We start from the raw sequence: 93920 nt of genomic DNA on the forward strand, positions 1-93920 counted from the left end.
CACCGCGCTGTACCTGCTGTCCGACCTGGCCGGCTTCGTCTCCGGCCAGACCATCGTCGTCGACGGCGGCCACATCATGTACTGACCGGCGGCCACCGTGGACGACCTCTTCCTGCACCACTACGCGTTCTCGACCTTCTCCGAGAAGGTGCGCCTCGCGCTCGGCCTCAAGGGCCTGGCGTACCGCTCGGTCGACATCCCCGGGCTGCCGCCGCGGCCGCTGCTCGAACCCCTGACCGGCGGCTACCGGCGCGTGCCGGTGCTGCAGGTGGGCGCCGACGTCTACTGCGACACCAACGTCATCCTGCCGGCGCTGGAGCGGCTGTTCCCGGCGCCCGCGCATCCGGGCCTGTACCCGGACGGCAGCGAGGGCGTGGCGCGCGGGCTGGCCTTCGCCTGGGAGCGTGCGATGTGGATCCCGTCGATCGCCGTGCTCACGCACTTCATCGGCGACCAGATCCCGGCCGACTTCCTGAAGGACCGCAAGGAGGGCTACCTCTACGTGGACATCGGCCGCGAGGCGATGGCGCCCGAGCTGCCGCGCCATCGGCAGCACGTGACGGCGCAGTACGCCTGGCTGAAGGCGGCGCTGGCCGACGGGCGCCGCTTCGTCCTCGGCGAGCGGCCCGGCGCGCTCGACCTGGCCTGCTACCAGACGAGCCGCCTGCTGCGCGGGAACTGCCCGCGCGAGGCGGTCGACGCCATGCTCGGCTTCGACGGTTCGCTGCCGGCCTGGTACGACCGCGTCGCCGCGCTCGGCCACGGCCGGCCGGCGCCGGCGACGCCGGAGGAGGCCTTCGCGGCGGCGCGCGACGCCGCCCCGGTGCCGGTGACGCACCTGCGCCCCGACGGCGACCCCGGCGGCCTGCGGGCGGGCGCCGGGGTGGTCGTGACACCGGACGACAACGCGCGCGTGCCGGTCGCCGGCACGCTGGTGGCGGCGAGCGACAGCGAGGTCGTGATCCACCGCCGCGACCCGGCGGCGGGCGACCTGCACCTGCATTTCCCGCGGCTCGGCTTCGACGTGCTGCCGGCCTGAGACGACCCGGAAGAACGGAGACCCCCCATGAGCCTCGAAGCGAACAAACGACTCTGCCGCGACTATTTCACCGCCTTCCTCGCGCGCGACACGCGCTGGATGGCCGCGCACATCGCCCCCGGCTTCGTGCGCCACGACCCGGGCCTGCCCTTCGAGGTGCGCGGGCCGGACGGCGTCGCGAGGCTGCACGACGCGTTGCTGCCGGCGTTCCCGGACATGGCGCTGCCGCTGGAGGACTTCGTCGCCGAGGGCGACAAGGTGCTGGTGCGGCTGCGCGTGAAGGGCACGCACACCGGCGCCTTCGGCGACCTGGCGCCCACCGGCCGCGCCATCGACATCGCCGTGCTCGACCTGTTCCAGGTCCGCGACGGCGTCCTCGTCGCGCACTGGGCGCTGCTCGACAACCTCGGGATGCTCAGGCAGCTCGGGGCCCTGCCCGCGTGAAGGGACACGACCGCCATGAAGCTCTTCCTCAACACCACCTCCCCCTATGCGCGGATCGCGCGCATCGCACTGGCCGAGAAGGGCCGTCCGGACGTCGACACCGAGGTCGTCGACCCGTGGGCCGACGCGCCGCGCCTGCTCGACGTCAACCCGGCCGCGCGCGTGCCGGCGCTGGTGGCCGACAACGGCCGGACGCTGACCGAGTCGCTGCTGATCGTGCTCTGGCTGGAGCACCGGTGGCCGTCGCCCTCGCTGCTGGGCGCGGACGCGACCGCGGTGGTCGCGCGCGCCGGTCTCGCGATCGGCGTGATCGACGCGGCGGTGCACACGCTCATCGGCCGCAAGATCACCGACGCGTCGTTCGACACCGCGCCGGTCGGCCTGCGCCGCCGGCGCACCATGGCCGAGGGCATGGCGCGCCTGGAGGGCGATCCACCGGCCTTCGCCGACGGCACGCCGACCATCGACGCCATCGCGGCGGTCGTCGCGCTCGACTACCTCGACTTCCGCTTCCCGCAGGCGCCGTGGCTGCCGCCGCTGCCGGCGCTGCGCGCGCTGGCCGGGCGGCTGGGCGAGCGGCCGTCGTTCGCTGACAGCCGGCCGCGCGCCTGACGCGGCGAGGACCAACGCCATGCGGCTCTACCACAGCACCACCTCGCCCTATGCGCGGATCGCCCGCATCGCCTTGGCCGAGAAGGGCCTCGCCGACGTCGAGGGCGCGCTCACCGACCCGTGGAACGACGACCCCGGCCTGCTGGCCGCCAACCCGAGCGCGCGCGTGCCCGCCCTGGTGCTCGACAGCGGCCTGCCGCTGACCGAGAGCCTGCTGATCGTGCTGTGGCTGGAGACGCAGCGGCCCGCGCCCTCGCTGCTGGGCGCCGAGCCCGGGCGCGCGATCTCCACGGCCGGCATCGCCATGGGCGCGATCGACGCCGCCGCCGCGATCGTCATCGGCCGCCGTTCCGACGCCGGCTTCGACGAGGCGCCGGTCGGCCTGCGCCGGCGGCGCTCGATGATCGGGGCGCTCGAACGGCTCGAGGTCGATCCGCCCCGGCTCGCCGATGGCGCCGCCGACCTCGGCGCCATCGCCGCGGTCGTGCTGGTCGACTACGTCCGCTTCCGCTTCGCCGGCGCGCCCTGGCTGCCGGCGCTGCCCGCGCTCGACGCCCTGGCCGCGCGGTCCCGCGCCCGCGCATCGTTCGCCGGCACGCTGCCGCGCGAGATGCCCAGGCCCTGACCCCGCCACCCCCACGCACGAGGAGAAGCCACGCCATGTCCGAAACGATCGAAGTCATCGCGCCGTTCGACGGCGCGCCGGTGGGACGGGTCGCCGCCTCCGGGGCGGACGACGTCGAGCGCGCGCTCGCCACCGCCCACGCGCTGCATCGCGATCGCCGCCAGTGGCTGTCGAAGCCGCGGCGCATCGCCATCCTCGGCCGCGCCGCCGAGCTGATCGCCCAGCGGCGCGAGGCGCTCGCGCGCCAGGCCGCGCACGAGGGCGGCAAGCCCTACCGCGATTCGCTGGTCGAGGTCGATCGCGGCGTCGACGGCATCCGCAGCTGCATCGAGGTGCTGCGCACCGACGCCGGCCACGTGATCCCGATGGACCTCAACGCCACTTCGGCGGGGCGCGTCGCCTTCACGCAGTACGAGCCGATCGGCGTGGTGGTGGGCATCAGCGCCTTCAACCACCCGTTCAACCTGGTGGTGCACCAGGTGGCGCCGGCGGTGGCGGTCGGCGCGCCGGTGATCGTCAAGCCGGCGGCGGCGACGCCGCTGAGCTGCAAGGCGGTGATCGACATCTTCCACGAGGCCGGCCTGCCGCCGGGCTGGGCGCAGATGGTGCTGCCCCGCGACCACGAACTCGCCTCGCGCCTGGCGGCCGACGCGCGCGTGGGTTTCCTGAGCTTCATCGGCTCGGCGGCGGTGGGCTGGTCGCTGCGCGCGAGGCTCGCGCCGGGCGCGCGCTGCGCGCTGGAGCACGGCGGCGTGGCGCCGGTGATCGTCGCGCGCGACGCCGACCTCGACATGGCGCTGCCGCGCCTGGCGCGCGGCGCGTTCTGGTATGCCGGCCAGGCCTGCGTGGGCGTGCAGCGGGTGTTCGCGCACCGCGACGTCGCGCACGACGTCGCCGAGGGCCTCGCGCGCCTGGGCGACCGCATGGCGATCGGCGACCCGCTGCGCCCCGAGACCGAGGTCGGGCCGCTGATCCGCCACGCCGAGGTCGACCGGGTCGGCCGCTGGGTCGACGCCGCGGTCGAGGGCGGCGCCCGGCGGGTCTCGGGCGGGCGGCGGATCTCGGCGAGCTGCTACGAGAACACGGTGCTGCTGGAGCCGCCGCTGGACGCCGACGTGACGCGCAAGGAGGTCTTCGGCCCGGTCGTCTGCGTCTACGGCTGGGACGATCTCGACGATGCCATCGCGCTGGCCAACGATCTGCCCTACGCGTTCCAGGCGGCGGTCTTCACGCGCGCCCTCGACACCGCCATGCACTGCTACCGCCACCTCGACGGCAGCGCGGTGATGGTCAACGAGAACACCCTGTTCCGGGTCGACTGGATGCCCTTCGCCGGCGCCCGCGCCTCCGGCCACGGGGTGGGCGGCATTCCCCACACCATGCGCGAGATGCAGACCGAGAAGATGATGGTGTGGCGCTCCGACGCGCTGGCCTGAGTCCGGCTCAGGCCGCCGGCGGGGCCGGGGCCGCGTCGGCGCAGGCGGTCATGTGCATGACCAGCGAGCGCAATGGCGACGGGTCGGCCGGCTCGGCGCGCAGGCACAGCCACATGCGGCGCTCGGCCCAGGGCTCGGCCAGCGGCATCACGCGCAGGTTCATGGCCGCGGCGAAGCTGCGCGCCGCGTGCAGCGGCAGCACGCCGACGCCCAGCCGCGCCTCGACGGCGCGGCACACCGCCTCGAAGCTGCGCACCTGCACGCGCAGCGCCATCGGCCGCATCAGGCTCGCCGCCTTGGCCTCCAGCAGGCGAGTCAGCGTGCTGCCGCCTTCGAGGCCCACCAGGTCGCGCTCGAGCAAGTCGTCGAAGGACAGCCCGTCCGCGCCGGCGTCGTCGTCGTCGCGCACGATCGCGGCGAGCCGGTCGCAGCGGTAGGGCCGCACCCACAGGCCGCTCAGGTCCGGGCCGTCGACGCACACGCCGAGGTCGATCTCGCCGCCGCGCACGCGGCGCACCGCGTCCTCGCTCCAGCATTCCTCCAGCACGATGCGCACGTCGTCGTGGCCGTGCTGGAACGCCGCGATGTCGCCGGGCAGGAACTGCGTCATCGCCGAGGTGTTGCCGTGGACGCGCAGCACGGCCTGCCGGCCGCGCGCGTAGTTGCCCATCTCGGCGCGCAGGTGATGCACGCTGGCCATCACCTCGCGCGCGAGCTTCAGCAGGCGCTCGCCGGCCGGCGTCAGGTCGAGGCCGCGCGAATGGCGCTCGAACAGCTGGGCCTTGAACTGGTGCTCCAGCAGCGAGAGCCGCCGGCTGGCGGCGGGCACGGTGATCAGGCTGGCCTCGGCGGCCCGCGTGAGGTTGCGCATTTCCGCGGCGCGCACGAAGAGGGCGAGGGAATCGATGTCCGGCAGCATGGCCGCGATTCTCCACGGCCGCGCCGGAACGCTCCGGACGGCGCCGCGCCGTCGCGCGGTCCGCGGTCGCGCACACGACAGGCCTCCCGCGCCGGGACGGCGCGGCGGCGCTACTTGCGGTCGAACCAGACGGTCTGCGCGTTCATGAACTCGTGGACGCCGAAGTGCGACAGCTCGCGGCCGTAGCCGCTCTTCTTGACGCCGCCGATGGGCACGCGCGGATCGGAGGCCGAGAAGCCGTTGACGAACATGCCGCCGGTCTCCACCCGGCGCGCTAGCGCGCGCGCCAGGTCCTTGTCGCGCGTCCACAGCGCGCCGCTGAGCCCGAACTCGCTGTCGTTGGCCAGTTCGATCGCGTGCTCGACGTCGTCCGCGACGATCAGCGAGGCCGCCGGCCCGAAGGTCTCCTGGTCGAAGGTCGCCATGCCCGGCACGACGTCGCCCAGCACGGTCGGCGGGTAGAAGTTGCCTCGCCCCTCGGCCTTGGCGCCGCCGAGCAGCACCTTGGCGCCGGCGTCGACGCTGCGCCGGACCTGGGCGTCGAGCTCGTCGCGCAGGTCGGCCCGCGCCATCGGGCCGACGTAGGTCTCCTCGCTCCCCGGGTCGCCGGTGCGCAGGGCCTTCACCGCCTCGACGAAGCGTTCGGTGAATTCCGCCGCGATGGGCGCCTCCAGGATGATGCGCTTGGCGGCGATGCAGATCTGGCCGCTGTTCTGGAAGCGGCCGACGACGGCGGCCTTGACGGCGGCGTCGAGGTCGGCGTCGGCCAGCACGATGAAGGGGTCGGAGCCGCCGAGCTCGAGCACGGTCTTCTTCAATGCCGCGCCGGCCTGCGCCGCGATGGCCGCCCCGGCCCGCACGCTGCCGGTCACGGCGACGGCGGCGATGCACCGGTCGGCGATGGCCCGGGAGACGCCGTCGTTGGTGACGTTGACGACGCTGAAGGCGCCCTCGGGCAGGCCGGCGTCGCGCCAGGCGTCGCGCGTCAGGTAGGCGCAGCCCATGACGTTGGGCGCGTGCTTGAGGACGTAGGCGTTGCCGCCCAGCAGGATCGGCACGGCGCCGCGCAGGCTCTGCCAGTAGGGGAAGTTCCACGGCATCACGGCCAGCACCGGACCGAGCGGCAGGTAGGAGACGTAGGCGTCGTCGCCGATCGGGGTCGGGCTGTCGGCCAGCAGGGGGCCGCCGTGGGTCGCGTACCAGTCGCACAGGACGGCGCACTTCTCGACCTCGGCGCGCGCCTGCACGATCGGCTTGCCCATCTCGCGGCTGGCCATGCGGGCGAGCTTCTCGATGTCGCGGCGCAGGACCTGCGCCATGCGCCCGATCGTCGCGAGCCGCGTCGCCACCGGCGTGGCGGCCCAGGCGCGGAAGCCCGCCGTCGCGTCGTCGAGCGAGCGATCGAGCATCTCGGCGGATTCGTAGGGGTAGCGGGCGAAGACCTCGCCGGTCGACGGATCGGTCGACACGGCGGCATCGGCCATGAAGTCGGAGGGCGTGGTCATGGGAACGACTCGGGTGGGAGGGTCGGGGATGGGTGGGCGCCGATTCTGGCAAACGCGGCGCCGTCCGAGCGTCGAATCTCGACAACGCAGCGTTGTCCAAATTCTGATGGCCCGCCCCGGAACGGCTGCAGAGAATCCGACCCGCCAACCAGAACCACGGAGACCGACGCATGCTTTCCATCCTCAGGGCCGGGGCTCTCGGCCTGGGCCTTCTCGCCGCGCTGTCCGCGTCCGCCCAGCAGAAACCCGCCGAGCTCAAGATCGCCATGACGACCTTCCTGTCGGGACCGGCGGCCGTCTTCGGCGTGCCCGGCAAGGCGGCCGCGGAGATCGCCATCGAGGAGATCAACGCCGCCGGCGGCATCGCGGGCGTGAAGATCAAGCCGATCATCCTCGACGAGGGCGTGGGCGGCGACAAGCTGTTGTCGGAGTACCGCCGCGTGGTGCAGGAGGAGGGCGTCCGGGTCTCGCTGGCGTCGATCTCCAGCGGCAACTGCAACGCGCTCGCGCCGGTGGCCGAGGACCTGAAGGTGCTCAACGTGATGTGGGACTGCGGCACCGAGAAGCTGCTGGAGAACCGGCGCTTCAAGTACGTCGTGCGCAGCCAGGGCAACGCGACCTCGGAGATGGTGGCCTCGGTGCTGCAGCTGCTCAAGGTCCGGCCCGACTTCAAGACCATCGCCGTCATCAACCAGGACTACGCCTGGGGTCGCGACTCGTGGGACATCTTCGACGGCACGCTCAAGGCCATGAAGCCCGACGTCAAGGTGGTCGCCGAGCTGTTCCCGAAGTTCGGCGCCACCGACTTCAGCTCCGAGATCAGCCGGCTGCAGGCGCTCGCCCCGGACGTCATCCTCTCGACCTCCTGGGGCGGCGAGCTCGACACGCTGATCCGGCAGGCGGCGCAGCGCGGCCTGCTCAAGAGCTCGACCTGGATCATGCCGCTGGCCGAGAGCTCGCTCGAGCGCGTGGGCAAGGTGGTGCCCGACGGCGTCATCGTCGGCATGCGCGGCGACCACTACTTCCTGCACCCGGAAGCCAAGGACGAGGCCCGCCACAAGGCCTTCGTCGAGAAGTACCGCGCCAGGACCAACCAGTACCCGATCTACCCGGCCTACCACGCGGTGGCGGCGATCCAGTCGGTGGTAGACGGCTACAACGCCGCCATGAAGGCCAACGGCGGCGCCTGGCCGTCGACCGAGCAGGTGGCCGAGGCCATGCACAAACTGACCTTCAAGGGCCTGACCCGCCCCGTCACACTGCGCGAGGACGGCCAGGGCCTGGAGGATCAGATGCTGGGCGTGACGAAGACGACGCCGGCGTATCCGTTCCCGGTCATCCAGAACCTGACGATCTATCCCGGCGCGCTGGTGACCAACCCGGTGGGCACGAAGTCGCCGGAGTGGGTGAAGACGTTGAAGCCCGACATGGTGAAGGACGCCCGGATCAGGTCGTTCTGAGGCGGCGCGGCGCGCCACGGCTTCTCCTTCCTCCCTCCCCCCATGAATTCCACGCTCCTGCTGCTCGGCCTGCTCGACGGCATCACCCAGGCGGCCGTGCTGTTCCTGGTGGCGCTGGGCATGACGCTGATCTTCGGCGTGATGCGCATCCTCAACGTCGCGCACGGCAGCCTCTACGCCTTCGGCGGCTACGCGGCGGCCAGCGTCGGCGCCCATCTGACGGCCGGCACCGAGTCGCTGGCGGTGGCGCTGCTGGCCCTGGTCGCCGGCGCCGTCGCGATGGGCCTGCTGCTGGGCGCCGTCATCGAGTTCGCGCTGGTGCGCCGCATCCTGGACATGGACCCGGCCATGCAATTGCTCGCGACCTTCGCCGTGTTCCTGATCCTGGAGGACGCGCAGCGCCTGATCTGGGGCGCGAGCCCGGTCTCCGTGACCACCGCCGTCGACCTCATGGGCACCGTCAGGGTCGGTGCGGTCACCTACAACGCCTACCAGCTGCTGATGTTGCCGGCCGTCGCCGTCGCGGTCTACGTCGCGCTGACCTGGTCGCTCGGCCGCACCCGCTTCGGGCGCCAGGTGCTGGCGGTGACGCACAGCCGCGAGGTCTCGATGGCGATGGGCATCAACGCCCGGCGCATCGGCTTCCTGACCTTCTGCCTGGGCGCCGTGCTGGGCACCCTGGGCGGCGCGCTGGCCTCGCCGACGACCTCGCTGGTGCCGGGCATCGGCGGCGACATGATGGTGCTGTCCTTCGCCGTGGTGGCGGTCGCCGGCCTGGGACAGATCACCGGCACGGCGGTGGCGGCGGTGCTGATCGGCCTGACGCGCGCCTTCGCGGTCTACCTGTGGCCCGAGGTCGAGGTGCTGGTGCCCTACCTGATCATGGTGCTGGTCCTGCTGTGGCGGCCCGAGGGCCTGTTCGCGGTCGCGCAGGCGCGGAGGGTGTGATGGTCACGCGCTGGACTCCCTGGGCGATCGCCCTGTGCGCGCTGGCCGCCGGGCTGGCCTTCCCGTGGCTGAAGACGCCGCTGATCATCGCGCTGTCCTACGGCTTCGCCGCGCTGGGCGTGTCGATCCTGATCCGCGCCGGGCAGGTCTCGTTCGGCCACGCCGGCTTCACCTGCCTGGCGGGCTACGCGGCCGTCGCGCTGACGCGCCGCTGGCCCGCGACCGACGCGCTGGTGCTGCTGGCCGCCGGCGCCGGCGCCGGCCTCGTCAGCGGTTTCCTGGTCGGGCTGTTCGTGGCGCGCTACCGCGCCATCTTCTTCGGCATGCTGAACCTGGCGCTGTCGATGGTGCTGTTCTCGGTGCTGGGCAAGTTCTACGACCTCACCGGCGGCACCGACGGCCTGCGGCTGGAGCGCCCGCCGCTGGCCGGGCAGGTGCTCGAGCGCGCGCCGTTCGAGACCGCGCTGCTGGTCGTCGCGGTGGTGCTGGTGGTGGCGTGCTGCGGGGCGATCCGGCGCTTCTACGCCGCGCCCATGGGCCAGGCGCTGGTCGCCATCAAGACCAACGAGGTGCGGCTCGAATACCTCGGCCTGTCGGCGCGCCGGGTGTTCCTGACCGGCTACGTGATCTCGGCGACGCTGTGCGGCTTCTCGGGCGCCATGTTCGCCCTGATCCAGGGGCTGGTGACGCCGGAGATGGGCTACTGGGTGCGCTCGGGCGAGTACGTCTTCATCGCCATCCTGGGCGGCTCGGCGCAGCCCGTGGGGGCGTTCCTCGGCGCCATCGCGTTCGAGTTCCTGAAGCTGTTCGCCTCGGCCGTGCTGACCGGCACCTGGCAGCTGGTGATCGGCGTCGTCCTGCTGGTCCTCATCTTCGCCGCCCCCTCCGGGCTGTCGGCGCTGCTCGCGCGCCTCGACGCCCGCCCCCGCAAGGCCTGACATCCCATGACATCCCTGCTCCAGGTCCGCGGCCTGACGCTCTCCTTCGGCGCCGTCGTCGTCGCGGCCGGCTACGACTTCGATCTGCGCGCCGACGAGCGGCTGGCCGTGATCGGCGCCAACGGCGCCGGCAAGACGACCTTCATCAACATGGTCACCGGCTACGTCAAGCCCGCCGGCGGCACCATCGCCTTCGACGGCCACGACATCACGCGGCTCGACCCCCGGCGCATCGTGCGGCTGGGCGTCGGGCGCTCGTTCCAGCTGCCGCAGCTGTTCCTGGAGCACACGGTGCGCGAGAGCATCGAGCTGGCGGTCGCCGCGCGCGAACGGCGGCTGGCGCTGTGGCGGCGGCTGTCGGACTGCGTCTCGCGCGAGGAGATCGACCACGTGCTGCAGGTCGTCGGCCTGGCCGCGCGCGCCGAAGACCGCTGCGCCAGCCTGCCGGAGGGCCATCGCAAGCTGCTCGACATCGCCATGGCGCTGGTGCTGCGGCCCAAGCTGCTGATCATGGACGAGCCCACCAGCGGCGTGGCCGCCGACGAGAAGCATCCGCTGATGGCCACCATCATGAACGCGCTGGCCGAGCGCCGCGTGACGTCGATCTTCGTCGAGCACGACGTCGACATCGTGCGGCGCTACGCGACCCGCGTGGCGGCGTGGATCTCGGGGCGCATCGCGGCCGACGGGCCGCCCGAGGTCGTCATGGCCGACCCCGAGGTGCGCTCCGTCGTGCTCGGTCACTGAACGAGGCGATCGATGCTCCAGCTCGACGACGTCTCCGTCCGCATCGCCGGCATCCCGGTGCTGCGCAACCTCTCGGTCGAACTCGAATCGGCCGCCACCTATGCCGTGGTGGGGCGCAACGGCGCGGGCAAGACCACGCTGCTGCGCACGATCATGGGCTTCGTCGCGCCGCACGCCGGCACCCTGCGGCTGGCGGGCGACGACCTGTCGGCCCGGGCGCCCTACGACCGGCCGGCCCTGGGCGTCGGCTACGCGCCGGAGGACCGCGTCATGTTCCCGACCCTGACCGTGCTGGCCAACCTCCGATTGCCGTGCGAGGCGCTGGGCATGGCCGAGATCGACATCGACCGCCGCGTGCGCGAGGCCGTCGAGGCGGTGCCTCAGATCGAGGAGATGCTGCCGCGCTCGGCGGCGGCGCTGTCCGGCGGCCAGGGGAAGATGGCCGCGCTGGCGCGCGCGCTCATGACCGGCACACGGCTGCTGATGGTCGACGAGCCCTTCCAGGGTCTGGCGCCCGCGCTGGCGCGCCAGTACGCCGAGTCGCTCAGCCGCCTGTTCACGCTGCGTCCCGAGCTGTGCGTGGTCATCACCGAATCGAACCGCGCGCTGCTCGACCGCGTCGACTGCCGCACCCTGATCCTGGAGCGCGGCGAGCTGATGCGCCAGGACGCCCCGGCCGCCGGGGCGGCGCACCGACATCCACCTCCACATCCACATCCACATCCATACGAAGGAACGACATGGGACAGCTCGAAGGAAAGATCGCCATCGTGACGGGCGGGGCCGCCGGCTTCGGCGAGGGCATCGTGCGCACCTACGTGGCCGAGGGCGCCCGGGTCGTCGTCGCCGATCTCGACGTCGCCAGGGGCGAGGCGCTGGCCGCGGAACTGGGCGAGGCCGCGCGCTTCGTGCGCTGCGACGTGTCCAGCGGACCGGACGTCGACGCCCTGGTGGCGGCCTGCGTCGAGGCCTACGGCACGCCCGGGATCGTCGTCAACAACGCCGGCACGACGCACCGGAACAGCCCGCTGATGGACGTCGACGAGGCGACCTTCGACCGCATGTTCGCCGTCAACGTGAAGTCGATCTTCCACATGACCCGCGCGGTGGTGCCGCTGATGCGGGCGCAGCGCAAGGGCGTGATGCTCAACGTCGGCTCGACCGCCGGCATCCGTCCGCGCCCGGGACTCACCTGGTACAACGGCAGCAAGGGCGCAGTCAACCTGCTGTCGAAGTCGCTCGCCGTCGAGCTCGGCCCGGACAACATCCGCGTCAACGCGATCTGCCCGGTGATGGGCGAGACCGGCCTGCTGGAGAAATTCATGGGCATGCCCGACACGCCGGAGAACCGCGCCCGGTTCATCGCCACCATCCCGCTGGGCCGCCTGTGCCGGGCCTCGGACGTCGCGGCGGTAGCGCTGTTCCTGGCCTCCGACGGCGCCGAATTCCTGACCGGCATGGAAGTGCCGGTCGACGGCGGCCGGACGGTCTGACGCGGGCGCCACCACTATGAAGCGCCGCACCCTCGCCCTGGGCCTGGCCGTCCTGGCCGGCGCGCTGTCGGCCGCGTCGGCCACGGCCCAGGGCGCCTACCCGTCGCGCCCGGTCACGCTGGTCGTGCCGCAGGCCGCCGGCGGCACCAACGACATCGTCGGCCGGCTGGTCGGCCAGAAGCTGGGCGAGGTGATGAACGCCGCCGTGGTGGTCGACAACCGGCCCGGCGCCGGCGGCAACATCGGCACGCAGCTGGTGGCCCGGGCGCCTCGGGACGGCCACACGCTGCTGATGACCATCAGCAGCAGCCAGGCCATCAATCCGGCGCTCTACAAGAATCCGGGCTTCGACCCGGTGCGCGACTTCCGCCCGGTCGGCCTGATCGGCACGGTGCCTAACGTGCTGCTGGTCAACCCGGCCTTCCCGGCGAGGACCCTGGTCGAGTTCCTGGCGGCGGCCCGGGCCCCTGGCGCGAACTACCCTTATGCCTCGGCCGGCAACGGCACGCTCAACCACCTGCTCGGCGAGATGCTCGACGACATGGCCGGCATCCGCCTGCGGCACGTGCCCTACAAGGGCGTGGCGCCGGCCCTCAACGACGTGCTGGGCGGCCAGCTGCCGATCGTCTTCGCCAGCCTGCCCTCGGCATTGCCCCACGTCCGCAGCGGCAAGCTGCGCGCGCTGGCGGTGAGCGGCGCCGGACGTTCGCCCGCGCTGCCCGACGTGCCGGCCATCGCCGAGGCGGTGCCGGGCTACGACGGCACGCTGTGGATCGGCCTGTTCGCGCCGGCCGGCCTGCCGGCGGCCGTGCAGGCGACGCTGGAGGACGCCACGCGCGACGCGCTCGCCGCGCCCGACCTGCGCGAGAAGCTGGTGCAGCAGGGCGTCGAGATCGCCGCGCCGACCACGCCCGGGCAGTTCGCGGCGCTGCTGCGCAGCGACATCGCGAAGTGGGCGCGCATCGTCGCGGCCTCCGGCGCGTCGGTGGACTGAGGCCCATGATCGAGGCGGCGCCCGAACGCCGCGTTCCCGAACCGATTGCTTCCCGCTGGAGAGTGTGCCCATGACAAGACCCCTGGACGGCATCACCGTCATCTCGCTCGAACACGCCATCGCGGCGCCGTTCTGCACCCGCCAGCTCGCCGACCTCGGCGCGCGCGTCATCAAGGTCGAGCGCCCCGGCGCCGGCGACTTCGCGCGCGCCTACGACCAGCGCGTGGAGGGCGAGGCCTCGCACTTCGTCTGGGTCAACCGGTCGAAGGAGAGCCTCACGCTCGACCTCAAGCAGCCGGCCGCGCGCGACGTGCTGCGGGAGCTGATCGCCGGCGCCGACGTGCTGGTGCAGAACCTCGCGCCCGGCGCCGCCGCGCGCATGGGACTGGGATGGGAGGCGCTGCAGGCCGCGCACCCGGCGCTGGTGGTCTGCGACATCTCGGGCTACGGCGAGGACGGCCCGTACCGCGACAAGAAGGCCTACGACCTGCTCATCCAGAGCGAGGCCGGTTTCCTGTCGGTCACCGGCACGCCCGAGGAGCCCTGCAAGTCCGGCAACTCGATCGCCGACATCGCCGCGGGCATGTACGCCTACACCGGCGTGCTGGCGGCGCTGCTGCAGCGCGGCCGGACCGGGCGCGGCTCGCACGTGGACGTGTCGATGCTGGAGTCGCTCGCCGAATGGATGGGCTTCCCGATGTACTACGCCTACCAAGGCGCGACCCCGCCGCCGCGCAGCGCCGCCTCGCACGCGACGATCTATCCCTACGGGCCGTTCGCGGCCGGCGACGGCGGCACGGTGATGCTGGGGCTGCAGAACGAGCGCGAGTGGCGCGTGTTCTGCGAGCGGGTGCTGCTGCGCCCGGAGCTCTGCGCCGATCCGCGCTTCGACGCCAACGCGCGGCGCAACGAGCACCGCGAGGCCCTGAAGGCCATCATCCTCGCGACCTTCGCCGCGCTCACCAGCGCGCAGGTGCTCGAGCGGCTGGACGCCGCCCAGATCGCCAACGCGCGCATGAACGACATGGCCGGCCTCTGGGCGCATCCGCAGCTGGCGGCGCGCGAGCGCTGGCGCGAGGTCGAATCGCCGGCGGGGCCCATCGCCGCGCTGCTGCCGCCGGGCCGCCAGAGCGCCTTCGACTACCGCATGGACCCGATCCCCGCGGTGGGCGAGCACACGGAGGCGATCCTGCGCGCGCTCGGTCGCGACGCCGCCGCCATCGACGCCCTGCGCGCGGCGGGAGCGATCTGATGACGACCGAGTCGCTCGCCCGCTTCGCCGCCGGACTGCGCTTCGAGGACATTCCCGAGCCCGTGGTGCGCCGCTGCGAGGACCTGCTGGTCGACTGGTTCGGTTCCGCCGTCGCCGGCCACGGCGCCCGGCCGGTCGAGACCATCGCCGCCTTCGCCCGCGCCATGGGGCCGGCCGACGGCGCGAGCGAGGTGCTGGTCGGGCGCCGCGGCGGCAGCAGCCCGTATTTCGCCGCCATGGTGAACGCCGCCGCCTCGCACGTGGCCGAGCAGGACGACGTGCACAACGGTTCGGTCTTCCATCCGGCCACGGTCGTCTTCCCGGTGGCGCTGGCGTGGGCGCAGGCGCTGGGGGCGAGCGGCCGCCGGCTGCTGACCGCGGCGGTGGCGGGCTACGAGGTCGGCATCCGCGTGGGCGAGTTCCTCGGACGCTCCCACTACCGGGTCTTCCACACCACGGGCACCGCCGGCACCCTGGCCGCGGCCGCCACGGCCGGGCACCTGCTGGGACTGGACGCGGCGCGCATGCGGCACGCCTTCGGTTCGGCCGGCACGCAGGCCGCCGGACTGTGGGAGTTCCTGCGCACCGCGGCCGATTCCAAGCAATTGCACACCGCGCACGCCGCCGCCGCCGGCCTGATGGCCGCGAGCCTGGCGCGCGACGGCTTCACCGGCGCGCAGCGGATCCTCGAAGGCCCGCAGGGCCTGGCGGCGGGCATGTCGAGCGACGCCGACGAGACCCGGCTCGTCGACGGCCTGGGCACGCGCTGGGCGCTGGCCGAGACCTCCTTCAAGTTCCACGCCTCGTGCCGCCACACGCACCCGGCGGCCGACGCCCTGCTGGCCGTGATGCGGGCGCACGACCTGCGCGCCGACGACATCGAGGACGTGTGCACGCACGTGCACCAGGGCGCGATCGACGTGCTCGGGCCGGTGGTCGACCCGGCGACGGTGCACCAGTCGAAGTTCTCGATGGGCACGGTGCTGGCGCTGGTGGCGCGCTTCGGACAGGCGGGGCTCGCCGAGTTCGACGCCCACTTCCGCGACGACGCCACCCGCGCCTTGTGCGACCGGGTGCGCATGGCCCTCGACGCCGAGGTCGACGCCGCCTACCCGCGCCGCTGGATCGGCAAGGTGACCGTGCGCACCCGCGACGGCCGCGTGCTGGAAGGACGGGTCGACGAGCCCAAGGGCGATCCGGGCAACACGCTCGACCGCGACGAGATCACGGCCAAGGCCCTGCGCCTGGCGGCCTTCGGCGGCGGTGCCGGCGCGGCCGAGATGCGCGCCGCCATCGACGCGCTCTGGCGCGTGGCGGGCGCCGAGCGGGTCGGACCGCTGCTGGCGCCGTCGGCGTCCCCGGCGTCCGCGCGAGCGGCGGCATGACCGGCGCGGCCGCCTTTCCGGTCGGCCCTGGAACCACGGCCGCCGGCCCGGTCGCCCTCGGCCGGCCTGGAAGCGGCCCGCGTCGGCGGTCCGCAGCGAGGCGACCGAACCGCCGACCGGCACGGCCGGCGCCGGGTCCGCGGCCCGGCGTGCGAACGGGCGGGTCGTTTCCCCGTCCCCTCTCGCGGGCTCGCTAGGTTCGAGGAGCGCCTCGTCGCGGCATCGTGGAGCCGGCACCGGAACGATCCGGCAGGGTCGGACCGCGATCCGAGGTCCGCGCGATGGACGAGGTCCGGCGTCAGCGGACGCGCTGCGTCGCAAGCGCGTCGAGCAACCACCCCCGGAAGGCCTGCAGCGGGTGGCTGCCGACATCGGACTTGCGATAGCGCAGGAAATGGGTCGGCCGCTCGATCCGGCGGAACGCGGGACCGTCGATCACGACCAGGCGGCCCTGCGCGAGTTCGCTCTCCGCGAAGCGCGTGCTCTCCAGCGCGACGCCCAGCCCGTCCACGGCGGCGGCCAATGCCAGCGAGCCGCGGTCGAACGAGGGGCGGGCGCGGTCGGGCATCTTGGCGCCGTTGAGCTTCCACCAGTCCGACCAGCGCACCGGATTGAGCCGGGAGTCGATCAGCGTGAAGCGCGCGAGATCGGCCGGCCGGTCGACGCGGGCGCCCTCGAGCAGGGCCGGCGCGCACATCGGCAATGTCGACTCGCTGCCCAGCGGCTCGACGACGATGCCCGCGCGCGCCGGCGGCTCGCCATAGGCGATGTCGATGTCGACCTCGCCGATCGCCAGTTCGGACGCCTCGGCGCTGGAGCTCATGCGGATGGTGATGGTCGGATGGGCCTGCATGAACAGCGACAGCCGGGGGCTCAGCCACTTGGCGGCGAAGCTGGGCGCGCAATGCACCGCCAGCTCCAGCCGCTGCGTGGCGGGCCGCAGGGCCGAACAGGCGTCCTCGATGAGGTCGAAGGCGTTCGATAGCTCCTGCAGCAGGCGGCGTCCGTCCTCGGTCGGCTCGACGCGCCGGACGTGCCGGGTGAACAGCGGCCGTTCGAACCACCGCTCCAGCGCGCGCACCTGGTGGCTGATGGCCGAGGGCGTCTGGGCCAGCTCGCCGCCGGCCTGGGCGAAGCCGCCCAGCCGCGCCGCGGCCTCGAAGGCGCGCAAGGCGGAAAAAGAGGGGAGTCGCCGCATGGACCGATGACGTCTTATGGATGAAAAGATTTCACGTATCGATGAAAAGTCGTCGTTTGTCAAGGCGGGGCGGACTCCGGATCATCGCCCGATCGCCCCGCCGCGATCCCTCGTTCCAGACCCCTCCGGAGACCCCGCCATGCTCGACACCACCCAGCGCATTTCCGTCTACCAGCCCGAACAGGTCGGCCTGAAGTTCCCCGAACTGCCGACCTTCGCCACCCACGCCGAGGAGCGCCGCCACCGCAAGGAACGTCTGGTCGCGGCCTGCCGCGCCTTCGCGCAGCAGGGCTTCGACTACGGCTTCGCCGGCCACCTGACGATCCGCGACCCCGAGCGCCCGCACCTCTACTGGACCAACCCGATGTGCGTGCACTTCGCCCAGGTGAAGGTCTCGAACCTGATCCTGGTCGACCACGACGGCAGGGTGGTGGAGGGCGATCACGCCGTCAACCGCGCGGGCTTCGTGCTGCACGCGGCCGTGCACGAGGCCCATCCCGACATCCTGGCGATGTGCCACGCGCACACCGTCTACGGCACCGCCTTCGCCGCGCTCGGCAAGAAGCTCGAGCCGATCAGCCAGGACGCCGCGGCGTTCTACGAGGACCACGTCGTCATCGGCGACGAGGCCGGCCAGGTGGCGGTGGAGGTGAAGGCCGGCAACAAGGTCGCCAACGCCTTCACCGGCGTGAAGGCCGCCATCCACCAGAACCACGGCCTGCTGACCGCCAGCCGCCACGGCATCGAGGCCGCGGCCTTCTGGTTCATCGCGCTGGAGCGCTGCTGCCAGCAGCAGCTGATGGTCGAGGCCACCGGCGTCACGCCCCGGCTGGTGTCGCCCGAGCGCTCGCGCTACAGCCGCGAGCATGTGGGCAGCGAGTACATCGGCTGGCTGCACTTCCAGCCGATCTACGAGCAGATCGCGCGGAGCCAGCCGGACATGTTCGACTGATCCCGATCCGCGACCTCGGAAAAAACAACAACGGAGACACCATGAACACGACCACCCTGCCGCACGGGGCGGCGGCGCAGCCGCGCACGGAAGACGCGGTCTACGCCCGCGTCACCTGGCGGCTGATCCCGCTGCTCTTCATCTGCTACGTGGCGGCCTACCTCGACCGCGTGAACGTCGGCTTCGCCAAGCTGCAGATGCTCAACGACCTGAAGTTCAGCGAGGCCGTCTACGGCCTGGGCGCGGGCATCTTCTTCATCGGCTACTTCGTCTTCGAGGTGCCGAGCAACCTGCTGATGCACCGCTTCGGCGCCCGGCGCTGGATCGCCCGCATCATGATCAGCTGGGGCGTGATCTCCGGCTGCATGATGTTCGTGACGACGCCGGCGATGTTCTACGTGATGCGCTTCCTGCTGGGCGTCGCGGAGGCCGGCTTCTTCCCCGGGATCATCCTGTACCTGACCTACTGGTACCCGGCGGCGCGGCGTTCCAAGGTGACGTCGCTGTTCATGACCGGCATTCCGATGGCCGGCGTCATCGGCGGGCCGCTGTCGGGCTGGATCCTGGCGAGCCTGGACGGCGTCGGCGGGCTGGCCGGCTGGAAGTGGCTGTTCGCCGTCGAGGCGCTGCCCTCGCTGGTGCTGGGCGTGGTCATCCTGAAATACCTCGACGACCGCATCGGCGACGCGACGTGGCTGAGCGCGCAGGAGAAGCGGATGCTCCAGCGCAACGTCGACGCCGGCCAGGCGCAGGTCGAGAGCCACTCGGCGCTGGGTGCCTTCCGCAATCCCAAGGTCTGGATCCTGAGCGCGGCCTACTTCGGCTTCATCATGGGGCTCTACGGCATCGGCTTCTGGCTGCCCTCGCTGGTCAAGGCCTCGGGCGTGTCCGACCCGGCGACCATCGGCTGGCTGGTGGCGCTGCCCTACGCCGCCGCGGTGGCCTGCATGGTGTGGACGAGCGGCCACTCGGACCGCACCCGCGAGCGCCGCTGGCACATCGCGATCCCGGCGCTGGCCGGCGCGGCCGGCCTGGTCGCCAGCACGCTGGTGCCGCAGACGCCGGCGTGGGCCATCGTCACGCTGACCGTCGCGACCATGGGCATCCTGACCGGCCTGGCGCAGTTCTGGTGCCTGCCGCCGGCCTTCCTCGGCGGCGCGGCGGCGGCGGCCGGCATCGCGCTGATCAATTCGGTGGGCAACCTCGCCGGCTTCGTCAGCCCGTTCATCGTCGGCTTCGTCAAGGACGCCACGGGCAGCACCAACGACGGCCTGTTCGTGATCGCCGCCAGCCTGCTGGTCGGCGGAGCCATCGTGCTGTCGCTGTCCAGGCGGGTGCTCGACCGCTGACGACGCCGCGGTCCCGACGGCGCCGCCGCCTCACAGCGGCACCGTCGCCTCCTTGAGCACGCGCAGCACGAAGTGCGACTTGCTGTGCCGGATGCCGGGGATCTTGTAGAGCTTCTCGCGCAGCAGCCGCTCGTAGTCGCGCGTGTCGCGCACGGCGATGCGGATGTAGTAGTCGTAGTCGCCCGAGACCAGGTAGGCCTCCTGGATCTCCGGGATGGTGGCGAGCACCTGGCCAAAGGCGTAGAGCGTGTCCTCGGTGTGGCTCTCCAGCGTGAGCTGCACGATCACCGAGTCGCGATAGCCGATGCGCGCCGGGTCGACGGCGATCGTGTAGCGCTTGATGACGCCCTCGGCCTCCAGCCGCTTGATGCGGCTCCAGCAGGTGGTGGGCGACAGGCCGACCTCGGCGCCGATGTCCTGCAGCGTGCGGCGCGAGTCCTCCAGCAGCAGGCGCAGGATGGCCATGTCGGTCCGGTCGAAGGAGGCTTCGGCGGCATCGCCGGATTTCCGGTTGTTCTTCAAGCTGCCACCTGGAATTCGTGGGGAGTCGGGAGGCACATTCTGCCCATGGCGGCCGCCCGGGCGTGCCGGCCGATCTGCTCCAATCGATCGATGCAAGATTTCCTGTCGGATCGGGGGGTGAGGATCGGCCGCGTGGTGCCGGCGACCTGCGTGCTGGTGCTGCTGCACTTCGGCCAGGACTTCCTCAAGCCGCTGGCCATCGCGAGCATGCTCGCCCTGGTGGTCGCTCCGCTGGTGCGCAAGCTCGCCAGGAGCGGCCTGGGGTCGACGACGTCCACGCTGGTGTCGGTGGCGCTGGTGGCGGCCTGCGTGGTCTGGATGGGCGCGGTGCTGACGATCCAGCTGGTCTCGGTCGCCGCCGACCTGCCCCGCTACCGGGCCGCCATCGAGGCCAAGGTCGACTCGGTCCGGGAGACGGCGGTGCGGCCTTTCGAGCGCTTCGAGGCGCAGCTGCGCAGCGCGGCGCCGCCGGAGGCCGGCCGCGACGGGGCGGGCGCGCCGGCGCGGTCGCGGGCGTCGCAGGCCGCGTCCGGCCGGACGCCGGCCCAGGTCCAGGCACCGGCGCCGACCCCCTCGGCCGCCGACCTGGTCTCGAAGCTGCTGTCCGCGCTGGTCGGGCCGGTCGGGGAGGCCGGCATCGTCTTCGTCCTGCTGGTGTTCATCCTGCTGGAGCGCGAATCCCTCGGCGACCGCTTCATCCGGCTGGTGGGCGAGGCGAAGCTGGGCACCACCGTGCAGGCGCTCAACGACACGGCGCAGGGCGTCTCGCGCTTCTTCCTGTCGCAGTCGATCGTCAACGTCGCCTTCGGGGCGGTCGTCGGGGCGGGCCTGTGGCTGATCGGCATCCCGCACGCGGCGCTGTGGGGCGCGATCGCCGGCCTGCTGCGCTTCGTGCCCTACGTCGGCGTGCTGGGGGCGGCCGCGCTGATCGCGCTGTTCAGCGCCGCGGTGGATCCGGGCTGGAGCCTCGTGCTCGCGAGCCTGGGGCTGTTCCTCGCGCTGGAGCTGACGGTCGCGCACGTGATCGAGCCGCAGGTCTACGGCCACAGCACCGGCCTGGCGCCGCTCGCGGTCATCGTCTCGGCGCTGTTCTGGGGCGCGTTGTGGGGGCCGGTCGGGCTGCTGCTGTCGACGCCCTTGACGCTGTGCCTGGTGGTGGTGGGGCGGCACATGAAGGCGCTGGAGCCCCTGACCATCCTGCTGACCGAGTCGCCCGGCCTCAACGCCGGGCAGCGCTTCTACCAGCGCGCCCTGAGCGGCGGCGCCGACGCCATCATCCGGGACGCGCGCGCCTTCCTGCGCCGCGACAGCTTCGCCCGCTACTGCGACCAGGTCCTGCTGCCGGGGCTGGCGCTGGGCGTGGCCGACTTCCGCGCGGGGCGCATCGACGCGCGGCAGCGCCTGCGCATCCAGACCCAGGTCGTGCGGCTGGCCGAGTCGTTCGCGACGACCAAGCTGGGCTGGCGCGCGCGGCGGCGCGCGTCCATCGTCCTGACCGACGCGCACATCGGCACCCGCCTGCGCCAGATGCGCGAAGCCCGTCTCGGCCGGTGGCAGGGCGAGCTCGACGTGCCCACGGGCTCGATCGTGCTGTGCGTCAGCTCGGGCTCCGACCGCGACGAACTCCTCACCGAACTGCTGGTGCGGGCCCTGAGCGACGCCGACATCGACGCCCGCAGCGTGTCGATGGAGGAGCTGCCCGATCCCTCGCGGGACGACAAGGCCCGGCTGGTGGGCACCGTCTTCGTCGCCTATCCGCCCCAGGCGTCCTTCGCCGCCTGGACCGCGCTGACGGCCGAATTCCGCGCCGCGCTGCCGCACGCCGTGCTGGTCACCATCCGGCTGCCGCTCGACACCGCGGCCGCGCCGGAGGACGCCGTGGCGGCGCAGGTCGACCTGGTCCTGCATTCGTACGCCGAGGCCGAGACCTTCATGCTGCAGGGTGCCGGCGCGGCCGCCCCGTCGTCCGCCCTGCCGTGACGGCCGACCCGGCCGTGCCCGGGCGTGCGGCTATGATCGCCGCGTTGGTGCTCGCCCCGGCTTTCCGGTCGGGGCAGTTCAACGGGAATCAGGACAGGCGTCCGCGGCGATCCGTCCGCGCGCCTCAACCTGAGCTGCCCCCGCAACGGTAAGCGGACGCGAGCTTCCTGCTCGCTGCTCGTGTCGACAGACCACTGGGTGAACCCCGCGCAAGCGGTGCCGCCCGGGAAGGTGACACGGGTCGTCTCCGCCAGCCCGGATACCGGCCAACGAGGTGGCGTGCCGCATGCGTGCGGCGCGCCGGATGGTGCGGATCTGCGGGGAAGCAGGCGAGCACGACCGACCGGTGTTCCTCTCTTGAATCAAGTTCTGCCGTCCGAGCCGGGCCCGTCGCGCGCCCATGGGCCGTCGCGCGACGACGTCGCCGGTGTCCGATCCGGCCTCGTCACGGTGCTGACCGGCACCGGCAAGGGCAAGAGCACGACCGCCTTCGGGCTCGCCATGCGCGTCCACGGCGACGGCGGGACGCTCAAGATCTACCAGTTCATGAAGGTGCCGACAGCACGCTTCGGCGAGCATCGGCTGTTCGCGCAGCTCGGCCTGCCGATCGAGGGCCTGGGCGACGGCTTCAGCTGGAAGAGCCGCGACCTGGACCGCTCGGCCGCGCTGGCGCTCGACGGCTGGGCGCGCGCCGAGGCCACCGTCCGCGCGGGCGCGCACGACATGGTGGTGCTCGACGAGATCATGTACCCGCTGCGCTACGGATGGATTCCGCTCGAACGCATCCTGCGCTGCCTGCGCGAGCGACCCCCGCACGTGAGCGTCGTGCTCACCGGACGCAACGCCCCGGCCGAGCTGATCGCCATCGCCGACGAGGCCACCGAGATGGCCCTCGTCAAGCACCACTTCAAGGCCGGCGTGCCGGCACAGCGCGGCATCGAGGACTGACGCTCCCGCGTCCGCCCCGATCCATCCACCAGCACCTTTCCAACCCGACGCCGGAGAACACCCCCATGCAAAGTCGCAAGATCCCCGCCACCATCGTCACCGGCTTCCTCGGCAGCGGCAAGACCACGCTGCTGCGCCACCTGCTGCAGAACGCCGAAGGCCGGCGCATCGCCGTCATCGTCAACGAGTTCGGCGAGCTGGGCATCGACGGCGAGCTGCTGCGCGGCTGCGGCATCGGCTGCGACGAGACCGGCGCGCCCGACGGCCAGCTCTTCGAGCTCGCCAACGGCTGCCTGTGCTGCACCGTGCAGGAGGAATTCGCGCCCGTGATGGAGCAGCTCGCCGCGCGCCGCGACCGCATCGACCACCTGGTCATCGAGACCTCCGGCCTGGCGCTGCCCAAGCCGCTGGTGCAGGCCTTCCAGTGGCCGGCCCTGCGCAACGCCTTCACGGTGGATGCCGTCATCACGGTGGTGGACGCGCCGGCGGTGGCCGCCGGCCGCTTCGCCGACGACCCGCCGGCGGTGGACGCGCAGCGCCGCGCCGACGAGAACCTCGACCACGACTCGCCGCTGTCGGAGCTGTTCGAGGACCAGCTGGCCACCGCCGACCTGGTGGTCGTCCACAAGACGGACGGGCTCGACGCCGCCGCCCTGGCCGCGGTGGAGGCCGTCGTCCGCGCCGAGACCGCCGCCGGCGTGAAGCTGGTGCACGCGCAGCACGGCCGCCTCGACCTGGGCGTGCTGCTGGGCCTGGAGCGCGCCGTGGAGGATGCGATCGACGGGCGCCGGACCCATCACGACGAGGAGGAGGACCACGACCACGACGCCTTCGACTCGGTCTCGGTGACGCTCCGGGTGCCCGGACGCGACCGCCTGCTGGCGGTCCTGCGGGAGCTGGTCGAGCGCCACGAGATCTACCGGGTCAAGGGCTTCGTGGCCTTGCCGGACGCCGCGATGCGCCTGGTGGTGCAGGGCGTCGGCGCGCGCTTCGACAGCTACTTCGACCGGCCCTGGCGCGCGGACGAGACACGGCAGACGCGCCTGGTGCTGATCGGCGCGGCGCTCGACGGCGCCGTGCTGCAGGCCGAACTGGACGCGGAGCTGGGCCTGGCCGCCACCGCCTGACGCGACACCGCGAGGAAGCCGCCATGCACCTGCTGTCCACCCGCCCGGGCGGTCACGTCGAAGACGGCGGCCAGGGGGTCGTGCGCGTGGCGCAGACGCCCGCCCCGGTGGTCGTGCTGAGCGCGGCCGACACCACCCTGTCGCTGCTCGCCGACGCGGTCGGGCGGCTGGCGCCCGACTATCCGAGTGTGCGGCTGGCCAACCTGATGTGGCTGCGCCAGCCGGCGTCGGTGGACATGTACGTCGACGACGTGCTGCGCCATGCCCGCGTGCTGGTGATCGACCACCTGGGCGCGCCGAGCGACTGGGCCTACCTGGTCGAGCGGGCGATGTCGCTGGCGCGCGAGCGCGGGCAATGGCTGGCGATCTTCTCGGGCGATGCCTTCGAGGACCTGCAGCTGCTCATGCGCAGCAGCGCGCCGCACGACGACTGCCGCCACCTCTGGCGCTGCCTGCGGGAGGGCGGCCGCGACAACGCCGAGGCCTTCTTCGCGCTCATCGGCCACGCGGCGTTCGGCCTGGGCGCGCGGCCACCGTTGCCGGTGCCGCTGCCCCCGGCCGTGCGCTACCGGCCGCAGGGCGCGCCCGGTCGCGCCCCCTGCGGGCCCGATGCGCCGGCGGCGCTGCTGCTGTTCTATCGTGCGCACCTGCAGGCGGGCAACACCGCCGTGTTCGACGCGATGCTCGACGCCCTGGCCGCCGCCGGCCTCGCGCCGCTGGCGCTGGCCGTCGACTCGCTGAAGAACCCCGAGAGCCACGCCGCGGTCCAGGCCCTCGTCGCCGAGCACCGCGTGGCGATCGTGCTGAACGCCACCAACTTCGCCGTGGCGTCGATCGACGGCCGCGACGACGGCGACGCGTCCCCCGCCGCGCTGGCCGGCGACGCGCCCGTGCTGCAGCTCGTCACCGCCGGCGGCACCCGCGAGCAGTGGCTGGCCGACGCGCACGGCCTGGCGCCGCGCGACCTCGCGATGCAGGTGGTGCTGCCGGAGGTCGACGGCCGCGTCCTGACCCGCGCCATCAGCTTCAAGGGCACGGCCTGGCGCTGCGAGCGCACCGAGCTCGACGTGGTCCGCTACGAGGCCGACCCCGAGCGCATGGCCTTCGTGGCCGAACTCGCGCGCCGCTGGTGCGTCCTGCGCGACAAGCCCGAGGCCGACAAGCGCGTCGCGCTGATCCTGGCCAACTACCCGATCGACGATTCGCGCATCGCCAACGGCGTCGGCCTGGACACGCCGGCCTCGACCGTGGCGGTGCTGCGCGCGCTGGCGGCGGCGGGCTACCGGACCGGCGGCCTGCCCGCCGACGGCGACGCCCTGATCGCGGCGCTGCTGCGCGGCGTCACCAACGACGTCGACGCCAACGATGCCCGGCCGGCCGCCCAGAGCCTCGCGCTGGCCGACTACCTGGCGGAATTCCGGCGGCTGCCCGAGGCCTGCCGGGAGGCGGTCGACGCCGCCTGGGGTCCGCCCGAGCGGGACCCGACCCTGCGCGCCGGGCGCTTCGCCATCGCCGGCCTGCGCTTCGGCCACGTCTTCGTCGGCATCCAGCCGGCGCGGGGGCGGGGGATCGACCTCGCGGCCACCTACCACGACGCCGACCTCGTGCCGCCCCACGCCTACCTGGCCTTCTACTTCTGGCTGCGCCGCGCCTTCGCGATCGACGCGGTGGTGCACGTCGGCACGCACGGCAACCTCGAATGGCTGCCGGGCAAGAGCGTGGCGCTGAGCGCGGCCTGCTGGCCCGACGCCATCCTCGGCCCGCTGCCGCACCTCTACCCGTTCATCGTCAACGACCCGGGCGAGGGCAGCCAGGCCAAGCGGCGCACGCAGGCGGTGATCGTCGACCACCTGATGCCGGCGATGACGCGCGCCGAGACCTACGGTCCGCTGCAGCGGCTCGAGCGCCAGATGGACGAGTACTACGAGGCCCTGTCGCTCGATCCGCGCCGCGCGCGGCTGCTGCGCGAGGCGATCGTCGAGCGCACCGTGCGCGAGGGCCTGCACGAGGAACTCGGCCGCGTCCGGCCGGCCGACGACGCCGGGCGCGACGACCTCCTGCAGGGACTGGACGCCTACCTCTGCGAGATCAAGGAATCCCAGATCCGCGACGGCCTGCACGTGCTCGGGAGTTCGCCGCAGGGCCGGCAGCGCACCGACACGCTGCTCGCGCTGGCGCGCTTTCCCGGCGGCGCGGCGCCCGGCCAGCAGAGCCTGCTCGTCGCCCTGGCGCGGGACCTCGGTCTGGCGGGCGTGGACGGTTTCGACGCCCTGAGTCCGGACTGGGCCGCGCCCTGGCACGGCCCGCGTCCGCCGGTGCTGCGGGCGGTCTCCGACGAGGCCTGGCGCCACGCGGGCCACACGCGCGAGCGGCTGGAAACGCTCGCGGCGCGGATGGTGGCGGCGCACGTGGCCGATGCCCGGGCCGTCCCGTCCATCGCGCCGGAACCGCTCGACGAGGCGGCCTGGCCGCACGCCGCGCCGGTGCTGCGGCGCCTCGCCGAGGTGCTGGCGCCGCGCCTGGACGCCTGCGGCCCGCAGGAGACGGCGCAGCTGCTGCGCGGCCTGGACGGGCGCTTCGTGCCGCCCGGCCCCAGCGGCGCGCCCTCGCGCGGACGCCCCGACGTGCTGCCCACCGGGCGCAATTTCTACAGCGTCGACACCCGCGCCGTGCCCACGCCGACGGCCTGTGCCATGGGCGCGGCGGCGGCGGAGCGGCTGATCGAGCGCCACCTGCAGGACCACGGCACGATGCCCGGCGAGGTCGGCCTGACCGTGTGGGGCACCAGCACCATGCGCACCGGCGGCGAGGACGTCGCGCAGGCCTTCGCGCTGCTGGGCGTGCGGCCGAAGTGGGCCGACGGCAGCGGCCGGGTGATCGACGTCGAGGTGCTGCCGATGGCCGTGCGCGACCGGCCGCGCGTGGACGTGACCCTGCGCGTGTCGGGCTTCTTCCGCGATGCCTTCCCCAACGTGATCGACCTGTTCGACACCGCCGTGCGCGCCGTCGCCGCCATCCCCGAGGACGACGAGTCCGACGAGGTCAACCCGATCCGCGCCCGCGTGCGGCGCGAGGCCGACGCGGCGCTGGCCGCCGGCCGCGCCGCCGCAGAAGCGCAGCGCGAGGCCACCTGGCGCGTCTTCGGCCCGCGCCCCGGCGGCTACGGCGCGGGCGTGCAGGAGGCGCTGGACGGCGGCCGCTGGCAGGACGGCGCCGATCTCGCCGAGGCCTACCTCCGGGCCGGGGCCTTCGCCTACGGGCAGGACGGCCACGGCGTCGCCGCGCGGTCCGCGTTCGAGCAGCGCATCGGCGGACTCGACGCCGTCGTCCACAACCAGGACAACCGCGAGCACGACGTGCTCGACGCCGCCGACCACGCGCAGTTCCAGGGCGGCATGGCGGCCGCCGTGACGCAGCTCGCGGGCGCGCCGGCCGCGCTCTACCACGGCGATTTCAGCGTGCCGGGCTCGCCGCGCATCCGCACCCTGCGCGAGGAGGTCGCGCGCGTGGTGCGCTCCCGCGCGGTCAACCCGAAGTGGCTCGCGGGCGCGCAGCGCCACGGCTACCGGGGCGCCGCCGAGATCGCCGCCACGGTCGACAACCTGTTCGCCTACGGCGCCACCACCGACGTGGTGGGCGACCACCAGTACGCGCTGGTGGCCGACGCCTACCTGCACGACGACGCGGTCCGCGATTTCCTGCAGCGGCACAACCCGCTGGCCCTGCGCGGCATCGGCGAGCGCCTGCTCGACGCCGTGCGGCGCGGCATGTGGCGCGAACCGGGCGACCACCGGGCGCGCATCGAACACCACCTCCTGGCGCTGGAGCGCCGGCTCGAGGAACACGGCGAAGGGCCGCTGCCATGACATCCGCAACCACCGTGCCGGTCGAGGCCGCCGGCCACGCCGACTTTCCCTTCGCCGCGCTGGTCGGGCAACCGCTGCTGCGGCGCGCGCTGCTGCTCGCGGCCGTCGACCCGGCGATCGGCGGCGTGCTGGTCGGCGGTCCGCGCGGCACGGCCAAGTCGACCGCCGCGCGGGCCCTGGCCGCGCTGCTGCCGGCGACGCCCGCCGCGTCGCCGGCGCCCTTCGTCACGCTGCCGCTGTCGGCCTCGGTCGAGCAGCTCGTCGGCACGCTGGACGTCGAGGACGTGCTGCGCGACGGCCGCCTGCGGCTCGCGCCCGGCCTGCTGGCGCGCGCCCACCACGGCGTGCTGTACGTCGACGAGGTGAACCTGCTGCCCGACGCGCTGGTCGACGCCATGCTGGATGCCGCCGCCAGCGGCGTGAACACCGTCGAGCGCGACGGCATCTCGCACCGGCACGCGGCGCGCTTCGTGCTGGTCGGCACCATGAATCCGGAGGAGGGTGAGCTGCGGCCCCAGCTGCTCGACCGCTTCGGCCTGTCGGTGACGTTGGCCAATCCGGCCGACGCGGCGCAGCGCACGGAGATCCTGCGCACCCGCCTGCGCTTCGACGCCGACCCGGCGGCGTTCGCCCGCGACCATGCCGGCGAGCAGGCCCGCCTGGCCGGCGCGGTGGTCGCGGCGCAGGCGCTGCTGCCGCGCATCGCGTGGCCGGACGCGGTGCTGCAGCGCGCCGCCGCGCTCGCCCTCGCGGCCGGCGTGGACGGCCTGCGCGCCGACCTCGTGATGCTGCGGGCGGCGCGCGCGCTGGCGGCGCTGGCGGGCCGCGACGAGGTCGCGGCCGGCGACGTCGACGAGGTCGCCGAACTCGCGCTCGCGCATCGCCGGGGGGAGGGCGTGAGCGCCCCGGCGCCGGCGCCCGCCGCCGGCCCGCGCGGGACGCCGCCCCCGGCGGACGGCGATCGGTCCGGGCGCGCGGGGCCCGACGGCGATGTCTCCGCCGACGCGTCGCCCATGGGCGACTGGGGCGCGCTCCCGCCGGTGGCCGAAACCCTCACCCGCGTCGTCGCCACGCAAGGATGGCCGGCAAAAAAAGCATGAGCCACCGCAGCCGCCTCGTGCGCCCCGGGCGCGCAGGGCTGCGGTGGCCGGACCCCCCCGTCGCGCCACGGCCGTCGTCCACGGACGCGGTGCCCGCGCCCGCCGGCGCGCGCATCGCTTGGCTGCCCACGCTGCTGGCCAAGGGCGCCGGACCGCTGCGGGCCGAGCACCTGCGCCACGTCCGGCATGCCGTGGAACCGGCGCGCCTGCACCTGATCGTGCTCGACACCTCCGGCTCGATGCGCCGGCGCGGCGGCCTGGCGCTGGCCAAGGGGCACGCGGCCGCGCTGATCGAGCGGGCGGCGCGCGCCGGCGACCGCGTGGCCCTGCTGTGCTTCGGCGGGCAGGGGGTCGAACTGCGGCTGCCGCCGGGTCCGGCGCGGGCGTCCGGCCGCGAGAAGGTGCGGCCCCTGGGCGGCGGCGGCGGCACGCCCGTGACCCACGCCCTGGCCGAGGCCGACCGGCTGCTGCGCCGCGCCGAGCGCCGCGAGGGTCCGGTCGAGTCGTGGCTGTGGCTGCTGACCGACGGCCGCACGCTGGAGCGGCCGGCCGCGCCGGCGGCGGCGCGCCACGTGGTCGTCGTCGACTTCGACGATCCCGCGCGCGCCCTCGGACGCTGCGCCGACTGGGCACGGGGCTGGGGCGCCGAGCACCACCGCGCCAGGTCCTGACCGTCCCGAACGATTTCCCCTTTCCCATCGCCATGTCCCACGAAGCGACCAACGCACCCGTCACCGAACTCATCGTCTGCACCACCTGCCGTCCGGCGGGCGCGTCGCGCGAACCGCCCGCCGCCGGCCAGGTCCTGCTGGCGCACGTGCTGGCGCTGCAGGAACGGCGGCCGGACGCCGGCCTGCGGGTGCGCGGCATCGCCTGCATGAGCGGCTGCGGGCGGGCCTGCACGGTCGCGCTGCAGGCGTCGGGCAAGCCGACCTACTACTTCGGCGACCTGGACGCCGACGCGGAGACGGCGGCGCAGGTCCTGGCCTGCGCCGCGCTGCACGCCCTCCACGTCGACGGCGCCCTGCCGCGCAGCCAGCGCCCGGAGCGCCTGCGCGGGGGCATCCTCGCCAAGCTGCCGCCCGCGCTGGCGGCGCTGCCGGCGGTGGCCGCGTGATGCACGCGCGCGCATTGCCGGCCGAGGCCGGCGAGCCGGAGGCACGGTCCGCGTCGACCGGCCCGCGCCCCGAGGCCAAGGGCTGGTGCCCCGGCGCCCACCGCGCGATGGCCTCCGGTGACGGCCTGCTGGTGCGCGTGCGGCCCCGGCTGGCGCGCCTGACGCGCGCGCAGGCGCTGGGACTGTGCGAGCTGTCGCGGCGCCTCGGCACGGGACTCGTCGACCTGACCCATCGCGCCAACCTGCAGCTGCGCGGCGTGCGGCCCGGCGACCACGCCGCCGTGGTCGAGGCGCTGTGCGCCCTGGGGCTGGTCGACCCGGACGCGGCCGTGGAGACCCGGCCGGCGGTCCTGGTCGCGCCCGACTGGCGCGCGGGCGACGACACCGAGGCCGTCGCCGTCGAGCTGCTGTCGCGCCTGGGCGAGCTGCCGGCGCTGCCGCCCAAGTTCGGCTTCGCCGTCGACGCCGGGCCGGCGCCGGTGCTGGCCGACGCCCCGGCCGACGTGCGTGTCGAGCGCGCCCGCTCGGGCGGCCTGATCGTGCGGGCCGACGGCGCGCCGGCCGGGCATGCCGTCGCCCGCGCGGCGGCGGTGGACACGGCGCTGGCGATGGCGCGCTGGTTCGCGTCGACGGCCGATGCCGTCCGGCCGGCCTCGCGGCGGATGCGGGCCCATCGGCGGGTCATGGACTGGACCGGAGGCCCGTGGCCGCTCGAACCGGCCGCCGACGCGGCGCCGCTGCCGGCGCCCGGCCCGTCGCCGCTCGGCCCGGTCCTGGGCGTTCCCTTCGGCCGGATCGAGGCCGGCGCGCTCGCCGCGCTGCTGCGCGACGGCGGCGCGGTGGCCCTGCGCCTGACGCCGTCCCGCGCGCTGGTCCTCGAAGGCGGGCGGTCGTGCGCGTCGGGCCCGTTCATCGCCGTGGCCGACGATCCGCTGCTGCGCGTCGACGCCTGCCCGGGCGCGCCCGCCTGCGCCTCGGCGACGGTGGCGACCCATGCGCTCGCCCGCGCCCTGGCGGCGTCGCTCGACTCGCTGGGCGGCGGCGGCGCGCGCCCGAGCCTGCATGTCTCCGGGTGCGCCAAGGGCTGCGCGCGCGCGCGGCCGGCCGACGTCACGCTGGTCGGCCGCGACGGCGCCTTCGACCTGGTGCGCCAGGGCCGCGCCTGGGACGCGCCCGTGCGCGGCCGGATGTCCGTGGAAGAAACACTGCGAGAAACACTGCGCTCGCTCGCTGGAACGCCCTGATGCACGTCTACGAAACCAACGGCGCGGAGATCTACCGCCGCTCCTTCGCCATGATCCGCGCCGAGGCCGACCTCGCGCGCTTCGACGCCGACGACGAGCCGGTGGCGGTGCGCATGATCCACGCGGCCGGCCTGATCGGCCTGGAGGCGCACCTGCGCTTCTCCCCGGGCTTCGTCCGCGCGGCGCGGGAGGCGCTGGTCGCCGGCGCGCCCGTGCTGTGCGACGCGCGCATGGTCGCCGAGGGCATCACCCGCTCGCGCATGCCGGCCGACAACGAGGTCGTGTGCACGCTGCACGCGCCGGCGGTGCCGGCCCTGGCGGCGGCCCTGTCGACCACCCGGTCGGCCGCCGCGCTCGAAATCTGGCGGCCGCACCTCAAGGGCGCCGTGGTGGCCATCGGCAACGCCCCGACCGCCCTGTTCCACCTGCTCAACATGCTGCGGGACCCGGCCTGCCCGCGGCCGGCCGCGATCGTCGGCTGTCCGGTCGGCTTCATCGGCGCGGCGGAATCGAAGGACGCGCTGTGGACCGAGCAGCCGGTGCCCTGCTGCATCGTGGCCGGCCGCCTGGGTGGCAGCGCGATCACGGTGGCCGCGGTCAACGCGCTGGGGAGCCGCCAGGAATGACGTCGCGCGGCACGCTCTACGGCCTGGGTCTCGGCCCGGGCGATCCCGACCTGATGACCGTGCGCGCGCACCGCCTGCTGCGCGGCGCCACCCACGTCGCCTACTTCCGCAAGGCCGGGCGGGCCGGGCAGGCGCGCACCATCGTCGAGGGGCTGCTGCCCGCCGGCGCGGTGGAGCTCGCCATGGAGTACCCGGTCACCACCGAGATCCCGCTGCACGACCCGGCCTACAACGAACTGCTGTCGGCGTTCTACGCCGAATGCGCGACGCGCCTGCGCGCGCTGTCGGACGCCGGGCACGAGGTGGTGGTGCTGTGCGAGGGCGATCCGTTCTTCTACGGCTCGTTCATGCACCTCTACACCCGCCTGGCCGGCACGCACCCGGTGCGGGTGGTGCCGGCGATCACCGGCATGTCGGGCGCCTGGACGGCCACGGGCGTGCCCATCACCTGGGGCGACGACGTGCTCACCGTGCTGGCGGGAACGCTGCCGCAGGAGCGCCTCGCGCGCCACATGGCCGACAGCGACGCGCTGGTCGTGATGAAGATCGGTCGCCACCTCGACAAGGTGCGCCGCGCCCTGGCGGCGGCGGGGCGGCTGGAGGACGCCTGGCTGGTCGAGTTCGCCACCATGCCCGGCCAGAAGGTGGTGCGGCTGGCCGAGGCCGGGGACCGCGTCACGCCGTACTTCTCGATCGTGCTGGTGCACGGCCAGGGGCGGCGGCCGTGAGCGCGCCCGCGATGCGCGCCGGCGGCGGCGCCCCGGCCGCCGGCTGGCTGGTCGTCGCCGGACTCGGCCCCGGCGCGGACGAGCAGACGACGCCCGAGGTGAGCGCGGCGCTGGCCGAGGCCACCGACGTGGTGGGCTACTTCCCCTACGTGGCGCGGGTCGCGCCGCGCCCGGGCCTCGCGCTGCACGCCAGCGACAACCGCGTCGAGCTCGACCGCGCGACCCTCGCGCTGCGCCTGGCGGCGGCCGGCCGGCGCGTGGTGGTGGTGTCCTCGGGCGACCCCGGCGTGTTCGCGATGGCCTCGGCGCTCTTCGAGGCGCTGGAGGCGGGAGACGTCGCCTGGCGCGGTCTCGACGTGCGGGTGCTGCCCGGCATCACGGCCATGCTCGCCGCCGCCGCGCGCGCCGGGGCGCCGCTGGGGCACGACTTCTGCGCCATCAACCTGTCGGACAACCTCAAGCCCTGGGCGCTGGTGGAGCGACGCCTGCGGCTGGCCGTGGAGGCCGACTTCGCGATGGCGTTCTACAACCCGCGCTCGGTGGCGCGCCCGGAGGGCTTCGCGCGCGCGCTGACGGTGCTGCGCGAGGCCACCGAGGCGGCGGGGGGGCCGGCGCGGCCGGTGATCTTCGCCCGCGCCGTGTCCACGCCCGAGGAACGCATCCGCGTGGTGGCGCTGCCCGACGCGCGGCCCGAGATGGCCGACATGCGCACCGTCGTCATCGTCGGGTCGAGCCTGACGCGGACCGTCGAGCGCGACGGCGCGCCCTGGGTCTACACGCCGCGCTCGGCGCCGCGCGGGGCGGGCGCATGAGGCGGCGTGTCGTCCAGCCAGCGCAGCGCGTCGGCCACGCGCGCCACCTCGCGCCGCGCGGGCAGCGGGGGGCGGGCCACCATCAGCACGGGCAGGCCGAGGTCGCGCGCGGCGCGCAGCTTGGCGTCCGCGCCGCTGCCGCCGGCGTTCTTGCAGACGACGAGGTCGATGCGGTGCGCCCGCAGCAGCGCGGTGTCGCCCGCGACGTCGAACGGTCCGCGCGCGACGACCACCGTGTGCCGCGGCAGGGGCGGCGGCGCCTCGGGCGGATCGATCAGGCGCAGCACGTAGTGGTGCCGGGGCCGCGCCGCGAACTCGGCCAGGTGCATGCGGCCCAGCGCCAGCAGCACGTGCCGGGGCGGTCCGTCCAGCGCGGCGACGGCGGCGTCCATGTCGGGCACGGTCGTCCAGTCGTCGCCCGCGTCCGGACGCCACGCGGGCCGCGTCAATGCCAGCAGCGGCACGCCCGTCTCGGCGCAGGCCGCCACGGCGTTGGCGCTCATCCGCGCGGCGAACGGGTGCGTGGCGTCCACCAGGTGCGTCACGGCGTGGTCGCGCAGGTGGCGCGCCAGGCCGGCCGCGCCGCCGAAGCCGCCCACGCGCACCGGGACCGGCTGCGCCCGGGGCCGGGCGACGCGGCCGGCATACGACAGCACGGCGCGCTCGCCGCGATCGGCGAGGGCCTGCGCCAGCGCGCTCGCCTCCAGCGTGCCGCCCAGGACGAGGACGTGGCGCATGGCTGAGGGCATCGAGGAACGGGCGTGGTTGACGATCATCGGCGTGGGGGAGGACGGCTGGGCGGGCTTGACCCCGGCGGCGCGCGCGGCGCTCGACGCGGCCGAGGTGGTGATGGGCGGCGCGCGGCACCTGGCGCTGCTGCCCGGCCTGGGCGCCGAACGCGTCGAGTGGCCGGTGCCCTTCGCCGACGGCGTCCCGATCCTACTGGCCCGGCGCGGGCGCCGCGTGGCGATGCTGGCGTCGGGCGATCCGTTCTGGTTCGGCGCCGGCACGTCGGTGACACGGCATCTCGACCGCGGCGAGTGGCGGGCGCTGCCCGCCGCGTCGACCTTCGCGCTGGCCGCGGCGCGCCTGGGCTGGCCGCTGGAACGGCTCACCTGCCTGGGCCTGCACGCCGCGCCGCTGGCGCGCCTGCGGCCGCACCTCGCCGCCGGTGGCCGGCTGTTGGTGCTGCTGCGCGACGGCGACGCGGTGGCGGCGCTGGCGCGCTACCTGGTCGACCACGGCGCCGGCGCCAGCACGATGAGCGTGCTCGAGGCATTGGGCGGGCCGCGCGAGCGGCGGCGCGACGTCGTCGCGTCGGCCTTCGATCTCGCCGACGTGCGGCATCCGGCGGCCGTGGCGCTCCAGGTGGCCGGCACCGGGGGCCTGCCGTGCGGCACGGGCCTGCCGGACGACGCCTTCGCGCACGACGGCCAGCTGACCAAACGGAAGGTGCGGGCATTGGCCCTGTGCGCGCTGGCGCCCCGGCCCGGCGAGCGGCTGTGGGACATCGGCGCCGGGTCCGGGTCGATCGGCATCGAATGGCTGCTGCGGCATCCGGCGTGCGAGGCCGTCGCCGTGGAGGCCGACCCGGAACGCGCGGCGCGGCTGCGCGGCAATGCCGACCGGCTGGGCGTCGACCGCCTGGTGCTGGTCGAGGGCCGCGCGCCCGAGGTCCTGGCCGGCCTGCCGGTGCCGGATGCCGTCTTCGTCGGCGGCGGACTCGGCGAGGCCCTGCTGACCCACCTGTGGCGGACGCTGCCGCCCGGCTGCCGCGTCGTCGCCCACGCCGTCACGCTGGAATCCGAGGCCCTGCTCGCCGACTGGCACGCCCGCGCCGGCGGCAGCCTCAGCCGCATCGAACTGGCCGAGGCCGCGCCGCTGGGCACGCGCCGCGGCTGGCGCTCCGCCTACCCGATCGTGCAGTGGAGCGTCGTGCGATGACCGTCGCCGGCTTCGGTTTCCGACGCGGCGCGACGCCGGAGTCGCTGCGCGACGCGCTCGATCGTGCGATCGAGGCGGTCGCGGCGTCCCATCCCGGACCGGCGCCGGGGCCGGTCGCGCTGCTGGCCACCGCCCGGGACAAGGCCGACGCGGCCTGCCTGCGCGCGCTGTCCGACGCGCTGGGCGTGCCGGTCTGCGCCGTGCCGGACGACCGCATGCGGGCCACGCCCACGCCGACCGACCACGCCCGGGTGCGCGCGCTGCGCGGCACCGGCAGCACCGCCGAGGCGGCCGCCCTGGCCGCCGCGCGCATGCACGGCGCGCCGGACGCCCGGATCGCCCGTCCGCGCGCGGTGTCGGCCGACCGGCTGGCTACCTGCGCGCTCGCCGTCGGGACCCCACCATCCTCACCGCCATCGCCGCCGTCACCGGCGCGTTCCTCACCATGACCATCCATTTCATCGGCGCCGGTCCGGGCGCGCCCGACCTCCTGACCCTGCGCGGGCGCGACCTGATCGCGCGCTGCCCCGTCTGCCTCTACGCCGGCTCGCTGGTGCCCCGCGAGATCCTGGTGCATTGCCCGCCCGGCGCCCGCATCGTCGACACGGCGCCGCTCGACCTCGACGCCATCGTCGCCGAGTTCGTCGCCGCCCACGCGGCCGGGCACGACGTGGCGCGGCTGCATTCCGGCGACCTGTCGGTCTGGTCGGCGATGGGCGAGCAGCTGCGTCGGCTGCGCGCCCTGGACATCCCGTACACCGTCACGCCCGGCGTGCCGTCCTTCGCCGCCGCGGCCGCCGCGCTCGGCACCGAGCTCACGCTGCCGGGACTGGCGCAGTCGGTCGTCCTGACGCGCACGTCGGGCCGCGCGTCGGCCATGCCCGAGCGCGAGACCCTGGCGGCCTTCGCCGCCACCGGCGCCACGCTGGCGCTGCACCTGTCGATCCACCGGCTGGCGGAGGTGGCGGCCGAGCTGGTGCCGTTCCACGGCGGCGGGTGCCCGGTCGCCGTGGTCTATCGCGCGAGCTGGCCCGACCAGCGGATCGTCCGCGCCACGCTGGACACCATCGCGGTGGCGATGGGCGAGGGCGTGGAGCGCACGGCGCTGATCCTGGTCGGCCCGGCCCTGGCGGCGGAGGGTTTCGCCGACAGCCGGCTCTACGCCGCCGACTACGACCGCCGCTTCCGGCCGACGGCCGCCGCCGTGGACGCGTCGACCGACGCCCGACGCCCGACGCCCGACGCCCGACGCCTGACGCCTGACGCCTGACGCCGTTCCCCGATCCCTCTTGCCCCTTTTTCCCTCAACCCCCACCCCCCACCCCCCAAGGAGTACCCCCATGCACATGGAACCTGGAATCGTCGACGGCACCAAGATGCTGCTGTCCTATGCCACCGCGAGCGCCTGCGCGCTCTGCGCGGCGAAATCCGCGCTCGATCACGTCCGCCGGGAAGGCGCCGGATCGCTGGCGCTGCGCGGCGCGATCGCCACTCTGCTGGTGTTCGTGTTCTTCGAGGTGTTCCCGCACGCACCCGTCGGCGTGTCCGAGGTGCACCTGATCCTCGGGTCGTCGCTGTTCCTGATCCTGGGCGCCGCGCCCACGGCCATCGGCCTGGCGGCGGGGCTGGCGCTGCAGGGCCTGTTCTTCGAGCCGCAGGACCTGCCGCAGTACGGCATGAACGTCACGACCCTGCTGGCCGCGCTGTTCGCCATGCAGGCCGTGGCCCGGCGCGTGCTGCCGGCCGACCGGCCCTACGTCGAACTCGGCTACGGGCACGTGCTGAAGATGTCGCTGGTGTTCCAGGGCGGCATCGTCGCCTGGGTGGCGTTCTGGACGATCTACGGCCGCGGTGCCGGCGTGGAGATCCTGCAGTCGGTGGCCAGCTTCGGCGCGGCCTACATGACGGTGGTGCTGCTGGAACCCCTGGTCGACCTGGCGGTGCTGGCGGCGGCGAAGCGCTTGCGCGGGCGCGCGGGATCGAGCGGCGCCCTGGTGTTCGCGCGGCGCCTGCACCACGCGGCCTGAACGAGGTCGCCGACCGGCAGGTCGACGCCATGATCGAACTCAAGCTGATCGGCATCGGCACCGGGAACGTCGAGCACCTGACGTTCCAGGCCGTCCGCGTGCTCCAGGACGCCGACCTGGTCCTGATCCCGCGCAAGGGCGCGGACAAGGCCGATTTGGCCGAGCTGCGCCGCACGATCTGCGCGACGCATGTCGGCGACGCCACCCGGCTGGTCGAGTTCGACCTGCCGGTGCGCGACGTCGGCGCGCCGCGCTATCTCGATGGCGTGCACGCGTGGCACGACGCCATCGCCGACGCGTGGGCCGAACGGATCGCCCTCCACCTGCCGCGCGGCGGCCGCGTCGCGCTGCTGGTGTGGGGCGACCCGTCCCTCTACGACTCCAGCCTGCGCATCGCGCAGCGCTTGCAGGAGGCCGGGCTGGCGTTGCGCATCGAGGTGATCCCGGGCCTGACCAGCGTCCAGCTGCTGACCGCCGCGCACGCGATCCCGCTCAACACCCTGGGCGCGCCGGTCCTGATCACGACCGGACGGCGGCTGAAGGCCGGCGGCTGGCCGCCCGGCCTGGACACGGTGGTGGTGCTGCTCGACGGCGACTGCGCCTTCCAGCACCTGCCCGATCGCGACGTGACCATCTACTGGGCGGCGTACCTCGGCATGCCGAACCAGTTGCTGATCGCCGGTCCGCTCGCCGACGCGGGGCCGCGCATCGTCCGGGCCCGCGCCGAGGCCCGCCGGGCGCACGGGTGGATCATGGACAGCTACCTGCTGCGGCGCGGCGGCGCGTCCGGCGAATCCGACGAGCGCGACGTCCTCGACCCCGCCCCTACGCGGTAGCGGCGGGCCCTCAGGCCGCGTCGCCGTCCACGCCGCGGGCTTCCAGGTACGCGGCGGTGTCGGCGGCGCCCATGCTGCGTGCCAGGTCCAGCGCGGACAGGCCTTCCGAGCTCTTCGCGTCCGCATCGACGCCGCGCACCAGCAGGATCTCCACGATCTCGCGCCGGTTGAACATGGCCGCGAACATCAGCGGCGTCTTGCCCCCGGGCGGCGCGAAATCCGCTCGGGCCCCGTGGGCCAGCAGCAGCTCGACGATGGGAACGTAACCCTTGAAGGCGGCTCCGCCGAGGGGCGTCTGCGCCATGTCGTTGAAGCGGTCGGGTTCGGCGCCGGCTGCCAGCAGGACCCGGGTCGCCTCGACCTGGCCGTGGTAGGCGGCGAGCATCAGCAGGGTGTCGCCCTTGTGGTTGCTCATGTTCGGCGGCAGGCCCTTGTCGAGCAGGCGCGCCAGCATCGGGGCGTCGCCCGTGCGCGCCAGCTGGAAGACCTCCTGCGCGAAGTCGATGAACCGCTGGTCCGGGGAAGCGGGGGAGGCGGAGGCGGAGGCGGGGGAGGGGGGCGTCGTGCTCGAGGGGTCCATCGTGTCGTCCAGGTCGCGGGATGCGACGGCGATCAGGATGCGGTCCCGCGCTTGGCGCGTCCGTCGAAGGACAGGATCGATCGCTGTGGGAAAAGAGCGCGAAGCGGCCGACCCGTCCGCGCGGCGAAGCGGGGCGGCGCCGACCGGCGTCGCCGTGGCGGGCCGGATCAGCCGAACTTGAAGGTGAACTCCTGGCGGCCGTCCCGGGTGCGGAGCCTGGCGGTCGCGGGATCGAGTTCCAGGGGCTGCAGGGTGGCCGCCAGGAAGAAGCGATCGCCGCCCGTCTGCACGACGGCGCCGCGCGCGGTCCGCGTCACGCGTCGGGTGCTCTCGACCAGGATGACGTGCGGGCGGCCGTCGAGGTCGACGGCGTCGAGCCGGTTGTGGATCGTCCGCGTCGCGCCGGGAAGGCCCGGCCGCGCGGAGGAGGAGCTGTCGCGGCCGGCCATCACACGGACCCCGGCAGCGTCTTCCCGGCGCGATCGGCCGGCCGCGTTCGCTGGGCCGCGGCCTTCTTCCTGCCGGCGCCGCCCACCAGCCGCACGTGCCGGCGCCGCCGCTCGCCCTGCCCGGCGAGGGGCGGGTCGCGCATCAGGTCGTCGCGGGTGACCACGGGACTGAACGCGGCGCCCGACGCGCCTTCCGGGGGCCTGCCGCCGCTCATGAAACGCTGCTCGACGTGTTCGCAGGACAGCGCGGCCAGCAGCACGGACAAAGCCACGCCCAGGCCGCCCAGGAGCGCGAAGCCCGCCGCCGGCAGTGCGGTGACGTCGAACAGGAAGCGGTGGCACAGGCCGAAGAGGACGAACAGCACCGTCATGTGCAGCAGGTAGAGGCTGTAGCTGATCGTGCCCAGGGCCGTCACGGCGCGCAGGGCCGGCCAGCGCGGTCCGAGCAGGCACAGCGACACGAACAGCACGGCGACGTGCAGGCCCTGCGCGACCTTGTGCGACGCCAGGCCCTCCCAGTTGAGCGCCATCGAGAGCGCCGCGCCCGCCGCCAGGAGCGCCAGGGGTGCGCGCAGCGCGCGGGCCGGCACCGCCCTGGGCAGCAGCGTCGCCGCCGCGCCGACGATGAAGTACAGCCAGATGCCCGCGCCCAGCACCGGCACCAGCAGGAGGGTGAAGAACAGCAGCGCCAACGGTCCGTTCATGTGCCCGGAGCGCCGCAGCGCGAACAGCAGCGGCAGCACCGCGTAGAAGCGCCACTCGATGGCCAGCGTCCAGTTCACGCCCAGCAGCCGGCCCATGTCGAAGCCCTCCACCGCCGGCAGGACGAAGATGCCGAAGGACATCATGTGCGGCAACGCCGCCAGGGCCGACCTCAGGTGGTCGAGGTCGGCATCGACCACCACGGCGCCGACGACCAGCGCCGCGAGCACGGCCAGGGCGTAGGCCGGCACCAGGCGCCGGATGCGGCGCACGAAGAAGTCGGTCCAGTCGACGTTGCGCGAGCCCAGGATCTTGCCGGCGAAGAGGAAGCCGGTGATGCAGAAGAACAGCTGGACGCCGACGACGCCCAGGTAGTTGGCCCAGCGCGTGGCCTCGGGGTCGATCGTCGGCGCGAGGTGCAGGTGGTTGGCGATGACCAGCGGGACGTGGTTCATCAGCACGAGCGCGGCGGCGAGTCCGCGCAGGCCGTCGATCCACGCGGTGGGAGGCGGGCTCCCGCTCGCCAGCGCGGGCCGCCAGCGCGCGACGAGGCCGGCGCTCGCCAGCGCGACGAGCAGGAAGCAGGCGGCCATCGCGGCCACCGTGGTGAGCGGAAAAAGGGTGTCGGTCACGGTCGTTCCACCTGGACTGGATCGAGGAAGGTGTCGAACGATGTCCCGGTGGCCGTCGCGGCACGCGGCGCCCGAGGTGGCGGCGTCGTGCGGTCGGAAACCGGCTCGTTCGAGGTTCGGGGTCGCCGCGGAAGCGCATGGACGCATGCCCGGTCAGCGTGCCGCGTGTCGCCGGCGAAGGCGCACGCGACCCGTGGACCGGCCCGACGGGTCGTCGGGTCAATCTCGAAGCAAGGGCGCGAAAGGCACCGGACGGATGCCGGTGCGATCGGTACGGCGGGTCGGTCGCGCGGGCGACCCGTGTCTCATGGAGGAGTGACCGAATGGAAGAAGCCGCGCGGCAGGTTCTTGCCCCGGCGGGTCGCCGGTGCGGAGCCTGGAGCGAAGCCACACGATGTCATGACATCATGTTACTCGGTTAGTACCAAAGTAGCTAGTTTTCGAGCAACTCGGAGGGACTTCGCCCCGACCGGCCGCCCGATCAAGCGGTGGACGTCGAGTCGGCGCACGCCACGCCGACGCCCTCGGGGTCGGCGAAGCGGATGTCGCGCGGGCGATCGATGCCGCGCGACCATCGGCCGAGCGCTTCCGCCGTCATGGGCCTGGCGTAGAAGTAGCCCTGCAGTTCGTCGCAATCCATCGCGGTCAGGACGTCGCGCTGCGCCGCGGTCTCGACGCCCTCGGCCACGACGCTCAGGTTGAGGGCGTGCGCTAGGTTGATGACGGCCTTGACGATGATGCGGGCGTCCGCGCTGGTCTCCAGGTCGCGCACGAAGGACTGGTCGATCTTCAACTGGCTGACCTGCAGCCGCCGCAGGTACGACAGGCTCGAATAGCCGGTGCCGAAGTCGTCGATCGAGAGCTTGACGCCGATGCGGCCGAGCCGCTCGAACAGTTCCAGGGTGTTGCCCGCGTCCTCCATGGCGGCGGATTCGGTGATCTCCAGGATCAGTTGCGACGGATCGAGGCGATGCTCGGCGAGCAGCTGCTCGACACGCTGCGCCAGGTCGGCCTGGCGCAACTGGTGCACCGACAGATTGACCGCCACCCGCATCGTCAGCCCCTCGTCGCGCCATCGCGCCATCTGCCGGCAGGCCTCCTGCAGCACCCACTGGCCCAAGGCATTGATGAGGCCGAAGCTCTCCGCGATGGGAATGAACACCCCCGGGCTGACCATGCCGCGCGCCACGTGGTGCCAGCGCGCGAGCGCCTCCACGCCGGTGATCACGTTGTCGTCGGAGCTCACCTTGGGCTGGTAGTGCAGCGTCAGCATGCCGGCTTCGATCGCCTGGCGCAGGTCGTTGCGCAATTCGATCCGCTCGTGCGCGCCGGCATTCATGTGCCGCGCGAAGAAGGCGAAGCGGTTGCCGCCCATGCGCTTGGCGGCATACATCGCCGCGTCGGCATTGGTCAGCCATTTGTCGCGCGGCCCGTCCGCCGGGAACATGGCGACGCCGATGGAGCAGGACAGGCGGACCTCGTGGTCGTGCTGGACGACCGGCTTCACCAGCGCGTCGATGATGCGCTGGGCCACCAGTGCGGCGGCCGTGGCGTCGGGGTTGCCTTCGAGCAGCAGCACGAACTCGTCGCCACCCACGCGCGCCACCGTGTCGGCCGCGCGCACCTGCAGGGCGAGCCGGCGCGCCATCTCGCGCAGGACGTCGTCGCCGAAGCCGTGTCCGAAGGAATCGTTCACGGGCTTGAAGCCGTCGAGATCGATGAACAGCAAGGCGAGCGAGGCATCGTCGCGCGTGCAGCGTTCCACCGCCGCGCTCATGCGGTCGTCGAACAGGAGCCGATTGGCCAGGCCCGTCAGCGGGTCCTTGAAGGCCAGCTGCTTGAGTTCGGCGTTGGCGTGCTGCAGCGACGCGGTGAGGACGGCCGCCTGGTCCTGCATGCGGGCGTCGATCGCCGAGGTGAAGCTCGTGATGGCCAACAGCACGATGGTGGCCCCGGCGACCAGCATGCCCAGGCTGTCGCCGCGCAGCTCGTCCACGCTCAGGCAGACCGACGGGTCGACGAAGCCCGCCGCGGCCATCCCCGTGTAGTGCATGCCGCAGACGGCGGCGCCCATCACCAGCGCCGCGGCCAGTTGCCCCCAGCGCGCGGCGCCGCCCTGCAGGCGCCGCAGGCCGAAGAAGATCAGGAGCGCGGCGGCGGCGGCGGCCACGGCGATGAAGGCCGACGCCGCCACCCAGCCCGCCGACCAGCGGATGCCCGGGGCCATGTCCATCGCCGCCATGCCGATGTAGTGCATGGTGCAGATCCCGGCGCCCATGGCCAGCGCCCCGCCGATCAGGCGCTTCCACGACAGGCGCGACCGGCTGGCGATGAACAGCGCGATGGCCGACACCGCCACGGCGGCGAACCAGGACAGGCCGGTCAGCGCATAGCCGAAGCCGACGGCGAACGGGAAGGCGGCGGCCTGCATGCCCACGAAATGCATCGACCAGATGCCGGTGCCCATGGCGGCCGACCCGCCGCCCCACCACACGCGGGCCAGCACGCGATCGGTCGTGCGCACCCGCTTGGCCAGGTCCAGTGCCACGTAGGAGGCGAAACTGGCGATTGCGAAGGACAGCCCGACGACCCAGAGGTTGTAGTCGATGTCGATCAACGGGCGCCTTCCGGATCGACGTGGATGGCGGGATGGCGCTGCGGAAGTTTCATTCGGGTCATGCGAGACGGAAGCCGGTGCGAAGGCCCGCGGAATCGCTCGTCACTGCGGTTCCCATTGCGCCTCTCACCGCGATTCGACGGCCCGGCCGGCGCGTGCCGACGGGGGAATTGCCAGGATGTCCCGACGGCCGACACCGACGGACATCGAGGCCGGAGACTCGGGAGGATCGGCATTCATTCTAGGATTCTCGGCGACTTAGGATGCGTCGGAAGGCCGTAATGACCGTCTTTTCATGAGCTCATCGAGACACCGACGACGTGTCTAACGCGACGGTATTCAACTGCGATTCCCCGACTCGGTTCGATGGCCGGTTCGACCTGTTGTCGGTGCCATCTGCGGCTCTTGTCCTACGGGAGCGGGAACGCCGTCGTCCAAGCTGAGGCACATCCATCCGGGGCTCCAGCATGTCCACGCCTCCCACATTGCCCGTCGTCGTCGTCGCGGGGTCCATCGAAGGCATCGACGCCCTGGTCCGGCTGATCAACGCCCTGCCGCAGCGATTTCCCGCCTTGGCCGTGGCGGTCGTGCACGGGCACGCCGACGAATCGCTCGACAGGCTGGTGCGCGTCCATTCGAAGCAGAGCGTCCATCTCACGCCGGTCCTGGCGACCGATGGCTGCCAGACGCTGCAGGGCCGCGTCTACCTCGCGCCCAGCGCCTGCGACCTGGTCTTCACGGCGCCGGGCGTCCTGGGCCTGACGCCGCGCCTGGAGGTCGCGATCACCCGCCAGTACTCCGCGGCCGACCAGCTCTTCGCGTCGGCGGCGCAGTTCTATGGCGAATACACCATCGGCGTGGTGCTCGGCGGGGGCGGTGACGACGGCACCAAGGGACTGAAGGCCATCACGCGGGCCGGTGGCAGCCGCGTCGTGCAGACGCCGGTCGAAACCCTGCATCCGGGCATGCCCACGCAGGCGCTGATCGGCGACCACGTGCAGCACACGGTCATGCTCGACCAGATGGGGCGGTTGCTGTCCCGCCTGGTCGAACAGGGAGGGTGATCCACCCGATCCCGCCGCCGTGCCTTGCTATGATTTCGCTATTCCATTTCAGAATAGCGAAAGCGAAGAACTCCCGATGAACGCTCCCTCCCGCTGGTTCGGCAAGGCCGCCCTGCTGACCGCCCTGTCGCTGGTCACCGTCGCGTCGCACGCGCAGGAGCTGATCGTCTCGGCCGCCGCGAGCCTGACCAACGCCTTCCAGTCGATCGGCCAGGCCTTCGAGAAGACGCGGCCCGGCGTCAAGGTCACCTTCAACTTCGCCGCCTCCGGTCCGCTCCTCGCCCAGATCCAGCAGGGCGCGCCGGTCGACGTCTTCGCCTCGGCCGACCAGGAGACGATGGACCGCGCAGCCAAGGCCAACCTGCTGGCCGAAGGCACGCGTGCCGACTTCGCCCGTAACACGCTCGTGCTGATCGTTCCCGCCACGGCGCCCACCGTGCCGCAGAAGCTCGCCGACCTGAACGGTGCGGCTTTCAAGAAGGTTTCGACCGGAACGCCAAGCTCCGTGCCGGTCGGCCGCTACACCATGGCCGCCGTGCAGGAGGCCGGTCTGACCGCCATGCTGGAGCCGAAGTGGATTTACGGTGAGAGCGTGCGCCAGGTGCTGAACTACGTCGCCCGGGGCGAGGTCGACGCCGGCTTCGTCTACCGCACCGACGCGCTCGTCGAGAAGGACAAGACGCGCATCGCCCTGACCGTGCCGACCGCCACGCCGGTGAGCTACCCCATCGCGCAGATCGGTACCAGCAAGAACGCCGCGCTCGGCAAGGACTTCGTCGCCTTCGTGCGCGGCGATGCCGGCCAGCGCATCCTCGAAGGCTTCGGCTTCTCCAGGCCCTGACCTCGACCGGACCCGCTTGCTTGCCCCGCTCTGGCTCACGCTGAAGATCGCGCTGCTTGCCACGGCGATGGCGGGAGCGGTCGGGATCGCCCTGGGCTGGTGGATGTCGCAGCGCCGCTTCGCCGGCCGGAACGTCGTCGATGCCGTGCTGATGCTGCCCATGGTGCTGCCGCCGACGGTGCTGGGCTACTACCTGATCGTGCTGATCGGCCGCAACGGGGTGTTCGGCCGCTACCTGGATCGCTGGTTCGGCATCAACCTGATGTTCACCTGGCAGGGCGCGGTGATCGCGGCGTCGCTGGTGTCGCTGCCATTGATCTACAAGGCCGCGCGCGCCGCCTTCGAGGACGTCGACGGCCGCTTCCTGCACGCCGCGCGCACGCTGGGCGCGGGCGAGTTCGAGGTCTTCGCGCGCATCGCCCTGCCGCTGGCCGTGCGCGGCATCGCCGCCGGGCTGATGCTCGCCTTCGCGCGTGCCATGGGCGAGTTCGGCGCCACGCTGATGATCGCGGGCAACCTGCCGGGCAAGACGCAGACGCTCTCCATCGCCATCTACGACGCGGTGCAGGCCGGCAACGACGCGCAGGCGCTGTGGCTGACGCTGGCGATCTCGGTGGTCTGCATCGTCGTGCTGGTGGTGTCGGGCCGGCTGCTGCAGGCCAAGCACTGAAGGCCTGGAGATGACGTCGCCCGTGCTCGACATCGACCTCCGCGCGACGCTCGCGTCGTCCGGCCGCAGCTTCGCGCTGGAGGCGCGCTTCACGTCGACGACGATGCGCACCGCGCTGATCGGCGCCTCGGGCTCGGGCAAGTCCACCGTGCTGATGGCGGTCGCCGGCCTGCTGCCGCAGGCGAGCGGCCATGCGCGCGTGGCGGGCCGGTCGCTGCTCGACACGGCCGCCGGCATCGACCTGCCCGCGCGCGAACGCCGCGTCGGCATCGTGTTCCAGGACTACGCGCTGTTCCCGCACCTGACGGTGGAGCAGAACCTCGCCTTCGGACTGTGCCGGCTCGGCCGGCGGCCGGACGAGGCGCAGCGCGCGCGCATCGACGCGCTCGTGGGGCAGTTCGACCTCGAGGCCCTGCGCGTCGCCCGGCCGGGCCAGCTCTCCGGCGGCCAGCGGCAGCGCGTGGCGCTGGCCCGCGCCCTGGCGCCGCGTCCCGGCCTGCTGCTGCTGGACGAGCCCCTGTCGGCGCTCGACGCCCCGCTGCGCGTGCGCCTGCGCGCCGAACTGGCGGAGATGCTCGACCGCGTCCGGGTGCCGACCCTGCTGGTCACGCACGACCCCAGCGACGTCCAGGCGCTGGCGCAGTCGGTGGTGCGGATCGAGGGGGGGCGGGTGGTGGGGACGTCGGTAACGGGCAGCGCGTCCTGAACCGCAATCCAGTCGTGCTTGGGTAGTCGTATCGACTGACACAGGATGGTGTGAAGGCGATCTGCATAAACCTTTTCTTTAGTTTCTGCCAGAGCCCCCGCCGCAGCGCATTCCCCAGTCTGTGAAGTTCTTGGCACTTGATCGAGGTAGTGCGAGTCGCCCTGCGTTCCAGACCTGCAAGTCAGTGATTTCTTACACACAATTTCCGCCGTCGGCGCGGAAGACATCGATGTCGTGAGTCACACCGGGAGCCGCGCACTGCTGCTCCAGGGAGGGGCGAATCGAATGTCATCGAGCCAACCGAGATCGCCCACCGCTCTGCTCGTGCCATGGTCCTCGTCGCGCGACGCGGGCGCGGCGTTCCTGGCGAGTTCCGCATCGAACCTGCTCCTGCTGATCCCGACCCTCGTCACGCTGCAGATCTACGACCGGGTGCTCGGCAGCCGGCGCGGCGAAACGCTCTTGATGCTGCTGGCCGCCGCGATGCTGTCGCTGGCAGCCTGGTGGATGGTCGAGACGGCGCGTTTGCGCTGGTATGCGGCGCGCGCCACCGGGCTGGAGCAGCGGATGGTCGTCGACCTGACGCCATTCCTGCTCGACGCGCCGGCATCCGCGATCGACACCCTGTCGCCGCAGACGTGGCGCGATCTGGCCGTCTGGCGCGCGTACCTCGGCGGCCCCGCGTCGATCGCGGTCGCCGACCTGCCGTGGACGCCGGTCTACCTGCTGGTGATCGCCGCCTTCCACCCACTGCTCGGTGGCGTGGCCCTGACGGGCATCCTGGGACTTGTCGCGCTGGCCTGGCTCACCGAGCAGCGTCTGGACGAGCCCGGCAAGGCGGCCGAACAGGCCCAGGGCCAGGCCCAACGCCATGCCGGCGAAATCGCGGCGTTCGCGGAAGTGATCAACGCCCACGGCCAGCAATCCCAGGTGGGCGGCGCCCTCGGCACCTTGATGGCGGATGCGGCACGCGCCCGGCTCGACGCCGAACTGCCCGGCCACAGCCTCAGGACCTGGGGCAAGCTCGTGCGGCAGGTGCTGCAGTTCGCCATGCTGGGCACCGGCGCCTGGCTGGTCCTGCAGGGTCAGGCGACGGGCGGGGTCATGATCGCCGGCAGCCTGTTGTTGGGCAAGGCGCTCATGCCGCTGGAGATCCTCATCGGTGGCTGGAAGCAGGGGCTGCAGGCCCGGCAGGCGGCGGGCCGGCTCTCGCGCTTGCTGACGGCGAAACGCCATGCCGACCGCTCCCGCCCCGAGACCGTGCTGCCCGCTCCCCGGGGGCACCTCCAGGCGACCCGCCTCGGCGTCCGGCTGGCGCCGGGCGAGGCGGCCCTCCTGCACGACCTGAGCTTCGAGCTGCCTGCCGGCGCCATGCTGGCAGTGATCGGCGACAGCGGCAGCGGCAAGAGCACGCTCGCGCGCGTCCTCGCGGGCATTCTGCTGCCCACCCACGGCGACGTCGTGCTCGACGGCGCGGCACTGCAACAGTACGGCGCCCAGGCGCGCGGCCAAGCCACCGGCTACCTGCCGCAGGAGGTGCTGCTGCACGGTGGCAGCATCGCCCACAACATCGCGCGGCTGTGGCAGTCGCCGGAGCCCCTGACCGAGGCGCAGAGCCGGGCGGTGGTGCAGGCGGCCCGGCGTGCCGGTGCCCACGACCTGATCACGGCCCTGCCACGCGGTTACGACACCCGCCTGGGCCGCGAGCCGGGCGCCGTGCCGCTGTCGGGTGGGCAGCGCCAGCGCATCGCCTTGGCCCGCGCGCTCTACGCCACGCCCGGCGCGGGCCTGGGGGCGCCGCGCCTGATCGTGCTCGACGAGCCCGACAGCCAGCTCGACGCCCAGGGCGACGCGGCGCTGGAACGCTGCCTGCACGGGCTGCGCGGGCTGGGCTCGACGGTCGTGGCCGTGACGCACCGCGCGCACCTGATCGCGCTGGCGAGCCACGTGCTGCTGCTGCGTGGGGGCACGGTGGAGCGCTTCGGGCCGCGCGACGAGGTCCGGCGCTGGATCGCGCAGCGCAACCAGGCGGCTCCGAAGGCCCGAGGCGAGCCGGCGAGCGCGCCTCGTCAGGAGGTCCAGGCATGACGACGGACATCGCGAGCCTCATGGCCAACGCTCCTGCGCCTGATCCATCCGCAGCCGCGTCCTCGCAGCCTGTGTCGTCCCCGTTGTCCCCGTTGTCCCCGTTGTCCCCGTCGTCTTCATCGGTCCCGTCGCCTTCTCCCTCGCCCCTCTGGCGACTCGAACAGCGCCGCGCCCTGCGCCTGGGCATCGCGGGCACCGTGCTCGGCGCCCTGGCCCTGAGCGCCTGGGCCGCGCTCGCGCCGCTGGCCGCCGCGGTGGTGGCCGAGGGCACCGTGAAGTCCCTGGGCAACCGCAAGACGGTGCTGCACGCCGAAGGCGGCATCGTCTCGGCCATCCACGTCAGGGACGGCGACCGTGTGACGCCGGGCCAGACCCTCGTCACGCTGGCCGACGCGCGCGTGGCCGCCAGCGCCCAGGCGCTGCGCGAGCAGGCCGCCGCCCACGCCCTCAAGGCCCAGCGGCTGCGGGCCGAGACCACCGGCGCGCCCTTCGTGCCGGAGTTGAAGTCCTTGGCCGAATTCACGTCAGACGACGACGTCGTCCACATCCGGAACCTGGCGAGCCGCGAGAAGGAGCTGTTCACCGCCCGGGCTCGCCAGCAGGCCGAGCAGAGTCACTGGCTGGCCGAGCAGCTTGACCAGACCCGCCGCGAGATCGCCACCCAGCAGGAGCTGATCGCCACCACCGGCGCGGCCCTGGAGCTGGCCCGGCGCGACCTGGCCGCCAACGAGAAGCTCAGGGCCGACGGCTTCGTCAGCGAGGCCCGGTTGAGCGAGCTGCAACGCGTCGTCGCCGACTACCGCGCCCGGACGCAGGCCACGCAGACCCAGCTCGCGCAGGCGCGCCAGCGCGAAGCCGACATCCGCCTGAAGCTGTCGGCCCAGCGCACCGAGTTCGCCCGCGCGGCGGCCGACGAGCTGAAGGACGTGACGGCCCGCCTGGCGCAGACCACCCAGGAACTGCGCCCGGCCAAGGACGCCCAGGCGCGTCAGCACATCGTCGCGCCGGTGGCCGGCGAGGTGGTGGACCTGCGGGTCCACACGGTGGGCGCTGCCATCGGCGCGCGCGAGCCGGTGCTGGAGATCGTGCCGGCGGACTCGGCCCTGGTGATCGAGGCTCGCATCGCGCCCGGCGACATCCGCGATGCCCAGCAGGCCCAGGCCCACGGCACGCCGGCGCACGTGATGCTCACGGCCTACCGCGCACGCGCCACGCCGCAGGTCGAAGGAACGCTGAGCTACGTGGGCGCCGACCGGTTGACCGACCCGCGAGGCCCCAACCCGGCCGCGCCCTATTACGTGGCGCAGATCACCGTGAGTCCACAGGCGCTGCAAGCCGCCAGCGAACTGGCCGGCCAGACCCTGACGCTTATCCCGGGGATGCAGGCCGAAGTGTTCATCACCACCGTCGAGCGCAGCGCGTGGCGCTATATGTTCGATCCGGTGATCGACGGGGTCCGGCGGAGTCTGAGGGAGCGGTGAGCGACTCGGATTTAAATGGATCAAATCAAGTTCAAGGATGGAGGAAATACGAAATGAAAAGACTGAGAGACGTCGAGTTGATCTTGCTGGCAGCGATTGCCATTGCAGGATGCAGTGCTATTCCAGGCACACAGACAGCTGAAGTCGTTCCTTCGGCTTCGGCTGCTCCTTTGGTTATGCCTGCCAAATCTTGCGTCGAACGAAGCGCCGATGCGGTTCCACCGAAAAATCCGATTGTGGAGTTGGCGTGGTGTATTGCAGAAACGGATGAACTTTATGATTCAGATCATCTTTTTAAAGAAACCCTGGGCATCAAAAAATATGGGATATCTGAAGGAATTGTTTGGGGGGTTCAAGCCGGCGCCTATGGAAAAGAAAACCCGAAACTACCAAAGGGTGTCAGTTTTCTATTCATGCGAAAAGATCCAAAAGGGCCCAATGATCCTGGGAATCGATATCTTTCGATCGACATCGATCATCAAAAATTCTGTGTGAGAAGAGCAGATATCGCAGCGACTTTTGGAGAGGACTCATGGCTTTCCGCTGTTCCTGTCTTTGTGCCTGGCTCTGTTACAGCAAGCAAAACCTTGTCCATATCAAAAGAGAAGAAGAATCCTTACGGCATTTTCTTTAAATCACCTCGTCTTTTCATGAGAGATGCGAGCGGTTCGGTCGATTTTTTCTTTCAATATGGAGAATGTATTACGCACTTGGCTATACAGCGCAATCTCGAATTTATCGATTATCGCAATTATCAGAAAGGAGAATATAAAAAGTAAACCGATCATCTGCATGCATTGGGAAAAATCATGCCGAGTTTAAAAACGAAAGAATTATGAAATGAAAAGACCGAGAAAAATTAATTTAATGCTGCTGCTGACCGCAGCTATTGCAGGGTGCAGTGTTCCTCCAAGAATACAGGCGGTTGAAACCGCACCTTTGACTGCGACTGCCTCTTTGGTTATGCCTGCCAAATCTTGCATTGAGCGAAGCGCTGCCACTTTGCCACCCAAACATCCCATTGTGGAGTTGGTTTGGTGTATTGCGGAAACAGATGAGCTTTATGACCCCGGTCACTTATTCAGCCGAACTTTAGGCATAAAAAATTATAAAACATCGGAAGGTATCACTTGGGGAGTGCAGGCGGCTGCGGGCGCTGAGGAGAATGCTCACCTTCCAAAAGGGATGCTTAGTTTTCTTTTCATGCGAAAAAATCCCGAAGGACTTAAAGAGCTAGGCGATCGATATCTTTCAATTGTTCTGGAGCCTAAAGTTTCCTGCGTCAGGATGGAAGATGTTGCTGCGATTTTCGGAAAAGATTCATGGCTCTCTGCGGTGCCTATATCCGTTCCCAATCGCTCTTCAAATGGGTTGCCTCGATCAACTGCAATAGCGACATCGAATCCTTATGGTATTTTTTATAAGTCGCCAAGACTTTTCATGAGGGACCCCAGCGGCTTGGTTGATTTTGATTTCCGGTACGAAGAATGTGTTAAACATATTAGCATTCAACGCAAACTTGATCTGATTTCTTACCGTAATTTTCAACAGGAGGAAAAATGACTGCAACTGCACCGATTACTCTCGAATGGCTAAGTAACGAGAATAATAAATTTAGTGCTTTTAAAATTTCAGTGGATGCTTTGAATCTGATAAATAAATCAGAAACTCTTAAATCTGACATTAGGGCTTATGCGGCTAACAATCACGTTGTGGTCGGAGAAATCTCATCTACGAAAGGTCTCGGTCAATATAATACTTATGTTGCCGCTAGTGAATTGACGGGAAAAAAGTCTGGCTATTTGGAAATTGCAGCCGACCGTTTCAATACCCCCGAAAGCACCGTCGATGTTCTAGCCCACGAACTCGGCCACTTCCGAGTCGAGGAACCCGGCGCCGTGATCGCGACTGCCCGTGCCAATGCCTGGACCGCGCAAGACAAGCTCGCATACGAGAACGCCTGCAATTTGACCGAAGGCTATGCGCGTTTGAACGAAGTCAGGGTTGGCAACGAATTGGTCGAGGCGACCCGTGCGCAGGCCGCGGCCGAGCATCGGCAACTCACCGTGCGTGAGCAGATCTTCGTGGACCGCTGGTCGGGAAACGGTGTCTTCTCGGATTCCCAGGAGGGCAGTGCGCACAACATCGTCAAGGCCATCGAGGATGCGGCGAAGGCATCCGGAAAATCCTATACGACACAGGAAATCCAGGACGCGGCCGCTTTCGCCTTGGGTGAAAACAACAAAAACAGTGTCACTTCCTCGACGGGCGAGACCTATCTGGATTTCTGCAAGAGAAGCGCCGAAGCCATCAAGTCCAGTGGCGCCGCGCCGGCACCCGCATCGGAGCATGGACAGGAACAGTTGCAGACCACCTACGACGCCGATGGGTCTGTCGTGAACAGTTCAGTGACCATGACCCACGACAACGGCGACCAGACTGCCACGGTGTTCAACGCGTCCGGTCATACGCTTCGACGCATTGAGACCGACGGAGCCTATGACAACGCGGACTACGCCACACGCACCACGAGCTACGACGTGGAAGGCCGGGATGACTGGGTTAGCACTCTCAACGACGACGGTAGCCGGGATGCCACGGACTTCGACCAGACCAACGTCCGCCCTGACAGGACTTGGTCCAACCACATCGACGCGCAAGGCCGCGAGGACTGGAGCCGGGCCGTCAACGACGACGGCAGCGTGGACTGGACGGACTACGACCAGCTCGGCGAGCGGGGCGACCGGATCTGGTCGAACCGCACCGATGCGTGGGGCCGCGAGGACTGGCGGACGGTCATCAACGACGACGGCAGTGTCGACAACATCGACTTCGACCAGGCCGATGCGCGTGACTTCAGGATCTGGTCCAACCACGTCGATGCCCAGGGCCGGGAGGACCGGAGCAGCACCCTCAACGACGACGGCAGCCGGGTGTCCTACGACTTCGACCAGACCAACGTGCGCTTCGACTCGGTCTACTCGACCTTCACCGATGCGCAGGGCCGGCAGGACTGGAGCCGTTCCGTCAACGACGACGGCAGCGTGGACTGGACGGACTACGACCAGACCGGCGAGCGCGGCGACCGGATCTGGTCGAATCGCACGGACGCGTGGGGCCGCGAGGACTGGCGCACGGTCACCAACGACGACGGAAGTGTCGACAACATCGACTTCGATCAGGCCGATGCGCGTGCTTTCAGGATCTGGTCCAACCACGTCGATGCTCAAGGTCGCGAGGACTGGAGCAGCACGCTCAACGACGACGGCAGCCGGGTGTCCTACGACTTCGACCAGACCAACGTGCGTTTCGACGCGATCTTCTCCACCTTCACCGATGCGCAAGGCCGGCAGGATTGGAGCCGTTCCGTCAATGACGACGGCAGCGTGGACTGGACGGATTACGACCAGACCGACGAACGCGGCGACCGGATCTGGTCGAATCGCACGGACGCGTGGGGCCGCGAGGACTGGCGCACGGTCACCAACGACGATGGCAGCACGGACAACATCGACTTCGATCAGGCCGATGTGCATGCTTTCAGGATCTGGTCCAACCACGTCGATGCTCAAGGTCGCGAGGACTGGAGCAGCACGCTCAACGACGACGGCAGCCGGGTGTCCTACGACTTCGACCAGACCAACGTGCGTTTCGACACGATCTTCTCCACCTTCACCGATGCGCAAGGCCGGCAGGATTGGAGCCGTTCCGTCAACGACGACGGCAGCGTGGACTGGACGGACTATGACCAGGACGGCAGCCAGGGTTGGAATCGGGCCGAGTCGCACTACGACGCCCAGGGTCGGGAGGATTACACCGACTTCTTCATGGACGATGGCCGTCGCAACTCGTATGACTATGACCAGGACGGCAGCCGTAGTTGGAGTCGCTTCGAATCGAGCTTCGATGCTTCAGGGCACGCGGACTATTCAACCGAATTTTTTGATAATGGGTCGCGTGTCTTTATAGATTTCGACCGTTATGGAGCGGACAAAACCGAGGTGCGTGGTTACAACGCGCATGGCGATGAAATCTACTGGGGCATGCGGACGACTGGGACGGTCTTTACCATCCGAGGTCAATGGAATCCTGCATACGGTGAGGCATTGAATGCAGGGAATGCAATGTCATATTCAGGAACCCCTTCGACGTCCCTTCCATCGCCATCAATCGACTACGACCCCTATCCCAACGCCCATGCGGAAGTCGGTCCCATCGAGCTGGCTTGGTGATGACATCGAAGCCGGAAGCCCCATTCGGCTTCTTCGCATGACCGGGCACATGGCGATCGAACGCGCCGGCCTACAGCCCCTGCCTGAGCCGCCGCAATTCCGTCTCCGCCCGGTCGATCTCCTTGCGCATCTCGCGGATCTCGGACTGCAGGCGATCGATGTGGGCCTCGCGGCTCTGCATCGGGGGGAGGGTGCCGCAGCGCGCCTGCACGGCTTCCAGCTCGGTGGCGAGCTGGCGGCGCTGCAGCATGCGGCCACGGGCCCGGGCGATGTCCATGTCCTGGATCAGCGCGGCCTCCTCGGCGCGGCAGGTCGCCGCGTCGGCCGGTGGCGCCGGCGGGGCGGACGGCGCGGGCTGGGCCGGGGCCGCCGTCGCCGCCAGCAGCGAGGCGGTGGTGAGCAGGGCCTGGGCGAGCAGGGCCCGGGCGAGGCGGGCGGGCGCCGGATGCAGGGGCATGGCGCCGCTCACCGTGCCGTCGCCGCCATGCGCAGGCGCCGCGCCGCTTCCTCGGCGCGCGCGTCGTCGACCTCGCGCAGCACGCCGCCGACGTCGACCGCCTTGTGCGGCGCCTCGAAACGTCCGGTGAGCACGGTCGACGGATCGAGCTCGCCGCGCTCGTAGAACTGCCAGATCTCCTCGCCGTAGCGGGTGGCGAGCAGCGCGGGCGCGAAGCCGCCGAAGAACACGCGCAGGTTGTCGACGTCGCGCAGCAGCATCCGGCGGGCGTGGTTGTTGCCGGCGGCGTCCACCGCCTGGGGCAGGTCGATGACGACCGGTCCGTCGGCGGCCAGCAGCACGTTGAACTCCGACAGGTCGCCGTGCACGATGCCCGCGCACAGCATGCGCATCACCTCGCCGATCAGGGCGGCGTGGTGGCGCACGGCGTCCTCGGGCGTGAAGACGACGTCGTTCAGGCGCGGGGCGGCGTCGCCGTCGGCGTCGGTGACCAGCTCCATGAGCAGCACGCCGTCGGCGAAGTTGTAGGGCTGGGGCACCCGCACGCCGGCGTCGGCGAGACGGTAGAGGGCGTCGACCTCGGCGCTCTGCCAGGCGGCCTCGGTGGCCTGCTTGCCGAATTTCGTGCCCTTTGCCATGGCGCGCTGCAGCCGGGTGTTCTTGACGCGGCGGTTCTCGGTGTAGTCGACGGCCTGGCGGAAGCTGCGCTGGGTCGCTTCCTTGTAGATCTTGGCGCAGCGCGTGTCGTCGCCGCAGCGCACGACGTAGACCATGGCTTCCTTGCCGCTCATGAGCTGGCGCACGACGGTGTCGATCAGGCCTTCGTCGATCAGGGTCTGGAGTCGGGGAGGTGCTTTCATCGGGTCATTCTGCGCCGTCGCTCCCCATGCGCCGGGCGCGCCCGACCCGGCGCGCGCAGGGGTGTTGGCGTCACTCGTCGGCTTCGGTGCGGGAGCGGCCGACGCGTCCGCCCGCGCTGCCCGTGCGACGTTCCGGCGCTTCGACGATGCGCGAGCGGGCGATCGAGGCGGTGTCGGGCGTGCCGCAGAGCTTCATGGCGCGTTCCATCTCGTCGATCAGGATCGCCAGCGCGCGGTGCGCGCCGCGCTCGCCGCCGGCGCAGGCGCCGAACAGCGCCGGCCGGCCGAAGGCGACGTGGTTCGCGCCGGAGGCCAGCGCCTTGACGACGTCGACGCCGCGGCGGATGCCCGAGTCGATCATGACTTCCGAGCGTCCCCGCACGGCCCGCGCGACGGCAGGCAGCGCGCCGATGGCGCTGGTCGCGCCGTCGAGCTGGCGCCCGCCGTGGTTGGAGACCCAGATGCAGTCCACGCCCATCGCGGCCAGGCGATCCGCGTCGCGCGGGTGCTGGACGCCCTTGACGACCAGCTTGCGCGGCCAGGCGTCGCGCACGCGCTGGAGGTCGTCCCAGCCGAAGGCCGCGTCGAGCATCTGGCCGACCTTGGCCGCGATCGTCAGGCCGGCCTCGCCATCGGCGGGCGCGAGGTCGCGCACGTTCTCGTAGCGCGGCGAGCCTTGCCGCAGGGTGCGCAATGCCCAGCCCGGGCGCGCCATGATCTGCAGCAGCTGCGTCGGGCCCAGGCGCAGCGGCACCGTGATGCCGTTGCGCAGGTCGCGCTCGCGCTTGCCGCCGGTGGGCAGGTCCAGCGTCACCACCAGCGCCTCGTAGCCGGCCGCGTTCGCGCGATCGACCAGGGAGGCGGTCAGGGCGCGGTCGCGCAGCACGTAGAGCTGGAACCACAGCCGGCCCGGGACGGTGCGCGCCAGCGTCTCCAGCGAGGTCGTCGCCATGGTGGAGAGCGTGTAGGGAATGCCGTGCGCCGCCGCCGCCCGCGCGATCGCCACGTCGGCGTCGGGCCAGCCGAGCGAGCACGATCCCATCGGCGAGACCACCATCGGCGCCGCGGCGGGCGCGCCCAGGATCGACGTCGCGAGCGAGGGCCGCGAGACGTCGACCAGCACGCGCGGCAGCAGGGCGATCGACTCGAAGTCTGCGCGGTTGCGCGCCAGCGTGAACTCGTCCTCGGCGCCGCCGTCGATGAACTCGAAGACGAAGCGCGGCAGGTTCCGCCGCGCCAGCGCGCGGATGTCGGCGATGGAGAGCGCGCCGGACAGCGCCCGGTCGAGCCCCGGCATCACGAGGCCTTGGGCGGACGCACCAGGGTGGCCATCAGGTTGTCGAAGGGCAGGTCGCAGAACTGCTGCCACACCACCTGCTCGGCGCGGAATTTCGACCACTCCGCGAAGATCTTCTGGAACGCCGGGCTCTTGGCCGACAGCTCCTCGTAGAGCTCGGTGGCGGCCTTGAACGAGGCCTGCGTGACGTCCTTGGGGAAGGCCCGCAACTGCGCGCCGCCACCCACCAGCCGGCGCAGGGCCAGCGGATTCTCGGCGTCGTACTTGGCCGTGAGCCACTGGTTGGCCTCGGCCGCCGACACCTTCAATGCCGCCTGGTACTGCGCCGGAAGGGCGGCCCACGCCTTCTGGTTGACGAACAGCGACAGCGTGGCCGAGCCCTCCCACCAGCCGGGGTAGTAGTAGTACTTGGCGACCTTGCTCAGGCCGAGCTTCTCGTCGTCGAGCGGGCCGACGAACTCGGCGGCGTCGATCACGCCCTTCTCCAGCGCGGGATAGATGTCGCCGGCGGCGATCTGCTGGGTGACCACGCCCAGCTTGGAGAGCACCATGCCGGCCAGTCCGCCGACGCGGAACTTCAGGCCCTGCAGGTCGGCCGCGCTCTTGATCTCCTTGCGGAACCAGCCGGCCATCTGCGCGCCGGTGTTGCCCACCGGCAGGGCGAAGACGCCGTAGCGCTCCAGGAACTGGTCGATCATCGCCTGGCCGCCGGCCTGGTAGAGCCACGCGTTCTGACCGCGCATGTTCAGGCCGAAGGGCAGGGCGGTGTGGAAGCCGAAGGCCGGGTCCTTGCCGATGTAGAAATAGCTCGCGCTGTGGCCGGCCTCGACGGTGCCGGTCTCCACCGCGTCGAACACGCCCAGCGCCGGCACCAGCTCGCCGGCCGCGTGCAGCGAGACCTTGAAGCGCCCGCCGGTGAGTTCGCCCACGCGCCTGGTCGCGTTCTCCATGGCGGCGTAGATCGAGGTGAGGGACTTCGGGTAGCTGGAAGCGATGCGCCAGCGGATCTCCGGCGTGCCGGTCTGCGCCAGGGCGGGTGCCGCGACGGCGGCGACGGCGCCGCCGACCCCGGCGTGCGTCAGGAAGTTGCGTCTCTGCATGAGGTGTGTCTCCTTCGTGGTGTCGGTCGATGAACCGGTTCGGGGCCGGATTGTGCGGGGTCGGCGCCACCACCGGATGACTCCATGGCGTCATCGCGCGCTGGCCGGCCGGCGGGGGCCCCACCCATAATCGAAATCCCTCCGTCGACGCCGGCATCGTCTCCCGCGTCGACGTCCCCGAACCCCATCGTCCCGATCCACACCATGGCTGCTTCCCCCTCCCTCCGTGTCGCCGTGATGGGCGCCGGCGCCGTCGGCTGCTACTACGGCGGCCTGCTGGCCCGCGCCGGCCACGACGTCGTGCTGATCGGCCGGCCCTCGCACGTCGAGGCGGTCCGCGCCTCCGGCCTGCGCATCGAGACCCGCGCGTTCGACGAGCACGTGAAGGTCGATGCCGCCACCGGCCCCGAGGCGGTCGCCGGCGCCGATCTGGTGCTCTTCAGCGTCAAGTCGGGCGACACCGAATCGACCGGCGCCGCCATCCGCCCCCACCTGCAACCCGACGCGCTGGTGCTGTGCCTTCAGAACGGCGTCGACAACGCCGACCGCCTGCGCACCGTATTGCCGCCGGACCGGGTCGCCGCCGCCGTCGTCTACGTCGCCACCGAGATGGCCGGCCCCGGCCATGTCCGCCACCACGGACGCGGCGAGCTGGTGATCGAGCCCTCGCACGCCAGCGAGGCCGTCGCCGCCGCCTTGACGGCCGCCGGCATGCCGACCGAGGTCTCGGACAACGTGCGCGGCGCGCTGTGGTTGAAGCTGATCCTCAACTGCGCCTACAACGCCCTGTCCGCCATCACGCAGCTGCCCTACGGCCGGGTGGTGCCGGGGGCGGGCGTGAAGGACGTGATGCGCGACGTGGTCGACGAGGTGCTGGCCGTGGCCGCCGCCGAGGGCGTGCGTCTGCCCGCCGACGCCCACGCGGCCGTCGCCCAGCTGGTGGCCGGCATGCCGGCGCAGTACTCGTCCACCGCGCAGGACCTCGCGCGCGGCAAGCGCACCGAGATCGACCACCTCAACGGCCTGATCGTGCGGCGCGGCGAGGCGCTGGGCATCCCGACGCCGGTCAACCGGACGCTGTGGGCGCTGGTGAAATTGCTGGAGGGAAAGCAGGAGGCGGAGCGGCAGGGCTGAGGCTGCTGCCTGTCGTTCCTGCGTCGACTCGCATCGTCTCGCACGATCTCGCTCCGACTGCCACCCACTCACCCATCCGCCCCGCCCGGCGTCATCCCATGAAGATCATCGACGCCGCCGCCACCCGCGCCGCCCTGCCGTTCGACCGGCTCATCCCCGCCTTGCGCGCGATGTTCGAATCGGGCTGCGAGGTGCCGCAGCGGCACACGCACGCGATCGCCGACGCCGACGCCGACGGCGCGGTCGCCGGCACGCTGCTCCTGATGCCCGCGTGGCAGCCCGGCGGCTACCTGGGCATCAAGACCGTCGGCATCTTCCCCGGCAACGCGAGCCGGGGACTACCCGGCCTGCACTCGACCTACCTGCTGTGCGACGCCCGCACCGGCGTGCCGCTGGCGATGATGGACGGCAACGAGATCACCTCGCGCCGCACCGCCGCCGCGTCGGCGCTGGCGGCGTCGTTCCTGGCGTCGCCCGACGCGCGGCATCTGCTGGTGGTGGGGGCGGGCCGCGTGGCGCGGCTGCTGCCGGCGGCGTACCGGGTGGTGCGGCCGGGGATCGAGAAGGTGACGGTGTGGAATCGCCATGCGGAGGCCGCGCGGGCGATGGTGGAGGAACTGCGCGGAGACGGCTTCGATGCGCGGGTCGCGGGCGATCTGGCGGCGGCGGTGAGGGAGGCGGACATCGTGAGTGCCGCGACGCTGTCCACGGAGCCGCTGATCCGGGGCGCGTGGCTGCGTCCGGGGTCGCACCTCGATCTCATCGGGGGCTTCACGCCGGGGATGCGGGAGGCGGACGACGACTGCTTCGCCGGGGAGGTGAATCTTTGGGTGGACACGGCGGAGGCGTTGCTGAAGAGCGGGGATCTGCTGGGGCCGATGTCGAGGGGGGTGTTCGCGGCGGGGGATGCGCGGGGGACGTTGACCGAACTGGTGCGGGGGCCGAAACGGCCCGCGGTGGACGGCGGCGCGCGTCGCACGGTCTTCAAGTCGGTCGGGACGGCGCTCGAAGACCTCGCGGCGGCGCGATGGGTGTTCGAGCACGTGGCTTGAGAGGCACTTCATGTCGGTTCATCCAGAGGACGCCAGTTCACTCCGCACCGACCTGGAACAGCGCGCCATCGAGCAGGTGCTGCAGGGCGCCGAATGGAGCACGGCGGCGGAGATCGGGGCGCGCAGGGCGCCGGGTGCGGCCAATCCCCACGGGACGATCAGTCGCTGGAGGGACGCCGGCGCCGTGTTCGGCATCGACCACGGCGGCCGCAAGATCTACCCGGCTTACGTCTTCGACGCGTCCCTGCAACCCTTGCCGGCGGTCAGGAAGGTGCTGGAGGTCCTCAAAGGCTGTGAACCCTTCCGGATCGCCGCCTGGTTCGAATCGACCAACGGATTCCTGGGCGGTCGCCGTCCCAGGGAGGTCATCGGGACGGACCCGGACGCCGTCGTCGCCGCTGCGCGGGAACACGGGGTGGGACCGGTGCATGGCCAGCGCCACGCGTTCCATCCGCTACCGCCCGCTCCGGTCAATCGTTACCAAGGAGCATGGTCGTCGAGGTGCTGGACGACATGGGCGCCGGGATCGCACCGTGGTCCATCTGATCATTCGCTGACGGCCACCCACCCCCCACCCATCGCCTGATACAGCGACACCGCCGCATTCAACAGATCCGCCCGCGTCTGCAGCACCGCCAGCTCCGCACCCAGCAGCCCCCGCTGCGCGTCCAGCTGCTCCAGGTACGTCGCGTACCCCGCCCGGTACCGGCTCGTCGCCAGCCGCAGGGTGTCCGTCAGCAGGTCCCGCTGCCGCTCCAGGCTCGCGCTCTGCGCGGCCAGCCGATCGACCCCGGCCAGCGCATCCTCCACCTCGCGGAAGGCGACGAGGGCCGTGCGGCGGTAGGCGAAGGCGGCCTGGTCGCGCCGGGCGACGGCCGCGTCGGCCTGGGCCCGCAGCCGGCCGCCGGAGAACAGCGGCGCCAGGACGCTGCCGCCCAGCGTCCACAGGGTGGTCGGGTCGGACAGCGAGTTGAGCAGCAGCAATCCGGTGCTGCCGGTCAGGCGCACCGTGGGCAGGAACAGCTTGCGGGTGGCGGACAGGGTGGCGTCGGTGCCGGCCAGGGTGTATTCGGCCTGGGCGACGTCGGGGCGGCGGCGCAGCACGTCGGCGGGGAGGCCGGCGGGGAGGGGCGGCAGGCGCATCGCCAACAGGGTCGCGCCGCGCGGGACCTCGCCGGGCGCCTCGCCCAGCAGCAGGCGCAGGGCGTTCTCCTGCCGGGCGACGGCCAGCTGCAGCTGCGGGATCAGTTGCACGGCGGATTCGTACTCGACCTGGGCCTGGCGCAGTTCCAGCTGGGAGGTGTAGCCGGCCTCGGCGCGCGAGCGGGCGAAGCGCAGGGCGTCGGTGCGGGCGGCGAGGGTCTGGCGGGCGACCTCCAGGCGGGCGTCGAGGCCGCGCAGCGTCAGGTAGCCGCCGGCGGTGGCGGCGGCGACGCTCAGCGCCGTGGCGTCGCGCGCGGTGGCGCTGGCCAGGAAGGCGGCGCGCGAGGCCTCGCTCAGGTCGGCGAGGCGGCCGAACAGGTCGACCTCGTAGGCCAGCGTCAGTTGCGGCTGGGCCGACGAGCTTTCCACCGGCTGGCCCGTGACGGCGCTCAGGCTGCGGGTGCGGCTGGCCGAGGCGCCCAGGTCCAGCGAGGGAGCGAGTTGCGCGCGGGCGAGGGCCGCCTGCGCGCGGGCCTCGGCCAGCCGGGCGACGGCCGTGGCGATGTCGGTGTTGCGCGCCAGCGCCTGCGCGACGAGCCGCGCCAGGGTCTCGTCGCCGAAGGCGCGCCACCAGTGCGGATCGGGTGGCGGGCCGACGACGTCCGAGGCGGTGCGCCAGGCGACGGGCGGGGCGACGGCGGCGGATTCGGGCACGGCCGGCGCGGGCGGAGCGGCGCAGGCGCACAGCAGGAGCAACGCCGCCAGCATCGCCGGGCCGACGGCCGAAACCCGCCTCCGCGCGGGGCGGCGCCTCATCGGCGCGCTCCCGGATCGGCGCTCGTGGGCGCGCCGGCACCCGATACGGCGCCCACGCCCGCGCCCGCGCCCGTGGCCGGGGTGCCACCGATGCCGCCGCCGCCCGCGCCACCCCGCACCGCCGTGTCCACCCGCGTCTCCACCGACATCCCCGGCCGCAGCCGCTCGACGCCCGGCTGGTCGGGATCGATGGCGATGCGCACCGAGATGCGCTGCGCCACCTTCACGAAATTGCCCGTGGCGTTGTCCGGCTTGAGCACCGCGAATTCCGATCCGGCCGCCGGCGCGAGGCGTTCGACGCGGCCGGTGAGCAGCGCGTCGCCGCCCAGCGCGTCGACGCGGAAGCGCACCGGCTGGCCCGGGGCCATGGCGGCGGTCTGGGCCTCCTTGTAGTTGGCGATGATCCAGAGGCGGTCGGGCACCAGGAACATCAGCTGCGTGCCGGCCGTCACGTACTGGCCGGCGCGCACGCCGACCTCGCTGAGCCGGCCGTCGTTCGGCGCCCGGATCACGGTGTTGGCGAGGTCGATCTCGGCCAGCGCCAGGGCGGCGCGCGCGCTCTCGACGGCGGCCTCCAGCCCGGCGCGGTTGACGCCGACCGCGCGCACGTCCTGCCGCGCGATCTCGGCGGCGGCACGGGCCTGCTCGACGGCGGCCTGCGCCTGGCGCAGGGTGGCGCGTGTCTGGTCGCGCTCGCGCAGGGAGACCGAGCCCTCGGCGACCAGCACGTCGATCCGGTCCATGTCGGCCCGGGCGCGCGCGAGCTGGGCCTGCGCGTTGGCGATGCCGGCCTGCTGCGACGCCACCGTGGCCTCGCGCGAGCGCCGCGTCTGCGCCGAGTTGGCGAGGCTCGCCTCCTGCCCGGCCAGCGTGGCGCGGGCCTGCTCGACGCGCTGGCGGTAGATGCGCTCGTCGATGCGCACCAGCACGTCGCCGGCGCGCACGCGCTGGAAGTCCTGCACCGTCACCTGCGCCACGTAGCCGCTGGTCTGCGGGCTGACCAGGGTGGTCTGGCCGCGCACGTAGGCGTTGTCGGTGCTCTCGATGGCGCTGGTGAAGGGCGGCAGCTGCCAAGCGTAGAGCACGACCAGGATGCCGATCAGGGCGACCACCAGCGTGACGGTGGTGCCGATCCAGCCGTTGCGCGGCGGCGCCCAGCCGGTCGGCGCGGCGGGGGTGGCGGGTGCCGCGGGCGGGGCGGGCACGGCGGAGGCTGGGGCGACGGGGGAGGCGGAGGCCGGCGGCGCGGCGGTTCCGGCCGCCGGGCCGGCCGGCTCGCGCACGTCGGCCGCGCGGTCCGTCGCGCTCTCGACCGGGTCCTCCAGGCGGGTCGGCGCCGGTGCGGGCACGGGTGCCGGGGGCGGCGGGGTCGCGGCGGAAGATGGAAGTCTCGGATCGGGCATGGGGAATGGGGGAAGGGCTCTAGCGGGATGGCGAAGCGGCGGAAACGGCGGGGGCGGGGGCAGCGGGGGCGGCGGATGCGAGCGTGGCGGCGGCCGCCCGGCGCCGGCCGCGCACCACCAGGAAGCCCACCCACAGCACCGCGACGCAGGCGAACACGCCCACCACCAGGAAGACGTCGTTGAAGGCCAGCACGTTGGCCTCGCGCGTGACGAGCTGCGACAAGGATGCGCCGCCCTCGGCCTGCCGCAAAGCCGTGTCGCCGAGCACCCGGCCGTAGGCGCCGGCGCCGGATTGCACGCGCGCGGCGACCAGCGGATCGGCGAGCGTGATCGACTGCACCAGCTCGTGCGAATGGAATTTCTCGCGCACCACCTGGAAGGTGCCCAGCAGCGCGCCGCCGGCCAGCCCGCCCAGGCTCTGCGTGATGCCGAACAGCGCCGAGAAGCTCACCAGGTGCGACGGCCCCCGCTTCAAGGCCTGCGTCAGCCCGAAGAGCAGCGCCGGCCCGACGAACAGCGCGGCCGCGAAGCCTAGCAGCGACTGGCTGACGACGAAGTCCTGCGGCCGGTAGAGGCTGGTGGCGCGCGTGTCGAGGAAGCTGCCCGCCGCGATGCAGGCCAGCGCCACCACGATCGGCGTGCCCAGCTTCTGCGGATCGATGGTCAGCACGCTGACGGCGATGCCCGCCACCGTCGCCAGCGTGATCCAGCCGAACAGGCCGGCGAGCTGGTCGTTGACGACGCCCAGCGCCGTCAGCAGCCCGACCACGCCGACGCTCTGCTCCGACAGCAGCAGCCGCATCAGCGTGGCCACCAGCGCGAAGCGCACGATGTCGCCGCTGCCCAGCCAGCGCGTGTTGAGCAGCGGGTTGGCGCGGTTGTGCTCGATCACCATCGCCACCGACAGCAGCGCGATGGCGCCGCACAGCGCCCAGCCCAGCCAGGGCACCTCGGTCCACCAGACGATGCGGCCCTGGCCCAGCACCGCGCACAGCAGCGCCATGCCGGGCGCGAACAGCGCGAAGGTGACCAGATCGAGCTTCTCGAAGACCTTGATGCGCTCGCTCGGCGGCAGCCGGAACAGCGCCACCGCCGCCAGCGACAGCATCGCCAGGCCCAGCTCGAAGTAGTAGAGCGAGCGCCAGCCGGCGAACTCCAGCAGGTCGGAGGAAAAGAGCCGCGCCATCGGCGTGGCCAGCTGCGGCACGCCCACCCCCAGCACGATCGCCTTCATGCGCCAGCGCGCCGGCAGCGCCTGGATGAAATAGAACAGCGACAGCGAGCTCAGCACGCCCGCCGACACCCCGCTGGCCGCGCGCACCGCGATCGCGCTGGCGAAGCTGTGGACGAACAGGTGCCCCAGCGTCAGCAGCACGTAGGCGCCCAGGAAGATGCGGATGAACACGTTCAGCCCGAACTGCTGCCGGAACTTGATCAGCAGCATGTTCATGCAGACGTTGGTCATCAGGTAGGCGGTCGACAGCCACGCCGCCTGGTCGCTGTAGAGCCCGAGCGTGCCCTGCACGTTGACCAGGTTGGCGGCGATGAGCGCGTTGCCGAAGCCCCCGGTCAGCCCGACCAGGATGGCCACGAGGAAGTAGGCGACGCGCCGGGCGGTCGGATGCTCCGGCGTCGCCGGGGAGCCCGGCATGGCCGCGCGCTCGTGCGGCTTGAACTCGTAGGCGGGGGGCGCCGGGACGGCGGGGCGGGTTGTCATTTCAGTGGAGCCCGCGGCGTGCCGATGAGGAGAGTGTCTACCCGCCCGCGTGAATCGTCGATCATGGAAAGATGAACCCGAACCATTGTTCCGAGTCGGCATCCACGGTGTCCGAGCACATCGCTTCCTTGCGTCGGACCGCCGGGGAGCTGCTGCTGCGGCACGCGGGGGCGGCCGTGTGCGCCTACGACGCCGACGACCACGTCCTGCTGTGGAACGACCGCTACGTCGACTTCTTTCCCGAAGTGGCGTCCGTCGTGCGCCCGGGCCTGCACTTCCGCGAGACGGTGGCGCCCTTCCTGCGGCGCCAGCACCCGCGCGCCGACGACACGGAGATCGAGGCCGGCGTGGCCGCCGCGCTGGATCGCCACCGGCGGCTGGAAGGGCCGCTGCGCTACCAGCGCGGCGACGACGGGCGCTGGCTGGAACTGCGGATGTTCCCGCAGGCCGACGGCAGCCGCATCAAGGTCTGGACCGACGTCACGGCCGAGCAGGCGCCGCGCTCGGGCGATGCCGGCATGCTCGAACTGCTCACCGTGGGCCACGTGGGCCTGATCGTCCACGACGCCGACGGCCGGCTGCTCTACACGAACGCGCGCTACTTCTCCGAGATGTTCCTGCACGTGCTGACCGCGCTGCCGGACGTACGGCGGCGCGGTGCCCACGGGCCGTACTGGTCGGTCTTCCGGGAGATGTTCTGCGACGACCCCGACTACCTGGCGCTGTGCGCCCGCGCCGACGCCGGTCCGCTGGAGGTCCCCACGACCCTGCGCGCCCGCACCGGCCGCTGGTTCCGCATCGCCGAGCAGTCCTGGCGCGGCGGTGTCGCCTCGGTGTGGACGGACGTCACGGACCTGCTCGAACGCGAGCAGGCGCTGAAGGTCGCCTGTGCCGACATGCTGGCCCTGAACGGCCAGCTGCGCGACCGGGCCGAGACCGACAGCCTCACGGGCCTGCCCAACCGGCGCCGCTTCGACGCCGTCCTGTCCGAGGCGCAGTCGCGTTCGGACGCGGGTGCCGTCCATGCCATCGGCATCGTCGACGTGGACCACTTCAAATCCATCAACGACCGCTTCGGCCACGACGTCGGCGACGTCGTCCTGATCGAGGTCGCGCGCTGCCTGCGCCAGGGCCTGGCGGGCGGCGACACCGTGGCGCGCCTGGGCGGGGAGGAGTTCGGCGTGGTCTTCGCGCCGGCCGGCGCCGAGGCCGTCGAGCGCGCCCAGGCGCTGCGGCGGCGCGTCGAGGCCCTGGCCTGCGCCGACGGCCGGGGCGGGCTGGTGCGCGTCACGGTCTCCATCGGCATCGCCGAGATGGAACGCGGCGAGGTCGTCACCGACACCATGCGCCGGGCCGACCTGGCGATGTTCCAGGCCAAGGGGCTCGGGCGCAACCGCGTCTGCGCGGCCTGAGTCGGGTGGCGATGGCACTTGCGGCACCGGGTACCGATGCGGTCGACGCTCGTTCGCGTATGTAAGATGTACATACATCGGGCGGCACCCGCATGGCTGCCCGCCTCGCCAGATCGATCCCCCAGGAGCCCGCCGTGTCGAAAGAAGTCCAGATGACGATCCGCATCGAGCCGGAACTGCGAGCCCGGTTCGCCGAGGCGGCGTCGCGCGACCATCGCCCGGCGTCCCAGGTCCTGCGTGAACTCATGCGCGGCTACATCAGGCAGGTCGGGGAAAAGGACCGGGTGCCGGCCAACGACGGCAATTCGATGCGGGAGCGTTCCGACCGTGAGGAAGCCGTGAACTTCGGCCGGGCTTCGGTGGCGCTGGAAGGCTTCGGGACATCCGCAGACCTGGCAGCGCAACAGCAGCGCTACATCGACGGTGAGATCGGCCTCGACGAACTGCTTCGCCTGAACGGGATGGAGCCCGAGCCGGGCTATCCCGCCGCTTGATCCCGTGACACCCCAGGAACGCGACGACATCGAGGGTCGCTTCACCAGCCTGCGTCAGTCGGAGCTGCAGCAGCGGCCCGTCCATGGGAGCTACGACGCGGACCATCTGAAGGAGATCAATCGACGGATCTTCCAGGACCTGCCCCGGATCGCCGGTTTCGAGGGCGTGACGCCCGGCCGGTTCCGGCCTCCCGTGCCGGAGGGCAAGGAATGGATGAAGCAGCGCGGCCTGTCCACGATGGACGGACCGTTCTTCGTCGCCTATTCCCGCATGGACGAGGCCGCGCAGGCACGGCTCGACCAGGCGCTCGCAGGCGCGAAGCCGGCCGAACTGCGCGCCCTGGACACCGAGGCGTTCACCCGACGCATCGGCCGTCTCTACGCCGAACTCGACCATGCGCATCCTTTCGCGGACGGCAACAGCCGGACCCTTCGCACGTTCATCAGCCAGCTCGCCAGGGACGCGGGCTACGCGATCGACTGGGATGGCTTCGCCCGCAGTCCGGCCGGCCGGGATCTGCTCTACATCGCCCGGGATCTGAGCGTGAACGAGATCGCGATGCCGCTCGTGCGGCATCCCGACACGCTGAAGAAGATCATTCACACCCGGAGCCGGCTGGAAGGCCATCGCGCGCTGCCCGAGCTGCTGCGCGACGCCGTGCGTCCGAGGCGCGGCTGAACGCCGGCCCTAGACCGACCACCCCCCACCCAGCGCCCGGATCAGCCCGACCGTCGACTGGTACTGCGCCGAGCGCACCTGCAGCGCCTGGCGGCGGTTGCGCAGTTCGCTGCGCCGGGCGTCGAGCAGGTCGAGCTGGCTCACCATGCCGTTGCGGTAGCGCACGTCCGACAGCGCCGTCGCGCGCCGCGCCGAGGTCACCGCCCTGGCCTGCACCGCCGACTGGCGGTCGAGCAGCCGCAGCGAGGCGAGTTCGTCCTCGACCTCCCTGAAGGCCACCAGCACGCGGTCGCGGTGCTCGGCCAGCGCGCCGTCGAGCTGCGCCGAGGCGCCCTGCACGCCGGCCTCGCGGCGGCCGCCGTCGATCAGGGGCAGCGACAGCAGCGCGCCGATGCCCCAGGCGCGCGCCGACCACTTGAACAGGTCGCCCAGGTCCGGCGAGGCGAAGCCGCCCGCGCCGGTGAGCGCGATGCTCGGAAACCAGGCCGTGCGCGCGACGCCCAGGCGCGCCTGCGCGGCCATCACCGCGCGCTGCGCGGCGGCGACGTCGGGCCGGCGCGCCAGCACCGTCGAGGGCACGCCGGCGGGGATCGACGGCAGCGCGGTGGTCCATTCGCCGGCGGCGAGGCCGAAGTCCGAGGCGACCTCGCCGGTGAGCACGGCCAGCGCGTGCTCGAACAGGGCGCGCTGGCGGTCCAGCGCCAGCGCGTCGGACTCGGTCGCGGCCAGCTCGGTCTGCACGCGCGCCACGTCGAGTTCGGCCAGGTCGCCCGCGCGTTCGCGGCGCTCGGTGAGGTCGAGCGTGTCGCGGTAGGCGGCCACGGTCTCGCGCACCAGGTCGCGCTCGGCGTCGGTGGCGCGCAGCTGGAGGTAGCGCTGCGCCACCTCGGCCTGCACCACCAGCCGGGCGCTCTGCAGCAGCGCCTCGCGCGACGCGGCGTCCAGGGCGGCGGCCTCGCTGGCGCCGGAGAGCCGGCCGAACAGGTCGAGCTCGTACGACACGTTCGCCCCCGCGTTCAGCACCGTGGCCGGGCGGCCGTCGATCGTGCGGCCGATGCCGGCGGCGCGGTTGGCGCCGGTGCCGACGCCGACCTGCACCGAGCGATCGGCATCGACCATGCGGGCGATCGCGCGCGCCTGGGCCAGCCGCGCGGCGGCCTGCCGGATGTCGGTGTTGCGCGCCGCCGCGCGTTCGACCAGCGTGTCGAGCGCCGGGTCGGCGAAGGCGCGCCACCATTCGCCGGCGGCCGGGACCGGCGTCGCGGCGGCGTCGGCCGATGCCGTCGCGGCTTCCTTGAACCGCGCCGGCGCTTCGGCCCGGGGCGCGATGGACGCCGTCGACGCGCAGCCGGCCAGCAGCAGGGCGGCGACCAGGGGCAGCCACGCCGTGCGTGGCGAACGGGCCGGGGAGGTGGGCGAGGTGTTCATCTTCAGACTCCTTGGGCCGACGGGGTGCCGTTGGCCGCGTGGGGAATGGCCAGGTCGCCGGGCGGCGCGAAGGCTTCGGCGTGATGCGGCACCTCGCCGTGCAGCTTCAGCGGCCGGTTGCCGGCCAGCCGGCGCAGCGCGACGTAGAACACCGGCGTCAGGAACAGGCCGAAGGCCGTCACGCCGATCATTCCGGCGAACACCGCCACGCCCATCGCGCTGCGCATCTCGGCGCCGGCGCCGGTGGACAGCACCAGCGGCAGCACGCCCATCACGAACGCCAGCGAGGTCATCAGGATCGGTCGCAGCCGCAGCCGGCTGGCCTCGACGGCGGCCTGCACGGGCGTGCGGCCGGCGAACTCCAGCTCGCGGGCGAACTCGACGATCAGGATGGCGTTCTTGGCGCTCAGCCCGACCAGCACGATCAGCCCGATCTGCGTGAAGACGTTGTTGTCGCCGCCCGAGATCCACACCCCCGTCATCGCCGCGAGCAGCCCCATCGGCACGATCAGGATGATCGACAGCGGCAGCGTCAAGCTCTCGTACTGCGCGGCCAGCACCAGGAACACCAGCAGCAGCGCCAGCGGGAACACCAGCACGGCGGAGTTGCCGGCCAGGATCTCCTGGTAGGTCAGCTCGGTCCATTCGTAGGCGATGCCCTGGGGCAGGGTCTCGGCGGCGATGCGCGCGATGGCGTCCTGCGCCTGGCCCGACGACACGCCCGGAGCCGGGCCGCCGTTGACGTCGGCCGAGAGGTAGCCGTTGTAGCGCATGGCGCGCTCGGGGCCGAAGCTGGCGCCGACCTTCATCAGCGCCGACAGCGGCACCATCTCGCCGCTCGCCGAGCGCACCTTCAGCAGCCCGACGTCCTCGGCGCGGGCGCGGTAGGGCGCGTCGGCCTGGACGCGCACGGAGTACGTGCGGCCGAAGCGGTTGAAGTCGTTGGCATAGAGGCTGCCGAGGTAGATCTGCATGGTCTCGAAGATGTCGGTCACCGCCACGCCGAGCTGGCGCGCCTTGGTGCGGTCGATGTCGGCGTAGAGCTGCGGCACGTTGACCTGCCAGCTGGTGAACAGGCCGGCGAGCTCGGGCGACTGGCGCGCCTTGCCCATGAAGGCCTTGACCGCCGCGTCCATGGCGTCGTAGCCGAGCGAGGCGCGGTCTTCCAGCTGCAGCTTGAAGCCGCCCGTGGTGCCCAGGCCGGCCACCGGCGGCGGCGGGAACATCACGATGAAGGCGTCCTGGATGCCGGCGAAGGCCTGGTTGAGCTGGCCGGCGACGGCGCCGCCGCTCTGGTCCTTGGCGCGGCGCTGCGCGAAGGGCTTGAGCGTGACGAACACCACGCCCGAGTTCGAGCTGTTGGTGAAGCCGTTGATCGACAGGCCGGGGAAGGCGATGGCGTCCTCCACGTTCGGGTTCTGCTTGACCAGCTCGCCCATGCGGTGGATCACGTCCTCCGTGCGGTCCAGCGTGGCGCCGTCGGGCAGCTGCGCGAAGCCGATCAGGTACTGCTTGTCCTGGGCCGGCACGAAGCCGCCGGGCACCGCCTTGAAGAGCCCGAAGGTCGCGCCCACGAGCGCCAGGTAGATCGCCAGCATCAATGTCTTGCGCGAGATGACGGCCTTGACGCCGCCACCGTAGGCTTCCGAGCCGCGATGGAACAGCCGGTTGAAGCCGCGGAACAGCCCGCCGAAGACCCGGTCCATGCCGCGCGTGAGCGCGTCCTTCGGCTGATCGTGGCCGCGCAGCAGCAGGGCGGCGAGCGCCGGCGACAGCGTGAGCGAGTTGATGGCCGAGATCACCGTCGAGATCGCGATGGTGACGGCGAACTGGCGGTAGAACTGCCCGGTCAGTCCGCTGAGGAAGGCCAGCGGCACGAACACCGCCACCAGCACCAGCGCGATCGCCACGATCGGGCCGGAGACCTCGCGCATCGCCTTGTAGGTCGCCTCGCGCGGGGCCAGGCCGGATTCGATGTTGCGCTCGACGTTCTCCACCACCACGATGGCGTCGTCCACCACGATGCCGATCGCCAGCACCAGCCCGAACAGCGACAGCGCGTTGATCGAGAAGCCGAGCAGGTGCAGCACCGCGAAGGTGCCCACCACCGACACCGGCACCGCCAGCAGCGGGATGATCGAGGCGCGCCAGGTCTGCAGGAACAGGATCACCACCAGCACCACCAGCGCGATGGCCTCCAGCAGCGTGTGGATCACCGACTCGATCGAGGCCCGCACGAACTGCGTCGGGTCGTAGGCGATGCGGTATTCCACGCCCTCGGGCATGCTCCTGGCGAGGTCGTCCATGGTGGCGCGCACGTCGCGCGAGATGTCCAGCGCGTTGGAGCCCGGCGACTGGAACACGCCCATGCCGACGGCCGCGTCGTTGTTGAGCAGCGAACGCAGCGAGTAGTCGGCCGCGCCCATCTCCAGCCGGCCGATGTCGCGCAGCCGCGTGACCTGCGTGCCGGCGCCGTCGCCGCCGGTCTTGACGATGATGTCGCCGAACTCCTCCTCGCTCTGCAGGCGGCCCCGGGCGTTGATGGAGAGCTGCATGTCGACGCCCGCGAGTCCCGGCGAGGCGCCGACCACGCCGGCGGCGGCCTGGATGTTCTGGCCGCGGATGGCCGCCACCACGTCGGCGGCCGACAGGCCGCGCTGCGCCACCTTCTGCGGATCGAGCCAGACGCGCATCGCGTAGTCGCCGCCGCCGAAGATCTGCACCTGGCCGACGCCGCCGATGCGCGCGAGCCGGTCCTTGACGTTGAGCACCGCGTAGTTGCGCAGGTAGTCGATGTCGTAGCGGCCGTTGGGCGAGACCATGTGGACGACCATCGTCAGGTCGGGCGCGCTCTTGACGGTCGTCACGCCCAGCCGGCGCACCTCCTCGGGCAGGCGCGGCTCGGCCTGCGAGACGCGGTTCTGCACCAGTTGCTGCGCCTTGTCCGGGTCGGTGCCCAGCCGGAAGGTCACGGTCAGCGTCATCACGCCGTCGGTGGTCGCCTGGCTGCCCATGTAGAGCATGCCCTCGACGCCGTTGATCTGCTCCTCAATCGGCGTGGCGACGGTCTCGGCGATCACCTTGGGATTGGCGCCCGGGTACTGCGCGCGCACCACGATCGAGGGCGGCGCGACCTCCGGGTACTCGGAGATCGGCAGGCCGCGCAGGGCGACCAGCCCGGCGATGAGCATGAGCACCGACAGCACGCCGGCGAAGATCGGCCGGTCGATGAAGAATCTGGAGAGGTTCATGGCCGTCGCCTCAGGTGTTGGCGGCCAGCTTGGCCGGAGCGGACGGCGTGGCGGGCGAGGCCCCGGGCGCCCGGGCTTCCATCGGCACCGCCTGCGGCGCGACCACCGTGCCGGGACGCACGTGCTGCAGGCCGTTGACGATCACGCGCTCGCCCGGCTGCAGGCCGGCGCTCACCACGCGCAGTCCGTCGGCAGGTGCGCCGAGGGTGACCTCGCGGTACTCGGCCTTGTCGCCGGCGCCGACGACGAGCACGAACTTCCTGCTCTGGTCGGTGCCGATGGCGCGTTCGCTCACCAGCACGACCCGGCTGCTGCGCGCCTGGCCCATGCGGACGCGGGCGAACTGGCCGGGGATCAGCGTGCCGTCGGCGTTGTCGAAGGCGGCGCGCACGCGCACCGTGCCGCTGCGCGCGTCGACCTGGTTGTCGATCAGCTGCAGCCGGCCCTCGAAGGGCGTGCCCGGGGTGGCGGCCGTGCCCATCCGCACGGGAATGCGTTCCAGCGCGCCGCGGGTGCCGGCCGCGCCGGCGGTGTCCTTCAGCGCGCGGCCGACGGTCTGCTCGTCGGCGTCGAAGCTGGCGTAGATCGGGCTGACCGACACCAGCGTCGTGAGCACCGGCGCGCCCGGGCCGGCCGGCACCAGGTTGCCGACCGTGACCTCCAGCCGGCCGACGCGGCCCGCGACCGGCGCGCGGACCTGCGTGTAGTCCAGGCTCAGCCGCGCCGTCCGCAGCGAGGCCTGCGCGGCGCGCAGGGCGGCCTCGGCCTCGCGGGTGGCGTTGACGCGCTCGTCGGCCTCGCGCTGGGCGATGGCGCGCTCCTCGAACAGGCGGCGCGAGCGTTCCTGCTCGCCGCGGCTGAACGAGGCACGGGCCTGAGCCGAGGCGACCTGCGCCTCGGCGCGCTCGACCTCGGCCGCGTAGGGCGCCGGGTCGATGGTGATCAGCAGGTCGCCCTTCCTCACCAGCGACCCCTCCTTGAAATGCACCGACTGCAGCGCGCCGGCGACGCGGGAGCGCACGTCGACCCGCTCCACCGCCTCGAGCCGGCCGGAGAACTCGTCCCAGGCCGTGATCTCGGTCTGCGCGACGGTGGCGACGGACACCGGGGGTGCCGGCGGCACGGCGGCGGCGCTCTCGCCGGCGTCGGCGCTGCGCAGTCCGAAGAGCGCCGCCGCGAAGGCGGCGACGGCGGTGAGCAGCGTCAGCGTCGGCCAGAGGCCGCGGCGCGCCAGGGACGACAGGCGATGGGTGGAAGGGATGGACATGACGGACTCCTCGTTGGCTGTTGTGTGGTTCGGAAAGGCGCGACCCCGGCCCGCCGCCCGCGATGCGGGGTGCGAACGACGCGGACGGGTCGTGGTCGGGGCAGCCATGCGGCGGCCGGGGCTGGGGCCGGATCGGCCGGCAGCCGGGGTGATCGGAGATCGGAGGTCGGAGGGCGGGCGCGGCCGGAGCGTTCGCCCCGCGCGCCCGTGGCGCCTAGTGCGGCGGTCCGGGTTTCGGTGCCGGTGCCGCCGCTTCGGCGGGCCGGGTCTGGTCGAAGAAGCGGCGGAACTGCTGCAGCACCGATGCCGAGCACGGACACGCCGAGTCGGCCGTCGCCGGATCGGCCAGGGCCTCGGGCCAGCCCTGGGCGCTCGTCAGCACCTGGCTGCACACCGGGATGCCGGCGTCCTGCAGCCGCTTCGCATAGGCCAGCGCCTCGTCGCGCATCGGATCGTCCTGCCCGGCCAGCACCAGCGTCGGCGCCAGGTCGGCCAGGCGGCGCGCGCCGCCGGGAACGGCGTAGGGGTGCTCGGCATCGCGCGGGCGCTGCAGGTAGTCCTTCCAGCCCTGGAAGTACTTGCACTCGGTGACCTCGGTGGCGTCGGAGGTCGCCTCGCGCATCGACGCCGTGCCCACGCAGGGGTCGAGCATCGGCGACAGCAGCAACTGCCCGGCCAGCGGCGGGTGCGCGCGGTCGCGGGCGATCAGCGCCAGCGACGCCGCCAGGTTGCCGCCGGCCTCCTCGCCGGCCAGGTACACCGGGGCGCCCTTGCCGGCCAGCCTGGTGCGTTGCCTGTAAAGCCAGACCAGCGCCTCGTAGCCGACTTCGATCGCGTCGGGGAAGGGGTGCAGCGGCGCCAGCGGGTAGGCCATCGACACCACCGCCGCGCCGGCCTCGACCAGCAGGCGCGCCACACAGCGGCCGTCGTCGAGGTCGCCGCAGGCGAAGTTGCCGCCGTGGAAGTGCAGCACCAGGGGCTGCGCCGGCGTGCCCGCGGCGACGCGACCGGCGCGCACGCCGTAGGTCCGCGCCAGGACCGGATCGCGGCCCGCCAGCGCGATCACGATGTCGCGCTCGTCCGCCTGCAGCGCGGTCGGCGACGCGGCGGCCGGCGTCGGGACTTCGGCGGCGAGGGACGAGGGGCGGGTGGTCATGGCGGCGGAGGGTTCGGGTGGACGGATCGAGGCGACGGTGGCAGGAGAGGCGATGCAGTGAATGTACGGGCGCCGAACGGCCCGTGGACGCGTCCGAAGGCACTGCACTGTTTCCAGTCCGCTCACAATTGCACCACAGGCCGGGGGGAGAATTGCCCGCATGCGGCGCCGTGCCGCAGGCAACCACACCCCAGGGAAAGGGCAGGGAACTCACCCATGGATCAGATCCAGGCCATGCGCATCTTCGCCCGCGTCGTCGAGTCCGGCAGCTTCACGCGCGCGGCCGATTCGCTGGCGCTGCCCAAGGGCACGGTCACCAAGCAGATCCAGGCGCTCGAGGCGCGCGTGCGCGTCAAGCTGCTCAACCGCACCACGCGCCGCGTCACCGTGACGGCCGACGGCGCCGCCTACTACGAGCGCGCCTCGCGCCTGCTGGTGGACTTCGACGACCTCGACGCCAGCATGACCGACGCGCAGTCGATGCCGCAGGGGCGATTGCGCATCGACGTCGGCTCCGCCACCGCGAGCCTGCTGCTGATCCCGGCCCTGTCGACCTTCCACGAGCGCTACCCCGACATCCAGCTCGACCTCGGCGTGAGCGATCGCGTGGTCGACCTGGTGGCCGACAACGTCGACTGCGTGATCCGCATCGGCGAGGTCACCGACCAGTCGCTGGTGGCCCGGCGCATCGGCCACCTGCCCTTCGTGACGGTCGCCACGCCCGCCTACCTGAAGCGCCACGGCGTGCCCGAGCACCCGCACGACCTGGAGCGCAAGGGCCACCGGCTGGTCAACCAGTTCGCGCCCGGCGGGCGGCGCATGTATCCGCACGAGTTCAACAAGGACGGCGAGCGCATCGAACTGACGACGCCCTACCGGATCGCCGTCAACGAGACCACCGCGCACACCAGCGCCGTGCTCGCCGGGCTCGGCGTCTCCCAGATGGTGACCTTCATCGCGCAGCCGCATCTCGACGGCGGCGCCCTGGCGCGGGTGCTGCCGGACTGGACGCGCGAGCCGCTGCCGGTGTACGTGGTCTATCCGCCCAACCGCCACCTCAGCGCCAAGGTGCGGGCCTTCGTCGACTGGGCGGCGGCGCTGTTCGCGGCGCATCCGCAGCTGCAGCGGACCTGAGGCGGGACCGGCCCCCAAAAAAACGGGCCGCGACTGCGGCCCGGGAACGTCGTTCGACGACGAGAAGACACCCCTCACCAGGAAACGAGCCTTCATTGTTGGCCCGTGCCGCGCATCGGCCAAGCGCGGAATCCGCATGCGCTTGCTCGGTTTTCTTCCTTGCGTGCAGGGCGGATCGGCCGACGCCGAAATGGCGTGTCCATGCGGTACGCTCCTCGCCTTCGCCGGCGCCACCGGACGATCCCCCCACCCCGGTCCACGCGCCGACCGCCATCGCCCACCGAGGTGACCTTGCCCCCGAACCCATCCGATCCGCCCGCCGACCTCCGCCTGCTGGGACTCGACGACGGCACCGACCCGTTCGTGGCGCTGGTCCGCGCGACGCAGATGCCCATGATGGTCACCGACTGCCGGCAGCCGGACCACCCGGTGGTGTTCGTCAACGACGCCTTCTGCCGCATGACCGGCTACGCGCGCGAGGAGGTCGTCGGGCGCAACTGCCGCTTCCTGCAGGGTCCCGAGACCGATGCGGCCGCCGTGCAGGCGATCCGCGACGCGGTGCGCGAGGCGCGGGGCATCCGCGTCGACCTGCGCAACCACCGCAAGAGCGGCGAGCCGTTCTGGAACCGGCTGCTGATCGGGCCGGTGCGCGACCGGTCCGGCGAGGTGGCGTACTTCTTCGCCAGCCAGGAGGACGTCACGCTCGAGCTGGAGCGCGTGAAGGGCCTCGAATCGTCCAATGCCGTGCTCACGGCGGAGCTGGCGCGCCGCGTCCGGGCGCTGGAGGCCGCCGAGGAACGCCTGCTCGCCGCGGCCGACGCGGGCGATCTCGGCATCTGGGAGTTCGACCTGGCCACCGAGGTCTTGACCGCTTCCGAGCATTGCAAGCGCAACTTCGGACGCGACCCGATGCGGCCGTTCGCCTACGGCGAACTGCTCGCGGCGGTGCATCCGGACGATCGGGCGCGCATGCGCGACGCGGTGGCGCACGCCGTCGCGACCGGGGAGGACTACCGCATCGAGTACCGCGTGGTGCGCCCCGACGCCCGGCTGGCCTGGGTCAAGGTGCAGGCGCGCGTGAAGCGCGATGCCGCCGGCCGGCCGCTCTACCTCGCCGGCACCTCCCAGGACATCACCGACGCGGTGCTGGCCCGGCGCCGCACCGAATTGCTGCTGGCGCTCGACCGCGACGTCTTCAGCGTCATCGACGATCCGGCCGGCATCGCCTGCCGCGCGGCCGAGGGCCTGGGCCGGCTGCTGGACGCGAGCCGCGCCGGCTACGGCACGGTCGACGCGCGCACCGAGACCATCGTGATCGAGCGCGACTGGACCGCGCCGGGCATCGTCTCGCTCACCGGCACGCTGCGGTTCCGCGACTACGGCCGCTACGTCGAGGACCTGCTGCGCGGCGATCCGGTGGTGATCGGGGACGTGCGCGACGATCCGCGCACCCGCGCCACCGCCGACGACCTGATCGCCGTCGACGCGCGCTCGATCCTCAACATGCCGATCGTCGAGGCGGGCGAACTGGTCGCGCTGCTCTACCTGGCCGTCGCCACCGCGCGGCCCTGGACCGCCGAGGAGGTCGCGCTGGTCCAGGAGGTGGCGCAGCGCACGCGCCAGGCGGTGGCGCGCCGGCGCGCCGAGCATCGCCTGCGCGACCTGGCGGCCTCCCTGGAGCGCCAGGTGCAGGAACGCACGGCGGCGCTGATGCAGTCCGAGGCCGCGCTGCGCCAGGAGCAGAAGATGGAGGCCGTGGGGCAGCTCACCGGCGGCCTCGCCCACGACTTCAACAACCTGCTGGCCGCCATCTCCGGCAGCTTCGAGCTGATCAAGCGCCTGGGACAGGACCGGCCGGGGCTGGCGCGCCATGTCGACATGGGGCAGACCGCCACCCGGCGCGCGGCCGCGCTGACGCACCGCCTGCTGGCGTTCTCGCGCCAGCAGACCCTGGAGCCCAAGCACGTCGACGTCGACCGGCTGATCGACGGCTTCGAGGAGCTGGTGCGGCGCACCATCGGCCCGCAGGTGGCGCTCGACGTCGTCCCCGGCACCGCGGTGTGGCCGGTGCTGGCCGATCCGGGCCAGCTGGAGAACGCGCTGCTCAATCTGTGCATCAACGCCCGCGACGCCATGCCCGACGGCGGCCGTCTGGTGGTCGCCACGGCCAACCACGTGCTCGACGCGCCGGCCGCGGCCGCGCACGGGCTCGCGCCCGGCGACTACGTGTCGATCTGCGTGAGCGACACCGGCGCCGGCATGCCGCCGGAGGTGATCGCGCGCGCCTTCGATCCCTTCTTCACCACCAAGCCGATCGGCGTGGGCACCGGCCTGGGCCTGTCCATGGTCTACGGCTTCGCGCGCCAGTCCGGCGGGCAGGCGCGCATCCGCTCGAACGTGGGCACCGGCACCGTGGTGTGCGTGTACCTGCCGCGCCACGAGGGCGAGGCCGCGCCCGAGCGGGCGTCGCCGGCGGCCGCGACGGCGCCCGCCGACGCCGGGCGGGGCGAGACCGTGCTGGTCGTCGACGACGAGGCCGCGGTGCGCGCGCTGATGGTCGACCTGCTGGGCGAGCGGGGCTACCGGGTGCTGCAGGCGGAGAACGGTCCCCGCGCCATCGAGCTGCTGCAGGCCGACCGCTCCGTCGCGCTGCTGGTCACCGACGTCGGCCTGCCCGGCGGCATGAACGGCCGCCAGGTGGCCGACGCGGCGCGCGTCCTGATCCCGGCGCTGCGCGTGCTCTTCGTCACCGGCTATGCCGAGACCGCCGCCCTGAGCCACGGCCACCTGCCCGAGGGCATGCAGGTCCTGACCAAGCCCTTCGAGCTGCGCGTGCTGGGCGAGCGGGTGCGGGCGCTGGTGCGGTCGACGGCCGCGTGACCGGACGTCCTCAGGCCCGCATGCGGTGCAGCAGCACGCCCGCGGCGGCCAGCGGCAGCGCCAGCAGGGCGTAGGCGACCTGGAAGCCGCCCGCCAGGCCGGCCACCGTGCCGAACAGCAGCGGTCCGGCGACGTTGCCGAAGAACGTGAAGACCAGCACGCCGCCGGTGGCGACGCCGGCGAGGCCGGCGGGGGCGCGGCGCGCGACCTCGGCCAGGTAGACGCCGTTCCAGCCGACCGCGCTGGCGCCGAAGGCCAGCAGCACCGCCACCGTCGCGGCCGCGGGCGCGCCGGCGGGCAGGGCGGCCGTGGCCAGGGCCGAGGCGGCCATCAGCGCGGCCAGCAGGGTCAGGGTGCGGCGCGGTCCCAGCCCGGCGTCGGCCACCCAGCCCCAGGCGATGCGGCCGACCACGCCGGCGCCCTGCGCGATCGACAGCAGCAGCCCGGCCGCGACGAGGTCGACGCCCAGACCCTCGTGCAGGTGGATCACCAGGAAGGCCGTGAGCGCCACCTGCGCGATCGCGAACAGGAAGGAGCACAGGGCGAGGCGCTTGAGGATGCCCTGCGACAGCACCAGCCGCACGGGGCGCAGGAGGTGGGCGGCGCGCAGGCGGGCCCGCGGGTCGCGGTCGCCGTCGAAGGCCGCGCGCAGGGGTTGCGCGAGGGCCGCCACCAGCACGCAGGCCAGGGCGACGGCCAGCACGGCGGCCTGCCAGCCGGCCAGCAGGGCCAGGCCGGGCGCCAGCGCGCCCGCCATGAGGCCGCCCGCCGGCACGCCGGTCTGCTTGATGGAGAACATCAGCGACAGGCGGTGCGCCGGCGTGGTGCGGATGAGCAGGTGCGAACTCGCCGGCGTGATCGGGCCGTAGCCCAGCCCGATCAGCAGCGCGCCGCCCACCATCGCCGGCAGCCAGGGCAGGGTGGCGCAGGCGAGGCCCGCCGCGCACAGTCCCAGGCCGAGCTGGCTGGCCCGGATGGCGCCCACCCGCGCCACCAGCGCGCCGGCGGCCAGGCTGGAGGCCATCGCGCCCAGGAACACCAGGGCGGCGAACAGGCCCGCCAGCGTCGACGCCGCGCGGCCCAGCGGCGGCGCGATCAGCGGTGCCAGCACCGACAGCGTCAGGGCCGCCATCGACACCAGCGCCTGGATGCCCAGGGTGACCGACAGCGTGGTCCAGGCGGACGGCTCGGAGGGGACGTCGCTCATGCGCGCAACGGGTCGCGGGCCGGTTCTTTATTCCGGACGGATGTTGCCGTCGCGCACGACCTTGCCCATGCGCGCGGTCTGCTGCTCGATGAACTTCGCCATCTCCGCCGGGCCGCCGGGGAAGGCCTCGCCGCCGACGCTGGCGATGCGCTCGCGCACGTCCGGGGCGGCGAGCGCGGCGTGCAGGGCGTCGCCCAGCCTGGCGGCGATCGCCGGGGGCACGCCGGCGGGCAGGAACATGCCGTTCCACTCGTAGGCCTCGGCGTTGGGGACGCCGGCCTCGGCCAGCGTCGGTACGTCGGGCAGCGAGGGCGAACGGCGCGCGGCCATCACCGCCAGCGGCGCCAGCTTGGCCGACCGGATGTTGGCCAGCGACGAGCCGATGTTGGCGACGTAGACCGGCACGTGGCCGCCCATGACGTCGGCCATCGCCGGGCTGCCGCCCTTGTACGGGATGTGCGTCATGCGGACCTTGGCCTGCTGCAGGAACTGCTCGGTCGCCAGGTGCTGCGTCGATCCGGTGCCCGGCGACGCGTAGGACACGGTGTCCGGCGCGGCCTTGGCCATGGCGACGAGGTCCTTGACCGACTTGGCCTGGAAGGTCGGCGTCGTCGTCAGCACCAGCGGGAACACGCCCAGGATGCCGACCGGCGCGAAGGCCTTGGCGGTGTCGTAGGGCAGCTTCGGGAACAGGGTCGGGTTGATGGCGTAGCCGCCGCCGTCGACCATGAGCGTGTAGCCGTCGGGCTTGGCGCGGGCCACCACCGCCGCGCCGATCTGGCCGGCGCCGCCGCCCCGGTTGTCGATGACGACGGACTGGCCTAGGGTCGCGGCCATCTTCGGCGCGACCAGGCGCGCGAGCATGTCGGCCGCGCCGCCGGCGGGGTAGCTGACGACGATCGTGATCGGCTTGGCGGGCCAGGCGTCCTGGGCCGTCGCGGCCGGCGGCAGCAGCAGGCACAGCGCGGCGGCCGCGAGCGGGAGAAATCTGAGGCGGGGGGTCATGGTCGGTCTCCGTCGGGTCGGGGGTTCTGAAAAGGTGTCGGCGGTGGGGTGGCGACGGCGATCCCGATCTCGAGGCCGGATTCGCGCAGGCGCTGCACGGCGGCCCCGGACAGGCCGTCGTCGGTGACGACGAGGTCGAACTCGGCCAGCGCGGCCACGCGGTAGGTACCGTAGGTGCCGTACTTGGCGCCGGTGGCCAGCAGCACGCGCTGCGACGCGATCTCCATCGCCGCGCGCTTGACCTCCACCTTGGGCGCCGAGGGCGTGGTGACGCCGCGTTCGAGGTCCCACGAACTCGCCGAGAGGAATGCGATGTCCGCCACCAGCCGCCGCAGCGTGGCCGCCGCCAGCGGACCGACGCTCGATCCGTTGGGGTGGTCGAGCACGCCGCCGGTGTGCACCACGGTCACGCCCGGGTGGTCCGACAGCGCCAGCGCGGCGTGGAAGTCGTTGGTGAGCACCGTCATGTCCGCCAGCGCGACGATCGACGGGATCAGGCAGGCAGTGGTGGTGCCGGCGTCGAGGTAGACGGTCATGCCGGGCTTGAGCAGGGGCGCGACGTGCGCCGCGATGGCCTGCTTCTGCGGCTGCTCGGCGACCGACTTGGCCTGGTGGCTGGGCTCGCTGACCATGTGGCTGGCGATGCGCACGCCGCCGGAGATCGCGTAGACGCGCCCGCTCTCCTCCAGCGCGGCGACGTCGCGGCGCACGGTCATGTGCGAGCAGCCGAGCAGTTCGGTGAGCTGGTGGACGCTCAGGACCTGGTGGCGGCGCAGCTGCCGCACGATCATCTCGCGCCGCTGCTCGGGGATCAGCGCGGCGCCCCGGCCGGCCGCGCCCTCGGGAACGGCGACCTCATCCATGGCGGGGGGCGTCGTCCCGCAGGCCGTCGAGCCAGGCCTCGCGCAGCGCCGGGTCGTCGCCCCGGATGTCGTCGAGCGAGATCAGTTCGCCGGCGCGGATCTCGCGCGCGGTCGTGGCGTGCGCGGCCAGGTAGAGCGGGGCGACGTCGGCGGGCGCCTCGGCGCGCGCGAGCAGCACCGGCGCCACGCCGGTCACGTCGTGGTGGTGGCCGCCCATGCGCAGCACGGTGCCCGCGGGGATGGTCTCGATGGCGCGGCCGGCCAGGACGGCGTGCTGCGCCGGGCGGTCGCTGCCGGAGGCGCGGCCGTGCAGCACCGCGCCCAGCAGGGTGATGGGCGTCTCCACGCCCATGAAGTGGTAGGGCAGGTACATGCAGGCGTAGCGGCCGTCGCGGCTCACGATGTGGCCCTTCTGCGCCAGCAGCTGCCAGGTCGGCGCGTCGCCGGTGCGCACGACGACGAACACGCCGCCCGCGAAGCTGGCCTCGCCCGGCAGGCGCAGCACGTTGAAGACGTCGATCACCCCCGGTCGCCCGACGATGCCGCCGTGCTCGCGCAGGGCGTAGACGTCGGCCAGCTCGGCGGTGCGCGCGACGGGGTAGTGCATGGCCTCGACGTCGGCGACCAGGCCGGTGCTCGAGGCCACCACGGCCATCTCGCAGTAGTCGGCCGTGGCGCCGGTCTTCAGGCCGCCCAGGGCGGCGCGGCGGGCCGCCAGCGTGGCGGGGACGTCCTCGCCCAGCGTCAGCAGTTCCGACAGCGCCGGCGCGGCGATGGTCTCGTCGAGCTGGCGCAGCACGCCGGTGGCCGGGTCGTAGACGAGGTCGTACTCGCCCGACTTGCCCGCCGCGACGATCTCCAGCCCCAGCGTGCGCGCCCAGCTCACCCAGCCGATCAGATTGGCCGGCTGGTCGCCGTCGGCGGTGGTGTAGACCACGCCCCGGGCGGCGGCCCGGCGGGCCAGCGTCACGCCGGCGACGGTGTCGACCTCCTTGCTGACCATGGCCACGTGGCGGCCGGCGTCGATCGCCTCGCGGGCCACGCGGTGGCCGACCGTCGGGTTGCCGGTGGCCTCCACCAGGATGTCGTGCGGCACATCGCGCAGCAGGCCGGCGTCGGCCACCAGGCGAATGGCGTCGGCCGGCGCGGCGGCGACCTGCGCGGCGTCGTGGCATTCCACCAGCCGCGCGGCCGGGAAGCCCAGTTCCTCGCACAGGGCGCGCAGGCCCGGCAGGTCGAGGTCGCACAGGGCCGCCGGCACCAGGCGCGGCATCGCCCGGACCTGGGCCAGCAGGGTGCGCGCGAAGCCGCCCTTGGCGCCGGTGAGGGTGAAGCGCACCTCGCGTTGGGGTTGATCGGCGAACAGGAGCTCGAAGTTCATGGGAGAGGCTTTCCTTGGAACGGGTCGGATGCGATGTGCGGCGTCATTATTCACAGAAAATCACAAGGAATCACAAATATCGACTTCTTCTTGTGAAGATGTGGGGCATCTCTTACCATTTGTTCACAGCACGACGTACATTCGACCGAACGGAAGGACCCTCATCCATGGAAACGCCCAAGCCCCTCCTGGGGTGCATCGCCGACGACTTCACCGGCGCCACCGACCTCGCCAACATCCTCGTGCGCGGCGGCATGCGCACCGTGCAGACCATCGGCGTACCCTCGGACGCGCTGGCCGCCTCGCTGGACGCGGACGCGGTCGTCGTCGCGCTGAAGTCGCGCACCGCCCCGCGCGAACGGGCCGTGGCCGAAAGCCTGGAGGCCCTGCGCTGGCTCCAGGGGCGGGGCTGCACGCAGTTCTTCTTCAAGTACTGCTCGACCTTCGACTCCACCGCCGAGGGCAACATCGGCCCGGTGGCCGAGGCCCTGCAGGACGCGCTGGGCTGCGACTTCGCCATCGCCTGCCCGGCGTTCCCCGGCGCCGGGCGCACGGTGTACCTGGGGCATCTCTTCGTCGGGCGGAAGCTGCTCAACGAATCGGGCATGGAGAACCATCCGCTCACGCCGATGCGTGACGCCGACCTGGTGCGCGTGCTGCAGGCCCAGAGCGTCGGCCGCGTCGGCCTTCTCGCCCAGCCCGACGTGGCGGCGGGCGCGTCCCGCGTCCGCGAGCGCATGGCGGCCTTGCGCGGCGAGGGCGTGCGCCTGGCGATCGCCGACGCCGTCTCCGACGGCGACCTGGTCGCGCTCGGCGAGGCCTGCGCCGACGCCGCGCTGGTGACCGGCGGCTCCGGCCTGGCGCAGGGCCTGCCGGCCAACTTCCGCCGCCGGGGCACCCTGCGCGAGAGCGACGCCGCCCATCTGCCGACGGTCCCCGGCCCGGCCGTCGTGCTCTCGGGCAGCGCCTCCACCGCCACCAACGGCCAGGTCGCGGCCTGGCTGCGCGCCGGCCGGCCGGCCTTCCGGGTCGATCCGCTGGCGCTGGCGCGCGGCGAGGCCGTGGTCGAGGCCGCGCTCGATGCCGTCGCCGCCGCCGGCGCGGACGCGACGACCCTGATCTACGCCACCACCCCGGCCGACGAGGTGCGCCGCGTGCAGGCCGAGCTCGGCGCGGCGCGCGCCGGCGCGCTGATCGAGGCGGCGCTGGGCGAGGTCGCGGCGCGGCTGCGCGCGCGCGGCACGCGCCGCTTCGTGGTCGCCGGCGGCGAGACCTCCGGCGCCGTGATCCAGGCGCTGGGACTGCAGGCGCTGCGCATCGGGCGCCAGATCGATCCCGGCGTGCCCGAGACGCAATCGCTGGGCGAGGCGCAACCGCTGGCCGTGGTCCTCAAGTCGGGCAATTTCGGCGCCGAGGACTTCTTCGAGAAGGCGCTGCGCCAGCTCGACGGGGGCGCCGCGTGACGGCGCCGGACACCGGCGCGGCCGACGTCGCCGCCGACGAGGCGCGCCTGCGCGAGGAGATCGCCGAGGTCGGCGCCGGCCTGCACGCGCGCGGCTACACCACGGGCACGGCCGGCAACATCTCCGCCCGGCTGGCCGACGGCTGGCTCATCACGCCGACCGACGCCTGCCTCGGCCGGCTCGACCCGGCGCGGCTGTCCAAGGTGAGCGCCGCCGGCGACTGGGTCTCCGGCGACCGGCCGTCCAAGACGCTCGCGCTGCATCGCGGCATCTACGCGCGCGACGCGAAGGCGCGCTGCGTCCTGCACACCCATTCCACGCACCTGGTCGCGCTGACGCTGGCGGGCGTGCATTCGCCCGACGCCGTGCTGCCGCCGATCACGCCCTACCAGGTCATGAAGATCGGCCGCGTGCCCCTGATCCCCTATGCCCGGCCGGGTGCCGCCGAGGTCGCCGCGCGGGTGGCCGCGCTGGCGCCGGACGTGCGCGGGGTGCTGCTGGAACGGCTCGGCCCGGTGGTCTGGCACGCGAGCGTGTCGGGCGCCGGCCATGCGCTGGAGGAGCTGGAGGAGACCGCGCGGCTGTGGCTGATGACGAGCCCGCGGCCCGCGCCGCTGACGGCCGCGCAGGTCGGCGAGCTGGAGGCGGCGTTCGGCGTGCGCTGGTGATGCGGCGGGACGTCCCGGCCCGGGCTCAGTCCGGGTCCGGCGCGCCGGAGCGCCATGCCGGCAACGTCCAGCCCAGCAGCATCGACAGTCCGCGCAGGAGCGCGGCGGTCGCCGCCGCCGCCAGCAGGGCCAGCCAGGGCGGCGCGTCGAGCGCGCGCGCGCCGACGATCACCCAGGCGCCGGCGAAGGCGCAGATCGCGTAGGGCTGGTGGTCGCGGAAGGCGCGCGGGATCTCGTTGCAGACGATGTCGCGCAGCACGCCGCCGAAGACCGCCGTGATCATCCCCATCAGCACGGCGACGATGGCCGGCATCCCGGCGTCGAGCGCGATCTGGGTGCCGGTGGCGGTGAACAGGCCGAGGCCGAGGGCGTCGGGCCACTGCATGGCGCGCTCGGTCAGCGCGAAGTGCCGGTCGCGCAGGAACAGCATCGCGCCGACGCACAGCGCCAGCAGCACCCACAGCCAGCCGGCGTGCTCGACCCAGAAGAACGGGCGCCGGTCGAGCAGGATGTCGCGCAGCGTGCCGCCGCCGAAGGCCGCCAGGCCGGCGACCACGACCACGCCGACGGCGTCGAGCCGGGCGCGCGCCGCCGCGATCAGCCCCGACAGCGCGAAGGCCACGGTGGCGGCGGCCTCGATCGCGATCTGCGCGTTCGACAGGGAGAGGACCTGGAGCGAGGGGAGGGCGGGCAGGAGGGGCATGTCGGCGAGCGTACTTGCTCCGGCGGCGCTGCCTATGATCCGGCGACCGGCCACCGGGATCGACCGAGCGACGCATCGCGGCGCCTCGCACCTCGCCATGGAATTCCTCAAGTTCATCCGTTCCCTCGAAGAACTGCTCTACGAGGTGATGACGTGGCTGCTGTTCTACCCGCGCACCCTGTGGCGCGTCGTGCGCCATCCGCTGCGGCTGGCCGCGCGGGCCGAGGCCGAGATGGCGGCGCCGCCGGAGAGGCAGTTCGCCGACCTGGTGAGTCCGCCGCTGTTCCTGATGCTGACGATCCTGCTCGGGCACGCCCTGGAGATCGCGCTGCACGAGAGCCTCGTGGCGGCGAGGTCCGACCTGGCGCGCCTGCTGCTCGCCTCGGACACCAACCTGCTGATCTTCCGTTGCGTCGCCTGGAGCTTCTTCCCGCTGCTCATGGCCTCGGCCCTGCTGGTCCGGCAGGGGCGGGAGGTGGACCGGGAGTCGCTGCGGCGCCCGTTCTTCCTGCAATGCCTGTTCGCGTCGCCCCTGATCGCGGCGGCCTCCGTCGCCACCGCGCTCGGCCGCTTCGGCTTCCCGGGGACCTCGGGCGTGCTCGCCACCGTCGCGGTCGGCTGGTACCTGGGCGTGCAGGTGCGCTGGTTCCACGCCCGCCTGGGCACGACGCGCTGGCGCGCCTTCCTGCTGGCGCTGGCCGTGTTCCTGCTGGCGGTGGTCGTCGACCTCGCGGTCGCGCTGGCGATCTTCGGCCTGCCGGACGCGGGCTGAGGCGGCCGGCGGCGGCCCGGCACCACGCTTTTTGCCATCTGTTTGCGAGATGGATGCTTCTCCCATCCCTATGAATCCCGCGCGTTAACCCTGTGGGGTCGCTCCGGTCCATCGCCGACCATGGGCGTCCAGAACGACATCCGGAGACGAGACGATGACCACCACCACCCTGTCGCCGCCACGCGGCGGCACCGTTTCCGCCGCGGGCGCGGACGCCGACGCCGTCTACCGCAAGGTCGGCTGGCGGCTCATCCCGCTGCTGTTCGTCTGCTACATCGTGGCCTACCTCGACCGCGTCAACGTCGGCTTCGCCAAGCTGCAGATGCAGGACGCGCTGCAGTTCAGCGAGGCCGTCTACGGCCTGGGCGCGGGCATCTTCTTCGTCGGCTACTTCCTCTTCGAGGTGCCCAGCAACGTGATCCTGCACAGGGTCGGCGCGCGGCGCTGGATCGCGCGGATCATGATCACCTGGGGGCTGCTGTCGGCCGGCACGATGTTCGTGAACTCGCCGATGACGTTCTACGTCGTCCGCTTCTTCCTCGGCGCGGCCGAGGCCGGCTTCTTTCCCGGCATCATCCTCTACCTCACCTACTGGTTCCCGGCGGCGCGGCGCGGCAAGGCGACCTCGCTGTTCCTGGCGGCGATCCCCTTCGCCGGCATCCTGGGCGGGCCGATCTCCGGCTGGATCCTGCAGGGCATGGCCGGCGTCAACGGCTGGCAGGGCTGGCAGTGGCTGTTCCTGCTGCAGGGCCTGCCGACGGTGGCGCTGGGCCTGGTGGTGTGGAACTACCTCGACGACCGCGTCGCCGACGCCGCCTGGCTCGCGCCGCAGGAGCGCGCGCTGATCGCGCGCGACATCGCCGCCGACGGCGACGGCAAGGCCGAGGCGAGCGTCTGGCGCGTGATCGCCAACCCGCGGGTGTGGCTGTTGGCGCTGGTGTACTTCGCCTTCGTCTCGGGGCTCTACGGCATCTCGTTCTGGCTGCCGAGCATCATCAAGGCCATCGGCGTGAAGGGCGCGCTGGACATCGGCCTGCTCAGCGCGATCCCCTGGTCCTTCGGGGTGGTGGCCATGTACCTGACCGCGCGCAGCGCCGACCGCCACCTGGAGCACCGCTGGCACTCGGCCGTCGCCGCCGTGATCGGCGCCGGCGGGCTGGTGATGAGCGTGGCGATGCACGGCAGCACGGCCTGGTCGCTGGTCGGACTGACCATCGCGACGATGGGGATCATGTCGACGCTGCCGGTGTTCTGGGGCATGCCCACGGGCTTCCTGGGCGGCGCGGCGGCGGCGGCGGGCATCGCCTTCATCAACTCCTTCGGCAACCTCTCGGGCTTCGCCGCGCCCTTCCTGATCGGGATGATCAAGGACGCGACGAAGAGCACCGACGCCGGGCTGCACATGCTCGCGGCGCTGCTGGTGATCGGCGCGGTGCTGGTGCTGATGGTGCGGCCGTCGAAGACGGCGGCATCGACGGGCACGGCGCGCTGAGGCCGCCCCGCCTCCTCGGCCCTTCCCGGTTTTCCCGGCTTTCCCGACCTCCCGCCGCGGGCACCCCGCCGGCGGTCTCCATCTCCCATCTCCCTCGACGAGGAACCGCCCATGGACGCCCATGTGATGAACCCTGCGCAGCCGGTCGCCGCCGCTGCCCGCCGCGCGCCCTCGGCCGCGCTGGTCGCCGCCCTGCGCGAGCGCTTCGGCGCCCGCTGCTCGACGACCGAGGCGGTGCTGCTCCAGCACGGCAGCGACGAGTCGAGCTACCGCCCGCTGCCGCCGGACGCGGTGGTCTACGTCCACGACACCGACGAGGTCGCCTTCGTGGTGCGCGCCTGCGCCGCCGAGCGCGTGCCGGTCATCCCCTTCGGCGTCGGCTCCTCGATCGAGGGCCACCTGCTGGCGGTGGAGGGCGGCGTGTGCGTGGACTTCTCGCAGATGGACGCCGTGCTGGAGATCCGCCCGGGCGACCTCACCGCCACCGTGCAGGCCGGCGTCACGCGCACCCGGCTCAACGCGGCGCTGGCGGGCACAGGCTTCTTCTTCTCGGTCGACCCCGGGGCGGACGCGACCGTCGGCGGCATGGTGGCCACCGGCGCCTCGGGGACCAACACCGTGCGCTACGGCACCATGCGCGACAACGTGGTCAGCCTGACGGTGGTCACGGCCACGGGCGAGGTCGTGCGCACGGCCTCCCACGCGCGCAAGAGCTCGGCCGGCTACAACCTGACGCAGCTGTTCTGCGGCTCTGAGGGCACCCTGGGCCTGGTCACCGAGGCCACCGTGCGCATCCACCCGCATCCGGAGGTGGTGGCCGCGGCGGTGGTGAACTTCCCGGCGGTGCGCGCGGCGGTGGACTGCGTGATCGAGTCGATCCAGCTGGGCGTGCCGCTCGCGCGCGCGGAGATGCTCGACGCCCTCACGATCCGGGCCGTCAACGCCCACAGCCGCACGGCGCTGGCGGAGAAGCCGACGCTGTTCCTGGAGTTCGCCGGCAGCCAGGCACAGATCGACGAGCAGGCCGCGATCGTGCGCGAGATCGCCGACGGCCACGGCGGCGGCGAATTCCAGTGGGCCAGCCTGCAGGAGGAGCGCTCGCGCCTGTGGACGCCGCGCCACCACGCCTACTTCGCCTCGCTGCAGCTCAGGCCCGGCTGCCGCAGCATGACCACCGACGCCTGCGTGCCGCTGTCGGCGCTGGCCGACTGCGTGGAGGAGACGCTGGCGGACCTCCGCGAGCACGGCCTGCTCGCGCCGGTCTTCGGCCACGTGGGCGACGGCAACTTCCACTGCCTGGTGCTGGTGGACCCCGATTCGGCCGAGGAGAACGCGGCGGCCGAGGCCTTCAGCCACCGCCTGGTGCAGCGCTCGCTGCGCCACGGCGGCACCTCCACCGGCGAGCACGGCGTGGGCCTGCACAAGATGCGCTACCTCGTCGAGGAGCACGGCGCACACGCGGTCGCGCTGATGCGCGCCGTCAAGCACGCCTTCGATCCGCACAACATCCTCAACCCCGGCAAGGTCGTGAGCTTCACCGCCTGATCCACGAGACGAGAGAAAGACACATCGCCATGACATCCACGCGCATCGCTTCCCTGGTCGCCCTCCTGGCCGTCGCCGGCTGCGGCGGCGGCAACGACGACGGCCCGGGCGCCACCGGGCCGGTCCCGGTGCCCGCCGCGCCGACGCTGGCGCAGAAGTGCCCCGGCATCGCCGGCCAGGCGCTGGCCGGTGGCGCCACGGTGCAGGAGGCCCGGGTGGTCGCCGCCGCCGGCGCGCAGCCGGAGTACTGCGTGGTCACCGCCAGGGTCGACGGCTCGACGCTGCGCTTCGAGGCCCGCATGCCCACCAGCGGCTGGAACGGCAAGATCGCCTTCCTGGGCGGCGGCGGCTTCGACGGCGCCATGCCGGTGGCCACCGACCTGCAGTTCAGCGAATCGATCCTCACCGAGCGCTACGCCACGCTGGGCACCAACGGCGGCTACGACTACCCCGGGGCGCGCGGCATCGACTACTTCAGGGCCGCCTTCGCGCTCGACGACGAGCAGCTCGCCGACTTCACCTACCGGTCCGAGCATCGCGCGCTGCCCGCCGGCAAGGCGCTGGTCGCGAACTTCTTCGGCACGCCCGCCTCGCGCAGCTATTTCGAGGGCTGTTCCATGGGCGGCCACGACGCCCTGATCGAGGCCCAGCGCCATCCGGAGGATTTCGACGGCATCGTGGCGCGCGCGCCGGCGGGCAACGTCATGGGGCTGTTCATGCAGTTCAACCGCATCGCCAGGCAGGTCCGCACGCCCGCCAACGCACTGAACCCGGCCAAGCAGACCCTGCTGGCGAACGCCGTGCTGGCGCAGTGCGACGGCCTCGACGGCGTCGTCGACGGTATCGTCTCCAGGCCGCGGGCCTGCACCTACGACCCGGCGCCGCTGCGCTGCGCGGCGGGCGCGGACACCGGCGACGGGTGTCTGTCCGACGCGCAGATCGCCACCGTCCGCACCGTGACCTCGCCGATCGCCTCGGCCGACGGCCGCTGGACGCACCCCGGCTACTTCCCCGGCGCCGAGAACACCGCCAAGGGCTGGGGCGAGTACATCTGGCCGAGCGCCGCGTTCGGCGGCAATTCGGTGCAGGGCCTGTTCTCGGACGGCTTCGTGCGCTCGTTCATCACGCGCGACCCGAACTACGACACGTCGACCTGGAACTACGACGCCTGGCTGCCGCGCTTGGCCACCGTCGGCGGCCTGTTCAACGCCTTCGATCCGGACCTGGCGCCGCTGGCGGCGCGTGGCGCCAAGCTGATCCTGTGGAACGGCACGACCGACAGCTCGGTGAGCGCGCGCGACACCGCGCGCTACTACGAGGGCGTCGTCGGCGCGCTCGGCCAGGCCCGGGCCGACCGCACCGTCGAGCTGTTCATGGCGCCCGGCGTGGGCCACTGCTACGGCGGCGCCGGACCCGACCGGGTCGATCTGCTCAAGGCGGTGTCGACCTGGGTCGAAGCCGGCACGCCGCCGTCGGCGCAGTCGCTGGCGCACCGCAAGGTGGACGCGAGCGGCGCGACGGTGGCGACGCGGCCGCTGTGCAAGTACCCGGCGTACCCGCGCTACCGGGGCGCCGGCGACGTGAACGCGGCCGGCAGCTACGCCTGCGCGACCGACTGACGGGAGACCCCGGGGTCGGATCCCGGCGGAACGGTCCAGAATCCCGCGCATGGAGCTGCGCCAGTTCAAGTATTTCCTCGAGATCGTCGACCGCCGGAGCCTGTCGCGCGCGGCCGAGCACCTGCACGTCGCGCAGTCGGCGCTCAGCCGCCAGGTGGCCGAGCTGGAGACGGAGCTGGGCGTGAAGCTGCTGCTGCGCAGCCGCAACGGCGTCGCGACGACCGAGGCCGGCCGGGTGTTCTACGAGTACGCCCAGGGCATCCTCAAGCAGATCCGGGACGCCCGCGAGGCCGTGCTGCGCTCGTCGGACACGGTGGTCGGCTCGGTCATCGTGGCGTTGCCGCAGAGCGTGGCCGCCACCCTGGCGCTGCCCCTGATGCGCGCGGTGGCGAGCCGCTATCCGAACGTCCTGCTGCACCTCAACGAGGAGCTCACCGGCAACATGGCCGACCAGCTGCTCGGCGGCCGCGTCGACATGGCCGTGTTCACCGACACCATGCCCGCGCGCGACATCCGCTTCGTGCCGCTGGTGGAGGAGGCCTTCGTGCTGATGCACTCGCCGCAGGACCCGCTGGCGCCGCCGCCTGGCGACGTCTCACTCGACCAGGCCACGGCGCGGCCGCTGGTGCTGCCGAGTCCGCAGCACGGCCACTGCACGCGCTGGGTGGTCGACGACGCGCTCGAGCGCGCCGGGCGCCCGCCGCAGCGCGTGGCGGCGGAGATCAACTCGGTCTACGTGCTCAAGAGCGCCGTGGAGGCGGGCATCGGGCCGAGCATCATGCCGCTGGGCTTGGCGCAGCGCGAGGTCGAGGACGGACGCCTCGTGGCCCATCGCATCGCCGCCACGGACATGGCGCGCACGCTCGGCCTGTGCACCTCGCGCCACCTGCCCGAGACCAACGCCAAGCGCGCCATCGGCCGGCTGATCGACGAGGTCGTGCGCGGCCTGTGCGAGGGCGGGCGGTGGGCCGGGGCGCGCTGCCTCGCCGTGCGCGATCCGGCGGGCTGACGATGGGTCCGGGGCACCCGCCGCTCCGGACTGCCGTCCCCGCGTCTACTTCGACGTCGGCAGGCGGCCGAAGAAGTCGAGCATCTCCATGATCTCGGTCGACTTGTCGAACACCGCGTCGGCGCCCAGGGCGCTGGCCTGCGCGCGGATGTCGTCCGTGGCGTAGTTGGTCAGCAGGATGACGCGCTGGTGCGGCTGGCGGTCGTGGCAGCCCCTGAGCACGCCCAGGCCCGAGCCCTCCTTCAGGAACAGGTCGACCACCGCCAGGTCCCACGCGCCGTCGTGCGACCGCAGCCAGCCGAGCGCGTCCGTCTCGGTCTCGGCCAGGCCGATCACGCGCGCGTTGCCCAGGTCCTCCAGCGTCGGGATGAGGTTGTCGCGGATGACGGGGTTGTCCTCGACGAGGAAGGTGATGGTGGCCATGGGAGTCGGAATGCCTTCGAGATCGGGGTCTTCCGACGGATGCTGGGCGCTGGCCGGGCGGTCCGTGCAGGCAATGTAGTGTTCCGGCTGTGGGACGGCAGGGCAGAACGCCGGACGGCGATCGGCCCGGAACGAGGAAGCCCCGCCGACCCTCGGCGGATCGGCGGGGCTTGCAAGGCATCGGCCCGTGGGATTGAAGATGGCGTCATTCGCATGAAGCAGCGTCTGTCTTGGGGTTTCACCAGGTTTCTCACCTGCATGGCCGGCGCTAACCCGGACCCTGACGCCATCATGTTTGAGAACTCGTCCGGTGGAGTGAATCCGCACTCTCCCGGCATCCCGCTCCCGCAATTCGCAAGCATGAAGGCCCTGTCGAAGAATACCAAGGTAACAGGCGCCTGGGTTCGTCCCGTAGGACGCGTGGTCGAAGTGCGTTCAGGTCGGAGCGCTCCGCAGGGCGGCGCGCAGGGCCAGGTAGCCCGCCGTCCAGGCGGCCGCGGCGTTGGCGTGGGGCGGGCTGACGATCCGCGGGCTGTAGCTCAGCAGGTCGTCGTCGGACGAGGCCGTCTCGTCCAGCCAGATCCAGTGGAACTCGCCGGGCTCCAGTTCTTTGACGGTCAGGGCCATGGCGGCGAGGGGGTTCATGGCGTTCGGTCTTTCTGCATCGGGAGGGATGGGGGAGCGGACGAAGGAAGACCGGTTCACGCACCCGGTGCCGGCCTCGAAGGCGCGGCACGGGTCGCGTGAGCCGGCCGTCGTGTCTCAGTTGATGTTGGCGACGCCGAGCTGGAAGGGACGACCCGGGAGCTTGTGGGAGCCGGCGTACTCGAACTGAGCGCCGTTGAGCGGAGCGCA

General features: G+C 72.3%; 84 protein-coding genes and 1 riboswitch (1 of these 85 running past the window's edge). Of the genes, 57 read left to right on the forward strand and 27 right to left on the reverse strand.

Annotated elements, in window-relative coordinates:
* The 6 genes in view from ABID77_RS18130 to ABID77_RS18155 are tightly spaced (at most 35 nt apart) and all read left to right on the forward strand, a layout consistent with a single transcriptional unit that may run on beyond the window.
* A protein-coding gene (locus ABID77_RS18130) for an SDR family NAD(P)-dependent oxidoreductase (protein ID WP_429598736.1) crosses the window boundary here: on the forward strand, window positions 1-85 show its end. The gene continues 680 nt to the left of window position 1, outside the view; 85 of the gene's 765 nt are visible here — the last part of the coding sequence; the start codon falls outside the window, past its left edge; its stop codon occupies window positions 83-85.
* Window positions 86-97: 12 nt separating this feature from the next.
* Window positions 98-1039: a glutathione S-transferase family protein gene (locus tag ABID77_RS18135; protein ID WP_429598738.1), complete on the forward strand. Its 942-nt coding sequence runs from the start codon at window positions 98-100 to the stop codon at window positions 1037-1039.
* Window positions 1040-1066: 27 nt separating this feature from the next.
* The gene (locus tag ABID77_RS18140) at window positions 1067-1483 is read left to right on the forward strand and encodes an ester cyclase (protein WP_429598740.1); all 417 of its coding nucleotides are present in this window, start codon (window positions 1067-1069) and stop codon (window positions 1481-1483) included.
* Between the two features lie 15 nt (window positions 1484-1498).
* Window positions 1499-2095, forward strand: coding sequence for a glutathione S-transferase family protein (locus tag ABID77_RS18145; protein ID WP_429598742.1), 597 nt, complete (start codon window positions 1499-1501; stop codon window positions 2093-2095).
* A gap of 19 nt (window positions 2096-2114) precedes the next feature.
* The gene (locus ABID77_RS18150) at window positions 2115-2720 is read left to right on the forward strand and encodes a glutathione S-transferase N-terminal domain-containing protein (protein ID WP_429598744.1); all 606 of its coding nucleotides are present in this window, start codon (window positions 2115-2117) and stop codon (window positions 2718-2720) included.
* A gap of 35 nt (window positions 2721-2755) precedes the next feature.
* Window positions 2756-4156: an aldehyde dehydrogenase family protein gene (locus ABID77_RS18155; RefSeq protein WP_429598746.1), complete on the forward strand. Its 1401-nt coding sequence runs from the start codon at window positions 2756-2758 to the stop codon at window positions 4154-4156.
* Window positions 4157-4163: 7 nt separating this feature from the next.
* Here the strand turns inward: ABID77_RS18155 and ABID77_RS18160 are convergent, their stop codons facing one another.
* The gene (locus ABID77_RS18160; RefSeq protein WP_429598748.1) at window positions 4164-5075 is read right to left on the reverse strand and encodes a LysR family transcriptional regulator; all 912 of its coding nucleotides are present in this window, start codon (window positions 5073-5075) and stop codon (window positions 4164-4166) included.
* A 110-nt stretch (window positions 5076-5185) separates the two neighbouring features.
* Window positions 5186-6580: an NAD-dependent succinate-semialdehyde dehydrogenase gene (locus ABID77_RS18165; RefSeq protein ID WP_429598750.1), complete on the reverse strand. Its 1395-nt coding sequence runs from the start codon at window positions 6578-6580 to the stop codon at window positions 5186-5188.
* A 170-nt stretch (window positions 6581-6750) separates the two neighbouring features.
* Here ABID77_RS18165 and ABID77_RS18170 point away from each other — a divergent pair, with 170 nt between their 5' ends.
* The 9 genes from ABID77_RS18170 to ABID77_RS18210 all read left to right on the forward strand — a co-directional run bounded on the left by ABID77_RS18170 (window position 6751) and on the right by ABID77_RS18210 (window position 15797).
* The gene (locus ABID77_RS18170) at window positions 6751-8040 is read left to right on the forward strand and encodes an ABC transporter substrate-binding protein (RefSeq protein WP_429598752.1); all 1290 of its coding nucleotides are present in this window, start codon (window positions 6751-6753) and stop codon (window positions 8038-8040) included.
* 42 nt (window positions 8041-8082) lie between these two features.
* The gene (locus ABID77_RS18175; RefSeq protein WP_429598754.1) at window positions 8083-8988 is read left to right on the forward strand and encodes a branched-chain amino acid ABC transporter permease; all 906 of its coding nucleotides are present in this window, start codon (window positions 8083-8085) and stop codon (window positions 8986-8988) included.
* The gene (locus ABID77_RS18180; protein WP_429598756.1) at window positions 8988-9926 is read left to right on the forward strand and encodes a branched-chain amino acid ABC transporter permease; all 939 of its coding nucleotides are present in this window, start codon (window positions 8988-8990) and stop codon (window positions 9924-9926) included. The genes ABID77_RS18175 and ABID77_RS18180 overlap by 1 nt, the downstream gene beginning before the upstream one ends.
* Before the next feature lie 6 nt (window positions 9927-9932).
* Entirely contained in the window at window positions 9933-10673 is a 741-nt protein-coding gene (locus tag ABID77_RS18185; RefSeq protein WP_429598758.1) for an ABC transporter ATP-binding protein, read from the forward strand.
* 12 nt (window positions 10674-10685) lie between these two features.
* Window positions 10686-11447: an ATP-binding cassette domain-containing protein gene (locus ABID77_RS18190; RefSeq protein ID WP_429598760.1), complete on the forward strand. Its 762-nt coding sequence runs from the start codon at window positions 10686-10688 to the stop codon at window positions 11445-11447.
* Window positions 11414-12166: an SDR family oxidoreductase gene (locus ABID77_RS18195; RefSeq protein ID WP_429598762.1), complete on the forward strand. Its 753-nt coding sequence runs from the start codon at window positions 11414-11416 to the stop codon at window positions 12164-12166. The genes ABID77_RS18190 and ABID77_RS18195 overlap by 34 nt, the downstream gene beginning before the upstream one ends.
* Before the next feature lie 16 nt (window positions 12167-12182).
* Window positions 12183-13160 (forward strand): tripartite tricarboxylate transporter substrate binding protein, encoded by a 978-nt coding sequence (locus ABID77_RS18200; protein WP_429598764.1) that lies wholly within the window; start codon window positions 12183-12185, stop codon window positions 13158-13160.
* A gap of 70 nt (window positions 13161-13230) precedes the next feature.
* Window positions 13231-14412: a CaiB/BaiF CoA transferase family protein gene (locus ABID77_RS18205; RefSeq protein WP_429598766.1), complete on the forward strand. Its 1182-nt coding sequence runs from the start codon at window positions 13231-13233 to the stop codon at window positions 14410-14412.
* The gene (locus ABID77_RS18210) at window positions 14412-15797 is read left to right on the forward strand and encodes an MmgE/PrpD family protein (protein WP_429598768.1); all 1386 of its coding nucleotides are present in this window, start codon (window positions 14412-14414) and stop codon (window positions 15795-15797) included. Before ABID77_RS18205 ends, ABID77_RS18210 begins: the two co-directional genes overlap by 1 nt.
* Window positions 15798-16095: 298 nt before the next feature.
* Here the strand turns inward: ABID77_RS18210 and ABID77_RS18215 are convergent, their stop codons facing one another.
* Window positions 16096-16995: a LysR substrate-binding domain-containing protein gene (locus ABID77_RS18215; RefSeq protein ID WP_429598770.1), complete on the reverse strand. Its 900-nt coding sequence runs from the start codon at window positions 16993-16995 to the stop codon at window positions 16096-16098.
* Between the two features lie 139 nt (window positions 16996-17134).
* Between ABID77_RS18215 and ABID77_RS18220 the strand changes: the two genes are divergently transcribed.
* Both ABID77_RS18220 and ABID77_RS18225 read left to right on the forward strand, forming a co-directional pair.
* Window positions 17135-17947, forward strand: coding sequence for a class II aldolase/adducin family protein (locus tag ABID77_RS18220; protein ID WP_429598772.1), 813 nt, complete (start codon window positions 17135-17137; stop codon window positions 17945-17947).
* Window positions 17948-17988: 41 nt separating this feature from the next.
* The gene (locus tag ABID77_RS18225; RefSeq protein WP_429598774.1) at window positions 17989-19296 is read left to right on the forward strand and encodes an MFS transporter; all 1308 of its coding nucleotides are present in this window, start codon (window positions 17989-17991) and stop codon (window positions 19294-19296) included.
* Window positions 19297-19326: 30 nt separating this feature from the next.
* On the opposite strand, the gene ABID77_RS18230 is transcribed toward ABID77_RS18225, so the two are convergent.
* Window positions 19327-19761, reverse strand: a complete 435-nt coding sequence (locus ABID77_RS18230) for an Lrp/AsnC family transcriptional regulator (protein WP_429598938.1) — start codon at window positions 19759-19761, stop codon at window positions 19327-19329.
* A gap of 147 nt (window positions 19762-19908) precedes the next feature.
* Between ABID77_RS18230 and ABID77_RS18235 the strand changes: the two genes are divergently transcribed.
* The 11 genes from ABID77_RS18235 to cobJ all read left to right on the forward strand — a co-directional run bounded on the left by ABID77_RS18235 (window position 19909) and on the right by cobJ (window position 33366).
* Window positions 19909-21798: an AI-2E family transporter gene (locus tag ABID77_RS18235; protein WP_429598777.1), complete on the forward strand. Its 1890-nt coding sequence runs from the start codon at window positions 19909-19911 to the stop codon at window positions 21796-21798.
* 28 nt (window positions 21799-21826) lie between these two features.
* Window positions 21827-22083, forward strand: a riboswitch (cobalamin riboswitch).
* A gap of 84 nt (window positions 22084-22167) precedes the next feature.
* Window positions 22168-22746: a cob(I)yrinic acid a,c-diamide adenosyltransferase gene (cobO, locus tag ABID77_RS18240; RefSeq protein ID WP_429598940.1), complete on the forward strand. Its 579-nt coding sequence runs from the start codon at window positions 22168-22170 to the stop codon at window positions 22744-22746.
* Window positions 22747-22811: 65 nt separating this feature from the next.
* A complete protein-coding gene (cobW, locus tag ABID77_RS18245) occupies window positions 22812-23873 on the forward strand; it encodes a cobalamin biosynthesis protein CobW (protein WP_429598780.1) in 1062 nt (353 codons plus the stop codon).
* Window positions 23874-23896: 23 nt separating this feature from the next.
* Window positions 23897-27739, forward strand: coding sequence for a cobaltochelatase subunit CobN (cobN, locus tag ABID77_RS18250; RefSeq protein ID WP_429598783.1), 3843 nt, complete (start codon window positions 23897-23899; stop codon window positions 27737-27739).
* Window positions 27736-28839 carry an ATP-binding protein gene (locus ABID77_RS18255; RefSeq protein ID WP_429598785.1) on the forward strand — a complete coding sequence of 368 codons (1104 nt, stop codon included), beginning with the start codon at window positions 27736-27738 and terminating at the stop codon, window positions 28837-28839. Before cobN ends, ABID77_RS18255 begins: the two co-directional genes overlap by 4 nt.
* Window positions 28836-29510, forward strand: coding sequence for a vWA domain-containing protein (locus tag ABID77_RS18260; protein WP_429598788.1), 675 nt, complete (start codon window positions 28836-28838; stop codon window positions 29508-29510). The genes ABID77_RS18255 and ABID77_RS18260 overlap by 4 nt, the downstream gene beginning before the upstream one ends.
* Before the next feature lie 32 nt (window positions 29511-29542).
* Window positions 29543-29956 (forward strand): DUF1636 family protein, encoded by a 414-nt coding sequence (locus ABID77_RS18265; RefSeq protein WP_429598791.1) that lies wholly within the window; start codon window positions 29543-29545, stop codon window positions 29954-29956.
* Window positions 29956-31200: a precorrin-3B synthase gene (locus ABID77_RS18270; RefSeq protein WP_429598942.1), complete on the forward strand. Its 1245-nt coding sequence runs from the start codon at window positions 29956-29958 to the stop codon at window positions 31198-31200. Before ABID77_RS18265 ends, ABID77_RS18270 begins: the two co-directional genes overlap by 1 nt.
* Window positions 31200-31826: a precorrin-8X methylmutase gene (locus ABID77_RS18275; RefSeq protein WP_429598794.1), complete on the forward strand. Its 627-nt coding sequence runs from the start codon at window positions 31200-31202 to the stop codon at window positions 31824-31826. Before ABID77_RS18270 ends, ABID77_RS18275 begins: the two co-directional genes overlap by 1 nt.
* The gene (locus ABID77_RS18280) at window positions 31823-32554 is read left to right on the forward strand and encodes a precorrin-2 C(20)-methyltransferase (protein WP_429598797.1); all 732 of its coding nucleotides are present in this window, start codon (window positions 31823-31825) and stop codon (window positions 32552-32554) included. The genes ABID77_RS18275 and ABID77_RS18280 overlap by 4 nt, the downstream gene beginning before the upstream one ends.
* A gap of 11 nt (window positions 32555-32565) precedes the next feature.
* Entirely contained in the window at window positions 32566-33366 is an 801-nt protein-coding gene (cobJ, locus tag ABID77_RS18285) for a precorrin-3B C(17)-methyltransferase (RefSeq protein WP_429598945.1), read from the forward strand.
* Here cobJ and ABID77_RS18290 read toward each other — a convergent pair.
* Window positions 33327-34103 (reverse strand): cobalt-precorrin-6A reductase, encoded by a 777-nt coding sequence (locus ABID77_RS18290; protein WP_429598800.1) that lies wholly within the window; start codon window positions 34101-34103, stop codon window positions 33327-33329. The genes cobJ and ABID77_RS18290 overlap by 40 nt on opposite strands.
* Here ABID77_RS18290 and cbiE point away from each other — a divergent pair.
* The 5 genes from cbiE to cobF all read left to right on the forward strand — a co-directional run bounded on the left by cbiE (window position 34102) and on the right by cobF (window position 38173).
* The gene (gene cbiE, locus ABID77_RS18295; RefSeq protein ID WP_429598803.1) at window positions 34102-35310 is read left to right on the forward strand and encodes a precorrin-6y C5,15-methyltransferase (decarboxylating) subunit CbiE; all 1209 of its coding nucleotides are present in this window, start codon (window positions 34102-34104) and stop codon (window positions 35308-35310) included. The two genes, ABID77_RS18290 and cbiE, sit on opposite strands and share 2 nt — an antisense overlap.
* Window positions 35307-35759 (forward strand): cobalamin biosynthesis protein, encoded by a 453-nt coding sequence (locus tag ABID77_RS18300; RefSeq protein ID WP_429598805.1) that lies wholly within the window; start codon window positions 35307-35309, stop codon window positions 35757-35759. Before cbiE ends, ABID77_RS18300 begins: the two co-directional genes overlap by 4 nt.
* A complete protein-coding gene (gene cobM, locus ABID77_RS18305; RefSeq protein WP_429598808.1) occupies window positions 35756-36580 on the forward strand; it encodes a precorrin-4 C(11)-methyltransferase in 825 nt (274 codons plus the stop codon). The genes ABID77_RS18300 and cobM overlap by 4 nt, the downstream gene beginning before the upstream one ends.
* A gap of 70 nt (window positions 36581-36650) precedes the next feature.
* Window positions 36651-37337 (forward strand): energy-coupling factor ABC transporter permease, encoded by a 687-nt coding sequence (locus tag ABID77_RS18310; protein ID WP_429598810.1) that lies wholly within the window; start codon window positions 36651-36653, stop codon window positions 37335-37337.
* 29 nt (window positions 37338-37366) lie between these two features.
* The gene (gene cobF, locus ABID77_RS18315; protein WP_429598812.1) at window positions 37367-38173 is read left to right on the forward strand and encodes a precorrin-6A synthase (deacetylating); all 807 of its coding nucleotides are present in this window, start codon (window positions 37367-37369) and stop codon (window positions 38171-38173) included.
* A gap of 10 nt (window positions 38174-38183) precedes the next feature.
* On the opposite strand, the gene ABID77_RS18320 is transcribed toward cobF, so the two are convergent.
* The 4 genes from ABID77_RS18320 to ABID77_RS18335 all read right to left on the reverse strand — a co-directional run bounded on the left by ABID77_RS18320 (window position 38184) and on the right by ABID77_RS18335 (window position 43153).
* Entirely contained in the window at window positions 38184-38753 is a 570-nt protein-coding gene (locus ABID77_RS18320; RefSeq protein ID WP_429598815.1) for an ankyrin repeat domain-containing protein, read from the reverse strand.
* Between the two features lie 167 nt (window positions 38754-38920).
* Complete coding sequence (locus tag ABID77_RS18325) at window positions 38921-39202, reverse strand: hypothetical protein (protein ID WP_429598817.1); 282 nt, start codon at window positions 39200-39202, stop codon at window positions 38921-38923.
* Window positions 39202-40536 (reverse strand): acyltransferase family protein, encoded by a 1335-nt coding sequence (locus tag ABID77_RS18330; RefSeq protein ID WP_429598820.1) that lies wholly within the window; start codon window positions 40534-40536, stop codon window positions 39202-39204. The genes ABID77_RS18325 and ABID77_RS18330 overlap by 1 nt, the downstream gene beginning before the upstream one ends.
* A 481-nt stretch (window positions 40537-41017) precedes the next feature.
* Window positions 41018-43153, reverse strand: coding sequence for a putative bifunctional diguanylate cyclase/phosphodiesterase (locus ABID77_RS18335; RefSeq protein ID WP_429598824.1), 2136 nt, complete (start codon window positions 43151-43153; stop codon window positions 41018-41020).
* 467 nt (window positions 43154-43620) lie between these two features.
* Here ABID77_RS18335 and ABID77_RS18340 point away from each other — a divergent pair, with 467 nt between their 5' ends.
* The 9 genes from ABID77_RS18340 to ABID77_RS18380 all read left to right on the forward strand — a co-directional run bounded on the left by ABID77_RS18340 (window position 43621) and on the right by ABID77_RS18380 (window position 54235).
* Entirely contained in the window at window positions 43621-44217 is a 597-nt protein-coding gene (locus ABID77_RS18340; RefSeq protein WP_429598826.1) for a chemotaxis protein CheB, read from the forward strand.
* Window positions 44218-44293: 76 nt separating this feature from the next.
* Window positions 44294-45058, forward strand: a complete 765-nt coding sequence (modA, locus tag ABID77_RS18345) for a molybdate ABC transporter substrate-binding protein (protein WP_429598828.1) — start codon at window positions 44294-44296, stop codon at window positions 45056-45058.
* 16 nt (window positions 45059-45074) lie between these two features.
* On the forward strand, window positions 45075-45728 hold the full coding sequence (gene modB, locus ABID77_RS18350; RefSeq protein ID WP_429598831.1) for a molybdate ABC transporter permease subunit: 654 nt from the start codon (window positions 45075-45077) through the stop codon (window positions 45726-45728).
* Window positions 45729-45738: 10 nt separating this feature from the next.
* Window positions 45739-46434: an ABC transporter ATP-binding protein gene (locus ABID77_RS18355; protein ID WP_429598834.1), complete on the forward strand. Its 696-nt coding sequence runs from the start codon at window positions 45739-45741 to the stop codon at window positions 46432-46434.
* A gap of 324 nt (window positions 46435-46758) precedes the next feature.
* Complete coding sequence (locus tag ABID77_RS18360) at window positions 46759-48522, forward strand: type I secretion system permease/ATPase (protein ID WP_429598836.1); 1764 nt, start codon at window positions 46759-46761, stop codon at window positions 48520-48522.
* 92 nt (window positions 48523-48614) lie between these two features.
* Window positions 48615-50003, forward strand: a complete 1389-nt coding sequence (locus ABID77_RS18365; protein ID WP_429598839.1) for an HlyD family type I secretion periplasmic adaptor subunit — start codon at window positions 48615-48617, stop codon at window positions 50001-50003.
* Window positions 50004-50056: 53 nt separating this feature from the next.
* Window positions 50057-50782: a hypothetical protein gene (locus tag ABID77_RS18370; RefSeq protein ID WP_429598841.1), complete on the forward strand. Its 726-nt coding sequence runs from the start codon at window positions 50057-50059 to the stop codon at window positions 50780-50782.
* Between the two features lie 61 nt (window positions 50783-50843).
* Window positions 50844-51566, forward strand: a complete 723-nt coding sequence (locus ABID77_RS18375) for a hypothetical protein (RefSeq protein WP_429598844.1) — start codon at window positions 50844-50846, stop codon at window positions 51564-51566.
* A gap of 239 nt (window positions 51567-51805) precedes the next feature.
* Window positions 51806-54235, forward strand: coding sequence for a hypothetical protein (locus ABID77_RS18380; RefSeq protein ID WP_429598847.1), 2430 nt, complete (start codon window positions 51806-51808; stop codon window positions 54233-54235).
* 70 nt (window positions 54236-54305) lie between these two features.
* Here ABID77_RS18380 and ABID77_RS18385 read toward each other — a convergent pair whose 3' ends face one another.
* From ABID77_RS18385 to ABID77_RS18400, 4 genes are all read right to left on the reverse strand, one after another.
* Window positions 54306-54692 carry a DUF1090 family protein gene (locus ABID77_RS18385; RefSeq protein ID WP_429598850.1) on the reverse strand — a complete coding sequence of 129 codons (387 nt, stop codon included), beginning with the start codon at window positions 54690-54692 and terminating at the stop codon, window positions 54306-54308.
* Between the two features lie 8 nt (window positions 54693-54700).
* The gene (locus ABID77_RS18390; RefSeq protein ID WP_429598852.1) at window positions 54701-55552 is read right to left on the reverse strand and encodes a PA4780 family RIO1-like protein kinase; all 852 of its coding nucleotides are present in this window, start codon (window positions 55550-55552) and stop codon (window positions 54701-54703) included.
* Between the two features lie 70 nt (window positions 55553-55622).
* Window positions 55623-56849 (reverse strand): alpha-hydroxy acid oxidase, encoded by a 1227-nt coding sequence (locus ABID77_RS18395; RefSeq protein WP_429598855.1) that lies wholly within the window; start codon window positions 56847-56849, stop codon window positions 55623-55625.
* On the reverse strand, window positions 56849-57949 hold the full coding sequence (locus ABID77_RS18400; RefSeq protein ID WP_429598858.1) for a TRAP transporter substrate-binding protein: 1101 nt from the start codon (window positions 57947-57949) through the stop codon (window positions 56849-56851). The genes ABID77_RS18395 and ABID77_RS18400 overlap by 1 nt, the downstream gene beginning before the upstream one ends.
* 204 nt (window positions 57950-58153) lie before the next feature.
* On the opposite strand from ABID77_RS18400, the gene ABID77_RS18405 reads away from it, so the two are divergent.
* The 3 genes from ABID77_RS18405 (at window position 58154) to ABID77_RS18415 (ending at window position 60721) form a co-directional block, all read left to right on the forward strand.
* Window positions 58154-59083 carry a ketopantoate reductase family protein gene (locus tag ABID77_RS18405; protein ID WP_429598861.1) on the forward strand — a complete coding sequence of 310 codons (930 nt, stop codon included), beginning with the start codon at window positions 58154-58156 and terminating at the stop codon, window positions 59081-59083.
* 98 nt (window positions 59084-59181) lie between these two features.
* Window positions 59182-60135, forward strand: a complete 954-nt coding sequence (locus ABID77_RS18410) for an ornithine cyclodeaminase family protein (protein WP_429598863.1) — start codon at window positions 59182-59184, stop codon at window positions 60133-60135.
* Window positions 60136-60145: 10 nt separating this feature from the next.
* Complete coding sequence (locus ABID77_RS18415) at window positions 60146-60721, forward strand: hypothetical protein (RefSeq protein ID WP_429598866.1); 576 nt, start codon at window positions 60146-60148, stop codon at window positions 60719-60721.
* On the opposite strand, the gene ABID77_RS18420 is transcribed toward ABID77_RS18415, so the two are convergent.
* Genes ABID77_RS18420 through ABID77_RS18430 form a run of 3 tightly spaced genes read right to left on the reverse strand, consistent with a single transcriptional unit; the run spans window position 60682 to window position 65214 of the window.
* The gene (locus ABID77_RS18420; protein ID WP_429598868.1) at window positions 60682-62094 is read right to left on the reverse strand and encodes an efflux transporter outer membrane subunit; all 1413 of its coding nucleotides are present in this window, start codon (window positions 62092-62094) and stop codon (window positions 60682-60684) included. The genes ABID77_RS18415 and ABID77_RS18420 overlap by 40 nt on opposite strands.
* Window positions 62091-63497 carry an HlyD family secretion protein gene (locus tag ABID77_RS18425; protein WP_429598870.1) on the reverse strand — a complete coding sequence of 469 codons (1407 nt, stop codon included), beginning with the start codon at window positions 63495-63497 and terminating at the stop codon, window positions 62091-62093. Before ABID77_RS18425 ends, ABID77_RS18420 begins: the two co-directional genes overlap by 4 nt.
* Before the next feature lie 19 nt (window positions 63498-63516).
* Complete coding sequence (locus ABID77_RS18430; RefSeq protein ID WP_429598873.1) at window positions 63517-65214, reverse strand: MFS transporter; 1698 nt, start codon at window positions 65212-65214, stop codon at window positions 63517-63519.
* A 128-nt stretch (window positions 65215-65342) separates the two neighbouring features.
* On the opposite strand from ABID77_RS18430, the gene ABID77_RS18435 reads away from it, so the two are divergent.
* The 3 genes from ABID77_RS18435 (at window position 65343) to ABID77_RS18445 (ending at window position 67799) form a co-directional block, all read left to right on the forward strand.
* The gene (locus ABID77_RS18435) at window positions 65343-66626 is read left to right on the forward strand and encodes a diguanylate cyclase (RefSeq protein ID WP_429598875.1); all 1284 of its coding nucleotides are present in this window, start codon (window positions 65343-65345) and stop codon (window positions 66624-66626) included.
* A gap of 134 nt (window positions 66627-66760) precedes the next feature.
* Entirely contained in the window at window positions 66761-67120 is a 360-nt protein-coding gene (locus ABID77_RS18440) for an antitoxin VbhA family protein (RefSeq protein ID WP_429598878.1), read from the forward strand.
* A 4-nt stretch (window positions 67121-67124) separates the two neighbouring features.
* On the forward strand, window positions 67125-67799 hold the full coding sequence (locus ABID77_RS18445) for a Fic family protein (RefSeq protein ID WP_429598881.1): 675 nt from the start codon (window positions 67125-67127) through the stop codon (window positions 67797-67799).
* 9 nt (window positions 67800-67808) lie between these two features.
* Here ABID77_RS18445 and ABID77_RS18450 read toward each other — a convergent pair whose 3' ends face one another.
* The 4 genes from ABID77_RS18450 to ABID77_RS18465 form a co-directional block, all read right to left on the reverse strand.
* A complete protein-coding gene (locus tag ABID77_RS18450) occupies window positions 67809-69227 on the reverse strand; it encodes an efflux transporter outer membrane subunit (RefSeq protein ID WP_429598883.1) in 1419 nt (472 codons plus the stop codon).
* 2 nt (window positions 69228-69229) lie between these two features.
* On the reverse strand, window positions 69230-72478 hold the full coding sequence (locus ABID77_RS18455) for an efflux RND transporter permease subunit (RefSeq protein WP_429598886.1): 3249 nt from the start codon (window positions 72476-72478) through the stop codon (window positions 69230-69232).
* A gap of 10 nt (window positions 72479-72488) precedes the next feature.
* Complete coding sequence (locus tag ABID77_RS18460) at window positions 72489-73745, reverse strand: efflux RND transporter periplasmic adaptor subunit (protein WP_429598889.1); 1257 nt, start codon at window positions 73743-73745, stop codon at window positions 72489-72491.
* Window positions 73746-73959: 214 nt separating this feature from the next.
* Entirely contained in the window at window positions 73960-74901 is a 942-nt protein-coding gene (locus ABID77_RS18465) for an alpha/beta hydrolase (protein ID WP_429598892.1), read from the reverse strand.
* A gap of 216 nt (window positions 74902-75117) precedes the next feature.
* Here ABID77_RS18465 and ABID77_RS18470 point away from each other — a divergent pair, with 216 nt between their 5' ends.
* Both ABID77_RS18470 and ABID77_RS18475 read left to right on the forward strand, forming a co-directional pair.
* Complete coding sequence (locus tag ABID77_RS18470) at window positions 75118-76035, forward strand: LysR family transcriptional regulator (RefSeq protein WP_429598894.1); 918 nt, start codon at window positions 75118-75120, stop codon at window positions 76033-76035.
* Between the two features lie 291 nt (window positions 76036-76326).
* Entirely contained in the window at window positions 76327-78915 is a 2589-nt protein-coding gene (locus ABID77_RS18475; protein WP_429598897.1) for a PAS domain-containing protein, read from the forward strand.
* 10 nt (window positions 78916-78925) lie between these two features.
* Here ABID77_RS18475 and ABID77_RS18480 read toward each other — a convergent pair whose 3' ends face one another.
* The 4 genes from ABID77_RS18480 to ABID77_RS18495 are packed head-to-tail and all read right to left on the reverse strand — an operon-like array spanning window position 78926 to window position 83371.
* Window positions 78926-80122: an MFS transporter gene (locus tag ABID77_RS18480; RefSeq protein ID WP_429598900.1), complete on the reverse strand. Its 1197-nt coding sequence runs from the start codon at window positions 80120-80122 to the stop codon at window positions 78926-78928.
* Window positions 80123-80149: 27 nt separating this feature from the next.
* Window positions 80150-81127 (reverse strand): tripartite tricarboxylate transporter substrate binding protein, encoded by a 978-nt coding sequence (locus ABID77_RS18485; RefSeq protein WP_429598903.1) that lies wholly within the window; start codon window positions 81125-81127, stop codon window positions 80150-80152.
* Window positions 81124-81990 carry a DeoR/GlpR family DNA-binding transcription regulator gene (locus ABID77_RS18490; RefSeq protein ID WP_429598907.1) on the reverse strand — a complete coding sequence of 289 codons (867 nt, stop codon included), beginning with the start codon at window positions 81988-81990 and terminating at the stop codon, window positions 81124-81126. Before ABID77_RS18490 ends, ABID77_RS18485 begins: the two co-directional genes overlap by 4 nt.
* Complete coding sequence (locus ABID77_RS18495; RefSeq protein WP_429598910.1) at window positions 81983-83371, reverse strand: homoserine dehydrogenase; 1389 nt, start codon at window positions 83369-83371, stop codon at window positions 81983-81985. Before ABID77_RS18495 ends, ABID77_RS18490 begins: the two co-directional genes overlap by 8 nt.
* Before the next feature lie 167 nt (window positions 83372-83538).
* On the opposite strand from ABID77_RS18495, the gene otnK reads away from it, so the two are divergent.
* Together otnK and ABID77_RS18505 are read left to right on the forward strand one after the other, a co-directional pair.
* Window positions 83539-84834, forward strand: a complete 1296-nt coding sequence (gene otnK / locus ABID77_RS18500) for a 3-oxo-tetronate kinase (protein WP_429598913.1) — start codon at window positions 83539-83541, stop codon at window positions 84832-84834.
* Window positions 84831-85502, forward strand: a complete 672-nt coding sequence (locus ABID77_RS18505; protein WP_429598916.1) for an aldolase — start codon at window positions 84831-84833, stop codon at window positions 85500-85502. The genes otnK and ABID77_RS18505 overlap by 4 nt, the downstream gene beginning before the upstream one ends.
* Window positions 85503-85527: 25 nt before the next feature.
* On the opposite strand, the gene ABID77_RS18510 is transcribed toward ABID77_RS18505, so the two are convergent.
* Window positions 85528-86205, reverse strand: coding sequence for a trimeric intracellular cation channel family protein (locus ABID77_RS18510; protein WP_429598919.1), 678 nt, complete (start codon window positions 86203-86205; stop codon window positions 85528-85530).
* 97 nt (window positions 86206-86302) lie between these two features.
* Between ABID77_RS18510 and ABID77_RS18515 the strand changes: the two genes are divergently transcribed.
* The 5 genes from ABID77_RS18515 to ABID77_RS18535 all read left to right on the forward strand — a co-directional run bounded on the left by ABID77_RS18515 (window position 86303) and on the right by ABID77_RS18535 (window position 92642).
* Entirely contained in the window at window positions 86303-86977 is a 675-nt protein-coding gene (locus tag ABID77_RS18515; protein WP_429598921.1) for a hypothetical protein, read from the forward strand.
* Window positions 86978-87131: 154 nt separating this feature from the next.
* Window positions 87132-88469, forward strand: a complete 1338-nt coding sequence (locus tag ABID77_RS18520) for an MFS transporter (protein ID WP_429598924.1) — start codon at window positions 87132-87134, stop codon at window positions 88467-88469.
* Window positions 88470-88595: 126 nt separating this feature from the next.
* Complete coding sequence (locus ABID77_RS18525; protein WP_429598947.1) at window positions 88596-90014, forward strand: FAD-binding oxidoreductase; 1419 nt, start codon at window positions 88596-88598, stop codon at window positions 90012-90014.
* Window positions 90015-90043: 29 nt separating this feature from the next.
* Window positions 90044-91633 carry a tannase/feruloyl esterase family alpha/beta hydrolase gene (locus ABID77_RS18530; protein ID WP_429598927.1) on the forward strand — a complete coding sequence of 530 codons (1590 nt, stop codon included), beginning with the start codon at window positions 90044-90046 and terminating at the stop codon, window positions 91631-91633.
* 49 nt (window positions 91634-91682) lie between these two features.
* Window positions 91683-92642, forward strand: coding sequence for a LysR substrate-binding domain-containing protein (locus ABID77_RS18535; RefSeq protein ID WP_429598929.1), 960 nt, complete (start codon window positions 91683-91685; stop codon window positions 92640-92642).
* A 45-nt stretch (window positions 92643-92687) separates the two neighbouring features.
* On the opposite strand, the gene ABID77_RS18540 is transcribed toward ABID77_RS18535, so the two are convergent.
* On the reverse strand, window positions 92688-93065 hold the full coding sequence (locus ABID77_RS18540; RefSeq protein ID WP_429598932.1) for a response regulator: 378 nt from the start codon (window positions 93063-93065) through the stop codon (window positions 92688-92690).
* Window positions 93066-93500: 435 nt separating this feature from the next.
* Window positions 93501-93710: a hypothetical protein gene (locus ABID77_RS18545; RefSeq protein ID WP_429598935.1), complete on the reverse strand. Its 210-nt coding sequence runs from the start codon at window positions 93708-93710 to the stop codon at window positions 93501-93503.
* Window positions 93711-93920 lie beyond the last annotated feature (210 nt).

The sequence above is a fragment of the Variovorax sp. PvP013 genome, from assembly GCF_050435945.1.
GTDB lineage: Bacteria > Pseudomonadota > Gammaproteobacteria > Burkholderiales > Burkholderiaceae_C > Variovorax.

Coding starts and splice junctions, on each gene's coding strand:
- ABID77_RS18485 (WP_429598903.1), bottom strand. CDS start 81,127: ATGACCCCCCGCCTCAGATTTCTCCCGCTCGCGGCCGCCGCGCTGTGC.
- modA (WP_429598828.1), top strand. CDS start 44,294: ATGAACGCTCCCTCCCGCTGGTTCGGCAAGGCCGCCCTGCTGACCGCC.
- ABID77_RS18525 (WP_429598947.1), top strand. CDS start 88,596: ATGAACCCTGCGCAGCCGGTCGCCGCCGCTGCCCGCCGCGCGCCCTCG.
- ABID77_RS18535 (WP_429598929.1), top strand. CDS start 91,683: ATGGAGCTGCGCCAGTTCAAGTATTTCCTCGAGATCGTCGACCGCCGG.
- ABID77_RS18225 (WP_429598774.1), top strand. CDS start 17,989: ATGAACACGACCACCCTGCCGCACGGGGCGGCGGCGCAGCCGCGCACG.
- ABID77_RS18430 (WP_429598873.1), bottom strand. CDS start 65,214: ATGACAACCCGCCCCGCCGTCCCGGCGCCCCCCGCCTACGAGTTCAAG.
- ABID77_RS18260 (WP_429598788.1), top strand. CDS start 28,836: ATGAGCCACCGCAGCCGCCTCGTGCGCCCCGGGCGCGCAGGGCTGCGG.
- ABID77_RS18150 (WP_429598744.1), top strand. CDS start 2,115: ATGCGGCTCTACCACAGCACCACCTCGCCCTATGCGCGGATCGCCCGC.
- ABID77_RS18400 (WP_429598858.1), bottom strand. CDS start 57,949: ATGCAGAGACGCAACTTCCTGACGCACGCCGGGGTCGGCGGCGCCGTC.
- ABID77_RS18545 (WP_429598935.1), bottom strand. CDS start 93,710: ATGAACCCCCTCGCCGCCATGGCCCTGACCGTCAAAGAACTGGAGCCC.
- ABID77_RS18410 (WP_429598863.1), top strand. CDS start 59,182: ATGAAGATCATCGACGCCGCCGCCACCCGCGCCGCCCTGCCGTTCGAC.
- ABID77_RS18235 (WP_429598777.1), top strand. CDS start 19,909: ATGCAAGATTTCCTGTCGGATCGGGGGGTGAGGATCGGCCGCGTGGTG.
- ABID77_RS18290 (WP_429598800.1), bottom strand. CDS start 34,103: ATGCGCCACGTCCTCGTCCTGGGCGGCACGCTGGAGGCGAGCGCGCTG.
- ABID77_RS18465 (WP_429598892.1), bottom strand. CDS start 74,901: ATGACCACCCGCCCCTCGTCCCTCGCCGCCGAAGTCCCGACGCCGGCC.
- ABID77_RS18455 (WP_429598886.1), bottom strand. CDS start 72,478: ATGAACCTCTCCAGATTCTTCATCGACCGGCCGATCTTCGCCGGCGTG.
- ABID77_RS18420 (WP_429598868.1), bottom strand. CDS start 62,094: ATGAGGCGCCGCCCCGCGCGGAGGCGGGTTTCGGCCGTCGGCCCGGCG.
- ABID77_RS18195 (WP_429598762.1), top strand. CDS start 11,414: ATGGGACAGCTCGAAGGAAAGATCGCCATCGTGACGGGCGGGGCCGCC.
- ABID77_RS18155 (WP_429598746.1), top strand. CDS start 2,756: ATGTCCGAAACGATCGAAGTCATCGCGCCGTTCGACGGCGCGCCGGTG.
- ABID77_RS18185 (WP_429598758.1), top strand. CDS start 9,933: ATGACATCCCTGCTCCAGGTCCGCGGCCTGACGCTCTCCTTCGGCGCC.
- ABID77_RS18300 (WP_429598805.1), top strand. CDS start 35,307: ATGACCGTCGCCGGCTTCGGTTTCCGACGCGGCGCGACGCCGGAGTCG.
- ABID77_RS18165 (WP_429598750.1), bottom strand. CDS start 6,580: ATGACCACGCCCTCCGACTTCATGGCCGATGCCGCCGTGTCGACCGAT.
- ABID77_RS18170 (WP_429598752.1), top strand. CDS start 6,751: ATGCTTTCCATCCTCAGGGCCGGGGCTCTCGGCCTGGGCCTTCTCGCC.
- ABID77_RS18270 (WP_429598942.1), top strand. CDS start 29,956: ATGCACGCGCGCGCATTGCCGGCCGAGGCCGGCGAGCCGGAGGCACGG.
- cbiE (WP_429598803.1), top strand. CDS start 34,102: ATGGCTGAGGGCATCGAGGAACGGGCGTGGTTGACGATCATCGGCGTG.
- ABID77_RS18520 (WP_429598924.1), top strand. CDS start 87,132: ATGACCACCACCACCCTGTCGCCGCCACGCGGCGGCACCGTTTCCGCC.
- ABID77_RS18480 (WP_429598900.1), bottom strand. CDS start 80,122: ATGAGCGACGTCCCCTCCGAGCCGTCCGCCTGGACCACGCTGTCGGTC.
- ABID77_RS18175 (WP_429598754.1), top strand. CDS start 8,083: ATGAATTCCACGCTCCTGCTGCTCGGCCTGCTCGACGGCATCACCCAG.
- cobW (WP_429598780.1), top strand. CDS start 22,812: ATGCAAAGTCGCAAGATCCCCGCCACCATCGTCACCGGCTTCCTCGGC.
- ABID77_RS18415 (WP_429598866.1), top strand. CDS start 60,146: ATGTCGGTTCATCCAGAGGACGCCAGTTCACTCCGCACCGACCTGGAA.
- ABID77_RS18515 (WP_429598921.1), top strand. CDS start 86,303: ATGGAATTCCTCAAGTTCATCCGTTCCCTCGAAGAACTGCTCTACGAG.
- ABID77_RS18140 (WP_429598740.1), top strand. CDS start 1,067: ATGAGCCTCGAAGCGAACAAACGACTCTGCCGCGACTATTTCACCGCC.
- ABID77_RS18370 (WP_429598841.1), top strand. CDS start 50,057: ATGAAAAGACTGAGAGACGTCGAGTTGATCTTGCTGGCAGCGATTGCC.
- ABID77_RS18160 (WP_429598748.1), bottom strand. CDS start 5,075: ATGCTGCCGGACATCGATTCCCTCGCCCTCTTCGTGCGCGCCGCGGAA.
- ABID77_RS18230 (WP_429598938.1), bottom strand. CDS start 19,761: ATGGCCATCCTGCGCCTGCTGCTGGAGGACTCGCGCCGCACGCTGCAG.
- ABID77_RS18205 (WP_429598766.1), top strand. CDS start 13,231: ATGACAAGACCCCTGGACGGCATCACCGTCATCTCGCTCGAACACGCC.
- ABID77_RS18215 (WP_429598770.1), bottom strand. CDS start 16,995: ATGCGGCGACTCCCCTCTTTTTCCGCCTTGCGCGCCTTCGAGGCCGCG.
- ABID77_RS18390 (WP_429598852.1), bottom strand. CDS start 55,552: ATGAAAGCACCTCCCCGACTCCAGACCCTGATCGACGAAGGCCTGATC.
- ABID77_RS18320 (WP_429598815.1), bottom strand. CDS start 38,753: ATGGACCCCTCGAGCACGACGCCCCCCTCCCCCGCCTCCGCCTCCGCC.
- ABID77_RS18490 (WP_429598907.1), bottom strand. CDS start 81,990: ATGGATGAGGTCGCCGTTCCCGAGGGCGCGGCCGGCCGGGGCGCCGCG.
- otnK (WP_429598913.1), top strand. CDS start 83,539: ATGGAAACGCCCAAGCCCCTCCTGGGGTGCATCGCCGACGACTTCACC.
- ABID77_RS18200 (WP_429598764.1), top strand. CDS start 12,183: ATGAAGCGCCGCACCCTCGCCCTGGGCCTGGCCGTCCTGGCCGGCGCG.
- ABID77_RS18530 (WP_429598927.1), top strand. CDS start 90,044: ATGACATCCACGCGCATCGCTTCCCTGGTCGCCCTCCTGGCCGTCGCC.
- ABID77_RS18460 (WP_429598889.1), bottom strand. CDS start 73,745: ATGTCCATCCCTTCCACCCATCGCCTGTCGTCCCTGGCGCGCCGCGGC.
- cobJ (WP_429598945.1), top strand. CDS start 32,566: ATGCGCGCCGGCGGCGGCGCCCCGGCCGCCGGCTGGCTGGTCGTCGCC.
- ABID77_RS18255 (WP_429598785.1), top strand. CDS start 27,736: ATGACATCCGCAACCACCGTGCCGGTCGAGGCCGCCGGCCACGCCGAC.
- ABID77_RS18385 (WP_429598850.1), bottom strand. CDS start 54,692: ATGCCCCTGCATCCGGCGCCCGCCCGCCTCGCCCGGGCCCTGCTCGCC.
- ABID77_RS18275 (WP_429598794.1), top strand. CDS start 31,200: ATGCACGTCTACGAAACCAACGGCGCGGAGATCTACCGCCGCTCCTTC.
- ABID77_RS18190 (WP_429598760.1), top strand. CDS start 10,686: ATGCTCCAGCTCGACGACGTCTCCGTCCGCATCGCCGGCATCCCGGTG.
- ABID77_RS18405 (WP_429598861.1), top strand. CDS start 58,154: ATGGCTGCTTCCCCCTCCCTCCGTGTCGCCGTGATGGGCGCCGGCGCC.
- ABID77_RS18180 (WP_429598756.1), top strand. CDS start 8,988: ATGGTCACGCGCTGGACTCCCTGGGCGATCGCCCTGTGCGCGCTGGCC.
- ABID77_RS18310 (WP_429598810.1), top strand. CDS start 36,651: ATGCACATGGAACCTGGAATCGTCGACGGCACCAAGATGCTGCTGTCC.
- cobF (WP_429598812.1), top strand. CDS start 37,367: ATGATCGAACTCAAGCTGATCGGCATCGGCACCGGGAACGTCGAGCAC.
- ABID77_RS18265 (WP_429598791.1), top strand. CDS start 29,543: ATGTCCCACGAAGCGACCAACGCACCCGTCACCGAACTCATCGTCTGC.
- ABID77_RS18540 (WP_429598932.1), bottom strand. CDS start 93,065: ATGGCCACCATCACCTTCCTCGTCGAGGACAACCCCGTCATCCGCGAC.
- ABID77_RS18470 (WP_429598894.1), top strand. CDS start 75,118: ATGGATCAGATCCAGGCCATGCGCATCTTCGCCCGCGTCGTCGAGTCC.
- ABID77_RS18280 (WP_429598797.1), top strand. CDS start 31,823: ATGACGTCGCGCGGCACGCTCTACGGCCTGGGTCTCGGCCCGGGCGAT.
- ABID77_RS18375 (WP_429598844.1), top strand. CDS start 50,844: ATGAAAAGACCGAGAAAAATTAATTTAATGCTGCTGCTGACCGCAGCT.
- cobN (WP_429598783.1), top strand. CDS start 23,897: ATGCACCTGCTGTCCACCCGCCCGGGCGGTCACGTCGAAGACGGCGGC.
- ABID77_RS18510 (WP_429598919.1), bottom strand. CDS start 86,205: ATGCCCCTCCTGCCCGCCCTCCCCTCGCTCCAGGTCCTCTCCCTGTCG.
- ABID77_RS18395 (WP_429598855.1), bottom strand. CDS start 56,849: ATGCCGGGGCTCGACCGGGCGCTGTCCGGCGCGCTCTCCATCGCCGAC.
- ABID77_RS18495 (WP_429598910.1), bottom strand. CDS start 83,371: ATGAACTTCGAGCTCCTGTTCGCCGATCAACCCCAACGCGAGGTGCGC.
- ABID77_RS18425 (WP_429598870.1), bottom strand. CDS start 63,497: ATGCCCGATCCGAGACTTCCATCTTCCGCCGCGACCCCGCCGCCCCCG.
- ABID77_RS18145 (WP_429598742.1), top strand. CDS start 1,499: ATGAAGCTCTTCCTCAACACCACCTCCCCCTATGCGCGGATCGCGCGC.
- ABID77_RS18340 (WP_429598826.1), top strand. CDS start 43,621: ATGTCCACGCCTCCCACATTGCCCGTCGTCGTCGTCGCGGGGTCCATC.
- ABID77_RS18355 (WP_429598834.1), top strand. CDS start 45,739: ATGACGTCGCCCGTGCTCGACATCGACCTCCGCGCGACGCTCGCGTCG.
- ABID77_RS18450 (WP_429598883.1), bottom strand. CDS start 69,227: ATGAACACCTCGCCCACCTCCCCGGCCCGTTCGCCACGCACGGCGTGG.
- ABID77_RS18210 (WP_429598768.1), top strand. CDS start 14,412: ATGACGACCGAGTCGCTCGCCCGCTTCGCCGCCGGACTGCGCTTCGAG.
- ABID77_RS18325 (WP_429598817.1), bottom strand. CDS start 39,202: ATGGCCGGCCGCGACAGCTCCTCCTCCGCGCGGCCGGGCCTTCCCGGC.
- cobM (WP_429598808.1), top strand. CDS start 35,756: ATGACCATCCATTTCATCGGCGCCGGTCCGGGCGCGCCCGACCTCCTG.
- ABID77_RS18220 (WP_429598772.1), top strand. CDS start 17,135: ATGCTCGACACCACCCAGCGCATTTCCGTCTACCAGCCCGAACAGGTC.